Genomic DNA, 115343 nt, shown 5'->3' with positions numbered 1-115343 from the left:
TAAATCATTATAATAGGATGAAAATGCAGACCATTTCACAAAAAGAAGATGAATTAAAAAACACCGTTGCCCTTGTTGATAACAACGATTTCCAGCTATTAGTAGGTGATTCGGATTCGATTGAAAAAATAATCAATGATCTAAATGAAGGTTTGACTAATATACTCATTGATATAAAAGCCGCTTCTACCACATTGGGTGAGATTGGATCTAAGATTTCTAACTTCATGAAACTAATGACCATTAAATACCCTGAAGTAGGCTTAGGTGACTCAGAAGCATACGAGGCCGTAGCTAGATATTTTTCGATTAATTATGCACCTTATACCTATGATTACATTAGATATAAAATTCAGTGGTCACAAAATTAATTATCCCCTGAAATTACGTAAAAAGGCCCATTAAGCTAATACTTAATGGGCCTCTTAATACTCCAAGTCATAGTTATTGAGATAGGAATTTTAATGAACATATTAATTTACATAGGTTTAGGCATAGGTGTGTTTTTTGGCTTAGGTATAATTATGTATTACGTCATATTCAAAAATCCAACCTTTCTTCATGATATTGAAATAAAGGAAAATAAGCCCCAAAATGATACACCTAAAAACAATCAACCATAAGTAACTGATCATTTTTGAATTGAATACCCCTTTAAAAATCTTAAGTTTAAACGAAGACATCATAATAGTGCCTATAAGCATTATAACGGCGGTTTTTAGCCATAATAGTGATTATAAGCACTATTATTCCTAAAACATTCAGCTAATTTACCAAGTGTTTGGTAATTACCAGAACTCACTATACTTTCCTATACCCATATAGAATAACAGCTGACTCAAAGGGTTATTTATTTTGAAACTGTCTACATTATTTGTGGAAGAACAAGCATTATATAGGGAGAGATTGGAACTAAAAAATCTCACTCTATGAACAAAATGTACATGACAGACCCAGATGCTTATCGAGCTGTCTGCTAAACTTTTTCTCTTAACTATGCCTCTATGTTTATGAGCATCTTAGGTATAAATTACACTGGATTTCCTGATATGACGATAGAATTTACTAAGTCACCTTTATATTTCTTTGACTGTCAAAAAGGGGAACTCAAACCTCTGATTACTCTTTATGAACATATCAAAAGGGGAAAAGGTTGCTTTTTAAGCTATAAAACACCTTTTAAGGTGCTTTATAGCTTAATGGAAATAAATTAATTCTATTTTGGTAAAATAGCATAAGAGTTGACGATTAATCTTTAACCCACATAATCACTCCTTACTTTTTTCAGTAAATAAAAATATGCCAGTGGAGTATTGCTTGAAGAAATAGAATACCCTTTATTGATTAAAGAAAGTTCATGTTTAGCCGTAGTGCACTTAGCATATTCAACTAAATTCATAACCCCCATAGATAAATCTTGACCTTCAGCACACCCATTACGACTATCACTTCTTAAACTACTAATCATTGAGTTTACCAATCTTTCATTAATTTCTTTATGTGGTATTAATGAACTCCAACCTTCATTATTAGAATTATTGAGTAATTTACCAACTTCCAAGGTGATATCCTCACGATATTTTTTTGATATTAGTGGTAGAAGATTGCTTTTAAGCTTAGTATTCTTTATCTCTTTCCATTTATCAGGGCTATCTAAAATCATTTTTTCTGGTAATGACCATGAACTTAATGTGTAAGGCTCATTTGTGTCATTGTCTACAACTACAAACCTGTGTTGTCGTGCTCCAAAATGTACGGCTGATCCTTTTTTACCTAACTCTTTAAATTTGATATTCGAGTCAATTGTACTGCCATCATGCAATATTGCCTTTATACCTAAATAGCCCTTTTTGTTTTTTGTTTTTCTTATTTCTTTGTAATCTTCAAGATAAGTAAATTTACTTAAGCCTTTCTCAACTTCTTCTAAAACCATTGGGTGACTAGTGTTTAATGTACCAATTCTTAGCAATCGATATTTAACATCGTCAAAGTAGATCCACCCCGTTGGGCCATTAAGCTTTATTTTTTTAGCATATAAATTTGCTCGTTCACTTTTAGCTTCTTTTTTCTTCTCAATTAAAGCTAAAGTTTCTGGTGACTCATAACTAAAGTGCCAATACTTTGCATTTACACTAGATAGTAATTTTCCCTCACTATCTAGGCACTGTGCCTGTATTTCATTTTGATTAACGGTTTTGGCATTAGATTGGACTGTATTTCCTGTAACCTCACAAAAACGACTGAACCCATCTATAAAGGCTTTGTTGTTACCATATCCATCCCAATTAATATAATTACCAGTATGAAGATATGTTTTTCCTTTAAAAAATGGTTCCAACCATAACTCATATAACTTCTCAAAGTTATTATTAGCTGCAAGCATTGTTTCATTTGAGAGCTGCAACATTGGTGCTTTTTTAGCTCCAGTAGAGGCACAAGAGCAAAGCATTAAAGCCAATAGCAATAAACCTAAGGTTTTTATTTTCATTATTATCCTTAATTAAAATCTTTCGTTTTGAAGTAATTACTTTAAATGTAATTATATTGTTAACAATGTTTTAATTCAAGATTATTCAATACCTTAGATTCAAGAACATTAACTTTTCAAATATGTAAAAATATAAAGTTGAGGATATCTAAGTTTTCTCTAAAAAGTTTTTAGCTTACGAAGCTAATATTTAGGAGCTACTTACTAACTGTTAAGAAAAGCATTTGTTATGAATATATTTATCTACATGGTCTTAAGAATTGGTGTGTTTATTGGCTTAGGTATAATTATGTATTACGCTGTATTGAAAAAATATAACCTTTCTTCATGGTATTGAAATCAAAGAAAACAAACCAAAAGATGATACTCCTGAAAAACAATAAAGCATAAGTAACTAATAATTTTTTGAATTGAATCCCCCCTTCGAAGTCTGAAGTTTAAACAATGAAATCATAATAGTTTGCATTATATCGTTGAATCATAAACAGATCTTATTCTATGACTATACTAAACTCCTTAGCCAAGATTTTTTTATTAAGTAATCAGCAGCACTTAATGCATGTATTGACTGAGCACCAAACATCATGTTTCCGTCTTGAATTCGATATTTTCTTTTATAATGATTTAGTTGTGAGTTAGCGACAGAACTTCTTATTATGTCTACAATTTCATTTTTTATTAGATCAAGTTGAATGTTTTTACCTTCAATAAAGTCATTAAGATAGGTGTTTATTAATCTTCTAACCCTTTGTAGGGCTAGTTCAACTAAAAAGTAATTAGCCCCAAACTTTAATGCAAAGCCTTCAGATGTTCGCTCAACCTTTTTAGCAAACCCTTTTGCTAAAACAGGCTTCCCAGATGAATGTGTATGCCACCAAGTAATTTCAGCAACAAAGTTACGAGCATCTTGATCTGTAATCATCGAACTAGGGTTTAACCAATAAGCGATCTTTTTAATCTGACTAACTTCCGTCTTTCGCTTTATTTTACTTTCTTTTTTGCGTTCTTCAATTTCAGCCCTTTTTAGTCGAATGGCTTCCCTTTTATCCATTTCCCTATGAAATTCATTTAACTTAACATCGAAGTCAATTTGGACAGATTCTAATTGTATACCTTCATACTTTTTAACTAGATGCTTAATTTTTTCTTTCAAATCAAGCATCATTTCTAATGTGATTAAACGCCTTCCAAGCAACCATTTATTCACTTGAGTTTCAATTTTAGTAATCATTTTAATATCTTTGATTGCAACAGACGATTCTAAATTTTTTGTAACTCGACTAGTCAAATTCTGACTACCAATACTTGCGAATTGATTTGGTATCAAAACTATTTTTGAGTGTAAATTATCTAAGTGATAAATATTACAGCCACATTTAGCTAATTTAATTAAAGTTTCTAAGGAAGAACTTTTATTTATAAATAGTTCAGGTTCAAACAAAGTGTATATTTCATAATAATTACTCTCAGCATTTGATAAAACTGAATTAGCAGTCGGTGAGTTTATATATGGGCTTAAAACGATAACTTTTTCAGCATGTTCGCACTCTTTTTTCCACCGTCTTGAAATGTTTTTTAAATAAATATCCATATTTATAAATTAATTACCTTTTCTGAAATGTTTCACATATTTTTTTGAGCTATGTTTTCTTTTGATTTTAAAGTTTCAACAACCTGTTTAAGCATTTTATTTAACTCTTCAGTCAATCCCAATCCATCAAAATTGATCGGTGGCTTTTCTATATCTTTTGTTATTTTCCAGCACTTATACCTTGTGCTCCAGTCCATTTCTTTTGCGACACTTTTAATGTCTTTATCTATTTCTTTTAGTAGAGCTTTGATATTTTCATCTGTATGCCCAGCTAGATTCTTATTTATGATCTCAGTAAAGATGACATTCTCTTCAAATACATCTGATTTTTTCAAGCTATCAACATATTGATTAGTAATCTCAACTGCCGAAAATAAGCCCTCATTTCCTCTAAGTTTATGTGCTAAAAAAGGATCATCCTTAGCTAATTCTTCTAAACGTTTTCCATATGAGCTAATAAATTCATCATCAATTGTTGGTTTGCCATTATTAATTAAATTCCCCATGAATTCAGATATAAGAGCTTCAATCTCTATATTTGAATTATCTTCCTGCCAAAAACCAATTTTCTTAAAATGCTCTACACAATACTTCATATATTTTTTAGATATTTCACGAGAGTCAACATAATGCGTTTTTATTAAATGACGGTATTCAAGTAGGAAATATAGAATACTTTTCTTTGTTTTTACTTTTTCATGTTGTAATTTTCGGTAGTATGCAAATGCAGTAAATAGCGATGTAATTAAGATTCCAATTACAGCAGCGAGTATCCTTCCATCCATAGTTTAATCCATTAATTTATCAATCTTTTATTCTAAAATATTAACAACTTTAAAGTCTTAAATATACAAAAACAAATATCTAGATTGCAATCTTAGAATAATAATTATATTCTTTAAATCAAGGCGCTAGCCACACTTGCACGCGAGTGAAAAACAGCAACCTCATCGAAAGATAGAAAACTAATGATTCATAAATTTTGTAAACATTACGTAGCTTGAGAAGTCAGCCGTAATCGCGTGTGGTATTGATTGCCAGCAGAGTTCTGCCTCAAGCATATGGATATGTTTATAATGAATATCAAAACTTTAGTTCACACTCTACATTCAGCATTACTTCCAGAAAACTTTAAAGCTAAGAAATCCCACCTTTATGAGTTTGTATCTGCCTATTATGGTTATGGTAGTTATGCTGCTTTTCAAGCGTGTAATGACCCTATCAAAAAAATAACAACAAGAGAAAAAGAGCACTCACAAAAACAAAGTTTTGAGCGGGCATTAAACTTGAATTATGAAGCTGCTACAGCATTAAAAATTGCTAAATCTATTAGTGATCTGAATTACTCTTTCGAAAAGTCTACCCTTGAAAACATAGCTCATTATTTAATAAGTTTAGATGAAGCTATTTACTTAGATGAATTAGACAAACTTGATGACGTTAAGGAAGTAACACGACTTCATTCAGACTTCATTACCCAATTAAGGGTATTAATTAAGCAAGGTTCAACTGATGCTCTTTTGTGTGGTTTAGTGCTTTGTACTAGTGAGTTGGATTACTACGAAAGTGATTCTGATAACATAGCTGGTGATTATTGGTACGAAAAACGACTCGCAGGAGAGGAACTCTCTCCTCTTAGAAATTCAGTAGCCGATAATTTTATGGCAATACAACCATTTCAAGAGTTATTAAGTGAGTTAACTAATGAAAGAGAGCACCTAGAATTCAGTAACTTAAACAAACCTCAATCAACTAAATCTTTTTCAGATATATTCTACTCTGAGCATGAATCTAAATGGACAAGTCTATTTCAGGAAGCTCCCCATTTAGTGGTTAAATCATTAGACTATTTATTCGAAAAAGAACTTGTTAAACATTCACCTAAATTTCATGAATTATATACAAGCTGGAATATCCTTACCTTATTAAATTACCCCTCTAAAGAAGCTATTGCATTTTATATAAATAGTAGTGATTCATATTTTGGCGAAGATGAATCATCACTTAAAACTTCTATGTCTAATAACGAAAAATGGTTCTGGTACTATTACGGACTACAAAACGGCTTCGATATTACGCAAGATAAACATATTGCAATTAATAGATATACAGGTGAAGAATGGGATGGATACGGGCCTTTAGAAGTCGGTGGTTATGACGGGTTAAATTTACCAGAAATACCTTATGAAGCCAAATTATCAATGCAAAAACTAGCCGATACAATTTTCTAAGGCTAATACAACTAATGGCTGAACTTCTTTTCTTTACACTCAAAAGAGATATATTGCTACTATCATATATGTCTCGTGAAAGCTTAGAAGTCCAGCAACACTACTACCTCATATTTTGCTTTCGCCAATTATCAATTGCCGTTGTTAATCGGTCAGCAGGGGTAGCTTCTTGCCATTCATCCCAAAAATTCACTGTACCACTATTAGGTTTATTTATAGGTTCATCAATACGTATTCGACTTGGCAACAAACAAGCATCACCAACAATTAATGCCTCACCAGTATCTAACGTTGGTAGAATATCGCTAAATCCGCCTAAGCTATCAGGTAACAATTTCCTTATAACGGACTGATCGTCGGAATTAGTTAATCGCATAGATATAAAATTACTACACTGACTTAGCATTGTTTTATTTACTTCCGAAGGGCGTTGACTAATAACAACAAGACTAACACCGTACTTTCGCCCTTCTTTAGCTATACGTTCGAATATATCCAAAGAAATATCATCTGATGCTCCTGCTGTATTTCGTTGAGGCATATACAAATGAGCTTCATCACACATAAGTGCCACAGGATGCCTTAAATCAGATGGCGTCCACTGCTGTAGGGAAAAAGCAATCCGAGCAACTAAAGACACTATAAGGGGTAAAATATCAGAGGGTACTTCAGAGAAGTTGATTATTTTTATTCCTCCAGTCCCATTTTCAGAACTACTCCCCATCAATGCAGTTGTCAAACTTTCAAGCCAACCAAACTGCATAGTGTCTGCTCCACCTTGAAATAAAAAACCTAACCGTCTATCTGTCATTTTATTTTCTAAACGTGCGATCATGCGGCTCAACTTTCCGTTAAACTCACCTGCTTTTGTTGTTCCAGCTCTAGCTCCAGGTACTTGTTCAGTATTAATATCATTGAGTTCAGTGATTAAATCCTGAATATCGAATGGAACGGGGCTATCTACGGTGAAATTATCAAGCACATCTGTATGTCCACCATTGGTTAGATACTTCTGTTTTGCAGCGTTAACTTCTCTAGACATTATCATTGACTGATTAGGAGCGTTTTGGTCGCTTCGTTCTACAAACATAGATACAAGCGCTTCATATGACAATAACCAATAAGGTAAGAAGATAACACCATCCATCAGTGTGCTGCCAGCCTCTATATCTGCGGGGCCAGCTACTTTAAAATGTTGAATTCCATTTTGATTTAATGGCTCATATTCACCATGCAAATCAAAAACTATTGCATTAGATGCCTCTAGGTTTGCCATCTGTTCAATAATTTTTGCTGTAGTCCACGACTTACCTGACCCCGTACTACCACCGATAAAAGCATGTCGCTGAAAAAACTTGTTTCCATTTAAGTATGCTGTAGCTTGATCATCTAGAGTATAGTGCCCTAATGTTAAAGAAGTGGCTTCGTTACCTACTTTCGATAGAATACGCATAAAGCCCGTCAGGTTTTCGCCTTCTAAAGCAAAACAGTTTGCATCGATTTCAGGAACGCTTTCTAAAGTTCTCCTAAATACATTTGCCTCTGCACCATCACGGTTTAAGAATGTGCCAATTAATGCAACCTTGCATAAATTTAATTCATTTAGCGCTTCAGAATCGTTATCATCTAATATTTCACCAATTTTTTTTCTAGTAACTTGGCTTATTAACCCAATTAAATGCTGTCCTTGTTTACTACTTTGTAAAACTGCCAAACGATTTACTTGTAATCGTTTTAAAAGCTCAGCATTATCAACTTCTACAATAATTGTTGTCGTATCAACCGATATAACTTTACCTAAAGCGTCATCGTCTGAATAATTAAATAGAGGCATACTTTCTCCTTAAAGAATTAAATTTAAATAACCATGTAATGTCCAATGGTCTTCGCCTACTGTAATGGGTGAGTCAATCATGGATGAATATATGATTGACTCATCATCATTGGAGCCTCGCTCTATTGCGATAAAGTTTTCGATGCCACTTTCAAATAAAAATGCTTTAGTAGCATCACTTAATTGATAAGTTATTACTGTAATGCTAGCTTTATCTCTCAAACATTTTTGAATGAGCTTTTCTTGTATGTGTTGATCGTTAAACCCAAAGCCAATTGCTAAATAACTTTTAGCATTCTCTATTGCATGATCAGCCTTTGCTATAATGGTTCGAAATGGCTCTAAGTGAGTAATACGATATTTTTCAGTTCCTGGTGTAACTATTTGAGGAGTAAAATCATTAGGTATTTCTGTAACATTACCAAACCCAACAACTTCACTCGTATTTGACTTAAACCAGTCAAGTGACCCATGCACTTTCCAAATATTAACTACTCGTTCGCACCGTAAGTATTCAGGCTCTTTTAACAGCCTCCTAAAACCATGAGAAAAACCTGTGTAATGGTGAAATCCTTCTTGCTCACACGAATACTCACCTAAACGATCATAGTTTGTCGTGATAATATCAATAGATGTGGCGGTACTTTTAAAGTAATCATTCAACAAACGACCTAAAGGAAAAAAATTACGTATACTCAATGAATTATTGAAAATTTTCAAATCTTCAGGGGTTATCAATGACCATGTGTTTCTCACAACCTCCGCCGTCAATCTATCTGACAAGTTGACTTGGTGCAGTGCAGTTTCTAAATCAACATTTTTATCAAGTAGCGTGACAAATTTATCCCACTCAATACATTCATCCGCCTCTAAACTTGAGTTATCCACGCTAGATTTAAGATGGTCAGCTAATGCCCCCATACCTGACATGCCGAAGGCTGCTGAAGCCCCACTCCCTAGAATTATTGCGGGAGATTGAGCATAGTAACTTTGAGCTTGCTTAAAATAATCAAAAGTTGGCATGAATGTCCTATAACTATATTTTTTAAAAACTGCTTATCATATTTTCTTAAAGCTATTATTAAGAAAAATAATACTGAACAGACCCAAATTAATCTTAAATTTAGTGTATCAAATAAATATATGTTGTATATAAAAATAAGTCTTAATCATATGATCTATCTAAATAAAATTTACTAATTTGTATTCTTTAAGGTGATTTTACGTTTGTAGTGAATCAGAGAAAATTATGGTTAAAAACCTATTGAAATCCTTCATAGCCACTTACCACAAAATAAGTGGCTTAGAACCTAAAGGTAGCTTTGAAGTTAAAATCATTATAAGCCTACTTTTACTACAGCTTTTATTTTTAGAATAATTAAACTGCCAAAGACACCTAGACCTAATTAGGCTATAAAGTTTATGCCTATTGAGTAATCTCGTATAAATTCATTTCAATAATAGTAAAAAAGTGATGTAATTATCAGAATTTAAAGATGTTAATGGACTAACAGTGTCATATTTAGATGAAATTTTAGAAAGTGCCAATCAAGGCAATATTAAAAATTTTTTACTTCATGAAAAACATTTGGATCATGAAGAAACAATCAACATTGCAAATAAAATTGTAAAACTTCATAACGATAATATATTCAATTTAAATTTTATGCTCTCTGAAATTGATATATCAAAGAACGAGGAAGCCAACTCTCATACTATTCGAAAAATTTACAATAAAGCTCTGTCTCATTTACAATCGCCTATATCTGAAGTAATTAATTGTATTAATCATTTATCAAAAAGTAACTCTTATATATCTAATTGCTATTGGGCTAGGGATGGGTTGATAAATTACTTCAAAGAAAATTCTAAGGATTTAGTAAGCACTTTAGAAATTATTAAAAGTGGAATAGAGCCTAAGTTAGACTCTGATTTATTAGTTTTTTTCCTAACTGCTTACTACGAGATTAGCTATGAAGAATATATAGCTATAACTAATAAACTATTACGTTCCAAAGTAGATTTTCATCGTAAAAGTGCCATAGAATCAATGTTTTTATATAGTTTAAAAACTCAAAAAGAAATAGATAACTTCAAAATCCCTGAGCTAATAAAACAGTTTAATACAGAGAGCTCCGAAAATATCAAGTCAGAACTAATTAATGTTATATTTTGGATATCACAATTCAAAAAGGATACATCGTATGATGAAGTTTTATCAATCATTCCTGAGAAAGATAACGTAGAACTATTTGAAGTTTTTTTTAATAACATTTCTCATCACCAAACCTACCTAAATAAGGATCTGATTTTTAAGGTTGTGAAATTAATTCATGGTAATTTTATCGATAAGACTCAATTTGTAGCTAACTTAGATCTATTTTTATATGGCCTATTAAATGGTAATGATGATTTTTATCCGTCAAAAATTTTTTTTGAATTTATTAAAAATAATCAGTCAATTAATATTGATTTATTTTCAAGTTTTTCACATAAAATAGCAGAAAATCCAAAAGCTTATTCTTATTTACTTACAAAACTATTTTTATCTAAAGAGTACCGATTATCAAAAATTGCGTATCAATTGATAAGTCAAAAAAATAACAAAAATTTAGAGATAGAATATATTTCAGAATTGGAACAACAAAATCCAATTAAAGCTGCTAAAAAAGCCTTTGGCTGGCTTTTCACACATCCGATAACTATAGCTAGTTACTTAGTTTCAATTCTAAAAATAGTAGATGAAAAAAGCCAAATAGAAGTAGAAAAACTTTTATTCGATCCTCTACTGATCAGCTACCCTGGTGAGTTAGGTAAATATTTAAATCTTATAATTGAAAAAAAAGATCCTGAAATAAGTCATAAACTAGAAATATTGAAATCTAAAATGGAACAACATTCCTTGCAGCTAAGGCAGATCCACATTCCTGAACTATTTGCTCCCCTTAGCCATTATGAGCAACACAATAACTATATGAACCAACAGTTTGAAAAAGGTTTTGAAGAAGCCCCAAAAGGAGCACTTACTGAACTATTTTTTTCTAATAAAGTACACCTACTTTACTCGAATAAAATGATAACTCAATATACTCCCTCTACAGGAAAGACGGTTAGATCAGAACATGAACTTCACCCTCATAGCTTTTCAATGGAACTACCTCAACTAGAAACTTTAGACCCTATAAACCTTAACTATATGCTTTGTGCTTTTAGAAATGGAGAATTTGAATGAAACTAATCATAAAGGAGTATTTAGGGCTATTACAGGAAAGAGAGGAGTTAGATGCTATTTTGCCTGACTTATTAAGTCAAATGGGCCTAAATGTATATACGAAGCCAATGCGTGGCACCCCTGAATTTGGCGTAGATATAGCAGCTGTAGGGTCAATCAATAATGGAGTTGAGAGTGTTTATCTATTCTCAGTAAAAGAAGGAAATTTAACTCGCGCCACTTGGTTTTCTAGCTCTCTTCAATCCCTGAAACCATCATTAGAACAAATATTAGATGCCTACATACCTTCTCGAATTCCACCTGAACATTTAAATAAGCCTATAGTGATCTGCCCATGTTTTGGTGGAGATGTAAACACGAATGTTAAGCAAGATCTCTCTGGCTACGAAAAGCGAAATACTCAAGGAAATATTAGTTTTGAAAACTGGAACGGGGACAAACTTGCTGGTTATATAGAGGAGTATCTATTAAACGAAGAGTTATTGAGCTCTCCCCTTCAATCACTTTTTAGAAAGTCACTTGCACTAATAGATAATCCAGAATCTTCAATAAAACACTTTATTATATTGCTGAATAAGATTTTAGAACATGAAAGTATTGTTGAGCCTAAAAGATTGAGTCAAATAAATGTCTGTTTATGGATATTATATTCTTGGGGTCGTGATCTTGGAAACATAGAAACGGCATACCTTGCTGCCGAAAAAAGTATCTTATTCGCTTGGGAAATAGCGAAAAAAGATCAAGGTAAAAACAATAAAAATATAAAAGCATATTATTCTATATTAAATACATATAATAAAATTTCATCTGACTATATTGAAAATAAAATACTGCCTTATACGAATATAAAACATGGGATATCTGTAGCTATTGGTTTACAAAGCGACGTAAGTGTTAATTTGAAGTTATTCGATTTGTTAAGCCGACTTGCTATTTATGGTCTTCATTTACAAAATGAACTTTTAGCCATAAAACCTGAAGAAAACAAAAACATTATTGATAAAATAAAAAAGTGTACTAGCTCGATTAAAGAAATGATAATTAACAACCCATTATTATTATCTCCTTATAAAGACGACCAAGCTATAGACATATTCTTAGCTCTTTATTTGTTAAGTTATGATAGCGAACATGATTCTTTTGTTGCAGAATGGATTTCACATCTAATTAACTTGTCATTTATTAGCTATACAGGTAATGCTAAATATCCATCAAATATTAATAAGTTTTATGAGCTTTTGGAACATCCAGCATCAACGGATATAAAGTATAAACATAAAGTTACTAAAGCAAGCATTCTTTATCCTACATTAGCTATCTTTTCGGCATTATATAAACTTGATAATTTAAATGATGAAATTTTGAAGTTTGTAAATCAACATTTTCAACACTGTACTATGTTATATTGGTATCCTAAAGATGACTCAGAGCATCACTTTTATATTAAAAATAAATTGCATGGGGCAGAACTCACCTCGATTCAACTAGATAAAGACAAGCTTCTAGCTCAAGTATTCAACGAATGTCAAAACTCTAATGATTTTTTTAATTTATCCATTATAAAACAGAACCTTGAACCTATTTTACTAACTGCTTGTCGTTCAAACAGAACACCAGTTCCATTGCATGTGCTATGTGATTTCTATGAAAGTAGCTTCATTAATAATAAAGAAACTACAAAACAAATAAAGACAGATATACAACCTTTGAATTCTAATACAGTGTAATAAGAGGAATAACATTAAACTCTATAAAATTAAAATACGGTTTTAGCCAGTAACAAAATATATTCTAAAAGTGATAAGTTGAACGGCAACCAGTTTAAATAACAATTAAAGTTAGCTCTGATTTTCTGTTCTAACTTTATTCGTACAAGATACAACCAACAACTATTAATCTGAGCTTTATGATTTTAAACTTATTAAGTTTGCTCTATTACTCAAAAGCACTTTCTACTGATTGATTACAAAATCCGTCTAACACCACACTCACTTCCCAAAAAACCTAAAGAACAAGAATCTAGTTTTGAAAGAATATTCCCAATTCTACTAAAAAAAGCTTGATCTAAATCAATAAGAGTTTAAACTTTCAGAAAATACTGAAACTTCAGAAATTAAAATACAATGATAATGACAGCTAAAATTGAATCGTTTGTAATGCATTGTGGCGAAATGGGCAGTCGCTGGGGGTTTAACCGTACGGTTGGGCAAATGTATGGTTTATTAATCATTTATGAAGAAGCGCTTAGTGCGGTGCAAATATCTGAAGCACTTAATATTTCTCGCGGTAATGTCAGTATGGGCATTAAAGAGTTACAGTCGTGGCGTTTAGTGCAAGTGCATCATAAACCAAAAGATCGTAAAGAATATTACTCACCAGCAGGCTCAATTTGGGAAATGGCTACTCGTGTATTTGAAGAGCGTCGCAAACGCGAAGTTGACCCTACTCTATCATTGCTTCGTGATAATTTATTAGATGAACCAGGCAATCAGCAAGAACAATACGCGCAAGATAAAATGCATGAAATACATGACTTACTTGAAACTATCACACATTGGGCTGGTGAATTACAAACAATGACCCCTGATAAACTCAATACTTTAATGAAACTTGGTGCTGGGGTTAGTAAAGTCATCGATATGAAAGACAAGTTCATGAAAAATGGTTAAGCCCAGTGCTTAGCCATTTTTAATGAGATTATTTAAATATTATAGAAATCGTCACCTTAAAACTTAGAGCCAATTAACACAGTGTCGTGCTTAATATGGTTTATGGAGTAAGTTATGTTAGAAACCTTAATGCTCTCACGCATACAGTTTGCAGCAAATATTAGTTTTCATATCCTGTTCCCTACAATTACCATCGCATTAAGTTGGTTTTTGTTTTATTTCAAATTACGTTTTGATCAAACTGCCGATCCAGTTTGGATGCGTGCTTATCGTTTTTGGGTCAAAATTTTTGCTTTAACTTTTGCGATCGGTGTAGTTAGTGGTATTACCATGTCTTTTCAATTTGGTACTAATTGGCCAAAGTTTATGGAAACCGTTGGTAATATTGCAGGGCCTTTACTCGGTTATGAAGTGCTAACCGCTTTCTTTTTAGAGGCTGGATTCTTAGGCATTATGCTATTTGGCATTAATAAAGTATCAGCGAGAGTTCATACTATTTCAACTTTAATTGTAGCAATAGGTACAAGCTTATCTGCATTTTGGATTTTAGCTTTAAATTCATGGATGCAAACGCCGCAAGGTCATGAAATTCGTGATGGTGTTGCTTTTCCTGTAGATTGGCTGGCAATCATTTTTAATCCTTCATTCCCTTATAGACTCATGCATATGTTGATTGCATCTGGTTTAACTGCTGCGTTTTTAGTTGCAGGGATAAGTGCGTATCGCTTATTAAAAGGTGACGATAAACAAGCACCTAAATTAACTTTAAAAATAGCTTTAACCGTTGCTGCATTGCTTACACCATTACAAGTTTTTGTAGGTGATATGCACGGTTTAAATACCCTAGAACATCAGCCACAAAAAATCGCGGCAATGGAAGGTGTATGGCACACCGAAAAAGGCGCACCATTATTGTTGTTTGCTGTGCCAGATGAAGAACAAAAAACCAATCATTTTGAAATTGCTATTCCTAATATGGCTAGTTTTATATTAACTCATGATTTAAATGGTGAAATAAAAGGTTTGAACGAATTTGAAGGTAATCACCCTCCAGTGGCACCTGTATTTTTTGCTTTTAGACTTATGGTAGGTCTTGGTATGTTAATGCTTGCAATCGCTTGGTTTAGCCGAATTCAGTTATGGCGTAAAAAGCAATTACCTCCTTGGTTACTCAAAGCCTTAGTTGCTATGAGTTTCTCTGGCTGGGTTGCGACACTCGCTGGTTGGTATGTGACCGAAATTGGCCGTCAACCTTGGTTAGTGACAGGCGTGCTAACAATAAAAGATGCTGCAACCGATATCGCAGCAGAAAACGTGGGCTTTACTTTAATTATGTATCTGACTTTATACGTTGTTATTTTGGTTGCATATCTACATACCGTTTTCACTATGGCTGGCCGAGCTGTAGAAATTGAAGAAATAAGCGATGATGAAAAAGTAAAACCGGTTGTTTATCTTCATAATGTAGTTAAGGGGTAGATTATGTTTGAAGAAAATACATTAGCAGTCGTCTTTGTCTCACTTATGGGTTTATCTGTTCTACTTTATGCCATTTTGGATGGCTTTGACTTAGGTGTAGGTGTTTTACTCCCCCTAGATCAAAAAGATGATGCAGATACCATGATAGCTTCAATTGGTCCTTTTTGGGATGCCAATGAAACTTGGTTAGTTTTGGCTGTTGGGTTATTACTTATTGCATTTCCAGCAGCACATAGCTTTGTATTTAAAGAGCTATATTTACCGACCGCAGTATTATTGATAAGCCTAGTGCTACGTGGTGTCGCTTTTGACTTTAGAGCAAAAGCAGCGTTTAGCCATAAACCCACATGGAACAAAGTGTTTAAAGCAGGTTCTTTATTTGCAGCTTTAAGCCAAGGTTATATGTTAGGCATGTATGTTATGGGGTTTGAAAGTACATTGGCTGCATATAGCTTTAGTTTACTCAGTGCGTTTGGTGTTGCTGCAGCATATAGTTATATTGGTGCATGCTGGTTAATCATGAAAACTGAAGGAGACTTGCAAATTCAAGCAGTTGAGTGGGCTAAAAAATCTGGATTAATTTGTTTTCTCGGTGTCCTTGCAGTATCACTGGTAAACCCTTTGATCAATCCAGAAGTTTACGCAAAATGGTTTTCTTGGCCTAATACCTTCTATATTTTACCGCTGCCGATCATTTGCTTTGCGTTGTTTATATTTAGCTACATACAATTAAAGCAGTTACCTAAAGTTAATGACAAAGGATGCTGGCGCCCATTTGTGGCTGCTGTTGTTATATTTACTTTATGTTTTTTTGGTTTAGCCTTTAGCTTCTTTCCTTATATAGTGCCAAATAAATTAACAATTTGGGAAACTGCCGCAGCGCCTGAGTCTTTAAGCTTTTTATTATGGGGCACCATAATAGTTGTACCAGTTATCTTTAGTTATACAGCATTTTCCTACCGCGTATTCTGGGGGAAAGTGCAAGAGCTAAGATATCATTAATTAAACAATCCAGAAAAAACAACCCAACCATCAAAAGCCAGTTGTCTACTGGCTTTTTTATTACGGTGAAGTTACATATCATTTCTAGTAATTAAAATATTAAAGCTTTGCGTAAATAAGAAATTGCCATCGATATTTATTCAATAATTTTAATAAATAATTAAGTCTTGACAGCATAATTTTTTGCTAACTATCAATCAAAATCATGGCTTGATGCACTTTTTTTTTTGGTAATTTAATAAAAAGTTTAGCCTAACAGCGACTCCCACCTTGATCACAAAAAAATTATAGCAATGGTGTCATGTTATTCCCTCAAACGGATCGCGTTAATATAGGTCATTCAGGAAGACAAGCCGGTGCAGGTTCTATGGTTGTACTTGATGTTAAGGATAATATATCTATTGCCATTTTAGCTAATGTAAAAGGATATAATGGAGAACTTCAGTTAATTGAAAAAATTCTACCTTTAATTAAAGTGCGTTAGGCAAACATAAATTAACAGAGGAAATTAAGTCGCCTCTGCTTATTTATCAAATAGATCTAATGACAATTAATAGTTTCAAATTCCTCATTTGACTCAAAACGAATATCACTAATAGATAAATCTAACATTGCAGCAGTACTCAGCTTAAGTGCTGTAATATTTTCAGTTAACAGAGATTCATTATTTGTAAAACATTTTGTATCTATTGATAAGTCAGACCATTGTCCTTTTGGTAATAAAGCCAGCTTTTGACTTATATCCTGCTGCATTACACAGCCAGCTGAATCAATTGAATTTTTATCACAATTTAAATTAATATGAACCGGTGCTATTACCTTACTTTCTCTTTTCATATTCAGTAATAATCGTGAATGCTTTATTAAACTCGTACTTAACCTTTCAGAGCCCTTGACCTTATGATTAAACTCAACACCAGCGTGTTTGCTTCCATCAAACTCAATTCTAAAAGCATCTTCTTGTACTTTTTTATCTACCGTTCTGTATTTAATCCCAGGCAAAGTTACTGTATTTGAAGCGATTGCTATAATTTGTTTATCAGAAACTAAACTCACGATCCATGGCTCGACTATTTTACCTGTAAAGATATGCAATCCAGCAGTTTGACCTTTAGTAAAATCAAATGTTTCTAATAAGTTATCAGCCAGTAGGTTTTTATCCCCATATTGCAAACCAAAACCATATGGTAATAATGGTTGATATTTCTCATCATTAAGATTAACAATTTGCTCCGGTGTTTTAGGCCAAGAAAATGATAACTTTCCTTTAAAATCATGCTGAATACGATTCTCTTGATCCATCAACAATACATCTGCAATTGCTTTGCCTTCAGAGCCTGGTAACCAAGCAGCTAAAAACGCATCACTGGCATTGAGCTCTGCATTTACCCACATAGGGCGGCCGCTTATAAAAATAGAAACAACAGGTATTCCTTGTGCTTTAAGTTTATGAAGTAATTTTAAGTCTGATTTAATTCCTTTTTGATATGCTAAATCTTCAATATCACCTTGCCCTTCGGCATAGGGCTCTTCACCAAAAACCACCACTGCAACATCAGGTTTTTCTGTAAAGCTGCCATCTTCACTCAAAACAATCTGGCCACCAGCGGCTTTAACTTGTTCAGCTAAACCATCATAAATAGAACTGCCTCCAGGGAAATCTGCATTAACATTATTTGTGCCTTGCCAAGTAATAGTCCATCCACCCGATTGCTTGCCAATATTATGCGCTGCATCCCCTGCGACTAATAAATTTATCTTAGGTGACAAAGGTAATAGGTTATCTTTATTTTTTAATAGAACAAGAGACTCTCTTACTGCTTGTTGTGCAATTTTCCTATGTGCTTTACTACCAATTAGCTCGGTTTTTCCTGATAAAACACGTTTAGCCGGACTTGGTTTGTCAAATAAACCCGCGCGTACTTTTACACGTAAAATCCGAGAAACGGCATCATCAATTCTCGATTGTGATATCTCACCCTCCTCAACTTGTTTTAGGGTATTTTCAAGTAAAGGTCTCCAAGCATTTGTTGGCACCATAAAGATATCGAGCCCAGAATTTACTGCTTGTGGGCAACTTTCATTGCTACAGCCTTTCACTTGACCGTGGCCATTCCAATCACCTACAACAAAACCATCAAAGCCCATTTGTTTTTTTAATACGTTAGTTAATAAATATTTATTCCCGTGCGCTTTTCGTCCTTTCCAACTATTAAATGACGCCATAACTGATTGTGCGCCAGCAGTTAAACCGCCAATATAACCTTGCCCATGAATGTCGTGTAAAGCTTGCTCTGAAGCAATATTATTACCTTGGTCATCGCCATCCATTGTACCGCCATCACCAATAAAGTGCTTCACTGTGCTGATCACTTTATCGTCGCCTAAAAAGTTATTATCAGCAGTACCTTGCAGGCCTTTCACTATGGCACTTGCATATGTTTTTACTATTTTAGGATCTTCAGAATACCCTTCATAAGTTCTACCCCATCGGTCATCTCGTACAGTAGCAACAGTAGGTGCAAATACCCAATCAATACCTGTAACCATGACTTCTGTTGCTGTTACTTGCGCAATTTTTTTTATTAAAGCTGGATTGTTTGCCGCACCTAAACCAATATTGTGAGGAAAGAGTGTTGCACCTATTACATTATTGTGACCATGAACAGCATCCGTCCCCCACATAGTAGGAATAGATGAGCCATCTATTGAATCATCTATTGATGCCTGGTACATATCTTCAGCTAGTTTTATCCAATCTTGTGGTGTCGCGTGTTTATCGGAATTAGGAAATGACCCCCCACCATTTAAATATGAGCCAAAACCATAATTACGCATATCTTCAACTGTAATATCACGTATTTCAGGCTGGATCATTTGTGCTACTTTTTGTTCTAATGTCATATTAGATAAAAGTTGTTCAACTTTAATTTCAACATTTTCATCTTTAGGTACTTGTGAAACTATTTTTGGCCAAATTGCTTTTTTATCTTCAACTTTTTGAAAGCGTTCGTTTTCTACAGAGCATCCAACCAAGCTTGAAACTACCATTATACTGAGCAACGATTGTTTATTAATGTTCATCCTAAGTTCCTTCTTTTAAAGTCATCATAGGTTTTGAACCTATTAATCCGTAATACGCTATATACACATAACAAAATACTGGAAGAATAAATGACAGTTGTACTCCCAAAAAATCAGCTAATATGCCTTGAACTAAAGGAATTATTGCACCGCCAACAATCGCTAAACATAAAACCCCAGCACCATGACTGGCAGCATCACCCAAATCATTAATAGCTAAACTAAATATTGTTGGAAACATAATTGAGTTAAATAAACCAACTGCTAAAATTGACCACATAGCAACTGAACCATCTAACACGACAGCCAGTAATATTAATATAATTGAACATGCACCATTAAAAGCCAGTACTGTTCCTGCTGCAATACGCTGCATTACAATTGCACCAATAAAACGGCCCACCATAGCACCGCCCCAATAATAAGCGATGTAATTAGCTGCTTGTGACTCAGCCATACCAGCAATACCCGGCTCTGCTAAAAAGTTAATTAAAAAGCTGCCAATAGCCACTTCTGCGCCTACATATAAAAAGATGCCTAAAGCACCTAATTTCAAATGACTAAAATGCCATGATTTTTGTATTGACTGCTGCACATGTTCTTTTTGTCCTAAATTAGGCAGTTTTAAATAAGCAAAAATGATAGCTAATATAAGTAAAGAAAGAGCTAGAAATATATATGGAGTTTGCACAGCTGAAGGATCGGCAATAACATGTTCAGCACCATTGAAAATAAGCCAGGCTCCAAAAAATGGTGCCACTGTAGTACCTAATGCATTAAAAGCTTGCGTCATGGTAAGGCGTGATGAAGCTGTTTTACTTGGGCCAAGTGCACTGACATATGGATTAGCAGAGACCTGTAAAATTGTAATACCCGAAGCTAAAACAAATAATGCGAGTAAAAACAGTGAATATTTTTCTAGTAGTGATGCTGGATAGAATAATAAACAGCCAACACTTGCAATACTTAAACCTGCTACTATGCCTTTTTTAAAACCTATTTTACCCACCAAATTGCCCGCTGGCAGTGAAACAATAAAGTATGCGCCAAAAAAACAAAACTGAACCAACATTGCTTGGGTATAAGTTAAATCAAATGCCCCTCTTAAATAAGGGATCAAAATATCATTCAAACAAGTTATAAAACCCCACATAAAAAAAAGAGATGTTAACGAAACCAATGCAAATCTGTTATTTTTATTTGTAGATGCTGAATTTAAGGCATCTTGCTGCGCGAGATTCACTGACATGCCAGCCATAATAAAAATTCCTTTAAGTTAAAATTAATAAAATAATATGAAGAAAAATTGCCGCTCAGTGTGCAAACTGAACGACAAAGGTTGGGGTTTATTTAAAACTGTATCGCGCACCTAACACATAGCGAGGCCCATATTGACGTGCAAACAAGAACTGTTCTTCGTATCGGCCAAAGCCTTGTTCAGTTTCATTATTTAGATTTAATCCTTCAAAAAATACAGTGATATTATCATTCACATTATAATTAACACTCATATCCCACTGACCAAATGACTTTGCAAATTGTGGCGGGTTATCTGATGAACCTTGATCTTGACCAACACCAATTAAGTATTCATCTCGCCATGCATAAGTGACTTTTACAGACCAATCATCTTTCTCATAAAAAGCTTGGAAATTTGCTGAGTCACTTAAACCTGTTAAAGGGGTTTGTTGCTCTAAACTGTCAACATCAAATTCAACATCACCCTCTACAAATGTGGCATTAACACCCACACCAAAGCCTGATTCACCAAATAAATGCACGACTGCCAATTCAAAGCCATCAACTTGTTTATCATCCTTACTATTAAAAGGACGAGAAATATCCCAAGTCATCAAAGGATCATTAGCATTTGGCTCGATATAACCTTGGCTATTTAATGTTGCACCATTGGCTTGCATTTGCGCAAAAATAGCGTCATTTGTTGCTTGTTCACCACGTCCTATTATGTCCGCTTCAGCTTGCTGCCAGCGAGGCCCTTCATAAATATCATGGAAACCCGCTATATTTGTTTTAACTTTCTGATTACCAATAAAGTTTTTAACATTCTTTTTAAAGTAACCGATGGCTGCGTAGCTACCTGGTGAATAGTAATACTCTAATGATAAATCAAAATTAGTTGATTCAAACGGCATTAAATTAGTATTACCTTCAGTGCCATTTCTAGAACCAATTTTAGGACTAGAAGAAAGTTGGCGACCACCCGCTAAATCACCTAGAGGTGCTCTTGAAATTGTTTTACCCCAAGATACCCGCCCAACAAGTTCTTCAGTTAAGTCAACTTTCATATCTATCATAGGCAAAAAGACATCATGCTCCCCCGTTAAAACAAGTGTATTACTATCACCATCTAGATATTGAGTATGCCATTCACTTCCGCCTTTCCACCAAACTGAAGTGGGGACATCTTGCAGTACATTACTAGTAACCGATGTTTCCTCATAACGTACACCAACATTCAGTTGAATAGGGAGCTGGGATATTTCAAATTCCCATAGTGATTGTATGTAAATGCTATCGGTATCTTCTTTAACTGAACTTGCAGAATAAGTACCCATATCATGGTAAGCCGTAGTAGCAAAATAATCATCGCCACCCAATTGAGCATTCGTTAAAAATGCCTCTGAGCGTGCAACAACTTCATCAAAATCAAATGAGTAATAATAGTTAGGCGATAAGTTACTACCGCCACCGCTAAATTCATCTAAAAAATCATTTGTATTATTTAGCTCAAACATGCCATCAGGGAGCATTTCAGTATATGAAGGGTTAAATAAGAAACCACCAATCAAGCCACTCCAAGCATGAGAACCGCCAATGTCTTGCTCTGTGCGCACAACACCAAATTTCACATTCACTAATGGAATATCAAACGTATTATCCCAAGTGCCATGAAGTTGAAATTGATCAACAGATGACTCCCCAGGTTTATGCACAAACTGACTAAAGTGAGAATCTATTTCGCTTGGTGCTAATACTGTCGTCCCATTGTTCCAATAAATTTGTGCATGAGGAATATCACCAATGCGGTTATCATATGTTTTAGTTGTTAATTGGTCTGAACCTAAAACTAACGTGCCGGCACTACCAAGACCAGCATCACCACCATCATCGATTTTATTTTTTGAATCATGATAATCAAATTCAAAATTTAATGAATCAGTAGCCTGCCACTCTAAATTAAGGCCAATGGATCGCTCTTTTACCTCTGTTGTACTTCTAGAAGCTGAATATGAACCATCATTACCACTAATATCTGCATAAATTGCAGTCCCATGTGCATCCAATTCATAAGCATTAATATTTCCACCATAATCATTCCACATACCCCAGCCTAGCGAGTTAGTGCCTGTAGTCGCGTCTGTCGCGGTATAATCTAAAGTTAAAATTACATCATCAATTGGTGCATATTGAAATGTAATATGGCCATTGATCCGCTCTCTTTGATTATCTTCAATGCTGTAATTCATATCTCGCGGAAAATAATGCGCACCGATAGGTTTGCCCTCAGAATCTAAAGCACGTGGGTCTATGACTTTTGATGCATCTAAATCAGGTAAATCGACATTAGCCTGCCAACCTTGAATATTCGCAGATTGCTTCTGAAAATCACGTCTATGATGGGTAAATGAAGCTGCAAAACCTAAAGTGTCATCAAAAAAAGTATTACTATAAACGCCACCAATTTCAGGTGTCACATCATTACCCTCAACATTTGAAGTATCGTGTATCGCTTTTGCAGATAAAGAATACTTTTCACCAGGGCTATTAAATGGTTTCATAGTTACAATATTAACTGTAGCTCCTAAACCACCACTTGGATTTTTAGCACGTGCAGTTTTGTGTACTTCTAATGCACTTATGCCATCCGATGACAGATTTTCAAATTTATATGAACGAGAATTACCTGTGCCCGGCATTTGACGACCATTTAAGGTCACAAGATTAAAATCTGGACCAAATCCACGTACAGTTATTTCACTGCCTTCACCATTTGAGCGACTCACAGTAACACCAGTGATCCTTTGCAGTGATTCAGCTAAATTAGTATCTGGAAATTTACCCATATCTTCTGCAGATATTATATCTACGACACCCGATTCTGCCCGTTTTAAATCCGCTGATTTGATTAAACTTCCTCGAATACCCTTTACTTCAATAACTTCAATTTGTTTCACTGCTGTATTTGAATTACCTGTACTTGTGGTTTGTTCAGCTGCTATTAGCTGTGTATTAATTCCTGCAAACATAATTGCACTAATACATGCTGCTAAATGATTTTTAGAAAAGTTAAACTGTTTCATAATAATTTTACCTGTTAATGCGTTGCAACTGAGCCAATGTAATGGCTCTATTTGTAATTTCGAATGATTAAGGTGTTGTAATAACAACATTGTCTAGGCGGTAAATAGCGCCCTCACCCGTGCCCCAAGCAGGAAAAACCATTAATACATCAATTTGACTGATATCTAGCCCTGCATCAAATAGACTCTGTAATGAAAATGTATAGGTTTGCCATTGTCCAATCACTGGCGCAACTCCTTCTTGCGAAGCTGTAAGATTTAACTCAGCAAACGTATCTGCATCACCAGATTCAATTTTAAATATCCAAGTAGAATCTGGATTAATTGGTGCTTCAATTACTTTCATTTCAAATTGTACTATGCCATTACTCAGTAAATTCGAAGCATCTAAATAAACCTCTTCATCAGCCAGTAATCCCATAACGGTAGGCGCACTACCAATAATAAACTGAGCAGTCAAACCATGTTCTGTATCATCATTTTCAATTGTTGGCGTAGAACCACCACAACAATCCCAGATAGACCATTGCTCTGTCGTTTTATCATCAAATAAAACATGACCGACATAATCATCTGCCGAATTTGGATCGTATACCTTTAGATTATCAATACGATACATAGCACCTTCACCTGCGCCCCAAGCAGGAAATATCATTAATACATCAATAGCACTAACATCCAGACCAGCATTTGCTAAATCAGACAATTTGAAGGTGTAAGTTTGCCATTGGCTTACAACAGGCAGGCTCGCCTCAGCACTTTCACTAAGGGGTAACTCTGCAAATGAAGCACCGTTATCCGATTCAACCTTAAACATCCAAGCTGCATTGCTATCATTTGGCATATCAACAACTTTCATATCAAATTCAATCACGCCATTAGCTAATATCCCTGTTGCATCAAATGGTGTAGGCTTCGCATCTGGATCTGTTATATTACCTTCACGTGAAATAAAACCCATAACAGTAGGGCTTTCACCTATAGCAAATTGTGCAACTGCACCGTGTACTTCATCATCCATTTCGATTGTTGGAGTTGAGCCACCACAACAATCCCACATTGGCCAACTAGTATTTTCTACATCTTCAAATACAACTAATTGTGGTGATGCAGCTGAGTCTGCAGCAATAGATAAATTAGTAACATGATACTCGGCACCTTCACCTGTGCCCCATGCTGGAAATATCATTACAACATCAATTGCACTAGGATCTAAACCTGCATCAACTAAGCTTTGAAGCGAAAATGTATAGGTTTGCCATTGATCAATAACCGGAACTTCTCCTTCAGTACTGGTATTTAAAGGTATTTCTGCAAACGTGGTTGATCCAACACTTTCAACTTTAAGCATCCACTGAGATTCTGGATTATTTGGTGCAGATACCATTTTCATATCAAAACTCAAATTGCCATTTTCTAAAATAGGTGAGGCATCAAATGGTGTTGCTTTTCCTGCTGGATCATCTATAAATTCATCTCTTGAAATAAATCCATTTACAGTTGCCGCTGCACCCACAGAAAACGCCATAACATCGCCTTTTTCAGCATCAGTTACAATTGATGGATTTGTGCCGCCACAACAATCCCATGCAGGCCAATTAGGGTTTAACATACCTGAAAATATAGTTATATTTTGTGCAAGACCTGTTGATGGTGGCGAAGGAATGGGTGCTTTACCCACAACAAGTGCATCATCTAAGCTATCGTAGCCCGGTCTTATAGTTTCACACCCTTTGCCAGTATCTGGATTTTGAGCACATTGATAAACACGTACATAATCAATTTCAAAACGTTGACCACTAGTAAATGCACTTGCATCTACACCTAGGTTATTCACATTTTCAGGCCAATTTCCACCTACAGCAAAATTAATTATCATAAAGAATTTTTGATCAAAAGGCGCTGCATCCCAATGTGTAGATAACTCACCGGATACCAGATTATAATACTCAGCAAACCAACCTTGATGTGCTAAACCTACAGCTTGATCTTTACTGTTATAACGTACTTCTGACTGTCGTTGCGTTGCATATAAATAATCATCTAAATACCAACGAATTTCACCTTCTTGCCACTCAATTGCATATGTATGAAAATCGTCAGCTGGATTGATCCCATCTGGAATCGAGTAAGCTTTACCTGAGTGTGCATTATCAGGCCATTCTTTTCCGTAATGTAATGTACCGTAAATTTGATTTTCAACGACACCTTCATCATTTACAGTTTTAAGATTAACAGCTTCTAAAATATCGATTTCACCAGATTTAGGCCAACCACCATAAGTTTCGTCCGTTGGTAGCATCCAAAATGCTGGCCAGCTGCCTTGACCACTGGGTAGCTTAGCTTTGATTTCAAAACGGCCATATTTAAAATCAGCTTTATGCTTACTAATTAAACGCGCTGACGTATATAGCTGTTCAGCGCCCTCACCCGCAGGTAACGCTACAATATTTAGCACACCATCTACAATATAGGCGTTGTCACTGCTGTCGGTATAGCACTGTTTTTCTTGGTTGCCGCCCCCTAAGCAATTAACCTCATGTGTCCATTTATTTGAATCAATGCTACTTGCATCAAATTCATCGCTCCAAACCATTTCCCAGCCACTGTCTGGTTTTTTAATATCTATATGACTTGTGTCAGTGTTAGTTTCAACACTGCCACCACACCCTTGTATAGATGCCAGTGATGCTAAAGCACATAACTGTGTGAATTTACTGATTGTTTTATTCATAATCAAATCCAAGTACCAACTTATCTTTATTTACATCAAACAATGCTTTCGATTTTTTATTTATGACATTCAATGATGGCCCGTTGTTAAAACAGCTATAACTTTAAAATGATCAGATATAGCTTGCTCCCCATGTTAGATACTGGAAGATGAGTGATAGAGTTTCAATTGATATGCGGCATCGCGAGATGTTAATGCGGTGTTACGTTTAATTGAGTGAAAGTACGATAAGAGGAGATGAAAATAGGACCAAAGGGTTAATTGCTATAAAGTGTTATTAACAAGGTTATAAAGACAGCTAAAACTGTAACTTATAAGAACTACAGTTTTCGTGTGAACAGCTTTTTTTGAAATCAGCTCTCTTTGTTTATTGTAAATCCAAAGGTGAATACCCTATCATATCCATCTCCTGTAGGTAGTTCAAATAAGGTTTTACCTGATGGAATATCAATGACTATCACTTTATCTTTACCATAAGAAGTCATAAATAAAATGCGATCATTTGGATGAAAAACCAAACTTAACTTGCTTTGTAACTATTCAGCCTTATCTTCAATAAATACATCTGGAAGCTGATTTTTGAAGACATCAACTTGATAATCTCTTAATCGTTCCAACAATGCTCTGGATTTTGTTCGTTTTAATCGCCCTCACTGACCTTTTATTCGGCTGTTTTCATCGGGCGCGGGGCATTCAATTTCACCTCCGGCTAGTATTTTTGATATTGCGTTAAGTACTGCCGCTTAGAGTCTTCATCTAAGTTGGGGTCATTAATTTGATGTTGATGCTGTTTAAATTCATTGAAGCTAGGGCGATTAAATCATAGCCCCAGCTTGGCAAGATGAAACGAGTTTAAGACTCCCTGAATCAATTGCTATTTTTCCTTCCAAATCACTAAATAAAAACCTTTATTTATGGCTTGCAGCCTCGCTGCACAATCATATTAAAATTTAACCATTGGGCAAAAGACAATCAAGCAAGAGTTTTAAATGTTTTACAACGTTACCTTACTTTAAAGACCCGCTATTACGCTATGCTTGAAGCTTTGTTACAACTTAGACCTACAATAGATACATTACCAAAAGCGCATCAAGCTTTAGAAAAATCTGTTGTTCAAGCATTCAAAGAGCCTGGCTCTGTAACACATTTTCCTATGGCAAATTATGCTTTACAAGCTGTATATTTATGGTTATATCCGAGTGCCAATTAGCAAATTAGCCCTCCAGATGATAATGAGTTAAACCATCAAGAAAAGGAATCTTCAAAAGACAAACAAGAAAGCAAAGTGGCAAGAAAGAAAACAGAACGAATTCAAGATCCACACACCCGCGATGGTATGATGGTTTTTAGATTGGAAAATTTATTTTCATGGAGTGAGTTTTCAAAAATTAACCGCGCTGAAGATGATACTGATGATGAAGATGCACAACGTGTTGCAGAAGATTTGGATAAAATTACATTATCTAAGCAACAAAATCAAAAAACAGCAAAACTCAAAGTTGATGTTGATTTACCATCTGCATCTTAAAATGATATTCCCTTAGGTGCTGGTTTAAAGTTACCTGAATGGGATTATAAATCATCTAAATTGATAGATGATAGGTGTTTATTACAACCTATGTTAGCAATAGACAATTCAGCTAAAAAACTACCTGCTAATTTATCCAGTACAGCTAAAAAAATTCGTTCTCAATTTCAGCAACTACAAAGTGTGAAGCAGTGGCACAAAGCACAACCCAAAGGTGAAGATCTAGATATATCTGCTTGGTTAGATTTTCAAATGCAAAGCAAGCAAGGTCCAGCACCACAAAAAGGCTTATACCGTAGCTTTAAAAGTAATAGAGACCTATCTTGTTTGTTATTTGGTGAAGCACTTGAGGCTGTTGGCGATGAATGTGTCTATGTATGGGTTTTCATCTGTGAAACGTCATCATGTTAGGTTTACCATGCTTAGAAATTTTTGCATCGTTATGATAATTTATTTATCTAGGTAAAATACTGTAATAAAAGCATTATCATGTGGCAGAATAAGATAAGTTAACTATAGTTTGAAGTATGTTTTTATATGAGATTAATATACAAATGAAGATAGCAAATAAGATCATAGTTGCATCTGTTGTTTTATCAGCAATCGGAATAATAACCGCAGGCTCTCTTGTAGGTTGGCAATCATCTTCAATCGCATCAAAAGCATTAGAAAAACGTGCTTTTGAGCAGCTAATTGCAATTAGAGAAATTCAAAAAACGCTAATAGAAGAATATTTCATTACCATACAACATGAAATTGTTAGCTTATCTAGCAATTTAATGGTTAGTGATATGATGCAGAAAATGTCAAAACCATTTTATAAATTCGATCAGGAAACTAGCCTTCAAGAAACTGGGCAGCTTCAACAATATTATACATCGCAATTCGACGTACGATACAAACAACAAAACCCCAATTCAAGCCAAAGTTCAGCTGATAAATTAGCTAAATTAAATCAGAATACGCGATCAATTCAACATGCATACATTAGTGGTAATCAGTTTGAATTAGGGAGTAAAAATAAGCTTAACTTCTCAAATGATGATACTACATATAGTAAAATACATAAAAAATATCATCCTCATTTAAATAAATATTTAGAAGCTTTTGGTTTCTATGACATATTTTTAGTTGATCCAAATACAGGCTACGTGATTTACAGTGTTTTTAAAGAGTTGGATTTTGCAACTTCTCTAAAAGACGGCCCTTATAAAAATTCAGGTCTTGCAAAAGCATTTAAAAAAGCAAATCAAAGTACAGATCCCGATGACAGCTTTTTAATTGATTTTGAACCTTATTATCCCTCATATCATGCTGCTGCAGCTTTTATGTCCTCCCCTATTTTTTCAGATGGAGGTGAAAAGCTTGGTATTCTAATCTTTCAAATGCCCATAGATAAAATAAATTCATTGATGACATATGGAAAACAATGGGAAAAAGTAGGGTTAGGAGAATCTGGTGAAACTTACCTAATTGGGGAAGATTATCTGTTACGTAGCCAGAGTCGCTTTCTTTATGATGATGCTAAAAATTACAAAAAAGCGCTTTTAAATTCCGGACTGAACAATAAAATTATAGAAAAAATTGTTGCTAGTGGCTCTGCTATCGGTTTACAACCTGTCAAAAGTGAAGGTGCGGTTTCTGGTATTGCTGGACAAACTGGCATTAAAACAATAAAGGATTATAGAGGCGTTGATGTACTATCAGCTTACGGGCCCCTTAATATAGATGGTGTTAAATGGGCTGTTTTAAGTGAGATTGATGTATCAGAAGCAATGAAAGATAAAGATGAAATGCTTAATAGTATTTGGTTTATTATGAGCGGTATAATGTTGATACTTATTCCTTTAACTTTACTTGCTGGATTCAAAGTAGGCAAAGATATCTCAAATCCAATAAATCAATTTATAGATCAAGTTAACCATATATCAAAAGACAAAGATTTAACTGCAAGGGTAGATTACAAAGGAAATGATGAATTATTTTCCCTTGCTAACTCGTTTAATCGTCTATTAAATGAACTACAAGAAATTTTGCATTGTGTTGAAAACTTATCAAAAACACTACTTGAGTCTACTGAAACAATGCTCGTTAATATGGATGAAACAACTAATCAAACATTACATCAATCAGATAACGCCGATAGTGTAGCTGTTGCGACAAATCAATTACTTGCTACCATTCAAGAAGTTGCACGTAATGCCACAACTGCGGCTGATACTGTTAAAGCTACTGATGACAAATGTAGTGAAAGCACACATTCTGCTAAAAAATTAGAATCTGATATGAATAACTTAAATTCTCAAATGGATAATGCATCTCACTCAATAGAAAAATTAGCAATCGAGAGTGAATCTATCGGTTCAGTGCTTGATGTGATCCAATCAATCGCAGAGCAAACTAACCTGTTAGCTTTAAATGCCGCCATTGAAGCAGCTCGTGCTGGTGAGCAAGGTCGCGGTTTTGCAGTTGTAGCTGATGAAGTAAGAACCTTAGCCAGTCGAACGCAACAATCAACAGAAGATATTCGTTCAAAAATCAATTCATTACAACAGGAAACTCAGACAACCGTTAAAATGGTAACCTCTTCAAGTAAAATGGCAAATGCGAGTATTGATGCCTGTGAAGATAATAAGAAATTGATGGCTGATGTGGTTGATTTAGTACAGCAATTAAATGATATGAATTTACAGATTGCAACGGCTTCAGAGCAACAGAGCGCAGTTGTAGATGATATTAATAAAAACGTGACGGAGATTGCTGATACCTCACATAATATTTCTGATAATGCTGATGTTAGTAAAGACGATGTAAAACGACTCAGTGTATTGGTCAGTAATTTAGAAATGAAAATGAAAGAGTTTAAGTTGTAACTTATTAGCATTGACCCGTCCTAGCATGGGTTGACACTTTAAAAATTAAATTGCTCTATGAACTTCATCGTGCGTTTTGTATTTTAAGGCCGAATGTTGCCTTTGTTGATTATAGATGTCGATAGATTGCTTCAATAACTTGTTGCGTTGCTTTTTTGTAATACGTATTCCAAAGTCTTTATCAAGTACATCAACAATTGTTTCGAAGAACTGGGCTTTAAGCTTCGTATCTTCTAACTCTTTTTCAAGTGCCATATTTACTTGTTCTGGGGTTAGATCTTTAAGGTCTAACATACAGATGACCTCATTCATGTGGTTAGGCATTCCTATACTCCAATCTAGTCGACCGAGCTTACGAAGCCAAACTAAAACAGTAGAAGCGCCTTGAATTCCAAAATGGTCTTGCGTCAGTTTGTAAGTTAATTCGCCTTTTTCGACTTTGTCAACAACTGATAATTTAAAAGTGAGGGAATAATCTTTTTGAGTTCTTTTAGATATAGGTTTCATAACATTCTCCAAATTTAAGCTGAAAAGTGTTCAACCTTATTTAGGATGTGTCAGGTAAAGTACAAAAAAGGGCTTCACAGCCCTTTTTTATTATACTAACCTGTTACAAAATTAAGTCCTTACTCCCACTCAATTAACTTACCTTGTAATATTTTATATCTCCAACAACTTAATAAATCAGGCAGTAGCTTCTTCTTTTTTTGCTCATCATCACACTTCCAAGTCCAACTAATTAATTGATTAATTTGTTTTTTACTTGAAATGATCTCAGTTGGTATACCTTGCTCTTTGGCAACTGCATCAATTCTTTGTTTAATTGATTTTACTTCTGCTTTATAGCTAGGGTAATCAACTAATCGTACTACTTTTTGAGGATGTTGTTCTTTTGAAATTGATTTTGCTTTTTCTATGCAGAGCAAAATTTCTTTTCCGGATTTATTCACTTCCATAGCTTCTATGCCAGGGATTTTTCTTAAAGCCGTAATGCTTGCAGGCTTAGCTTTGGCTATCTCTATCATATTATGCTCTTTTAATATGAAACCTAAGGCAAGATTTTTCATTCTTGCTTTATCACGACGCCAAGTTGCCAGCTCTTTTAAGACTGCTAAATCAAATGAGTTTAGCTGCCATGCATTTTTAATATCTAAATATAAATTCTCATCAGGTATTTGATACTGGCGTTTTTTTGCCATTAAAGCACTTTCACTTAATACAATATCTAACCAGTTATTTTCATCTATTTGTTTTTTTATGATTTCAAAACAAGGTAAAAGATGAATTACATCACCAGCAGCATAATCAAGTTGTCGCTGTGTTAAAGGTCTTTGTAACCAATTAGTGCGAGATTCACTTTTATCAATTTCTAATGACAGTAACTTATTAACCATCATCGCAAAACCAACACTGTTGCCAAATCCTAAAATCCCCATGGCAAATTGGGTATCAAAGAGCGGTTTAGGCACACAATTTCCATGTCGCATAAACACTTCTAAATCTTCTGATGGTGAGTGTAATACTTTTAAAACTGACTCATCAGTTAATATTTTCCAAAAGCTTGATAGTTCAAGATCACAACAAGGATCAATTAAAGCAAGGTGGTTACCATCATATACTTGGATGAGGGCAAGTTCAGGAAACAAAGTACGACGGCGCATAAATTCAGTATCTATGGCTAAGATTTTACTTTCTTTAATTGTTTCTAAGTAAGTATTTAAGTGATCTTGTGTTTTAATATACTGAGTTTCTAGGCATAAAGAATGCAATTGATTATCCTAATAGCTATAAAAAAACCGGCTTAGCCGGCTTTTTAAAAATATAAAATTTAACTGGCTTCTTTTAAAGCGCGCCTTAAAATTTTACCAACATTTGTTTTAGGAAGTTCATCTTTGAACTCTACAAATTTTGGTACTTTATAATTTGTTAAATTTTTACGACAATGTTTGATTATATCTTTTTCTGTTAATAAAGGGTCTTTTTTAACAACAAAAATTTTGACCTGTTCACCACTTACTTCATGTGGTACACCCACAGCGGCAACTTCCAGAATACCCTCATGCATTGCGACCACTTCTTCAATTTCATTCGGGTAAACATTAAAACCTGAAACGATAATCATATCTTTTTTACGATCTACGATGAAAAAGAAACCTTCTTCATCACATTTTGCTACATCACCCGTCGCAAACCAACCATCAGTCATGCACTTAGCTGTTTCATCATCTCTATTAAAGTAACCTTTCATAACTTGAGGGCCTTTAACCCACAACTCACCAGATTCGCCAACAGGCATATCTTTACCATCATCTCCAACAATTCGCAATAGCGTGCTTGGTGCAGGTAAACCGATAGAACCGTTATAGCTTTCTAAATCGTACGGACTAATAGTCACTAATGGCGCACATTCTGTTAAACCATAACCTTCCATTAATTTACTGTTTGTTACTTTCTCCCAACGCTCTGCAACAGGTCTTTGTACAGCCATACCGCCACCAAGAGAGAATTTTAAAGTGCTAAAATCTAAATCGCTAAAGCCAGGCGTATTAAGTAAACCATTAAACAATGTATTTACACCTGTAATGGCAGTAAATTTATTGTTTGATAAGTCTTTTACAAAAGCTTTCATATCTCTAGGGTTAGTGATTAATAAATTTAAACCGCCATATTTCATAAAAGTAAGGCAGTTAGCTGTCAAAGCAAAAATATGATAAAGCGGTAAAGCAGTAACCACTACCTCTTTACCTTTAACTAAAATTTTATCCAAACAACCTGATACTTGTTCTAAATTAGCAACCATATTGCCGTGTGTTAATATCGCGCCTTTAGAAACACCTGTAGTACCGCCTGTATATTGTAAAAATGCATAGTCATCATGAACTAAATGCGGTCTTTTATAGTTATTTACATCGCCCTGAGATAATACATCAGTAAAATTAATTGTATTAGGCAAATTAAACGGCTTAACCATCTTTTTAACGTGTTTAACTACAAAGTTGACAAGATGCTTTTTAACACCACCACACATATCACCAACTTGAGTCAGTACAATATTTTTTATCTCAGTTTGAGGTAAAGCTTGCTCTAGGGTATTGGCAAAATTTTGTAATAAGATAATAGTTTGTGTTTGAGAGTCATTTAATTGATGTGCCAATTCTCTCACGGTATAAAGAGGATTAACATTAACAACAACACAACCTGCTCTTAATGTGCCTAAAATTGCGATTGGTGTTTGTAATAGGTTTGGCATCATCACGGCGACTTTGTCACCTTTTTGTAAACCTAATTCATTTTGTAGATATGAAGCAAACTTTTTAGTTTCATTATCAATTTCTTCATAAGTTAATTTTTTACCCATATTTGAGAATGCAGGTAAATTGGCATATTCTTTAAAGCTACGTTCAAATAGCTCAAGTAGTGAGTCATAGTGATTTGGATCTATTTCTTCAGGCATGCCTTCTGGGTACCTATTTAGCCAGATTTTTTCCACTTGTTGCTCCCGTTTTTATAATTTATTTTTATATACCAATAGTTTAATTTAATAAATCTCGGTATTTTGTTTGCGCTTACTTTAACCTTAATTCAACTAAGGTCATTTAACAACTGAGTAAATACTCTAATCAAGAGAGTATCATCACATATTTAAAATAAAGATACAAATGTATGCTGAAAATCTTTATTTTTCACTTTATAAACTCTCTGATTATGCTTGCGACCTTTTGTGGGTTTTGCATGTGACAATGATGACCACCTTTTACAGTCTCAATACTTAACTCACTGTAATATTTTGAATATATTTTTATAGAATGTTTTATTTGTTCATAACCTTGTTCGGCTACTATCAGTTTTGTGGCCGCCTTTACCTGTTTAGTTGCCATGATTGCTTGTGCTTCATTGAATCGAAAACCAGAATGATGTTTTAATTTTGGATCAATTCGTAATTTTATTCCTAATTCTGTATTTTCACTGTTTCTTTTCATTAATAATGCACAGTGTTCATATTCTAAGTCACTCACAGCCATACGTACTTTTATTAATGAGTTTAAGTCTTTATATATTCTAGATGCCTTTTTATCATTTTTGTCAGCGCTTTGCCCGCGATTGAGAATTGCAGTCCTCAATTGGCTGACAACATCTTCATCTGGTGTTGTTACTAGGCCAATGCCTTCAATTAAAACAACCGAACGTACAAGTTCAGGGAAGCAGGCTGCAAATAGTGTTGCCGTCATAGCCCCCATAGAGTGGCCTACTATATGTACAGGAGTTAAATAATTTTCTGAAATGACTTGGTAAATATCATCTATATAATCAACAAAATAATAATGTGCTTGGTTATTTCTCCATTGAGAATGTCCGTGCCCAGGAAAATCAAATGCCAACCAATTATACTGAGGTAATAAATGCATTAATGGATAAAAACTTGCCAGATTATCCTGCCATCCATGTAATGCGACAATATTTAAATTATCAGCTTTATGATCATTAACCACGCCAGCTATTTTAGGCTCAGCTGAGCGCGCAGTTATGTTTTTTAAATTATAATTGTGCATGGCTTCCTTTTATATACGCATTATCTTTTTCTACTTTCATCGCAATAAGTACCAATAGTCTTATTATTCTGTTATGAATATGGGAATCAAAAAAATACAAATTAATCAAAATGAAAAAATCACTTCTTATAGTTTCTACAGCACTGACTGTTACAGCATGTGCTCAGTTAGATAACGCTCCTGAAAAACAATTCCCTAAGAATATTATTTATATGATAGGTGATGGTATGGGACCCGCTTATACAACCGCCTACAGATATTATAGTGATGATATCAATACACAAGAAATTGAAAAAACTGTTTTTGATACAATATTAACAGGCACTGCTCGTACATATCCTGATGATGATACCTATGTTACTGATAGTGCTGCAAGTGCAACTGCGTTAAGTAGCGGAATTAAAAGTTATAATGGTGCAATTGCCGTTGATAGTGACAAGAAACCGGTAAAAACTATGCTTGAGCTAGCAAAAGAGAAAAATATGCTCACAGCACTTGTAGTCACTTCTCAAATCAATCATGCAACACCAGCGAGCTTTACAGCTCACAACGAAAGTCGCAGAAATTACGACGAAATCGCAAATGATTATATTGATAATAAAATAAATGGAAAATTGCCTGTCGACCTTATGTTCGGTGGCGGCACTGATTTCTTTATTCGTGAAGATAGAAACTTAGTAAATGAGTTTGTAGATAATAACTATCAATATGTCGATACTTTAAAAAATATCAATAATATAACGCAGATTCCAGCTATTGGATTATTTAATAAAATAGGACTTCCTTACGCAATAGATGCAACTAAAAATCATCTAGAGGTAATGACAGATAAAGCATTAAAATTAGTTGACAATCAATCGGATAAAGGATTTTTCATGATGATTGAAGGCAGTCAAATTGATTGGTGTGGTCATAATAATGATATCACCTGTGCGATGGCTGAAATGCACGATTTTGCTAATTCAATTAAAATTGCTAAACAGTACGTTGATAACAACCCAGATACTATTTTAGTAGTCACAGCAGATCACTCAACGGGTGGACTAACTATCGGTGCAAATCATAAATATAAATGGGAAGCTCAAAAAGTTAAAGACTTTAAAGTGAGCGCAAGAAAACTCAGTAAAAAACTTTTCAAAAACTCAAACCTAAACCAAGAGTGGAATAAATATTCAAGTACACCATTATCAGATCACGAAGCAACATCTCTTAACACAGCAAAAAGTTTAGATGAAGCAAGCTTATTTATCGCAGTAAAAGAAGTGATTAATGCTAGAACTTATACAGGCTGGACTACAAATGGCCATACAGCCATGGATGTACAAGTATTTTCTTACGGTAAAGGCGCTGAACACTTTACTGGCAATCTAAACAATACCGATATCGCAAAGCAATTAATCAAATTTATTAAAGGTTAATCCATAGATATTAAAAAGGCAGAATGCGTATCTCAATCTGCCTTTTTAAGTCACCTTTATTTTATATTGCCTCTTTGCACACTCACCTCTTTAGCTACCGGTGCAAAGTGTGGTCTCGCATGCCATTTAGGTTTAATAGGCGTTAAAGGAGTGACTCTTTTACGGGCCACCAGCATATAAACACTTCCCATGGGTTTTAAATATTGTTTGCAAAAGTTTTGCCATGGGCCAAACCGTGATAAACGACTACCTCTCGCTAATGAAGAATATATAAAACGTTCGTCTTTTATTACTTCAAAACCTAATAAGTTCAACCAATCTTTAACTCTTGCAGGCGTAAAAAAACGACCACTCCAAGGTAATTTTTGTCGACTAAATGGCAAAAGCCTCGCCATGCCACATAAACTAAATGGATTAAATCCCGTTAAAATAATATAACCACCAGGGAGTAATACTCTTTGTGTTTCGCGTAAGATATGATGCGGATCGCTGTAGTATTCTAAACAGTGACTCAGTAAGCAGCCATCAACAGAATGCGCCATAAAAGGTAATTCGTCTACTTCAGCTATGACTCCCGCACGATTACACTCTGGAGCGACACAAATTTGATGTTTTATACAACAGGCCTGCGTATTTAACTGCCCACTTAAATCACCTAATTTCAAAAAATGATAGCCAAACACTCTAGGTAGCCACTGAGATATTTTTTTTTCTATTTCTTGTTGTAAATAATCCCCATGAGTGAAGTCCTGCCAATTTTGTGGTTTTGGTGCGTCTTGAAAACTTAATGCCGGTTTCAATGATGTGTCTCCCGATATTATTTATAGAAATTTAACGCTAGATGAGACTTTAACTTATCTGATATATTGTAATAATTAAAGCAGGTTAAATAACAAATCGATACTATATGTTGAATATATACCCAATTCATGCATTTTCAGATAATTATATCTGGGCAATTACTAAAGATGACTCTAAGTCAGTGTATGTTGTAGATCCTGGTCAATCAGAACCCGTACTCAACTACATCAGTGATAACAATCTTGTACTTAAAGGCATATTAATTACCCATCATCATTGGGACCACACTGATGGCGTAAAAAAATTAAAACAACTTTATCCTGACATTATAATATACGGCCCACAAAATAGTGTTTTTACAGATTCAGATATCACATTAAAACAAGATGATTTGATTAATATTTTAGGTGAGTCATTTAATATACTATCAACACCAGGGCATACCTTAGATCATATCTGTTATTATAATGAAGATACATTATTTTGTGGTGATACCCTCTTTAGCGCTGGATGTGGCAGACTGTTTGAAGGCACGCCCAAGCAAATGTTTGATTCACTAACTAAGATTGCACAGTTAAATAAAAACACTAAAGTCTACTGTACTCATGAGTATACGTTAGCTAATGTCGCATTTGCGCAAGAAGTAGACCCCCAAAACTTAGTACTTAAAGATTACAAAAACCTTATTGAGATAAAAAGAGAAAATAAAATTGTCACTCTGCCTTCTACTATTGAACAAGAATTGAAAATTAATCCATATTTAAAAAGTTTAGACGACAAAAATTGTTTCTCGATCCCAGATGAATATAAAATATCGGCTAATAAACTTGAATCAAATTTAGCTAACATTCGGTCATATAAAGATAATTTCTAATTTGAAAACTTGATTAACTGAGCAAACTAACACACAACCCCTGCGTCCCCATATGAATACTTGAGCCACACATATAGAAAAGGTACTATCTGTGTAATTTTGCATCCTTCATAAAATTTAATAAAACTATAAAATGAATAAACCACATATTATTGGTTTTGCAGCGCTTATACTAGCGGGCTGTCAAATCACAGATACTGATAACAGTCAGTTAATCCAAGTACAACAGCCTGCCAAACATGCAACAGCACAACCTAATGATGTTGTAGATGCTTTAACGCTATTAGCGCTTCAGGGCGACAATTCTGCAGAAGTTGAACTTGAGCCTACTCCGATATTTGATGACGTGTGGGAGCGAATTAATTATCAGCTATCAATACCTGTGCCTCAAAACCGTGCAGTTGTTACAGAAAGAAATTATTACGCGAAACATCAAAAATATTTAGATAGTATCTCCACACGCGGTGCACCTTATCTATATTACATAGTTGAAGAAGTAGAAAAAAGGCAAATGCCTATAGAACTTGCCTTACTACCTATTGTAGAAAGTGCATTTGATCCTTTTGGCTACTCTCATAGAAGTGCTTCCGGTATCTGGCAATTTATGCCAGTGACAGGCGAGCGTTTTGATTTAAAACAAAACTGGTGGTATGACGGCCGTAGAGACATAGTGCAATCTACACGCGCAGCATTAGATTATTTATCATATCTTCATAAAACATTAGAAGGTGATTGGTTAAATGCAATTGCTGCTTATAACTCAGGTGAAGGACGCGTATCGAGAGCAATAAAGAAAAATCGTAAAAAGCATTTACCAACCGATTTTTGGTCTTTAGATTTACCGGCAGAAACAACCGCCTATGTGCCAAAACTATTAGCTTTGGCAGATCTACTTAAAAATCAAAAAGAATTTAATGTTACTTGGAAAAAAATTGTCAACGCACAAGTCATTGACAGTGTTGATATTAGTTCACAAATTGATTTAGCACTTGCAGCACAAATGGCTGACATTAACATCACAGAGCTATATCGCTTAAACCCAGCATTTAATCGTTGGGCAACAGATCCTGATGGACCTCATAGCTTATTACTACCAATAGACAAAATTGAAGGATTCACCAAAAATTTAGCTAAAACAAGCTTAAAAGATCGCATCAGATGGCAAAGATATCAAGTTCAAAAAGGTGATAGTTTATCTGTAATCGCTAATAAATTTAGTACCAGTACTGATTCGATAAAAACTTTAAATAAGTTAGATTCAAATATGATCAGACTAGGGCAACATTTGTTTGTGCCTCTAAGTAATGGTCAAATTGATAATAAAAATTTATCTAGGCAGATGAAACTCGCCTCTAAAGACTCAGCTAAGAAAACTCAAGAAAAAAGCACTTATATTGTACGTAAAGGAGATACACTCTGGGACATCAGTCATTCGCAAGGCGTTACAATTCAACAGCTAAGCAAATGGAATAAATTAAAAACCAGCGCCATGATAAAACCAGGGCAAAAGCTATTAGTATATAAAAATAAAACGCCTAAAAGTGGATTAAAAACGGTTAATAGAACAATTACGTACAAAGTAAGAAGCGGTGATTCGCTTGCAAGAATAGCCAATAAATTTAATGTTTCAATTTCTGAAATCATTAAATGGAATAAAATTAGTAAAAATAAATACTTGCAGCCAGGTCAAAAACTCAAGTTAGTTGTGGATGTTAAAAAGACCTAAATTTCGCTTTAGAGGTTTCAACATGGATGTTGAAACTTTAAGCATAAGTATCAATGCCTATTAAACTTTGTATTTCATTTCTACGTTCTTGATGGGCTAATGCATTATATGCGGCAATTGCATTGCTTGTTTTATGATCAGGCTGATCATAAATGGTGCTAGACTTTTCATTTTTCAAACGCGTTTCAAATACTTTTATCGCTTCCTTACTATTAATATAACTTGTATTTGTTTCATTCGAATTTTTTGTATCGGCAATATGCTGAGCAAACAATGTTTGCTCAGTTTGATTTTTAGCCGCGTTACTCTCTAGTTTTACGCTTAGTGGCTTAGCGGATACTAAACCATCCAACCCAGTACTGAACCCATTTATGATAGACATTTAAACCTAATTTTTAATGATTTTAGTATAAATCCAAACTGTAATAAGTTGGAAAAACTACTCTTTCCCTGGCAATTTTTGCCAAGTTACCGTATCACGCACATACATAGGTTGTGCTTGTGATGCACTGACACATTCACCTTTACCATGTAACTGGGTTGCAATTTTCAACATATACTTCGCATTAGGTAAAATGATATCAGTTAAAAATTTTATATTATCAGCTTGATGTAAACTTGAATAAGTTTCAAAGCCAGTGCCTACCGCAACAGCCTCTTCACTATCTAATGTTAATAGCTCGGGCTTAATAACAATTTCTTTATCTATTAGTGTCGCTATGCCATCTTCGTCTGTACGGTAATGTGCAAAATAAACCTCAGACATACGAGCATCTATTGCTGCATATACATTTTTAGCACCCATTTCATCAATTGCTTGTTGCGCCATAGTTTGTAATGTTGAAATGCCAATAACAGGGATATTTGCTGAAAATGCTAAGCCTTGTGTAATGGCAACACTGATCCTAACACCCGTAAAACTACCTGGTCCACGGCCAAAAGCAATGACATCCAGATCTTTTAGTTTTATATTATCTTCTGTTAGTAAAGACTCAACCAATGGTAATATTTTTTGACTGTGTTCTTGCGGGCATACTTCAAAATGGCTCACGCTCACATTATTACTATCTGCTGATATTGCAGCTGAAAGTGATTCAGTTGCCGCATCTAGAGCGAGTATTTTTAAACTCATTAATTTATTCTCACTTTAATCTTAATTCTGTATAAATAACATTCTAATTTGGGATCTGAGCTAAAAACTCAGCTGCTTTATTTAAATCTCTTGTACGTGTCATTTTAGGTAAACTAGCAAGAAAAGTCTCTCCATAATGCTTAGTTACCAATCTATTATCACAAATAACTAATACGCCTTTATCAGTATGGTCTCTAATTAACCTGCCCACACCTTGCTTTAATGTGATCACAGCTTGAGGTATCTGAATTTTTGCAAAAGGGTCTTGCCCTACCAGTTTACATGCTTTCATTTTGGCTTGTAACAAAGGATCATCTGGCGCGATAAACGGCAGCTTATCAATAATAACACAACTTAGCGTACTACCTCTAACATCAACCCCTTCCCAAAAAGAAGCTGTACCTAGCAAAACAGAATTGCCATGATGTACAAATTTTTCAAGCAAAATGCGTTTTGACGTTTGGCCTTGAACTAAAATAGGATATGGCACTGTAGATGCAATACCTTGTGCCACTAATTCCATCATTCTATAGCTAGTAAACAAAATAAAACAACGCCCTTTTGCAGCTTCAATTAATTGTTTTGAAACCTTTACTAAAGCATGTGCCATATCCTGCGAGTTCACTTCAGGTAAATATCTCGGTAAACAAAGCAGTGCTTGTTTTTGATAATCAAAAGGGCTTTGTACAATTAAACTTTGCTTGGGTTGTAAACCTAAAGAGGCGTTAAAGTGTGATAATGACTCATCTACAGATAAAGTCGCTGATGTAAAAATCCATGACGAATCTAATTTATTCATTAAAGCATTGAACTTTTCAGCAACATCAAGCGGAGTAATATTAATACTGACATGCATTCGGGTTGTTTCAAACCAATAACTCAGGCCTTTATCACTGGTATCAAACATCAGCTCCAATAACGCTTTAAATGCAATGCAGCGCTCAAAACAATGTTCTATTTTTGTGCTTCTTTCAAGCGCAAGTTTGATCACTTGATATAAGAAAGTAATATCATTAATAATGCGTTCTGCGGCAAATTTAACGCCTGAATGTTTTAATATCTGGCACCAATCACCTCTGCCAGAACCAATCGGAAATTCAAGCCTAAAGTCTTTTAAACTTGACTCTAACTTATCAATCGCTTTACCTAATTGGATCATATCAAATAATTCAGAACGGTATATTAAACGTAAATCTTTTATAAGTGCTAACAAAGCACGAGTACTGACACTTTGACCAAAGTAATTACTGGCAATTTCTGATAACTGATGTGCTTCATCAAAAATATAACCATCTGCTTGCGGCATTAACTCTGCAAACCCACTGTCTTTAACCGACATATCAGCAAAAAACAAATGATGATTAACAACAATTACATCGGCTTCCATCGCTTTCATACGTGCTTTTTTAATATAACAATCTTCATAATCAGGACATGTTTGCCCTAGACAGTTATCAGATGTTGAAGTGACATAAGGCAGCACTTTTGCCCCTTCTTCTATGCCAATACAATCTGCCATATCACCTGATTGTGTATCACTCGCAAATTTTGCAACCATGGCAAGTTGATGTAGTACATCAAGATCATCTGTTGGCACATGAGAAATATGCTGATTTAGCCTCATTGGGCATAAATAATTCGCCCTACCTTTTAATAAAGCTGTTTTTTTACCAACTTTTAATGCAGATAATACATTAGGCAAGTCTCTATGATAGAGCTGTTCTTGTAAGGCTTTAGTACCAGTAGATATAATGATTTTTGTAATTGATTGTGGATTTTCATGCATTAACGCAGGTACTAGATAAGCAAATGTTTTACCTATACCCGTCCCTGCTTCAATTACTAGCTGAGATTTATCTTTGAGTGTACTTTCGATAGCACAGGCCATTTCTATTTGTGCATCTCGGGGCTTATAACCATCAACTTTGGATGATAAAGGACCATCTTTAGCAAAAAATGATGATACCTTACTAAGTTTTTTTAACATGAAATTATCCAAATTGATTTGAAGTCATATTTTACATTTTTTCTGTTCAATATCAGATAAAAATGATTAATTTAGATAATTAAATCACGTTGCAGCTCTTTTATGGTAAATTTACTTATACCCAAGTATCAAGTTTATTACCCGTTTCCCCCTTATTCGACTCTTCCACTTCTTGTTTATCTTCCACAAGATCCGAATCATAAGCATTCACGGCTTTATTTTGATCATTAAGAAACTTTATTTTTGCGTCTTTAATACCTGCAACATAAATTAAACGTTTATTTAACGGTTCAATATGTGCAATCCTAGGTAAAAACGGCAGTAAATTATCCATATACGCCTCAATAATTACATTTTATATAACCTTATTATCGGCTGGAATAACATATTCTTTAAATGTCATAAAAAAACACTTGTATACAATTACATTCCATGTTTCTATATAAACACTTTAAAAAGGAAGTATTTATTCAATATTATCCTTAACCTAAATTAAATTGGAAAAATTATGCTTTTAATAAACCTGAACATTATTCACCATCATCATATGAACGAATAGCCTTTCAGGTTTTCGCTGGAAGGGTATTCCTAAAAGGAACCCGTGGCGAATAAAAATCAAACATTCATTTTCGCCCCGAGGTCTCCTCGGGGTTTTTAGTTTTAAGCCCCAAAATTTTTTACAAATAGCTTAACAAAGACTAAAAATTAACGGGAAATGAGAATGACAGATACAACACGTTTACGCATTGCAATTCAAAAATCAGGCAGACTTTCAACTGACTGCCAAAACTTATTTAAACAACTCGGTATTAAACTAAATCTCAGAGAGCAAAAGTTAATTGCGCACTCAACTAATATGCCTATTGATATTTTACGTGTTCGCCACAACGATATCCCAGGTTTAGTAATGGATGGCGTATGTGACTTAGGCATCGTAGGTGAAAATGAATTAGTTGAAATGCAAGCTGAGCGTGAACAGCAGTCTTTACCATTTCAAACAAAGAAACTAGCTCAACTTGATTTTGGCTATTGCCGCTTAGCACTTGCTTGGCCACAAGAGCTCGGAGAAGTTGATACTAACTGGTTCCAAAATAAAAAAATTGCCACAACTTACCCCGCAATTTTAAGCCAATATCTAAAAAGAGAAAACATCAACGCCAGTTTAGTAAATTTATCTGGCTCAGTTGAAGTTGCTCCTCGTGCTGGTCTTGCTGATGCAATTTGTGATCTTGTATCTACTGGTGCAACGCTAGAAGCAAACGGATTAAGACAAGGTGAAACGATTATGGAGTCATATGCCTGTTTAATCCAAAACCCAGCATTAGATTGCCCTAAAAAAACAGCCTTAATTGAAAAGTTATTACCTCGATTAAAAGCCGTTAAACAAGCTAAAGAAAGCAAATATATTATGTTGCACGCACCAAAGACTCGTCTAAAAGAAATATGTGATTTATTACCAGGTACAGGTCAGCCAACCATGCTATCCCTTGCGGGTTCTGATGAGCTTGTTGCCTTGCACATGGTGAGTCAAGAAACACTATTCTGGGAAACCATGGAATCTTTAAAAGCATTAGGTGCTAGCTCTATATTAGTGATGCCTATTGAAAAGATGATGGAGTAAGCACGTGTTTAAGTGGAATGAGGAAACAAGTACTTCGCAGGAATCAATTTTACAGCGCCCTGCTATTGCCATAAGCACTGATATTAAATCGACGACACAAGCGATTTTAGATCAAGTAAAGCAACAAGGCGATGAAGCACTTATTAAATTGGCACAAAAGTTTGATAATGTATCAGAGCTTGATTTATTAGTATCTGCTGATGATATTGAACAGTCAGAATCTTTGATATCAATCGAGTTAAAACAAGCTATTGAAAGCGCATATAAAAATATTTTAGCTTTTCACACAATACAGCAACCTAAAGATGTCATGTTAGAGACTATCCCAGGTGTTTTATGTGAGCTTAAGTATCAAGCAATCGAATCTGTTGGTATTTATGTACCCGGTGGCAGTGCACCATTACCTTCATCTGTATTAATGCAAGGTGTACTGGCCCAATTAAGTGGTGCAAAAACAGTCGTATTGGCAACACCGGTAAAAAATGAAGATAAATTAAATCCTGCAATTTTATATGCAGCTAAATTATGTGGTATTAAAACCATTTTAAAATCAGGTGGTGCCGGTGCAATTGCAGCTATGGCATTTGGTACCCGAAGTATTCCTAAAGTAAATAAGATTTTTGGACCAGGAAATGCATTTGTCACGATGGCAAAACAACTGGTATCACAACAAGTACCAGGATTAGCGATTGATATGCCTGCAGGCCCTTCTGAAGTATTGGTTATTGCAGATCAAAGAGCTAATCCTGACTTTATTGCTGCTGATTTGTTATCTCAAGCAGAACACGGTGCTGACTCTCAGGTTATTTTAGTATCAAATTGTGAACAAATAATTGAACAAACTAAAGTTGCATTAAGCCAGCAAATCAAAATACTTTCCAGAGCTGAAACAGCACTGGCTGCACTTGAAAACTCGGCTTTTATTTTAGTTAATTCAATTGAGCAGGCTTTTGAAGTCTCTGCAAACTATGGTCCGGAGCACTTGATATTGCAATTAGGTTCTTGTGAGCCGTATTTGCCGCTCGTTAAAAATGTAGGTTCAGTGTTTGTAGGTGACTATAGCCCAGAATCTGCAGGTGACTATGCATCAGGTACTAATCACGTATTACCCACTTATGGTTATTCGAAAGTTTGCTCTAGTTTAAATTTATTAGACTTTTACCGTACATACACAGTGCAAACACTTACTAAGCAAGGTTTAACTGATTTATCTAAAGCGATATTACCTATAGCACAAGCTGAAGGGTTAGATGCACACGCAAAAGCGGTGAGCATTAGACTAGAACAAGGAGAAGGCTAATGTCTGATGTAAAACCAAATCAAAAATCTGGGTTATTACCTGAATATATAGCACATTTAACTGCATACAGCTCGGCAAAAAGTGAAAAGCTGACAGGGTCAACTTGGTTAAATGCCAATGAAAACCCCTATGCAAAAAATATCACGATTAGTGCTGATGATTTAAATCGCTATCCAGAACCTCAGCCTGAAAATGTGATTTCTCGTTATGCAAATTATGCTCAAGTAAATACAAACCAAGTTTTAATGACCCGTGGTGCAGATGAAGGCATTGAGTTATTAATTCGTACTTTCTGTGAACCAGGTAAAGACAGTATCGCATTATTTTTACCTACTTATGGCATGTATAAAGTCAGTGCACAAAGTCACAATATTAGTTTGAATGCGCTATCACAATTGGATTTACAGTCAGATTCAATAGCGCAATTAGTCGAAAAAATTGGTGATTCAAAATTAGTATTTATTTGTAACCCAAATAATCCGACAGGTGCTTTAGTAGATACCAAAAGAATACAGGCATTATCGGATGCACTACCAAGTAATACTATTTTAGTTGTTGATGAAGCTTACATAGAATTTTGTAGTGATTATTCAAGTACAATGCTAATCAATGAAATAACAAATATCGTTGTTTTACGTACCTTATCTAAAGCATTTGCATTAGCAGGGCTAAGATGTGGCTTCACTTTAGCTTCAACAACCATTTTAGCAGCGATGAAAAAGGTCATAGCGCCCTATCCTGTGTCAACCGTTGCCGCAACTATTGCAAAAAATGCCCTAGAGAATGACGCTATTACTAGCATGCGACGACAGGTCAATATTTTAAATAAACTCAAATGTGAACTGACAGATTGGCTTGATACTTCACCTCAAGTGGAACAAGTTCTAAGTGGGTCAGGTAATTTTGTAACTTTAAAACTAACAAGCGCAGCATATATTCAAGTAGCGAGTGAAATGGGATTGATCATGCGCCCTTTCAATCTATTTGATAGTGATACTTGGTTAAGAATTAGCATAGGCAGTAACTCAGAATTAGCTCAAGTAAAAATTTGGCTTGATACCATAAATAAAAACAATTTAAGCAGTAAGAGATAATCATGCAAAAACCATATTTATTCATAGACCGTGACGGTACTTTAATTGATGAACCAATTGAAGATAAGCAAGTTGATACCTTAGCTAAAGTTAAATTAGAGCCAGGTGTTATTACTGCTTTGTTACAGCTACAACAAGCAGGATATACCTTAGTAATGGTTTCAAACCAAGATGGTTTAGGCTCTGATAGCTTTCCGACTGCTGATTTTGATCTTGCGCAAGATAAAATGATGGAAATTTTTACCACTCAAGGCATTTCTTTTGAGTCAGTATTAATATGCCCACATTTTGATGAACAAAATTGTGATTGCAGAAAACCTAAAACAGGATTACTAACCAGCTTAATGCAATCTGGCAAAGTAGATTTAGCTAAATCTTATGTGATTGGTGATAGAGAAACCGATATTGGTCTAGCTAAAAACTTATGCTGTGAAGGGATTTTATATGACGGCGATTGGCAAAAGATAGTTACTAAATTAACGACTTTAAACCGTGAAGCAAGTATCAGCCGAGATACCAAAGAAACACAAATCTCTGTGAAGTTAAATTTAGATGAGTCTGCAAAAGGTAATATAAGTACTGGTTTAGGTTTTTTTGATCATATGTTAGATCAAATCAAAACCCATGGTAACTTTATGTTAGATATCAAAGCTAAAGGTGACTTACATATAGATGAGCATCACTTAGTAGAAGATATCGGCATCGCTTTAGGTCAAGCACTTAAAAAAGCATTAGGCACGAAATCTCAAATTGCACGATATGGTTTTGCCCTTCCTATGGATGAATGTTTAGCGCAAGCACAAATTGATTTATCAGGCCGCGCTTCATTTGTTTTAAATGCTAATTTTAGTAGAGAAAAAACCGGTGATTTAGATGTACAAATGGTTGAGCATTTCTTTAAAAGCTTAAGTGATAATGCCGATTTAAGTTTAATTTTGAGCGTCAGTGATGGTAATTGCCATCACCAGGTTGAAGGGTTATTTAAGGTATTTGCCAGAGCACTACGCATGGCAATAACACAAGATAAAAGTCAAAGTTTAGCCAGCTCTAAAGGATGTTTGTAAGGAGATGTCAGTGTTAGCAATTATAGATACGGGATGTGCAAATATCAATTCAGTCAGGTTTGCCTTTGAACGCTTAGGTGTAACACCTGATGTCATTACTGATGTTAAGCAAGTTAAGTCCGCTGAACGCATTATTTTACCGGGTGTTGGTCACGCTTCGGTGGCAATGGACAGATTAATATCTGGTGGGTGGCTTGAAGCAATTAATACCTTTGAAAGACCCATAATGGGGATTTGCTTAGGAATGCAATTATTATGTGAGCATTCATCAGAAGGTAATATAAACACGCTAGGTAAAATTAAGGGCAATGTATCTCAGTTAGAAGTTGGTCAACTGACAAGCCCACATATGGGGTGGAACAATCTGAATATTCTTAAGCCTCACGCTTTAACAAAAGGAGTGTCTAGTGATGATCAGGTTTACTTTGTCCATAGTTTTGCGCATCAAGTAAATGACTGTACGTTAGCATCAACCCAATATGGTCAAGAATTTTCTGCCATAGTGGCACAAGATAATATCGCTGGGATGCAATTTCACCCAGAGCGCTCAGCTAAAGTTGGCTCAAAACTGTTACAAAACTTTTTAGATTGGCAAATTTAGGTTTATAAAAAATTATGATTATTCCAGCATTAGATGTATTACAAAACAAAATTGTGCGTTTATACCAAGGTAAATATGATACAGCTCAGTTTTACCCGTTTGAACTTTCACAGCGCCTAAAAGAATATGCTCAATCAGGGGCTAAACAATTACATTTAGTTGATTTAGAAGGTGCACGTGATCCGAGTAAAAAACAATGGCAACATATTCAAAACGCATTAAAAGAGCTCAAAGTACCTTTTCAAATCGGAGGCGGCATACGAAGCGAATCGGATATCTCCACTTGGCTAGACTCAGGAGCATCCCAAGTTGTGATTGGCTCTATGGCTGTAGAGAAACGCCAAGAAGTCAGCGAATGGATCAATAAATTTGGTCCTGCTCACTTTGTGATTGCATTGGATGTTAATAAAACTGATTCTGGCTGGTTACCAGCAACACATGGTTGGCTAGAGGCATCTAAATACAATCTTTTTGAGTTAGTCGCTTTTTACTTATCAGTTGGTATTACAGACTTTCTATGTACGGACATCAGTAAAGATGGCACGATGACTGGACCTTCATTTGCCTTATATGAAGATCTGATAAACGAGTTTCCTCAGATAAAAGTACAAGCATCAGGCGGCGTAAGCTCACTTGAAGATATCAAAAAACTAAATGAACTTGGTGTATCGGGTATTATTTTAGGCAAATCATTATTAGATAACGCGTTTACCGTTGAGGAGGCAATAGATGCTTAGCAAACGCATAATTCCTTGCTTAGATGTTAAAAATGGTCAAGTAGTTAAAGGCGTTAAATTTAAAGGCCATGAAGTCGTTGGTGAAATATTAGATTTAGCCAAAGCTTATAGTGATGCTGGCGCTGATGAACTGGTATTTTATGAGATCAGTGCCAGTGTAGAAAAACGCTTATTAGATTTAACTTGGGTTGAAACCATAGCAAAAAATATAGATATTCCATTTTGTGTTGCCGGTGGTATTAAATCTGTATCAGATGCTGCCCGTGTTTTAAAACAAGGTGCAGATAAAATAAGTATTAACAGCCCGGCAATTGCTAAGCCTGAACTTATCAAAGAGTTACATGATGAATTTGGCAAGCAATGTGTTGTTGTAGGTATAGATAGCTTTTATGATGAAAAAACTAACGAATACCTCGTTTATCAACTCACTGGCGATCCAAATGCCACAAGTAGAACACGATATAAAACATTAGACTGGGTAAAAAAAGTACAAGAATTAGGTGCTGGTGAGATTGTACTTAACTGCATGAATCAAGATGGTGTTCGAAATGGTTATGATATTGAACAATTGAATAAAGTACGCAACATTTGTTCTTTACCTATCATAGCCTCAGGTGGTGCAGGTTCAATGGCTGATTTTAAAAATGTTTTTGAGCAAGCCAATGTTGATGGTGCGCTCGCTGCAAGCGTGTTTCATAAAGACATAATAAAAATACCTGAACTTAAACAATATTTAGCTCAAAATAAAATAGCGACAAGATTATGTTAATAAATACAAATAATATAAAAGAAATAGATTTTTCAAAAAGTGAACTTATTCCAGCAATTGTTCAAGACAAAAATACTGGCATCATTTTAATGCAAGGATTTATGAACTATGAAGCGATGGAAAAAACATTAGACTGCAATATGGTTACTTTCTACAGTCGATCAAAGCAAAGATTATGGACAAAAGGTGAATCATCAGATAATTATCTTATAGTGAAAGAAGTGCACACAGATTGTGACTTTGACTCTATTTTAATATTAGCTGAACCAAAAGGTCCAACGTGTCATTTAGGTACCCAGAGTTGTTTTGGAAATGCAAAACCCGAACTTGCTTTTGTCGCCCAGCTTAATCAAATTATTTCACAACGTAAAAATGACGATCCAAAGGAAAGCTATACAGCCTCATTATTTGCAAAAGATATTAGCAGAAGTGCCCAAAAAGTTGGTGAAGAAGGTGTAGAAGTCGCCCTTGCGGCAGTAAAACAAGATATTGATGAATTAAAGAATGAATCGGCTGATTTACTATATCACTTATTAGTACTACTTCAACGAAGTGAAACTGATATTAGTCAAGTAGTGAAAGTGCTCGAGCAACGTCATAAATAGTATTATCTTGTGATTAAAATCAAAAAAGGCACAAGTTTGATGCCTTTTCTTTTTATTAAACAATATAAAAGGTATGCTTGTAAAAGCTAAATTATCTACCAAGGATAGAAAAATGAAACCTTATATCGCACTCATAGCTGCATCTTTCGCATTAAGCGGCTGCGTTAATACTTTATCTTCAGAACAACAAGCACAAATCGGTAACATGTCATCGTGTGATAAAATTCAAGGGTTATTAACTTCATTTAATAATGAATTTGCTCCATTGAAAAAAAGTCGTGTCAAAAACAAATATATGGAAGTTTGGCAAGCAAGTTATAACTTAGTTGGAGAAAACTGCCAAATATCTAAATCAAATAACAATGCAATTAATTACATGTGTCAGCAAAATTTTTCAGAGAAAGACCAGGCAATTGCTATTTATTCTCAAGCAACAAGTTTTACACAGTCTTGTTTAAAAAATGACAAATGGAAGGTAAAAACTGACAATAATAAAAACTCAGTACGCACTACTTATTACTTAAATGAACAATCGCCTAGTATTTCAATTCATTCGGGAAAAACATTAGCTAAATTAAATGATGTTTGGATGGTATCTTTTGAAGTAGGAAAAAGATAAATCTGTACAATATAGTTCCTTTTTGGAGCCATAATTAAATAGTATTTTTATATAAGTTTTATTTTCAAATTTGGCTTTTCAGCAGATAATTCAATAATATGACCATTTCTTAATATCTTAAATGATATTCTCTTACCTTTTTCAACATTTTTCAAATAGTTAGCCATACTTAAATAATTACTTGCATCGCCTGTTATGTAAATATCACCTACTGCAAGTAAAATATCGCCACCTAAGATCATTTGTTGGCCTTCAATTTCAGCTTCTAATACACCGCCTTTTAAACCGACTTTATCCGCAAAGCTTTGTTTTGCAACTTTCTCAATTAACAAACCAGACTTTTGAGGCACATTTAGTGCCTTCGCTACTCCAGTTGGTAGTACCGTAAACTCTAAACCAAACCAAATTGTAGGTTGTTCAATTAAGATTCTTTTAACCATATTACTACTAGCAGCAAAGCCTAAGCCTTCATTACCACCAGATTGCGTTTCGATATAACTTACAACACCAATAAGCTCACCTTTACTATTAAATAGTGGGCCACCAGAGTTACCCTGGTTAATGGCTGCATCAGTCTGTAAAAACTCAATTTCGCCCTTACCTAAACCTTTTTGTGTACGGCGACCACTTAAGTGACCAACAGTTAATGTATGGCTTAATCCATAGGGCGTGCCAATGACGAAGACTTCTTCACCTATTTTAGTCTTTTCTGAATTTGCTATTTTAATTGCTGGAAAGTCTGACTCATTCGTAATTAATTTAATTAATGCAATATCTGCAGCTTGATAACTCGATAAGACTTTTGCTTTAAACTGCCCTTTACCTTGAACTTCAACAGTTAGCTCATCAGCACTGTTTACAACATGCGCAGCTGTTAAAATTAAACCTTCTGAATTTATCAGCGTGCCTGTACCTAAACTACTTGAAGTAAAAGAGACTAATTCATTATTCTGGGCTCTTACTTGCTCAGTATCTGAGTAAATTATGACAACAGATTCATCAAGTTTTTCATATAATTTACTGTAATCCTTAGCTGATACAAAAAAGCTTAAAAATATAAATCCCCAAGCAATAACTTTTAGCATACTTTTCCCTTTAATATGTTATAAAAAATTCGTCTATAATGATAACATAGTCAATAAAGATGTAACTGAGTTCAACAGAGCTAATTTAAAAGAAAATAATGCCAAAAATTAAAAAGACACAATATAAAACAGCGTGTATCGGACAGTGCTATCGTTTGAAAGGTTTTTGCGAAGGCTGTGGTCGAACAGATACTGAGATCCAAGATTGGATCCTATTAACGCAAAGAGAAAGAGACCAAATTTTAAAAATGCCAATCTCGCTGAATATCATAAATAATAAAGATTAGCTAAAATACTTACTACGCGGTTTAGCTTTTATCTTATTTACGTATACTATAAAAGTTATTATTGTTAATTTCACTGGAAAGGAAGACGGAAGTTAGTGTCAAATCAATTAGAAACCTTACAAAACAAACTAAATAAAGCAATCAAAAATAGAGATATTATTGAAACAGCAAGGCAATCTCAGCTTGGTACCTTAACGCAGTTTGTTGCAAAGTTATCCCTTGTTTGTAAAGGCCAAGATTTAGAACTTGATAATAAACTAGCTAAATTTCGAGCATTATTAAATAAAGGTGTCGATTTTGAAGTGTTATCTCCTTTCATTGATGAAATTTCAAGTATTTTAAAAGCACAAGTAACCAAACAAGACTCTAACATCAGACAACTCCAGCAAAGTGTCAATGATGCAGGTAAAAAATTACAAAAAACTAAAGGGGTACCTGATGACCTCCGCCGCAGTCTAAGAAACCTGCTGTCTAATGATTTAGATGGTATTAAAGCCACTTCTGACTTCATTCCTTTACTATCAAAACTTGTCGAAATTTACCATCAAGTGCTTAGTAATAAACATGGTAATTTAAATTCCGAACAACCTCAATTGGCGCCAAATTTAGCGCAAGAGCTATTAAACTTAACAAGTGAACTGGCTTTTGAAGGACTAAATGCCCTTGAGTTTGAAAAAATAAAAGCACTGATCAGTCAAGATTTTAAGCTTGAAGTATTATTAGACGCGTGCATTAGTATTATCCGCATTATCATTTCCAGTATTTCTAAAGAAAGAGATACGGCGCAGCAATTTTTACTCAATGTGAATGAGACGCTCACGCTGTTGCATCAAACACTGCTAGATTCAGTGCAACGCTCAAAAGAAGTTGGTCATAAAATGGCTGATTTAAATAAAAAAATTGAGTTAAAAATTTCTCAACTTTCATCTGAAACAGAAGAAGCGTCAACAATTGATTCTTTAAAAATGATTGTTGGCCAAAAACTCGAAGCATTAACACTCGATATTAAGTTTAAAGAAGACCTTGAGCTATCAGAGAGAGAGTCATTAGCCAATACACTCAAAGAGATGCAAAACAAAATAAACTCTTTAGAAAATGAGACTAGTGACTATAAAGAAAGATTAGCAGAACAACGATTTAAAAGCTTACAAGATAGCTTAACAAAATTACCAAATCGCGCAGCTTATGATGAAAGAATTGAATTAGAATACAATACTTTTAAAAGAAGTCATCATGATTTATGTTTAGTTGTCATTGATATTGATCATTTCAAAAGTGTAAATGATACATTTGGTCATAGTGCCGGAGATAAAACACTGCAAGTCCTCGCCAATGCTCTTAAAAAGTCAGTGCGAGTTACAGACTTTATTGCCCGCTTTGGCGGTGAAGAATTTGTGATTATTATGCCTAATTCAGATCTAAAACAAATTGCAGCACCACTTGAAAAAATCAGGAAAACGATTAAAGCGATTCCTTTTAAATTTAAAAGTAAAAACCTGCGGATCACTATATCACTGGGTGCAAGTCAATTTAAAGTTAATGACAGCATACTCGAGGTCTTTGATCGTGCAGATGCAGCACTGTATGAAGCTAAAAATTCAGGTAGAGATCGTATAATTTTTAAAAAATAATCGCATTTATTAAATTAAAAACTATATTTAAATTATATAGTTATTTAAGGAATGCGTATGAGTATACAATTAAACCCTATAGGTATATTAGATCTACTTTCACAATTGGAAGTAGATTCTCTTAAAAAATCTTCAACCAGCAATTTATATACGCTATTTAGAAATTGCTCATTAGCTGTATTAAATGTTGGCAGCCATACCGATTCAAGTTCTGAAATATACGAAAATTATAAAAATTTCGATATAAACCTATTATGCCGAGAACGCGGCATCAAAATTGAATTACATAACCCTCCTGAAACCGCTTTCGTGGATGGACAAATTATTAGAGGTATTCACGAGCATTTATTTTCTGTTATTCGAGATATTTTATTTATTCAAAGTAAATACGATAATAACCGCATTAATCTGACTGACTCAAACCATATTACCCATGTGGTATTTGATATGCTGCGTAATGCCAATGCCCTACCCATCAAAAAAGAGCCCAATATGATTGTCTGTTGGGGTGGACACTCTATTGCTGATAATGAATACAGATATACCAAAGAGGTTGGCTACCAACTTGGATTAAGGGGATTAAATATATGTACTGGATGTGGGCCAGGTGCAATGAAAGGTCCAATGAAAGGTGCAACTATCGGTCATGCTAAACAAAGGATCCGTGATAACCGTTATGTTGGTCTAACTGAACCCAGCATTATCGCAGCAGAACCACCAAATCCAATCGTAAACGAACTTACTATTTTACCTGATATAGAAAAAAGGTTAGAAGCATTTGTAAGGATCAGCCACGGGATCATTATTTTCCCAGGAGGTGCAGGTACAGCAGAAGAATTATTATACCTATTAGGTATATTACTTCATCCTGCCAACGAGCAGCAGTGTTTACCTGTTATATTAACAGGTCCTAAAGAAAGTAAAGCCTACTTTGATGAAATCTCTCTTTTTGTGCAAAAAACACTCGGTGATAGTGCCCTTGCAAAATTTAAAGTCATTATTGATGATCCTAATGCTGTTGCTGCTTATTTAAAACAAGAAATGGTAAAAGTAAGAGAGTACCGTAAAGAAAAAGGTGATGCCTATCATTTTAATTGGACACTAAAGATAGAACCGGAATTTCAATTACCTTTTGCCCCAACTCATGACAATATGTCCAACTTAAACTTACATTTATCGCAACCAGCACAACAACTTGCTGCTAATTTAAGACGTGCATTTTCAGGTATAGTTGCAGGGAATGTTAAAGATGAGGGCATTCAAGAAATTAAAAGAAATGGCCCATTTGAAATACAAGGAGATCCTGATTTGATGAAAGATATGGATAGTCTTTTAAAAGCTTTTGTTAAACAAGGCAGAATGAAGTTACCCGGCTCAGCATATATACCTTGTTATAAAATTAAAGTCTGAAAATAATATTTGTTCAATTACGCCGCTTTTACTGATAATTATTGAAGAAATCGTTAAAATAATATGATTAAGGGCGCGTAATAATAATTCTATTAAGTTAGCCATCTAATTTAAATTGGAATTAAGCCCACACACCAATCACAGTAATGTATTAGATGTCAAAAGCAAATACTTTGCAGTCGTTTGGTTTATAAATAAAGGGCTAAACAAAAAACAATGTCAACAAACGTATTATTAATAGATGCTTTAAATTTAATTAGGCGTATTTATGCAGTAGATAGTAGCCATAAGCACTTAACTGATGAACAAATAATAAACTCGGCTCATCAAAGGGTTATGAATGCGACAAATAAACTATTAAAACTATCACAAGCCACACATGCTATTGCAGTATTTGATGGTGATAAAAGCTGGCGTTATACCTACTATGAAAACTATAAACAAAATAGAAATGAAATGCCAACAGCACTTAAAAACAGCCTTAGTACTTTTAAGCAAGGTTTCAATGATGCAGGGATTATGTCATTTTCACCAGAGCAAGATGAAGCTGACGATATTATAGCAACGCTTGCTACTAAAATATCAGGTCAAAACATTCCGTGCACTATTATCTCTACAGATAAAGGTTTTTTACCTTTACTGGATCAGCATATTTCAATATATGATTATTTTTCGAAAAAGTTCATCACACCCCTTGATATCAAGGATAAATTTAATTTACCAATTGACAAATTAGTAGAGTTTTGGGCTTTAGCAGGCGATAATACCAATGATATACCTGGTGTCAAAGGGATAGGTAAGAGAACAGCATTAACGATATTAACCGAAAATGCCAGTGTAGAATCAGCTTTAGCCAGTGACAATTTACCAGATAAGATAAAAATAAAACTGACAAACTCAATATCTGATTTTATAACTGCAAAGGTTTTAGTTACATTACGTACAGATATAAATCTAGGATTTTCATTAAAGCAATTAAGAGTAAAACTGAGTTAAAAAACTTATGACAAAAAAGATTTTTCGATACATTTTATTAGGCTTAGGTGTTTACGCGGTTTTAGCTGCTTCAGTGATGTTGTTTTATAAAGATGACCCTGCAACCATGAATTGGCAAGATCGCCAGTCATACAATAAACGCTTCATTTCTAATTTAAAGCTTAAAAATCCAAGATATTCTGATACCGTTATCGAAACTTTAGGATCTCCAGATCTGACTTTTGCAAAGAAAACCCCTACTGATACATATCAAATTTTGTATTACCGTACTCAGCATATGAAATCAGATGGCATCACAACAGTAGATGAGTGTACAGGTTTAATGTTTAAAAATAATTTACTCATTGCTTGGGGACCTGGCGCTGATAAAGCATACGAAAATATTTCACATGAATAAATTATCAGCCAAAGAGCTTGTTATTTTAGTCAGTGAAACACAAACTTTATTAGGTTTGTATTATCACAAAGATAAATGGAAAAGTATCTTTCCAACAATTAGCCTCTTATCTGAAAAGTTTGATCAATTTTATGAGTTAAATCCAAATGCAATGCAAGCTAGGCTCAGTTTTTATTTGGAAAAACAAGGTTATACAACAAACCTTGTTATTAACCAAATCATCATCGTATTATGTATTTGTCATAGTTTAGGTATCAATCACGTTATACGCCAGCAACTCATTTCAGCGTGTTTATGCCAGTATATATGCATTCAAAAAGAAAATAATGCCATTGCGTCTAATCAAAAAATATCATCTCAAGGATTGAAGCTTTATAAACTTCGTAATACCCTGGCACTCAAGTTAATGAACTATGCTCAAATACCACAAGGAATAATACACACCGTATTTAATAATCTAACATTATATAAGCAAGTAATTTTAGGAAAAAACCAAAGCGCATTAATTGATATCAATACACTCATCATTAGTATTTCAACACTAATATCAAAAGAAATTACATTAGCAAAAAACAATAAAGCAAAAAGCTTAACCGCTGCTATTTCCACTTTATATATAAGTTGCGATCAGTCTAATGTACAAACTATTTTAAAGAAGCTTTTAAATTATTTACCTTGTGTTATGCCCGGTACTAAAATCAGTACTAAGCCAGATTGCTATCATATTGGACAATTCTATAAAAAAGATAACATTATTAACTTATGTTTTACGATCCCAGAGGCTGAGAACTCAAGCAAAGGGCGCTTTTCTTTAACAAAAGATCAGACACAGCAGAATCGTGTACAGCATATTTGTTATGATCAGGGTGTTATATTTAAAATATGGTTTGAGGCTTTGGCAAATATTACCTCAAAGAATGAACTCTTAATCAAAGAAACTTTAAGCTGCAAAGTACCATTAGACAATATTGAATTACTAAAAAGCAGTCTTAATGCTAAAAATAACCATTCGGTTGAAGAATTATGTGAGTTATTAAATAACTATCCTTATATTTCACACTCATTATGTTTACTTGCTTCAAAAGCAAATAGAACAGAACAGCTTATAGGTTCAATACGTCACGCTATCATGATGTTAGGGGCAAATCGTACACCTCTATTAATACTAAAAATAATATTAGAGTTACAATTAGATGCCTTAGGCATTGCTCAATCGTTTAATTTAAAGAATAAAGTGCAATCACTCATACTAGCATGTGAGCAGGCAGCACAGGAAATTTATGATTTTCTACCTGAAGAAGCAAGCTTATGCATTTTAAATTATTGTTATCTTATTTTAGCTGAAAAAAACAACCAAATACATACGCTAAGTGTTAGCAAAAATGATTTAAATCTAGACTCTCCTTTTTTAATAGAAACACTTTTAGGTATTAAAACTGTATCAGATCATTCAACAGCCAATATTCAAAATAACATGTCTAAAGAATGGCTTGACGCTATCAGTGCTCTGAAAAAAAAATCAGCACGTGATTCAATATCAAAACCTTCCAATCATTTATATTGTTTAGGTTTAGCCCTACTTTGTATTAATCAAATTTACGAACCAGATTATGATTTTGATGCTTACACCAATGAGTTTATCGCCAAGGCAGTGAAAAGTTTAAAACTTGAAAGTATTGATAGGTATCTGAATACTTTATTAGAACAAAACTTCTGTAATCGAATAGATGTGAATTAATTTAACTATTAACAAAAGCAAAAAGTAACTAAAAAACCCCCTGAGTCGTTATAAGTATACTTTAAATCTTTATTCCAATTTAAAGGATGTTTAATGGCTAAGCGAACCATAACAGTAATAAAAGGCGAAGGTTTTACTTCAATAAATGTAACCTTAAGAAAAAAATTCAATTTATTCGCAAATGTCAGACCTGTAAACTCATTTATTGGTACCAAAGCACGTTATGATAATATAGATATCATTAATGTACGTGGAAATTCACAGGCATTTATTCATGGGTAGGGAAAACAGAAAAAAATTAACCACAGTTCACAAAGCAAATATTCTTAAATCTACTTCAGGTTTATTCCTTAAAATCGCCAGAGAAAAAGCACAAAAGTATTCTCAGATTAAATCAACTTAAATGATTGTTGATGCAACTGGTATGAAGCTTGTAATGACACCTGAAGAATTTGACGTAAATCTATTTGGTGATATTTTATCAGATTTATGTGCTGGTTTATTGGGTGGTTTAGGCATGGCACCAGGTGCTAACATAGGCGAAGATATTGCAATTTTTGAAACCGTTCATGGAAGTTCTCCAGATATTGCAGGCGGAAGTCACAGTACAACTGATTTCACACCATCTGTAATAGAAAGATTATAGTTTAAATACGATAACCCTTAATAACTAGTACAAAGGGTTTTTTATACTCAAAATAGCCAGAGTAGCATAAATAATTCAATTAATATTACAGCGCATAATTTATCCCTATAAGATATGAATGGCAACAATTAAAACATTATCTATTCATTTTGAAAACTTACTTGACATTAGAGTGAAAAAAACATAAAAATACGTTAATTAAAATTTAATAGTATTTAAACATGAAATTAGCATTTATTCTTATCAACATTCTCGTCCTGGTCACTTTAGTGCTACCAGAGTCTTGTTGATGTGAAAAGCTAATGAATGAATAAAGCCTCCGCATCTAACGGAGGTTTTTTTTTGCCTAATTTTAGGGAATGAGGAATTAAAATGAGTGATCAAAAAATGTCAGGGGCGGCATTGTTAATTAGAGCCCTAAAAGAATTAAATACAGAGTATATTTTTGGCTATCCTGGAGGATCTGTTTTAGATATATATGATGCACTCTTTGTACAGGATGACGTAAAACATATTTTAGTTCGTCACGAACAAGCCGCAACACATATGGCAGATGGCTACTCACGTGCAACAGGTGAAGTAGGTGTTATATTAGCCACTTCAGGCCCTGGCGCAACAAACTGTGTAACCGGCATAGCAACAGCTTATATGGACTCTATCCCTATGGTTGTATTATCTGGCCAAGTGCCTACAAGTTTAATTGGAGATGATGCATTTCAAGAAACCGATATTGTTGGTTGTTCACGCCCAATCGTAAAACATAGCTTTAACTGTAGAGATGCCCATAAGATCCCAGAGATCGTAGCTAAAGCTTTTTATTTAGCTAAGTCTGGTCGACCTGGCCCTGTCGTAGTTGAGCTACCGAAGGATATTTTAAATCCTGAATTGAAGTTTGATTTTGAGATGCCTGAAAATATAAAAATGCGCTCATATAACCCTACAAATAAAGGACATCCAAAACAAATAAAAAAAGCAGTTAACGCAGTTTTAAATGCCAAAAAGTTAGTCATTTACTCTGGTGGTGGTGTTGTATTATCAGATACTGCAGAGCAACTAACACACTTAGTAGAGTCTTTGAACGCACCTATTACAAATACACTTATGGGCTTAGGTGGTATCGATGGAACTCATCCTAATTTTGTTGGCATGTTAGGAATGCATGGCTCGCTTGAAGCAAATAAAGCAATGGCGGGTGCTGATGTAATATTAGCGTTAGGTGTGCGATTTGACGATCGTGTTACCAATAATGTAAATAAATTTTGTCCACATGCAACAATTGTACATGTTGATGTTGATCCGACTTCCATATCTAAAACAATTCATGCGCATGTTCCCGTTGTAGGCGACCTTAAAACAGTATTTGACCAGCTACAAACTGAAATTGATAGTAGTGATATACAAATAGACCGTGCAGCACAAGAAGATTGGTGGCGCCAAATTAATAACTGGCGAGATCAAAAATGCATGAGTTATTCAAAGGACTCTGACAAAATTAAGCCACAAACAGTCATTGAAACCTTATATAAAGTGACCAATGGCGAAGCTTATATCAGCTCAGATGTCGGCCAACACCAAATGTTTGCAGCACAGTATTATCCATTTGCGAAACCGAGACAATGGATTAATTCAGGTGGTTTAGGCACGATGGGCTTTGGTTTACCTGCTGCTATGGGTGTTAAACTGGCGTTCCCAGATAAGGAATCTGTTGTTGTAACGGGTGATGGTTCTATTCAAATGAATATCCAAGAATTATCAACGTGTATGCAGTATGGATTACCCGTAAAAATAGTATCACTTAATAACCGCTCTTTAGGCATGGTAAGACAATGGCAAGATATGGTTTATTCTGGCCGACATTCATTTTCTTATATGGAATCACTTCCTGATTTTGTTAAATTAGCTGAAAGTTATGGGCATGTTGGTATTCGAGTTGATCATATTGACGAGTTAGAGCCGGCATTAGCTAAAGCTATGTCAATTAAAGATAGATTAGTATTTTTAGATATTAATATAGATGAAACAGAGCATGTATACCCAATGCAAATAAAAACAGGTGCTATTGATGATATGTGGCTTAAGAAAGGAGTAAAAGCATAATGCGTCGTATTTTATCCATTATTTTAGAAAATGAACCAGGTGCACTTTCACGTATTATTGGACTATTTTCACAACGTGCTTATAACATTGATAGTTTGACTGTCGGAACCACTGATGATAAATCAATTTCAAGAATTACGATTACAACACAAGGCAGTGAAAAAATTCTAGAACAAATTACTAAACAAGTTAATAAACTTGTAGATGTATTAAAAATAATTGATTTAACCGAAGTCAGTCACATCGAGCGAGAATTAATACTCATAAAAGTAACTGCGGCTAATGAAAAGGCAAGAGCTGCTGTAACGCGTGTTACGGATGTATTTGGAGGTTCAATTCTAGACATGGGAAAATCGACTTATACATTGCAGTTGGTAAGTAGTACAGAAAAGCTCGCTTCTTTTATTGATTCTTTAAAAAATGAAACGGATGTTATTGAAGTTGTCAGATCTGGCGCACTTGGTTTAAACCGAGGAGATAAAGCATTACGGGTTTCTTAATAGAATTGGTATAACCCACAAAATAAAGACAAAAAAAGGCTTGATATAATCAAGCCTTTTTAAATTTAATAAATTAATTATTAAGCGTTAACAGTGTCTTTTAATGTTTTACCGGCTTTGAAGCCAGGAACATTAGCAGCTGCTATTTGGATTTCAGCACCTGTCTGTGGATTACGACCCGTTCTTGCTGCACGCTCTTTTACTGAGAATGTACCAAAACCAACTAAAGCAACTGAATTACCTTCTTTTAAAGAATCAGATACAGCGCCAGTAAATGCGTCAAGCGCGCGACTTGCTGCTGCTTTTGAAATTTCTGCATCTTCTGCGATTTTGTCAACTAATTGAGATTTGTTCATCTTTAGAATTCCTATCTTTATTATTTTAAGCTTTTGTTGGACCTATATTTATGTATTTTTAAAGAGTTAGCAATAGCTAAAGTAAACTTTTTTAATGAAAAACATAATTAAATTACATATTTTCTCTAAAATAGGGAAATGCGCGGGAAAATAATGCTTTTGTTAACTCAAACCCTAGGTAACACCCCGCCATGCTTACAACTGGAAGCATGAGTAAAATAAATAAATATGTAATATCTGTCATTGGAGCCCCTTTAAAAATCTAGGAATTTAAATCAAAATTAATCATGATTTAAATCTTTAATACATACTTAGTCGTAACTGATATTGAAAAGGTTTAAAAATTTTTGAAGTTTTTTAGAAAATATTACGCTGATAAAAAACTAAAGACACCAAAGATAGAGTTTAAGATTAATTTTTTCATTATTAAAATGAATCCCTTCGTCTACAAGTAATGCAAATTGTGTTTTATAGCTCTCGCTATCTAATGGAAATGAAATACGCCATTGTGCGTTAACACGCGATGCCAAGGCAGTTTAGAACCCTCAGGTAATGATTTATGTAGCGCCTATAAAACGTGCTAATCCAGGTAACCCTGCAAATCTAGCAACTTCCCCATATGTAGTAACTTTGCCACAGGGTATCGATTAAATGACTTGCCAGAACAGTTTTTGTTTATATACTGTTGAAGATTTATTAAGCTCTTTTTGTTGAACCATAATAATAATTTTGTTTATCATATTTTACACGGTTTAATATTACACCATTAATTTTAGTATCAGATTGGTTTAATAGCTCTAAATCATGGTTAAGTTTAGCCACTGAATTTTTTTGAATATCAACAACAAGTGTTAAACCACCCACATGTTTACTTATCATAAGCGCATCACTGACCGACAAAATAGGCGGACACTCTAATATCACGCGATCATATTTATTTTGCAGCGCTATCAGCAGATTCTCAAACCGTTTCATAGATAAGAATAGTAATGGATTCATTGGTCTAAGACCTGAAGCTAATACATCTACATTAATATTTTCATCTTTAAAAATACACTCATCAAAACTATGAGTTTGTGCTAATAAATTTGTTAAGCCGGGCCTGTGCCTGGGTTCATTAAGCGCAACGGCAATTGAAGGGTCCCTTAAATCCGCATCAATAATAATTACCTTCTCTAATTCTGAAAATGATTTAGCTAATTGTAAGCAGGTACTTGATTTACCTTCATTAGGTGTTAAAGAGCTGATAGCGATTAATTTTTGTTTGTTAAGCTCTCTATCTAAAGAAATTTTAGTACGAATTGATCGAATACATTCTTCATAAATATCAAACTGCTTACCATTACCAGAAATAATTGGTAGAGACTTATTTTTACCGCGACGTCGTACTTTTGGGACCTCGCCAATAACTTTATAACCGTAATGATGTGCAATTTGCCTAAATTTACGATGTGCATCAGCAAAGAAATGTAAAATCACAACAAGTAATACAGAAAGCATAAAACCCATAACTAAAGATAATACTGCTAATAAAGCTTTTTTAGGTTTAATTGGGTGTTTAGGTATCACTGCAGGATCAACAACGATTATCCCTCCGCCTCTATTAATATCATTTAATAGCTCAGCTTCTTTTTGTTTAGCGGTTATTGTTGCTAATAAAGTGATATTGGCATCTATATTTCTTTTAATTTTATCAAAGTTAATTCTTTTAGTGATCGCTTGTTCTAATTTTGCATTGGCATCTTTTAACTTTAGTTGAATTGAGTCTATTAAATGCTGAACTTCTTTCATTCTAATAGCATATTTATTAATAACAGTGTTAATTTCAGATTTTATTTGTTCTTGTGTATCTAAAATTTTATTTTCAATATATTGATATTTTGGATGTTTATGTAAATATCTGAGTTTAATTTGTGATAGCTGAGCTTGCTGAGTTGATTCTTGTTGCGTTAATGCTCGGATCATTTTTGAATTAGCAATTTCAAAAATGTTCATAATATGTCCTTGTGTGCCTTTCGCTGATTGTATTTTATCATCTATACGTTTTAACTTTTCTTGTTCGAGCTTTAGTAATCTTAACTCTTTATATAATTGGCTAATTTCTAACTTAGATAACTCAACTAAGCTTGTTATATCCACAACATTATTTTCTGTACGGTATTGCTTTAGGTTATCTTCTTCTTCAAGTAATTTGTTTTTAACATCTTCTATTTTAGAATTGATCCAATCACCACTTTTTTCATTATCATGACGCATCAAATTTGCTTGATAGCTAACAAAATTATTTGCTATGGTATTAACAACTAATGCCGTAAATTGTGGAAACTCACTTTCATAAGCAATTTCCAACATATTAGTTTTAGAGACAGTAGTAATTTTTAAATTTTTCTGAAGTTGAAATTCATCCCACTTTTGTTTTTTTGCAGTATGTAATAAAGATGAAGTATCTTCTAATCGCGATATAATTTCTTTTGCAAATTGTTTTGATTTTAATAACTTGATTGTTGTATCTAATTCTTCATTAGATGAAGAAACACCTGACATCAAAGATTGAAGAGGATTACTGGCTTTTTCACCTTTAACCATAATTGTTGTTGAAGAACTATATACTTCAGGCATTTTATCAATAACAACAAGGCCAGTTAAAAATACCGAGGATGTGACAACTAAGATAAACCACTTTTTCATCCAAAAAAGCGAAATTAGATCAGCCAGATCTATTTCGTCATCTATGGGTTTAAAGTTAGCTTCTTGTTGAACCATAAATTAAAAGAAACTCTTTTCTATTTTGATCACGTCACCAGGCAAAATAATTGTTGAAGATTTTGCTAGAAAGGTCGACTTATCGATCCCTCTTTGAATTGTCCATGTTTTACGCGATGCCCTGTCTTTTAATCCACCAGAAAGTGCGATAACTTGCTCCAATGTGATATCAGGCTGATATTTATAACTTCCAGGATTACGCACTTCTCCATAAATAAAAAAAGGACGATAACTTGAAACTTGAATAGAAACACTCGGTGACACTAAATAACCGTCTTTTAATAATCCCTCTAGATGAGATTTGGCTTCTTTTTGTGTCAACCCACTCAAATTAACACTACCAAGAAGCGGTAAATCAACTAACCCTTGTTGGCTAATTTGCCCCGAATAAGCCAAATCACTCTCTTGATATACAGATATAGATAAGCTATCACCCGGACCAAATTCATACCCTTGCGATATACCTAAACTATAAGCTGGAAATACAAGGCTACATATAAAAATTATCAGACTAAATTTTACCATGTGTATGCTAACTCCATATTTAAGCTAGTTTGATTTATCTTAATTTTTCTATTGTCATTTCTTGATTGAGCGTCTGTTATTTTATGAAACTGTACATTTGAATTAAGCTGCATTCCTGAAATAACACGCCAAGACCAAGATAATGACACTAGGTTTTTATTATATTCTCGAAAAGTTTGTTCAAAACTTTTCTTTTGTTTTTTCAACATAAGACTTAACAAATGCGTTTTAGATAACTTATGCGACCAATTTAATTGATAATCTGTATTTAATTGAGTCAAAGTATCGTTAGAGAATGAAATTTCGGAACGCTGAGAAGTAGAAATGTTTACATGGTTTTGTTCTGATATGCTCCATTTATCCGATGCTAGCCAATAATACCCATCATTACTTGAGTCACCTTCACGCTTAAATATACCTGCTATAAAACTTAGGTTATGTGAACCGCCTACCAAAGTTTTCAAACCCGCTCCAAACTCTTGTAAGTCAGTATTTTTATCTGCGCGTTTACCTTGGCTTAATTTTACATTGGCTAATAAGTGGGTGTCTTCTGAGATCTGATGACCGTATGTTGACGAAATTGCTTTTGTTTCATTTTGACTTAACTGAGACCTACTTATGCCTTGTTCACTTTGATTATAGCTAAGGCTTATATTTAAAAATTGACTTTTATGATCTCGACCAATATTTAAATCTATTTTAGCTAAATCATTTTTTAATGTAATCAAAGATGCAGGTTGATCTACAAACTCAGCTCCTTCTTGACCTGACAAAGTTTCATTTTTTGATTTATTCAATAATAAATCAGCTGAAGCTTGTTCTAATAAAAAGAAATGTATATTAGGTGAAACAGAATATCCTACAGCATTGAGTTGTGACTGCTCTAAATAAGATTTTTGATTTAGCATAATAGGAAGAGATACAGCAAAACCTTCAAATAATCTTAAAAGTTTATAATTTGCACTGAGGCGCCCCGCACTATCAGACACTTGATTTGAGGTTTGATTATATAAATTATCTGTGTGCTCTAATGAAAAAGAAGTCTTAAATTCATTGATTTCCTTATCCCAAACCACATTTGCTTGGACAAAACTACTTATCAGTAAAAGCCAAATACTACATGCTGCGAATAACTTCAAAATACTCTCTTGCAATGTTAGGGCTTAAAAACCAGTGTAAACGTATTAATTTGTTACAAGTATAATACATTTGTCACTATAAACATACTAGGTGTTATCGTTACAAATATTAAATACTTTAATAAAAAAACTGATTTTTAAAGAAAATAAAGTAACAAAGAAATTAATACCCAAAATTGATTAAATTGCATTCTGAAACAGTCTGAATTACACACTATTAACAGGCAATATTCATGCATATTAAATAGTCTATTCATATAGTTTTACACGTCCCCATTTAGTCATTTATTTTAGTTTAGCGTTTCAAAAAATATACAAAAAAGCTTTACATGTTACCACTTAGTAACATATATTCACATTTAGATATATTGTATACAATATATCTAAATACTAATTAGCTTTAGGGAAGCTTAAAATGAAAAATAATAATTTAAAAATAAAAGCAGCAGCACTTGCTGTGGCAGCAGTGTTATCGGTGAGTTCGTTATCGTCATTAGCTGCTGACGCATTTAATGGTGTTGTTCAAGGCATTGTTAATACAAGTAATAATCAAATGGCAGCAGGCGCCGTTATTACTTTAAAACATAAAGGCAAAGGCATAACTCGAAAAATAACAGTCGATCAAGATGGTAGTTATGTTTTAAGAAAGTTACCGATTGGTCATTGGACGATGTCAATTGAAAAAGATGGCTATCAACTACTACAAGAACAAGACGTTCATGTAAAAATTGGTTCTGATTTCATTTACAACGGTTTATTAGTACAAAATGGTACTGATATTGAGCGCATAGCAGTATCAGGTAGTAAAATATCAAGAGTAAATACATCATCTTCAACGGGTGGAATTACAGTTACAAGTGATGAGTTAGCCTATTTACCGGTTGATAACGGTTTTGAAAATATCGCTTTATTATCACCAGGTGCTGGCGCGAACTCAGAATTCGATGCAGCAAGTATTGGTGGCGCATCTTCAGCTGAGAACGGTTATTACCTTAATGGTCTAAATGTTACTTCTATCCGTCGTGGTATCGGTTCTCTTGATTTACCATTTGAAGCAATTGCACAAACTGAAATCAAAAATGGTGGTGTTGAACCTGAATTTGGTGGCGCGATGGGTGGTATTGTTAATGCTATTTCAAAATCAGGTAGTAATGAGTTTGAATTTGGTATGCAGTTAAGAACAGATCCTGACTTTGCAAGAAGCCAACATAGTAACTTAATGTTATCTGATGGCACTGTTGCAGGTTACGGTGCCAGTGAAGATGATAAAGAAACTTACAATGAAGCAAGAATATGGGCAAGCGGCGCATTAATTGACGATAAATTATTTGCTTATGCTTTATTTTCTCCGCAGAGAGATAATTATGAAAATGCTAAAACAACCACATTAAATGATGGCAGTGATGATTCAGATCAGTGGTTTGCAAAATTAGACTATTATATAAATGACAACCATTCTGTTGAATTTACTGGTATTAACTTTGAAAATAATGGTTCTGGACAAACTTATGGTTATGAATCGCTAACAAGTGATCGCGGTGAATATAAAGGCGATTATAAAACAAAATCTGGTGGCCAAGTATTTGGCGTTAAATATACAGGTTTATTAACCGATGATATTTCGATTGATGTGATAGCCGGTAGAACAAAAGAAAAAGATTATAACAGCGCAACGAGCCCGTTACCTTCAGTTTATGACGAACGCAGTGGTTCAACAGTAACATTAAGTGATCATACTTCAAGTACTATTACTGATGGCACTTATGTTCGTGATCAATTCCGTATAGATTTAAATTGGGATCTTGAAGATCACTCATTAAAATTTGGTTTAGACAGTTACGATATTGATGTTAACTACGCTGAAACACAAAATGGTGCGGGTGATGCGAAAGGTTGGTGGACAATTGCAACTGCTGGTGAAGCTGACCGTTCAGGTCAAGTAAGCGGTGAAGATTATGTAGAACAACGTATTCGTACAACTTTTACAGATTCTAAAGTATCTTCAATGGCACTTTACGCACAAGATTCATGGCAAGTTAATGACGAATTAGTGCTTAACTTAGGTGTGCGTGTTTCAAATATTTCAAACACAGTATCTGATGGCCGTAAATATGTAGATATCAAAAACCAAATTGCACCACGTTTACAAGCAATTTACGATGTATCAGGTGATGGCACAGCTAAGGTATTTGCAACATTTGGTCGCTACTTCCAACCTGTTTCTGCCAATATGAATATCAAGCAAGGTGCAACACAAAGAGAAACGTTAAGTTATTATGAATTAGGCGATGTAGACGCAAATGGCACACCTATATTATTAGCTGATGGTTCACCCTCACGCGGTGGTGCATTACGTGATACTTTTGTACGTCAAGCAGGTATTGATGATCCTAACCTAATTGTTTCTGATAACTTAGATAGTATGTATTCAGATGAATTTACCTTAGGTTACCAACAAGAAGTATTTGATGGTGATATGACATTTGGTGTTCGTGCTACTTACAGAGAACTAAAACGCTCTGTAGAAGATACAGATGTAGGTCCAGTATTACGTAAATGGTTTGAAGAAAATGGTATAACAGATGAAGTTGGTCAATGGGGTTATTATGTATTACTAAATCCTGGTGCTGATTTAAATATGGTTTATGACTTTGACCAAGACGGTACACCAGAAAACATCAATATCTCGGCAGCTGAATTAGATTTGCCAGCACCAAAAAGAAAATATGGCTCTCTTGAATTTACTTTAGATGGTTCTGTAACAGAAGACTTAACAATTAACTCTTCATACACTTGGTCACACAGCTGGGGTAATACTGAAGGTTTAGTTAAAACGGATAATGGTCAAGCAGATCCAGGTTGGACTACATCATATGATTACGGCGATCTAATGGATCACAGTAGTGGTGATTTACCAAATGATCGACGCCATTCATTTAAAGTAAGTGGTTCATACCGTATCACGGAAGATTTATCTTTAGGTTTTGCAAGTCGCATAAACTCAGGTACACCTGTAAGTAAATTAAGCTGGCATCCATTTGATGAAGGTCGTTGTGCTGAAGGTAATATCTGGGATTCTTGTATCAGTTATTACTATGATGATGCCTCTTTCTATGATGCTGATGGTAAGCCTGCACCACGTGGTTCAGCTGGCCGTACGCCTTGGACTAAAGAAATTGATTTATCATTACTTTACCAAACAGAAATGTTTGATGGTAATTTAAGTCTTAAAGCATCTATCTATAACTTATTTAATGAAGATACTGCGACTTCTTATATCCAAAAACATCAAGCTAACTCAGATAGTAACGCTGTTAATGCTGAATGGGGCACAACAAATCGCCGCTTAGCATCACGATACATGTCTTTAACTGCACGATATACTTTCTAATATTTCCCGTATTAAAAAATATCATTTGTTGTCGAAGCCCCGAAAGGGGCTTTTTTAATAAACATTTTAATTGTATTAATCAATTAGTTAGATTGAAACTATCACTCATCATATGAGTACATATCAATTTTATTAAAATCAAATACTTTTGTTTTTAACTCATCGAAAGATGAACTAAGTTCGTAAACAACACATGTTCGAATTTTTAATCCGTTTGCCATTTCTAAGTCGATACCAAAGCGACTGTCTTTTTGCCATATAAATAATGAATGAAGATCACTCAAGCTATACTCAATGCAATCTATCGTTAATGTATTAGCCTCTAAATTAACGCTTAATTTTTGAGGTGATTTTTTTACCTTAATCACACGACCTATTAGCCACATCACTATAAAAGGTATGGCTCCTAACAAAAAGATAGCTTTACCCCATAGGTTATCAGGAATGCTATTTTTGAATATAAAAAAAGGAATACACACTAATAATAAAAGTAATGGCTCGAGTAGAGGACGAAAAGCGTGCTTATTTGTAAAACGATATACCATATCCAATGCCTCCTTTATTGCTAACGAGCCGGTAGAATTACTCGTTTTTATGAATTTTTTACAATTAGAATGAAACAAGTTTGACTGTCTTAATTTAGTGATCTTAATTTATTGAAACGCTATTATTTGGTTAGATATCTTGTATTTTAGCTATAAAGATAAAAGCCCATATATAATGGTTTAAACTAACAACCGATTAAAAAACGATATCACAGATATAAAATTCCACATAAATTCAAATACTAAGCTGTTTTTACTATTAAATCAAACCTGTCAAAAAACAGAAGATGAAAAAAAACGGCCAATAAGACCGTTTCTAATATGAGTAATAATCTTAGTTTTAGATTAAACTAAGTCACCCCATAAATCGTATTCATCGGCATGTGCAATCTTAACGGTAACCATATCACCTGATTTTAACGATGTTTCACCATTTAAATAAACAACACCATCTATTTCAGGGGCATCAGCATAAGTACGACCAATCGCACCTTCGGTATCTACTTCATCTATTAAAACTTGCATAGTTTGACCTATACGCTTTTGAAGTTTAGCGTGGCTTATAGCCTGCTGCTTTAACATAAAGCGTTCAAAACGATCTTGCATAATTTCTTCAGGTACAGGATCTGGAAGGTCATTCGCTTTAGCACCTTCAACAGGTGAGTATTTAAAACAGCCAACTCTATCTAATTGCGCTTCTTCTAAAAAATCTAATAACTCTTTAAATTCTTCTTCTGTTTCACCTGGGAAGCCAACTATAAATGTAGAGCGGATAACTAACTCAGGACAAATTTCACGCCATTTATTAATGCGCTCTAATACTCTATCTGAGCTACCTGGACGTTTCATCAATTTAAGAATTCGTTTGTTAGCATGCTGAAATGGAATATCTAAATATGGAAGTATTTTACCTTCAGCCATTAATGGAATAATTTTATCTACGTGCGGATAAGGATAAACATAATGCAAACGTACCCAAACACCTTGTTTTGCCAACTCTTCACATAACTGCTGCATGTGCGTTTTAACAGGCATACCTTCATAAAAATCAAGTTTATGCTTAACATCGACACCATACGCAGAAGTATCTTGGGAAATGACTAATAATTCTTTAACTCCTGCATTAACTAAACGCTTTGCTTCCCCTAAGATATCGCCAACAGGGCGTGAATCTAAATCACCACGCATAGAAGGTATGATGCAGAATGTGCAACGATGATTACAACCTTCTGATATTTTTAAATAAGCATAGTGCTTAGGAGTCAGCTTTATCCCATGATCAGGTACTAAATCAATATGAGGATTATACTTAGGTTTTGCAACATGTTCATGAACTTGGCTTAATACTTCATCATAAGCGTGTGGACCTGTTACACCTAATACATTAGGGTGCAGTTCAACTATTTCGTCTTTTTTAGCTCCTAAACAGCCAGTCACTAACACTTTACCATTTTCTGAAAGCGCTTCTCCAATAGTATCTAATGACTCTTTCACTGCTGAATCAATGAAACCACAAGTATTAACAATAACTAAATCTGCATCATCAAAACTATTAGTTACATCATATCCTTCAGTACGGAGTTGCGTGAGAATACGTTCAGAATCTACTAAATTTTTTGGGCAACCCAGGCTTACAAAACCGACTTTAGAGCCAGTTGCTTCATTAAATTCACTATTAGAAGATTGTTTTTCAAATTCTTTTTTTGGTGTTTCAAGTGTTGTTGTTTGCTTTGGCGTATACACGTTGACGGACATATTTACTAATTCTTTTATTACTTACTATAAAATCGATTATACAGAAGAATATTAAAGATGTCTTTCGAGTTAGCTGTAATCTATAGGCGGCTGTTTCGTATTAAAAATATCTAGATTAAAAGTAACTATTCACTAGGGGAAAATTATTTTCTAATGATCCTTTTTAGCTATTGACCGATCCTGCCAGTAAATTGGGACTTAACAGTAAAAATAGTCGTATTGCGCCATCAAAAGATATTAACCGAGAAAAACAAACTAAAGATAAATCAGATAAACCAGCGGGTGGACAAAAAGGCCGAACGGGTAAAACGCTGACTCAGACTGAGACGCCCGATGAGATAGAAGTCATTTCAGTTGACCGAGACATGTTACCTCAAGGACATCTATCCAGTATGGCGTTGTTGTGAAAGCGCATGCCGTTTACTTATCCCAATATCAATTACTCCCTTATAACCGTATTGAAGAATACTTTGCCGACCAACTCTGTATCCCCGATCTGGTTTATCCTACAGGACACTTTATTAATCGAATATAATCCAATTATTGAGGTGTATTATGACAAAATAAAAAGTTAAAACTTATACTAAAGAGTTTAAAGAGGCAGCAGTTTCCCTTGTGACTGACCAGGGTTACAGTGTAGCTGAAGCAGCACCCCGTTATGCAAATTCCATTTTCAGATCTTAAAACAAGCCTTCTCATATACTTACCGAGTAGAATGAAACCAGGTGCATATTGGATGCAAACAAAAATCACCTAACAAATTATTGTGCCAACAATATTAATAATATTTTACCTTACTTACTTTACCGTTACATCATGAAGCCCTTAAACCAGATAAACAGCATTAGCAACTATTAGAGCACAAGTTAATGAAAAAATATAATGCCCACAGGCTTGTGTATGACGATCTGTTTTGCTGAGCAATAACCTATTTTTATTTGTAACAATTGTAAACTTGCTAGACATTAAAATGTAAGTGAGAATTATTAATATTTACTTTGGTGTTATAATAATTATCTTTTAGGGTCTAACATGCAACATATAAATATTCACAGAGGATTATCACATTTATCTGCAGCAATCTCGCCACAGACAATCTCGTTTAGTTTGGTTTTGGCGAAGTGAATTATACTAGATTGTTACTTACGCTCAAAATTCAAACAAAGATCAACAGCCCCTAAATAGCTACATTCAGAAAAGCAAAAAAAGCTATGTAAGTAAATATTCCATATAAAAAATCATAATTACAATTGTTTAGAATCTAATAACTCTTGGATAGCATTACTATAATTACGGCTCACTTTTAATTGAATATCGTCGCCTAGTTCTAAAATACTTTCATTATTACGCATTGAACGAATACGCTTAATGCAATTGATATTAACTAATGTAGATTTATGTATGCGTTTAAAAATACGTTCATCTAACTGATTTGCTAATTTTTTCATAGTGACACGCACTATATGGGTTTCATTAGCGGTATGAACACACATATAATCACCAGCAGCATCAATCCATCGGATCTCTTTTACTGATAGAAATACTTTTTCGTTGTCACTATTTTTAATCACTAATTCTTGGCAATAATTGGTCGGTAATTCAGAGTCACTTTCTAACCACTCTTCAAGTTCTGAAATTGCCAAACCAGAGGATTCTTCTAATGCTTTAAGTAACTTATATTTTTCTTTATCTGTATGATGAGGGCTTCTCCTATGTATAATCCGCTCAACTGTTTTTTTAAGCCGACTTAGATTTGCTGGCTTTAATACATAATCAATTGCATTTAATTCAAAAGCATCGATTGCATATTCTCCATAAGCGCTGACAAATACAATCATAGGTAAAATATCAGACTGAAGCACTTGCACCACTTCAATCCCGTTTAAACCAGGTAGTTGTAAATCTAAAAACAAAATATCAGGACATAATTCGTGGCACAGCTGTATTGCTTGATCGCCATCAGTTGCCTGGGCAATCACATTTATTTGAGGTATTTTTTCAAGCCGTAATTTTAATCCTTCAAGAGCAAGCGGCTCATCATCAACTATTATTGCGCTAAAAATTGGCTCATTCATTAATGCACTCACTTTTCAAAAGGAATTGAAATATAAACCTCAGTGCCTTTATTATCACCTTGAGATATATTAATTTCATAGTTACTATTAAACATCGCATCTAAGCGTGCTTTAGTATTTGTTAGACCAATACCAAATCCAGCTTTCGATTTTGGTTTTATACCTTCCCCATCATCTATGATCTTTAGCACTAATCGGTCATGCTCATGCTTTGCCATAATAATAATGGTGCCAGGCAGTTTATTTGGCTCTATGGCAAACTTGATTGCGTTTTCTACTAATGGTTGTAACAGCATACTGGGCACTTGTGCATTAAGTACAGATGAACAAATATCCATTTTTATATTTAATCGCTCACCAAACCTGACTTTTTCAATTGATAAATAAAGATCAAGTAATTCTATTTCTTTTTTTAAACTAGTATTTGATTTATCATTTTTGTCTAATGTATAACGGAAAAACTCACAGATCATATCCAGCATTTCATTAGCTTTATCATTATCATGTTTATATATGAGAGTAGATATCGCATTCATTGTATTGAACATAAAATGGGGATTAAGTTGATATCTGAGCATTTGTAATTGCGCATCTTTAGCAGCAGTTTGTGCTCGTAATAACATTTCATGTTCTTTTTGTAATCTCGTGTTATAGAGCATTACAAAAAATATCGCTGTCCAAACAAACATAGTTGTTAAAGAAAACAATAACCAACCACCAAATTCCAGCATATTCCATGCTTCATTCCATGGTTGGTTATAAACAATCACTTTATAACAGCTGAGCTTTATGATGTTATAAACTAATCCTAAAATTGCCGCAAAAATAAAGCTGAGCGCTAATGTAATATTTAATGGCAAGTGAACAACACGGCGAATAAGTAACCATTGAATATAAGACAAAACAAAACCACTCAAGGTTTCTACAAGTAGATTAATGATTTGCCCAGAGAAGTTAAAGCCCTGATCATCGAGTTGCGGCCTCACTATCGCAATAAAAACAACAATGGCATAACCTAGCCAACCAGCGATTTGTAGAGTCCAAAATTGTCTATTAATATTTGAAAATGTATTAGGCGCTAATTCAAGCCTACTTTCTTTATTTGTTTCTTGCATTTGCATCACATGTAAACTCAATATTTCATCAGAAATGGCATATCTATTTAAATCATATCTAAACAATTCAATGTATAACACTTAGATATACAAAAAGTACATTTGCGCTAAAGTGTGCATAATTTGAGATAACACCCAGCATATTATTTATAAATACAAATTTGAACCGTATTATATATTGAATGTTTAAGTATGATTAGCAATACCAATCATTTAAAATAATTCATAATATGATTTATAATTGAAGACTTTAAATGACAACATCTATTGGTTTTGGCTGCCCAAGTTTTAAATTTGCTATTTATATCGCTAATCAGCCAAATATGTCAGAATATCAAAATCTTGATTCTGTTTTACCAGTAACTCAAGGAGAGATTTATGCCATAGGCCAAGCATGTGGTAATGGTTGGCGTAAAGTATTTAATGTGTATGCAAAGTTATTATTTGCATTAAATAAAAAAGATTTTGATTACTGTAAGAACTCACTTACATGGCAACAATATAGAGATGACTATTTATTACAAAACAACACTCAAACTGCACTATTATTTAGCCCGCCAATAATTAAAGAAACCCCAGATTCTTTGCATATTATTTGTGGTAAAACTTATGCTAAAGAACTTATTAACTCCGATAAATTAAAGCTTGAATTAACTTGGTTAGATGATGAGTTCGCCATAGATAAAAGCAATAAGCTGATTGTGTGTCCTTACCTAGATTATCGTCAATTATCAAATCTCAAAATAGAACGGTTATCTAAAATGTTAAGTGAACTAAAACATGCTTAGCCACCTAAAAACACAAGTTCAAAACTGTGTTTTGTGCGAAGCACATTTATCACTGGGTCCTCGCCCAGTTATTCAACTTAGTAATGAGTCTAAAATACTGATCGCAGGACAAGCTCCTGGGTTAAAAGTACACCAAAGTGGTATTCCATTTGATGATGCCAGTGGTGATAGATTACGTCAGTGGTTAGGTGTAGATAAAACCGAATTTTATGATGATAAAAAATTTGCCATTTTACCTATGGGTTTTTGTTATCCCGGAAAAGGTAAGTCAGGAGACTTACCACCAAGAGCAGAATGTGCAATCACTTGGCGATCTAAGTTGTTAGCTGAATTAAAAAATATAGAACTCACAATCGTAATAGGTCAATATGCCCATGCATACCACTTACCCAATGCCAGTAAAAAACTCACTGAAAATGTAAAAAATTGGCAAGAATTTTGGCCTAAGGTTATTCCTCTTCCTCACCCTAGTCCTCGAAACAATATTTGGTTAAAACGAAATGCTTGGTTTGAAGATGAATTGCTGCCACCACTTAAGAAACAGGTTCAAAAAGTGCTATCTAATTAATAATTTAAAAGCTCATAAACATGTTTTCGTTTAGAGCTTTTGTGCTAATAAATAAAATTTATCTGCCGTAGTAATTACATGCGCCTCGGCTTGTATAAGCTGTTGAGCTTGCTTTGTACCATCCTGAACCTGGGCTATATTGCGCACATGTTCTAAATCCGTTTACTTTACTTGCATAAACGTACCAATAACCTGTTCCTGCTGAAGCCACAGGTGCTGCAGTTGTCATAGTAAGTGCAGCTGCGATGATAGAAGCTTTAAGTAATTTCATATGATAATCCTTATTTATCTATTTATAAAAATGTTTAAACATTAAAAAGCATCATTACTTTTAAAATAGACAATAACATCAGTACCTAAAAAAGGTAAGTTTATTTTTTCAAACTGAAGAATGTCCGTAATATGTTTACATTCTTTTAAGTTCCACTAAAAAAATTGTAAATTAGTCTAACTTATAACTAAATGTAATTAATTCTCATTATTGACTTTAATGCATTGATTTAAAATACAACTTACAAGTTAAAACAATAAAAAGACACTTCCCCTTCAAAAACTTCCGTTAAGTAAAGTTAGGTGTTATGTTACCTTTCACAAATAAATTACATTGGTAATAATTATTTTTGAATTCTTTGGGGATATTATGTTTAAATTTTTAGTCACTCTGTTACTTTTATATTTAATACAAGGGTGTGCGAGTATTGAAAAATTACAATCTGAACCCTGGCTCAAAAGCAAATCCAATAACTTTACTTTATATAGTAAATTAAATGAAACTGAAAATAAGTCTATTTTAGAAAATTTAGAAGCATTTAGAACACTTATTAATTTAACTAATAAAGACAATATTACACATACTTTTCCGACAGAAATTTATGTGATGAACAAAGATGAAGCTCACCTTTTTGATATTTCAAAGAATATAGGAGGATATTTCGATAATAATTTAGATAAAAACGTCATATACCTTAGATATTATAAAAAAACACAAGAAATGATCAGCACAATTTTACATGAATATGTGCATTATGTTCATGCTCAAAGAGAAGCGAGTTTTCCTCGCTGGTTCGAAGAAGGCACTGCAGAATACCTAAGTGGTGTCGAGATCGGAAAAGATAAACTAATTTTAGGAGCTATTCAAAAAGGCAGGTTAGCTTGGTTAGAGTATGAAAAATGGTTACCGGCTAAAGATATTATCAATCCAGGAGACATGTCTGAGTGGTCACGCACTGACCTAGGTATGTTTTATGCGCAGTCTTGGTTGATAACCTTTTATCTAAATAACAGAGCACTACCAGAAGGACAAAGCTACTCAACACAATTAAATAATTATGTTAGCGCCCTTCTCAAAGGAAAAGACAAAATTCATGCTTTTGAATCTGCTTTTAATTTAAAAATAGAGAAAGTTAATAGAGCAATAAAAAGTTATTGGAAAGAAGGGAAATTTAGAAAGTTCTCATTAAATAAATCAATACTTTTAAAAGATGTACACATAAAAACGCAAAAGCTCAATCAAGGTGAAACTAACTTAATGCTTGGAAAGTTTGCGTATTCTAGAGAACAAACAAAACAGTCATTATTTTACTTTGATAAGGCATCCACGTTTGAAACTCAAAAAAATAAAGCTTTTATAGGTAAAGCAAAAACACTGATTCTTGATAAAGCTTATGATGAAGCAAGTAATGTGCTACAACAAGTTAACGAAACAAATGCCGATTTGTCAGAACTATATTTCACCAAAGCGCAGTTAAACTTTGCGCTTGCTAAAAAAATTGAAGATAAAAAAACTCAAATAGACTTTGCTAACAAAGCATTGAAAGAGCTTGTAACTGCATGGAAGCTAGATAAAACTAATGCAAAAATTTATTACCTTTATGGCTTAATTAGCCTTAATTTTGATTTAGATCTTAGTCGCGCAGTCAGCATGCTTGAGGAAGCAATATACCATAACCCTTCTAATGTAGGTCTTAAAGTTATGCTCTTTAGAGCTAAAATATTAACAAGCTATAAGCAATCATATGAATATGGCCAAAGGTTGTTAGCCAGCTTTAATTCTGAGTACCACTTGAGTGCCGTTGATTAACTAAACTACCTTATTGAATTAGCAGGTCATTTAAAAGAATATAAAGGTGAAAAGGGTTTTAAAAGCTGGGCTATTTCCGAAAGTGGTGATTATGGCTATTCATATGGATTTTCCAATCAAGCTAAAGCTGATAAAGCAGCGATCGATTATTGTTTTTCTGATTTAAAAGAAGCCAATGATTGTCAAGTGATTGACCAGGAAAATACTCAGTCCAAAATATTTAAAGACTGGCTTAAGCTTAAAATACTTAAAACTGTTACAAATTAAATTCTTTCTTAAGGGGTCATTAATTGACCCCTGCTCATTACTGTCTAAGCCTTACAACCCGACTTGTATAGTCACTTAAATTAGCAATAGTACAATAGCGAAATGGAATCACTCCTATTCTCGTTAGGTGCGTATTAACAACTGGGCCAATGGCATACTCAACTTCAAAATGAAAGTTATTTGAGATATTACCAACACTCTGTTTACTGAAATAAAAAACATTGTTTCCGCCATGAACTCTTACTCCTTTTTCAAGTTGATATGTTGCGCCAGGAATTGGTAACCAAGTTACACCATCAGTTGTATATTCATATACTTGATCTATTACAACTGAGTCTAAACCAATTGGCCTTCTTAAAATAAGGTCAATCAGATTATATTTTACAGCCACTAAAGCTATATAGTGGCTGTAAATTTTTAATAGAAACCCATTTAATTTAAGCCATCACCTCTACAAGGAAAGTTTTCTTCAATTGTATAATGTTCTGTGATCTGGCCATATTTGCTAAAACTACCACTACACCATTGAATGGTATATCCTGCATGCTGTGTTTTAGCCACATCATGATAATATTGCCTTTCTTGATGATTACTTGGATACCATGCAGCGAATGCAGCAGATGTACCTAAAACGCTTAGCACAACAATTAAACCTGTTTTTATTGTTAATTTCATAATGATGCCAAATTTTTATTTAAACTATTTACAAGTACCAGTTTCAATAAGTATCTTCTTATCAGTTTTCACACCTCGCAGCACTCCTTTTCTGCCAAAACAAGGTCTGTAATAGGTACCTACAACTTTGCCGCTGTCGTCAACATAACCCTATACCGCAAAATCCCAGTAACCTGCAGTAGCTGCAAATGAAAGTAGAGTAAATCCTGCTGCACTAGCAACTGTATGACTTGATTGCATCCTCCACTTCAGTAGTTTAGCCGACAAAACTCTGTAATATTTTCCATCGACTTTATATCAATTCATTTATAATTGATCTTTTTGATTTCGGGAATTTTTGTCGATTTCGTAAAACCAGATTAAAAAACAAAATATAAACTCAATAATATTCCTTTAAATATAATAACTTACACATTGGCACAGCACTTGATATAGATATTTCATACTTGATAGTAAGGAATATCAGATGGACGTTAAAGTAACTCAGAATAAAAAATCAAATAGGCTAAAGTGGGCAAGCCTCTCAATCATATTATTTTCGCTCATCTTATGGCTTGTATTACAACCAAGTGGTGCGAGTAAAGTAAACAAGAATGATATCTGGACCGGTACAGTACAACGTGGCGATTTACAATTACATGTATCTGCATATGGTCGTTTAAAATCAAAAACTTCTCGACTATTAACAGCTAAAAGTAATGCTACAGTAGATAAAATTATATTAAAGCCAGGTGCTTTGGTCGAATCTGGCAGTGTAATACTAAAATTAACCGATCCACTGATATCGCAAGCACTCTCAGAGGCCAAACGCAGCGTTAATCAAAGTCAAAATCAATTCACTCAACTTGAAATCAATCAAAAACGTGAGTTACTTGCGCAAAAAGCACAACTAGAAACTTTACGTTCTTCTTTAGAGAGCGCAGCGCTGGAGGTTAACGCACAACAACAACTAATTGATAAAGGCATTGTTTCTAATATCGATTATCAGCGTAGTTTATTAGAACATCGCCAATTAACAAGACGATTAAAAATAGAGCAACAACGTATTGAACAGCTCAGAGCGTTGCATATTGCCAATCTTAAAATTGCACAATCCAATATAGATGCGCAAAAAGAAATTCAAAATGTAGCACAATCACAATTTCACGCTTTAACGGTAACAGCGGGGATCACAGGAGTCGTGCAATCTTTAAGTGTTGAGATAGGGCAAAGCGTCAGTTTTGGCCAACAACTGGCTTTGGTTGGTAGCACAGATCAATTGTACGCCCTTTTAAGTGTACCTCAGTCAACAATGCAGCAAGTTAAGCTGTCACAAAATGTCGCAATAGATACCCGAGGTGGGATCATAAATGGCGTTGTAAGCCGAATTGATCCCGTGATCAACAATGGCAGTGTTGAAGTTGAAGTCGTTTTAAACAGTGCTTTGACACACAACGCGAGACCTGAGTTAAATATCCAAGGAAAAATAGATACCGGACTTCGCAAGAATATACTTTATATCAATAAACCGATCGGTGTTGAACAAGACCAAAGCGCTCACCTTTTCAGATTAAATCAAAGTATCGATGAAGCCAAACAGATCAAATTGCAGTTTGGTGCGCAAACCCATGATAAAATTGAAATCATTTCCGGTGCTAAAGCTGCTGAGCAGTTTATACTGTCGGATATGTCTCGCTGGCATGCACATTCGACCCTAACTTTGATGTAATCGCTAAATAAAAATCTATAAAAATAAAGGAATCAAAATGAATCAAATTAGCAAACTAAAAATGACTGGGATCACTAAAACTTTCGTAACTAGCGAGATGCAAACCCATGCCCTACAAGGTGTCGACTTAGAGATTTTTGATGGTGATTATGTGTCAATTTCTGGACCCTCAGGTTGTGGTAAATCCACCCTACTCACTTTGCTGGGTTTATTAGATGCACCAACATCAGGTCAATTTATCCTCGCAGGACAAGATGCCAGTGCTTTAACGATTAATGAACGTGCCACATTGCGCAATGCACATATCGGATTTGTTTTTCAATCTTTTAATTTAATTGATGAACTGAGCGTTTATGACAATATTGCACTGCCATTGAGATATAGAGCGGATGCGTTAAGCGATATAGAGGTTAATAATCGCGTAAAAGAGTGTCTTGAAAAAGTAAAAATGAGTCACAGAGCACAACATAAACCAAATCAGCTATCTGGTGGACAACAGCAACGCATTGCCATTGCAAGAGCGCTTGTTAACAATCCTGATATTCTATTAGTAGATGAACCAACAGGTAACTTAGATTCAACAAATGGTGATGCTATTATGCAAATGTTGGCAGAATTAAACCGTTCGGGTACAACCATTTGCATGGTAACACACGACCCTCGCTATGCTGATTTTGCGACACGCAAACTGCATTTACTTGATGGCATTATGGCTGATGAGCTAAAAATGGAGCTGGCAGTATGAATTTAATTAAAAGCTTCTTTAAGCAAGACATCAAACTGGCATTTATCAACTTACTTAAGTTACCAGGCTTTAGTTTTACGGTTATTGCTACTTTATCTTTAACGTTAGCTGCACTGGCTGTAGTACTAAATATTAACTATTTAGTACTGAGTAAACCACTGCCTTACCCAAATGCCGACAATTTAATAACAACAGATCAAAGTGAAACCATCAATGGCGAAACGCAATACGGTTTTCAAATTCTATCTGCGCAATTTCACATTTACAGCAATGATACTGTGATAGATGAAATGGCACTGATGTCATTATTTGGTGATAGATTAACAGATTTAGCACAAGCCCCGTATTTAGATGGTATGCGCGTCACCCCTGAGTACTTTAGTCTACTTCGTCCTGCCATGCATTTAGGACGATATTTCAATGACAATGAGGGCATTAATGATAAGCAAAAAGTGATTATTTTAAGCTATAAAAGCTGGCAAAAACACTTTAAAGGCCTATCTGATATCGTAGGGCAATATACGCAATTAGGACAAAGCCGCTATCAAATAATAGGTGTAACAAGTGAAGATTTTGTTGCTCCTGAAGTATTTGGCAGTTTTCCAGTTGATGCTTTCATCAGTTTTGATGAAGAAGTCTCTCTTACTTCAAATTGGGATAGTATCACAGGAGGCATAAACGGTATTGCGCGATTAAAAACAGGCGTGAGTTTAACACAAGCAAATAGTGAACTTGGCCCACAAATAAATGCCTTATATCAAGGAAGAGAAGGTGTCGCCGCTAATACCAGCATAGGTGCGCAGTTTTTACCTTTGAAACAAAAAATTATTGCACGTAGCACAGATATGGCACTCATTTTACTCGCTGGTGTGATTACACTGTTACTGATCGCGATTAGTAACTTAACCAATTTATTTTTGTCTCGTGCTGCTCAAAAACAAAATGTAATGGCCATACAAGCTGCTCTTGGCGCACAACCGAAACACGTATTTATGAGCATGTTTGCTGAAGCATTAATATTATGTCTAACAGCTTGTTTATTTGGTCTTATTTTAGCTGGTTGGATCATGGTATGGTTAGACGCTGACTTACAATATATGTTTACGCGCTTACAACGTTTAGAGCTTGATGAAATGACTATCTTCATCAGTGCCTTTATTAGCTTATTCATTGCTTTTATTATGGCCTGGATCGGTGCAAAACAAGTAGATTATTCACAACTTAACAACCATTTACATAGCAGCGGAAAAGGCACAGGCGCTCAAATATCTCATTTTACTCGTAATGTTTTAGTTGCTAGCCAAATAGGTTTCGCTACTCTATTATTATTTGGTGCTACATCAGTATTAACGCCAGCAATCAATAGATTAAATCAAGACATAGGTTTTAATAGTAAAAACGTCCATTATTTACGTGTTGATGCTGGTAGCCTTGAAAGAACGCAATACTTAACTTTATCAAATGAAATCAAATCAACCCTAAGAGCTGAAGCACAAGTCAATGATGTTGCTAAAACAGCTGTTACTCCCTTACATATGGGGTGGGAGATTTACTTATATGATGTCAAAAATACTATGTTAGGGATCTTTAGTGTTGGCTTTTTTGATACAAATAGCTTTGCACTACTTCAGCATGAATTTGTTAACGGCACAGGATTTACACCAATATCAGGTGAACAACCTGCACCTGCAGAGGTGATAGTCAGTGAATCATTAGCTAAGCGTCTTTTTAATGATGAGTTAGCGGTTGGTAAGGTATTACAAACTGAAATAAATACACCTTTAACTGTTGTGGGTGTGGTACGTGATATTTATGTACCCGACCGAAGAAGTAGCTATGCGACTGAACGATTTTATTTACCGTATTCACCAACACGCTTAGGCTTTAAGATCAAAACAACGGCGCCATTAAAAACTCAACAAGTTAAATCATTGCTCAAAGGTATTGATCCTAACCTAAGTATCTCACAATTTAGCAGTTTAAATGAATTGTTAGATATTCGTTTAAGAGAAACACAACTGACAGCATTATTAACAATCAGCCTCATTTTATTGGCATTAAGTTTAGCTGCTGGTGGGGTATATGGTGTTTTAAGCTACAGTGTATTAATGCGACGTTATGAGCTGGGCATACATTTATCTTTAGGTGCGCATACACATACAGTGATTAAAATGGTAATTAAGCAAAATATCAAACCTGTGTTTATTGGCGTATTAAGCGGATGTTGTCTTGCATGTATCACCTATTTATTAAATGATAAATTTTGGCAAGCTAATATCAATCTTGATTTAACTTCTTTATTAATCGCTTTGCCAGTCATTATGAGTATTTCAGTTTTAGCTTGCTATCTACCTGTTAGAAAAGTAGTAATAGACGACCCATTAAAAGCGCTCAGAAGCGAATAAAACCGATAGCTTGGCCTATGGTTTTAGGCCAAGCTTTGTGTTTTTAAATAAAGCTGATAACATAAAATACTGATTAGATAGTAAATAACTGATAATCAAACATAAAATTCAAATAAACAATGCAGTTTACATAAGCTTCACTTTTAAAAAAGATAACGTCATGACAGTAAAAACCATTTTAATCGTAGATGATAAAGGCGATGTAAGAATTAGCTTAAAATTCTTACTCAAAAACCATGGCTATAGAATTTTAGAAGCTGAAGACTTAGCAACAGCTAAAGACTTGCTAAGCCAGAATAACATCGATTTAGTTTTACTTGATATGAACTATGAGTTTGATACCACATCCGGTGAAGAAGGACTCAACTTTTTACGAGACCAAACATCAAACACAAGCCCACCCATCATTGCCATGACAGCTTGGTCTAGTGTCAATCTCGCTGTAGAAGCAATGCAACTAGGTGCCAAAGATTTTTTTGCTAAACCTTGGGATAACCATGCGGTGGTTATGATGGTTAAAAAGCAATTAGCATTGGCAGATATTGCGCGCCAACAAAGTGCGCCGAGCAAGCCGCAACAATTATCTGATTCACCCAGCAAACACAATCCTCTTTTATGGCACAGCAATGAAATGCAACAGCTTAAAAAGCAACTTATGCGTATTGCTAAAACTGATGCGACAGTATTTTTAAGAGGTGAAAATGGCACAGGAAAAAGCTGTATTGCACAGTTTATCCATCACGCATCACTCCGAAAAGGTCAGTGTATCAATGTTAATGTTGGCGCAATTACAGAAACATTATTTGAAAGTGAGTTATTTGGCCATAAAAAAGGCGCGTTTACCGATGCCAAACAAGATCGCATTGGTCGCTTTGAAGCAGCCAATAATGGTACTTTATTTTTAGATGAAATTGGAACTTTAGCCTTGGCGCAACAAGCCAAGTTATTAAGAGTATTAGAGTCCAATGAATTTGAACGTGTCGGTGATAATCACACCTATAAAGCCAATTGTCGCATCATTTGTGCATCAAATGCCGACTTTGAAACCTTAATAGACCAAGGCGCCTTTCGTACTGATTTATATTTTAGGCTCAATACCATTGAACTTGAAGTACCAGCCCTTAGAAATCGTGTCGATGATATTATCCCTTTGGCGGAATATTTCATAAAACAACATAGTGAAAAATATCAATTACCTGAACCGACCCTTACTCAAAATGCTCAAACTCATTTATGCCATTATTCTTGGCCAGGCAACGTCAGAGAGCTTAGCCATATGATGGCCCGCGCAGTATTAATGAATGATTCTGGCATAATAGAAACCCACGAATTAGCTTTTAAACTAAGTAAAAACACAGATATAAAAGATGTGAATAATCAAAACTCAGTTATTCAATCAGAGCAAAATAATGGTACTGGACTCAGCATTATGACTTTAGAAGAGGCAGAAAAAAAATTACTCAAAATGGCCATGTTACAAACAAAAAATAATGTAGAAGATGCCGCCGCATTACTTGGGATCAGCAAAAGTGCAATTTATCGACGCCTTGACAAGTTTAACTTTTAAATCATTTAGGTACCAAAGTGAATAATAAAGCTGCCCGTTTTAAATTTAAATCATTAGAGCAATTTCTTAGCTTAAGTGCGATAGGCCTCACCTTAGTTGTTATAGGCTTATTATTGGCGCTGTTACTTATAACGCAGGCACCATTACTTACTTTTGTTAGTGTAACCGTTTTTACTTGCATTATTTTAGGGGTTTTTTTTTGGCAAGCAAGGCAAACCTTGTTAGCACCTTTTTTTAATATATCTTCAGTTTTAGAAGCTGTACGCCAAGAAGATTATTCTTTAAGAGCCAACCCTGAGTTTAATCATGGTGCAATAAAAATGCTCAGTGATGAAGTTGCACTAATGGCAGATGAATTACAAACTCGAAAACATCAATACGATCAACAAGCTGTTTTAGTGCTCAGACTAATAGAGCAATTGGCCAGTCCGATAGGCGTATTTGATGCATCTAATCGATTACAACATGCCAATGATGCCTTTTCAAGTTGGTACGGACAACCATGGCAAAATATTAAAGGAACTCAAGCACAAAAGTTAGGATTTAAACAAACAAATAACCTACAAAATAATAAATCTCCTTGGCAGTTACAAGATCAACAGCTAACAGAAAAATGGCAGTTAAGGCATAGCCAGTTTACAATGAAAAATGATCAATATCAGCTTGTTGTACTTACTAATATTGAACAAATAGTATATCAAACAGAGCAAGCAGCTTGGCATAAAATGACGCGTGTATTGAGTCATGAAATAAATAATTCTCTTTCACCTATCAAATCTTTAGCTGAATCTTTATCAGATGTGCTTAAGCCTGAAGATAAAGACGTATGCCAAGCGCTAGATGTGATTGCCACACGCAGTAGTGGTTTAATGACCTTTGTTAATCGTTATGCCTCTTTAGCAAAAGATTATGAAGTACATTTAGAGCTCATATCTGTACAAGCGTGTTTTGATCGTATTTTGACTTTGTTCGATACTAATATTGAAATTAACATAATGGCAAAACAAGTGATTGCAGATAAAGTTTTACTGGAACAGGTTTTAGTAAATTTAATAAAAAATGCGATTGAAGCCAGTAAAACCGGTCAAAGTGTGCTTTTACAAAGCAAAGAAAAAGATAACGGCGTTGAACTAATGGTGATTGATAGTGGCTCTGGGATCAGCAATTTTGATGATTTATTTGTGCCCTTTTATACCACAAAAAAAACAGGTAAAGGCATTGGTCTAAGTTTATCTCGTAATATGTTAGAACAGCAAGGCGGTAAACTTTCGTTACAAAATCGCACTGATCAGCAAGGCGTTCAAGCTGTTATTTATCTTAAAAATAACAAAAAACAGATTAAATAACCAATTAAAAAAATTATCAAACCACGTTACCTATTTTTATAAGTTTATAAAATGACTTAAACCCAAGTATTAATGTTTGCGACAGCGTTTGGAACAATAAATAACATTGTCCCAATCTCTTTGCCACTTTTTACGCCAACTAAACAATCTATTGCAAGTTGGGCATAGTTTTTGAGGTAATACAGCCTTCCCTTTAGATTTATTTTCTCGTTGTGCCATCGTGTTAATTCTTTCTCACATGACGCGCGATAATTCGATAACCTTCTTTTTGGACTAAATCACTTTTCTTCCATTGCCATAATAAATCTCTAGCTGTTTTACCCGATTTAACAATATCTACAATTGGCTTTGGATAATCTTCTCCTAAAGTAAACCCATACATAATTTGCTCCATATCAGTCATAAGCCAAGGTTCATGTATTAAAGGCAGTGGCAATTTTTTTAAAGCAGGGATCCAAGTCGTTATAAAATACGCTTCACTATCTTTTTCTTTAGATTGCTTAATTGGGTTATACACCCTAATGGTATTAATACCCATCACACCCGCTTGCATTTGAAATTGGCTATAGTGAATACCTGGTTCAAAGTCTAAAAAAACAGATGCTAAATGCTTCACGCCTAATCGCCAATCTAGTGCAAGATTATGGGTTAAAAAACTAACCAGCATCGCGCGCATTCTAAAATTTATGTATCCTGTATTTTTTAAACACAACATACAGGCATCTATCAGCGGATAACCCGTTTGACCATTTTTCCATGCATTCAAATTCAATGCTGCGTTAGCACTTGTATCTGTAGGTAAATTGTCATAACCGCGGTTTAAATGCTGATACTCCATAGTATGTTCACTTTCAAATTTTTGAATAAAATGACAATGCCAATGTAACCGAGAACTAAATGCCACCAGTGAACGTCTCCAACCCACTTGATCCCAGTGTTGTAATGTTGCTTGATAAACTTGCCTTAAACTAATATTTCCCCAAGATAAATAGGCTGATAACCTTGAACAATGTGTTTGACTCAATTGCGGACTAGATAATGAATACGCATAAGACTTGCCGCGTAGCTCAAAAAAACTGTGCAACACTTTTTGAGCTTGTGTTTCTCCGCCTTGCTGCATTAAAGTGTCTTGGGTTAACCAAGCTGACTCTAAACGTGTATATTTATCTTTGTGTAATACAAATTTAGCCTGAGTGATTAAGGTGGGTTCAATTTTAGCTCGCATCATTGCAGACCAAGTTTTGTCCCAAGTTTTCCGATTTGATAAACCTCTAATTACTGCACCTGTTTTGCTCTCATACCAATTGATTTGATGATAATTACACCAATTTTGTAATTGAATATCTCTATGATAAGTATTGCCTAATCCAATCTCTTGATGACTAAAAATAGAATTAATATCCAGATTGTGATTTAGTTCATCAAAAATATCTAGCGCATTACCGCGCTTTATCCAGAGTGACTGATCAGGTAAAGCTTGCTGCATATCCATTAAAGATTGGTATACAAAACGCCAATGCCGTGTTGAGTAATGACTATCACTTAGTTGAAGGTCTTCAAATATATACAACAGCAGTATTTTCCTACCAGAACGAATACTATCAGCTATTGCCCTACTTAATGGTTCATGATCTGATAATCGTAAGTCTCGTTTGAACCAGACTAAATTTATCGACATATCACAGCACTATTATCTATTGATTTTGAAAAATGCATTAATACTCTCAATCCAAATGAACATATATGTTGTTTTAATCAAGTGCTATACGTTTGAGGATGATGTTTGGATTACATTTTAACAATAATCACATCAGTTAAATAATTTGAGAGTAATAAATTAAATGACAAGCGGCTGTTAATAGTTAATTTAGTTAAATTTTATGTACGCAGGCGTTGTATAGCGTAATGCGTCGTACAACATGTGTGTACGACATTTTTAATATGCAATTTTAAAAATTACTTTTTTTTCTTTTTACCTTGAACAGCTTTAAATCGCGGGTTTTCTTTACAAATGACATAAACACGCCCTTTACGTTTTACAACTTGGCAGCCAGGGTGTCTTGTTTTTGCTGATTTTAATGAGCTAAGTACTTTCATGTTTTCATCCTATTTATAATCATTTAAATGTTTAGTATCACTGTTTCAATATCAGGTGCCCGGCAACTTAAAACTTTGCAGCCACATAAACTAAAAGTGTCTTATGGATTAGTTTTATAAATTAACAGCAGTTAGTGATATGTTGTAACATATCAATAATTACAATGCATGTAAATGATAATGATTTTTATTTGTAAAAATAATTTAAAAATATGCTTTCACAAAATAACAATCAATTACTTGCTAAAAAGAGGATAATTCGCAACACAAATAAAGTATTTTTTAATCAAAATTTATGCGTTTTAATGAAAATAATAGTTATAGATAATATTTTTAGAGGAATTTTTAAGCGGTAATTGTAAAATAAAAGGTTAATTATATGTGTGATACTATCTCATTACCCACATAAAAACTGCTAAAACGAATTAATCACCAGAAAAACAGTCATTTTTAACGTGTTTTTTATGAAATACACCCTACATTACTACCTATTTTATGTGTAAAAAGTTATATTTTCGTTACTGTACCCGTAAGGAATAATTATGACATTTAACAAAAAAGTACTCGCGCTTAGTGTAGCAGCGTGTATCACCACATCATTTTATAGTGCCTCAACAATTGCAGCTGATAAAAGTGCGACTAAAGCAGAAACTAAAAAAGACAAAAAACAAAAAACAATTGCTGAAATCACAAAAGATCACACGCAACATGATGGCCTATTTAAATTATTTCAAAACAAAAAATCAGGCGCTGTGTTACTTCAGCTAAACGAATCTCAGTTAAACAGCGAATTTATTCATTTTTCTCAAATTATGGATGGCTCAGGAAACTTTGGTTTTAGAGGTGGCTATCGTGGTAGTTCAGTTTACACATTTAATCGTGTATTTGACCGTATAGAAATTCGTGCTGAAAACCAACATTTTTACTTTGATCCAAACAATGCAATCAGTGGCGCTAAAGATGCGAATATTAACCGCCCAATTATTGCCAGTGTTAAAATTAAAGCCCATGATGAAAAAACGGGTGATATTTTAATTGATGCAAAAAGTATCTTTTTAACAGAAGCACTGGATCAAATAAAGCCGTCAAAAAACCCGAAACAAAAACCGGGCTCAAGACGTACTTTAGGTAAGTTAAGTAAAGATAAAACAAAATACTTAGCGCTGCATAACTACCCTCAAAATACTGATTTAAGCATTGAATACGTTTACGACAGCGCAGCACCTATGAGACCACGGGTTTCACGCCCTGGCACAGCAGACTTTGCTTATACAGATGATAGAAGCATTAACTTGCATATTCGCCATAGTTTAGTTGCGATGCCTGAGAATAACTTTAAACCGCGTTTTGATGATCCGCGAGTGGGTTACTTTGGTCAAACTAAATACGATATGACTGCATTACAAGATCCAACACCGTATCGTGATGTGATTAACCGTTGGCATTTAGAGAAAAAAGATCCAAATGCGGCTATTTCAGAACCGGTTGAACCTATTGAATGGTGGATTGAAAATACCACGCCAGTTGAGTACAGAGACATCATTAAAAAAGCAACGCTAGCTTGGAATCCTGCATTTGAAAAAGCGGGTTTCAAAAATGCAATGGTAGTGAAAGTACAACCAGATGATGCTAAATGGGATGCAGGTGATATACGCTACAATGTATTACGTTGGACATCATCACCAAAAGTTGTTTTCTCTGGTTACGGGCCAAGCTTTGCCAACCCTAAATCAGGACAAATTTTAGGTGCTGACATTATGCTTGAGCTATCTGGCTTTACGCGTCGTTTAAATGCACTTGATATATTCAGTGGCGAACACAGCGCACATAATGCCGATCACCATCAGGATCATTCAGCACTGGTAGAATCAGCACAATTTGGACAAGCTGCATTGAATGCATCAGCAGCAAGTGCCGCTGACAAGTCACGTTTTGTTGATGAATACTTACATTACCTTGTATTGCATGAAGTTGGCCATACACTTGGCTTAAACCACAACATGCGTTCAAGCCAATTGCACTCAAAAGATAAAGTGCAATCAATTATGCCAAGCGATAACTTGCCTTTGACTGGTTCAGTAATGGAATACCCTGCTATTAACTTTGCACCAAATGGTAAAAAGCAAGGTTCTTACTACACCACTATGACTGGCCCATACGATGAGTGGGTTATTGAATATGGTTATTCAACACCACTTGAGAATGAAAAAGCCGAGCAACAACGTTTAGATAAAATATTAGCGCGTTCAACAGAACCTGGAAATGCGTTTGGTAATGATGCTGATGATATGCGTGCGCCAGGTAAAGCAATTGATCCTCGCGTTAATATTTATGACTTATCAAATGATGCCATTGGTTATGCTAAAGATCGTTTAGATAGAGTAAATACATTAGTGTCTGACTTATTAAAACGCTCAGTTGTTGAAGGTCAATCTTACCAAGGATTAGTAACTGATTATGCCGTACTCAATCGCGAATATCATAACAATGTTGGTGTAGTATCACGCTATATCGGCGGTGTTTATGTAGAGCGGGGGTTTGCTGGTCAAGAAAATGCTAAAACGCCATTCACGCCAGTGCCAGAAAAAGAGCAAAGACGTGCAATGGAAGTACTCAGTGACTTTGTATTTTCACCAGATGCATTCTCAGTTGATGAAGAACTCGCACAGCACTTACAAATTCAGCGCCGTTTCTTCTTTAATTACTCAAAAACTGAAGATCCTAAGTTCCACGATATGGCATTACGCACACAAAAGTCGGTACTAAACCACGTACTACACCCAGTTGTGTTAAAGCGTATTGTTGATACTGAACTATACGGTAACGAGTTTAAGTTAGATGAAGTATTTGCAGAATTAACCAAAGCGATCTTTAAAGCTGATGCTAAAAAAGATGTAAATAGCTTTAGACGTAACCTTCAGCGTGAATATGTTAACCGTTTGATTAAAATCGCAAGTAACAATAAGCAAGGTGCAAGTGGTCAAAGTATTCAAGCATTAGCACGTTATAACCTAAAAGAAATCAAAGATATGATTAAGCGTCGTAAAGGTGACACGGTTAGCGCCGCGCACAAAGAGCAGCTTATTTACTTGATTTCAAAAACGCTAGATCCCAGAGCGAAAGCTTAAAGCTGTATAATTTGATTAAGTATTTACATTAAAACATAAATAAAAAACGGTGCTTATTAGCACCGTTTTGTTGTTTACTCAATATATTTTATAAAATTAATCCGTTAAAGAATGTAATGCGCTTTTTGCTGTGTGAATACCTTTTGGCAATCAGTGATGGATCTATAGCACGAAGGTGTATCGATAGGCCTTTTTTAAATTTTTTAATCATTTTACGTTAATAAAAACCATAATAATTAAGCTGTTGTAAATGTTATTAAATTGATTTAATTTACGTGCACAATATTGATTCAATAGTATGAAGCAGATGAAAGCAATCGCAATAATTTTAACTTGTTGTTTATTTATAGGGTGCGCAACAAAATTAACACCTAAAGACAGCATGACAATCGCCACTTGGAATATTCGTTTTGCCCCAGAACATGTCCTTCCGGATCATAGTCCAGAACTTTACCCATGGCACAAAAGGGCTAAAGGCATTGGAGTAAAAACAGACAAATTAAACATATCAATTTTAGCAACACAAGAAGGCAATAAAGCACAACTTGATGAGTTATCTCACCAATTACCAGCATTAGATATGGTCAATACTCATCGCCTGTGGTCAAAAAATTTTTTTCCTACTTTTTTTATCAATCCAACAAGCGTTACTGTAATAGACTCAGGTGATTTATGGTTATCTGATACACCACACATCGTAGATAGTAAATTGCCTTCGAGTAAGTGGCCTCGTATGCTCACTTGGATGCTAGCTAAAATAGCAGATTTAGAAGGAACATGGTTAGTTACGAATGTGCATTTTGATGGTTCAAATGATCAGCAAGTGAAATTACTCACATCAATTGTCAATCGCTTAATTGAACAACAAAAACCTGATCATACTGTCTTGTTAGGTGACTTTAACTATTCACTGCAACAAAGTTTAGATTCTAATAATTATAAAGACCTGCATCAAAATTTCAGTCACATGCAACATGGAAAAACTTACAATGCACACGGTGATTTTAAGAAAAAACACAAGTGGGATATAGATTGGATTTTGACCAGTAAGCACACATCAAAAAATCATATAACCGATCACATTATCAACACAGCAAGACAACGCGATGGTTTTTATTTATCAGATCATGATTTGCTCATGTTAAAAATTAGCTCAAAAAATCAGATCCAATAAAATAACCATTTTTGAGTTAACTTGCATTATCTATTAACTTAATGACTATTAAAAATAGTCTCACTGTTGAATAGTGAGACTAAAGATAATTCCATTGTCAAATTATTATTAATAGTTAATAACTTGCTGTCAGTGTAAGACCTGAATATGCATTGTAACCATTAAGCATAATAAAGTATGTGCCACCAGTTCCTGAACTTAGGTCACATGACTCATTATTACCATTTTTATATGGACGACAGTCATAACTTGTTGTGCTAGGCGCTGCACCTTTTTTAACGTATAAATCAGCATCGCCTGAGCCACTTGAAGTACTTACATTTAAGGTAACACCTGCTGGAACTTCGATGGTGTAGACAATTTGTGAGTTAGTATCTCCCGCCAAATTACTCTTTGACACACCATTTTGTAAACAATTACTGCCACAATTATTAGCCTCTGTTGTTTGCGCTTTCAATGCAACACCCGTAAAGCCTTGATACCCTTTGACCATTGCAAACCACGTACCTTTTTCAGGGTTATTAACAGTACAAGTTTCTTCGTTACCATTTTTGTATGGACGACAACTATAGGATGATTCTGATGGTTTTGCTCCTTGCTTTAAGTATAAATCGGCGTCACCAGTACCACCTGTAGTACTAAATAACAATTTATCTTTATTTTCTGTAACTTCAAAGCTAAAGAACTGCTCAGAACCAGTTGAGCCGTTTAAAGATACAGCTACTCCGTCTTCTAGAACGGTTAAAACTGGATCAACAGGGTCAACCGGATCTGGCCCATTATCACCATCAGGTATTTGGCCATTGAAATGACTCGCAACTTGAGGCCAAATTAAACTCACCTTTGCACCTTTATTAGTACACCCACCTAAATGATGCAGCGCTATTACTTTATTAGTTTGTGCAGCTAAAACAGGTGAGCCAGAAGAACCACCTATTGTATCGCAATAATACCCAAGGTCAGTATCCGTTCCACGACCTGTTGCATTAGCATCATTTACTGAACACAATCCTGTACTATCTTGATCTGATTCGATAGACAATTCTTTTGGATTACCTGAACCATGCTGAGGAATATAAATACGCTCACCTTGTGTTGCATCACGAACATCCAGGCCAAAATAACCAAATGGTGCTGCTTTAGCAAAATCATTAATACTAAATAAGGTGTAATCAAGCGTGTAATCAGTTTTTAAAAGATCTTTGCCTGTTACTTTTACCACGGAATCTAATGTCGAACCGTTACAAGATGTATGTTGATAATTAAACCAGATCTCGGTATTTGCCAGCCCACTTGCAGAATCAACACAATGGTTGTTTGTAAACATACGATTATCACTGCCAACACGCCAGCCAGTACATAAACCCGATCCCCCCATTAACAGTCGTGCTACTGGGCGAGTGCGTTCATATTCGGTTGGATTAGTTTCAGCCCAACATTGCACATCTTTGCGCTCCATTTCTCCACATGTAGAGTAAATACCAACATCTGATGCAACAGATTGCGATAATTCATTTTCGGTACCATGATAATAGCTATCAATTACTGCATTTAACTGATGACTGCTCGCATCTAATACCAGTGCATTATTTGCCGCCGAAGTCGTATACTCAACAATGACCTTATCTGCAGAAATAGACATAGCATAAAATGAACTCACCCCATCATCACCTAATGCTGTTGTCGATGCACTCATGTTTGCTTGATTGTATTCATAGCGCTCAAACCCATCTTCTGAACGTACCACTAAGCTCGCACCATTTGCTAAGTTAACATTTTTAAAATGTAATTTGATATAACTGGCATTAGGGTGAGAAACCGTTTGTGTGAATACTTTTTGACCACTTTGATTCAATTTAGTGTAATGCTGATTAAGTTTTAGATTCAGTGAAGCAGAAGCCCCTATTGTCGTTTTTTGTGCTTTTGACGTATATTTCAACATGTGTGCCTCTGTCAGTGGAGCTTGACCAAATGCAGACAATGACATCACACTCAAAAACGGTAATAGTTTATTTATTTTCATTTGTATTTCCTTTTTGTATTTTTATAGGTACTAAAACTGGTCATAAATCTATATTGGGAACACTTACATGTAAACTAATTGTTAAGAACATTTTAATATTGAGTTTTCAGAAATTATATCATTCAGATCTATGGACATCTAAACATCTACAATTAAAGTTAATTAACCATCTGTATTTGATTAACTTTTTCTGAATAATTTACAATTGAATTGTAAATTTTAAAATTTGACTTTAAGCAGTAAAAATTAAAAATAAATTAAAAGTAATTAGACGCCCAAATCTATACTGCTGATTTTCAGAATATTAAATTTATTAAAATGACTCATTTAGTATTAAAAAGCTAAGCTCGTTTATCGATGCACTTTAAATTCACACCATAAAGGTAAATAATTTCACTTTATACTTTGAATTAATCAGGGTTTTTGTTTTTAAGGGCTGAGTATTTATATGTAGACATATTTAGTTAATAGAGAATGCACTGTTACATATTTCATAGCTGTTAAAAAAATATGTTTTTTACAATTTAATATTAAACACACCCTTTGTACCAACTTTGGCGATATGAATGCGCACAGCTTATGCGCGCAGATTTTGTACCTGCAAAGTTAGCTTATTGCCGCCTAGAATGTTGAATCGTATTTATCCAAGTCTCTATTTCTATGTTCAATTGAGTTAATAATGCAGGTTGGATTATTTTAACTGAACCAAGTTTATTTGGTGTGATTAATCGACTACTAAAATCAGCTAATTCTAAATAGTCAAACAGTGTAAAAGGTAGTGTATATTTATCTACTGAACAGCCGAATTTTAATAACTGTTTTGGTTGCTGTGATAGAGTAATCTCTGAATTTTTATGATATGGCTGTTTTTGAAAGATTTTATATTGTTTGATACGTTCTTGAATTGATGTGAAATCACTCTCTTTTAAAGAGTCTGCCATTTTAGCTCTAATTGGATTTAAATCAACCTACATCATTAGCCACAAAAATTTTGATCATAAATACCAATTAGAGGTGAAAACTAAGGAAGTTATTTTTTCATATCATGCTAATAAAATTAGTCATATTTAATGAAATGCGCTCATAGCCATAATCGCAGTTGGTATAAGGGCTCAGCTTAGTTACTAAACCTTATTTATTTAAATTGCTATTTAGCGATTAAATTCGTTGTGACTGTAGTTTATAAGATTTCATTGAATTTCACTGTCTTATGTTTACTCTCCCTCAAAATTTTCAAATTAAATGACTTTCTTGTAATTAGTTTAAGTTTTAATTTGTAAAGCGTGGTACTTATAATCAATAAGATAGCTATGCCTGTCCATAATTTTTAGTTCATAATTTTTAGTTATGCCTGTCTATAATTTGTATATTTTTTCTTACATATAATTTCTTAACATTTAAGATTCGAGGGTTGGCAAGCGCTTTTTGTTTTTTGTCGTTTTAACATGATGGCTTTTAATGTTATTAAATGGGGAAACTCTATTAACATACCAATCGTGATAGTAGCGTAAATGAGAGGTTGTTCAGGTATGGCTATTGTTGTGAGGCCTAGCATTAAAGGAGCGTTTCTAGCGCCTGTAGTAAATGTAAATAAGCAGTGCTCAGGATAGGCTAATTTTGCACCTTTTGCTATGATTTCCCCTAAGGCATAAGTAATTGTAAAAAAGCTAAAAATAGCTAGTAACAATAAAGGGACAACTGATAAGTGGGCTAGTAACGGGTTGATGTTTGACATAAAAATTAAGCACACTAATACAGCTAATACTAAAGGTATTGCAACATCGCATAGATGCAATAATTTATTTATAAATTGGCCACAAAAAATTCGTAAAATAGCTGCTGCAATTAACGGCTGCAAAAACCATTCAAATAAAACATTTAAATCAACTTTACTTGTCGCCATAGTGTCAAATATGAGTAAATATACCGGAAATAATATCAACTGAGTTATCATATTGATTGGTAATAAAGCAGCTCCTAACTCAACATTGCCTTTGGCTAAACGTGTAAAACCTAGATACCAGTCGGTACATGGTGCCATGAAGTAAATAACTAATCCTGTGTAAAATAGTGCTTCGCCAGATAAAAATAAAGATGAAATAGTAAAACCTATTACAGGTATGACCAAAAAATTTACTATCCAAGCTATTGCGATAAAGCGTATGTTTGTTGCACCTTTAAATATGCCTTTTAATGGTACTTCAAAAAGCAATAAAAAAATTAAGAGTAAAATAGTTGGGTCAATATAACTGCTTACTTTATTTCCCCAATCAGGGGAAGCAACACCGAGTAAAGCGCCAGTTATAATCGCAAAGATCAAGAGAAAGGCTGAGTGGTTAAATAAATTGAGTGCCATCAAAAACTTTTTGTTTAACATTAATCATCCCTAATTATTAGCAGTAGCACTGCTGTGTTTCACAGCATGCTAAGTCACTTAATAACATACCTGCTTGTTGGTAGTGCTTTAATATTGAAGTATCTAACTCAAGCTCAGTACCTATAATGCTGCAAGGTGTTGCGAAACGGCCGCGAAATTTATAAATAAAACACAGCAAAATATTGTTATGTAATAGTCGAGGGCCAGATAAAAATAAATTGCGATAAAGTGTCGATTCATCAAATTTATTGACAATAGGATAGCCATCAGCCCCTTTGTCAAATAGTTCGGTGACTGGCCCTAAGTGAGTATTAAAGCCAGTGCAGTTAATTGGTTGACCAAGGCTAGTTAAGATATCTCCTGCATTCGAAATAATTTCGTAGTGTTCTTCTTTATGGCGTACTTCTCGCACTTTAAAATTTTGAACTAATTCAACTAAGTCCATACTTGCCATAGAAGATAATCTTTCTGCTGTATAAGGACACAAAACTCGGCTTGGATCATAGGTGTTTAGCTGATCTTGACTTGAATCAATCAAGGTGACGTTTTTATTACGTATGGCCAGGTTATATGCAGCATCTACACCGCTTTCATAGCAGCCTATTACAGTATAATGTTCTGCTTTGCAATTATCCCAAGTGCCAACTTGGCTGTTATGAAGGCATAGCTCACTACCGATAAAGGAGTTTTCTTTCGGTGAAGATATTTCACCGCCTGCCCAAATTAAATATTCAGTATGTATAGCTTCCCCTGATTCAGTCTTTAAGATGAAACTGTCATTTGTATGAGGTGTAACTTTTATAATTTTTGAATTTTCTGTCACTTCAATTTTGTAGTGATTAACCACGCTTTGCAGGTATTGCGCATATTCTTCTCCATTTGGGTGCTCTTTTCCTAAAGTAAAAGCAGGTGAAGTGTCTGGCGTGATCGCATTGAGATCAGTTTGATGGTAACCATTACTTGGGAAAGAAGGAGTGATCATGCACATTTCTTTAGGCCAAGCTTTAAAGCTGCTACCAATAGTTTTAGCCTCTAAAATCAGCATATCATTTACTTCAATTCCCATTTGTTTGAGTAGCACGGCACACCCCAAACCTGCCGGACCGGCTCCCACTATCACTACTTTTGTGACTTTCAAATTTATATCTCTATCAATTGTAATTAATGATATGTTATATTATATCAAATCAGGTTGTAAATGATATTTATTATGATCTATAGGCAGGTTCATTAAATTTAAGATGTGTGTATAAAGGGGTTTACAAAAAATGAAGACATCAATTTTTCCTACGAATTATGAGCAATGGCAGCATTGTATTACTGTAGAATGTGGTTTGGATTTAACCACTGAGTACATCTGTGAACGTATCTTAGCTTTAAAAGACGAAAAAGATTATTACACTCAGCAATTTGTTAAATTATATGGCAAGGAGTATCTAGCTCAAACAATTAGTTGGTTTTTACAGGCTGAAAAAATCTTGGCTGAGCGCGTTTAAACGCAATAATCATCTATGATTTAACACTTGGCAATACCTTGTTATCTTTATGGTATTAGGATGCCAAACGTAACTAAGAACTAAAATTTTTAATTCTGCTTTGTTTAAAAATAAACATTTTGTATCTAGAATGCAAAGAATTAAAAGGAAGAATTAAAAGGACAGACATAAAATTTAGCCGTCCTAAAAAATGATTAGACACAAAAATTTTGATCATAAATACCAATTAGGAGTGAAAACTAAGGAAGTTATTTCTTAATATCATGCTAATTTCAGTCAAAAGATTACTATAACTGAATTTTTGCCAACAAAACTCACCTTTAATCAAAAAGAGGGGAATATCTTTTGGTATTATTAATTACTAACCTACGCCTTTATATGTAGTGGTCAACTAAATTTGGCCACAGTTTTAGAATTTAACCAGAACCTTCGCTCTGATTCATTTGGACTTAAGCCTGCATTATAGTGATGAGGCCTGATCTCGCTGTAATAACCTATTACGTAATCAGTAATTGCACCTTTGGCTTCTTTAAAATCGATGTAACCCTTTTTCGGCATCCATTCAGTTTTAAAGCTCCTAAAAAACCTTTCCATTGGCGCATTATCCCAACAATTTCCTCGTCGACTCATACTTTGCTTTATTTGATATTTCCATAGCCTCTGACGATACTTTAAGCTTGTGTAATGACAGCCTTGATCTGAGTGAAACATGATACCTTTAGGTTTTCCTCTGCTTTCATAAGCCATATCTAAAGCGGCTATTGTTAATTCACTATCTGGAGACAAGGAGATAGCCCAACCAATTGGCTTCCTTGCAAATAAATCAATTACAACGGCTAAATATGCCCACCTGTGACCAATCCAAACATAGGTCACATCACCACACCAATACTGATTGGGTTCAATTACATCAAACTGTCTGTTTAATAAATTGGGTATTGAAATATGCTCTTTCTTTGCTTTTTTGTACTTATGATTTGGCGGTTGAGAGCTAACCAGTCCTAATTTTTTCATAAATTTAGCCGCTCGATACCGACTTAAATTAAAACCACGATAAGATGCAATATCAGAGATAGTTCTGGCACCCGCAGAGCCATTACTTTCTTTATGTATTGCTTTGATTTCAATAGATAACCTTAAATCATCAGTTGATACTGATTTATCTCTGTTAACCCAATATTTATAACTACTGCGATGTACGCCAAATACATCACATAATGTTTTAACTGGGTGACTATTGCTCTTATTGAGTTTCTCGATTATCGAGAATTGTTCAGAGAGTCCGACATCAATAGAGCTGTAGCCTTTTTTAATATATCCTTTTCTAATTCAATTCGCTGTATACGCTTTTTCAGTTCTCGAATTTCAATTTTTTCAGGCGTCATAGGTGATGCTGAAGGTGATTTTCCGCTTCGCTCAACCTTTAACTGGGCAACCCATTTACTCACAGTTGATTTACCCACATTCATAGCTTTTGCTGCTTCTTCTTGAGTGTAGCCTTGGTCAATTACTAACTGAGCTGTTTCAAGTTTGATCGCTGCAGAATATGTTACACGGTTTTTCTTTGTCATATGTCACCTAAATTGGTTATGAAATAATCATAACATTTCTTATTAGGTGGCCAAAACTACTGTACCACTACAATACCACTTACCCTGATGCTCATGCGCACATTTCAACAATGATGATCTTGAACCCGAAAAATTAGCATATTGCCGCCTGAAAAACAAAATCGTATTTAACCAGCTATCTTGTTCAATACGCATCACTGTTAATATTTTAGGTTCACTCTCTGATATTGAACCGCGTTTTTTAGGGTGGAGTAATCTTCCACTATAATCTGCAAGCTCTAAATAATCGTAGAGTGTGAATGGAATTGTACCTACATCCTGACAGGATCCAAAGGGTAATAATTTTAGCGGTTGTTTAGGAACTGAAATTTCATTGTTTTTATGCGATTTTTTTTCTTGTTTTTTAAAGGACGCGAATTGTTTTATCCGTTCTTGAATCGATGTAAAATCGCTATCGGTCAGAGAGTTAGCCATTTTTGCCCTAATAGGGTTCAAATCAACATATATCATGCAACTCAGTATGGCTGTTTCATCTAGTAGTGCTTGTGACTTAAAACGCCCTTCCCAAAATTTACCTGTACAGTTATCTTCTTTATTTGCAGCTCTTGCAATGAATTCATTCAAGTTTTTCATAAACCAACTTATATCATAAAGTCGCTCCCGCCACTTTTGAACAAACAATTTAATGCGATATATACAAGCTGTATCTAGCTTTTCTCCTGCTAAATAGCGATCAACCAACACGTTACCATTATAAAGTTGGTACCAACGCTTAATAACTTCATCATCATCCCAGCAATTAGCTGCTTGCTTATTTACTTTCAGAACAAGGTGATAATGATTACTCATGATAGCATAAGCTGCTATTTTAATTGAAAATACTGTTGAAAGGTGCTTGATACGATCCTGTATCCAAATACGTCTATGATCGAAGTTTTTTCCCGAATAACTATCATCACCGCATAAATACGAACGACGTATGCATCTGGAAATAACATGATAATAACTGCTGGAAGTTAAATCTATTAAGTTACGCCTTGCTCTCGTCATGTTAGCCAACCAAACAAATTGAATGCTATTTAATCATAGTTCAATATATCTAGATGGCCAAATTTTATGCCTGTCCCTTTCTTTTTCCCTTTCTTTTTTTCTTTCTCTTTCCTTTTTTCTTTCCTTTATTTTTAATAACCTGGGAAAGGCGAATATTTTTCGAGTTGTTCTTTTGATTTTTCTGGAACGAGATACGCGGCCACAAAATATTCGTCAACTAAATCAGTAATAAAATAGCTAGCTAAATTAAACCTACTCGCAAAATCATTAAAGTCTTCGAAAACTTCATGATCTAAATGTTCATTATCTGCTTGATATGAATACTCAACATCTTTGTTTTTGTATACAAAACTTATGACTACATCATCTTCTTCATCATAATGTGCTTTAAGTGAACCATCGACAATACCTAAATCCGCCATAGCGACCATTTCTTGCCAAATTTCTAAGTAGACCTGACTTTTATCTTCAGAGCCTTCTAGCCAATCCATTTGGAATTTTGCTTTTTGACCAGGCAATAACAAAGTCAAAATTTCGTTCAGGCCTGGGTTTTCATATGAATGTGCAAAAACATCATCATCAAAATAATCAATTTCGTCAGGGTTAGCTGTCAGATACAAAGGCTTTAAGGTTTCCAAACTAAAGTCTTTTGGAATATTAATAGGCTTAGCCACCTGCTCTGTCAGAACTTTATGTACGTAGCTAAACCGCTTGGTAATTTCTAGTTCATAAAACTCGTCTAGCTGGATTTCTTGTTGTTCAACATCCATTTTATTTAAATTCCTTTTAAGTTAAATTTCTGCCAAAGTTCAGGCGGGCGTTCATTAATAAACTCTTCAACAACTATTGGGTGATACCTGCCCTGTTCGGTCTTTATCATTTGCCATCTTTTTAAAAGAGGTTCAGGCAAATCTTTATCGCAGCCTAGAATTTCGGTCATTTTTGTAACAAAAGCTAGTCGTTCAGGTTGGTTTTCAATTGCCGGGTTAAGTTCACGCCAGTAATAAAGTTGATGCAAAAAACCATTCAAAATAATCGCGCGTTTTTTACCATAATCGGCCATAGGTGCTGCTTGTAACCAGGTTTCTATTTGAAATTGCGAAAAACTGTACTTGTCTGCTCTATATTCAGATTCTGAAAGTAAAAAATTATACATGTTTGTACAAAAACCATCGAAAAAACTCTGTGCCTTTTTCTTTATTTTTTTAAGTTCAACTTCGGTTTTACCGTCGACAGTTAAATCAGGGGTAAAATATTGCACATAAAACTGTTCCTTACCATTTAAGATCCCCTCTTCACCAAAAGGCTTTTCAGAAAAAACTCTAACTGGGTATAATTCTCTTATCGAACCGGTATTATCACTGTACATATAAAAACTAGATTTAAATGCAAGATAATCATTTTCATCAAAACTATCTATTATATTTTTGAGATTTTCATCACTCTGATCCGGGTGTAAATAGAGCACTTCGATTAACGGGTGAAAGCTCAACCCTAATTCAGCTAAATTTTCACCATACATAAAGTATTTTTTTAGTTTATCAACATCCTTCTTTTTATATTCTAGGCCTTTTAATAGCTTAGGTTCAACCTCAAGCCACTCTAATTCTCTGGCCGCCAGCCAGCTTTGATTATCAACCTGCCAGGCCATTTTATCTAATTGATTTATTATATCTTTTAACATTGGGGGTCCCACTCAAAATCACTTGCAGTCTGGCCATCATAAAAGTCAACCAAAACGTCTTTAAATTCACTTAATAACATATCTTTAACTTGCGGGCTTAATATCCAGTTTTGAATATTAAACGGCATAATTACCCGGCCCTTTTTTAATCGCTTAACAAACTTTTGATTTTCGCTAACAGAGGTATAACCCAAAGAGCCTAACATCACACTTCCTTTAGGCGGCACACTCATGGCATCGAATAATTTTGCATTGTCGGCTTTGGTATAGCTTTGCTCCAATTTTCCGGTATTCTTTTTATTTTGTTTGGTTTTAAATACCTGCATCCACCATTCGGCTTTGGTGGCTAATTTAACATTGCCACCCTTATAAAGGGTAAATCTAGGTAACAAATTATGGGTGCTTGCAACTCTATCTAAAAAGAATTCCTTCATAAAATTGCTAGAACCTTTAATGTTATCTTTATGTTTATCATAATACCAGGGGCGAAATGCCACAGGTAAATAGGGTGAAGCAAAAGATTTTAGCTCTACCCATACTGGAGGTTCAGAAGCATCACAACTTTCAACAATAATATCAGGGTCTCGACGCATAGTTCCCATATCTATCAAAGCTGTTTTGCTATTATTTAAAGTATGTAACCTGATATTTTCGGTTTTATTAACCCACCTAATTTTACCGCCTTTACCTAATTCAAAATCTACCTGTTTAACGGCTATCATCATAAGCTCAAAAGTAGAGCCATTGCCCCAACGGTTAAAATAAGGGTTTTCACCGGTGGAAAAGCCAGAAAGCGCCGTGGAATAAAGAGACCTTATTCTGTCAGGTATCTCGTTATAGTCCAACGATTGGCAACCAGGAATATCCGAACAAACAGGCGACATTCTACTTTCAAGATAGGCTATTACCGCAGTGAGAGTTAAACCAGAAACTCTTTGGCTTCTTATTTTATTACTAATTAAGTGCCTTAAATACCTAGCACCACTATATGTAATAACACCCACCCCCGATTTTAATGCTGTTTTGTTAAATAAAATCCTTCTAAAAGCTGCTGTGGGTAATTCACCTTTTCTACTACCTAATGCTTTCGCTAATTTACTCAATATTTGAGGGTCTTTTTGTAGTTCATTCTTGAACTGCTTTGTAATGTCATTAACGTCTTTCGCGAATTCATTGCCATCTACTTTTTTGTTTAGTGCGCCTTTTTTAGGCTTGTTTGCATAAGCAACCCCCATTACAGCATTCAGTGGCGAGAAGTAGTTATCTTGTTGATAATCAACCTGAGCAGTTAACCCAACCTCTGGCGGATCGCCATCACCTTCCCAGCCATCTGCAGGCAAACTTAAATAATCTAACCAAGCAAAAAAGTCGTCGTCGCTTTGTATTGACTTTACGATAGCCATTAAGCCTGCTCTGGCTTCTTCGTCTGCTAGCATTTCTCCCACTAACATCATAAACAGCCCCAAGTTAAAGGCGGTATCATATTTACCTTGTAATACATCATCGCCAACGCGACCCAATACCCGACCAATAGCTTTTATGAATTTAGGGTTTGATGATTTTAATGGCCTAAAGAAAGCTTTTAATGCATTTTTTACCGGAATGAGTGGCTTTAATATTGGCACAATAGTGAGCACGCCAATGCCACTGATAGTTAGCTCCATTGGGTCAAAGCGTTTATCGTCATCAATTAAATAATTTACTTGTTCGTAAAATGTTTTTATATCTTCAAAAGGTAATAAAACATTGGCAGCCGTTTTAAGATTGTCCCAAACATCATCAAAGCTCCAATCAAAAAAGCCAGCGTGGGCAACCCCCATAAGTGGGAAAGGTGTATAATTTTTATAATAATTCATTGCAACGGGTGGGTAACCCGGTGGCTGCTCTGTTTCAGTATAAAACGAAGCAAATTGCCCATAAAACTGCTTGCTTATTACTCCGATAAAATTATTTTGTGACTGTGTTTGTAAGCCAACTCTAATCGTGCTGGCTTGCTCGCCATTTTGATTTAGTTGACCTGTACTAATCACTTTAACGGCTGCAAGGGTTTCGTCCGCAGCAAAGGTATAATCTTTTTCTGTGGTGCCGTCTTCAAATGTTACGAGTGGCTGGGCATCATAATCATAGGTTTTAAAGCTGCTTAACTTACCACTAAAGTTTTCGCCTATGGTTAAACCGCGTTGCGTTACTGAGTAGACTAATTCACCTGTTGCATCCTGTGAGTTTAAATGCCCATTTACTTCGAGTACCAGTTTGCCATCGTGGTACTTACCCGCCACTGTATGCCAATTTTCAAGGGAAATTGGTGCGTCACTGCTTACAGTCGCTTTACCATTTTTAGTAAATAAACTGTACGTTAAACGGCCATCGTTTTCTAAGGTTAGGTTTTGAACACCGCCTTCAAAATCAAATATTGAGCCCCCATACTCTGAGGGTTTTATATCTAAACGAAAACCAACACTATTTTTCGGTTTAAACTGCTCACTTTGTGCCACAGTAACCCGACTTGATTCCCATACATTAGCAGGATTTAAAATCGCCTGTTTATTAAATTGGTAGCTATTGCCTGTACCAGTTGGGTTATCCGCGACGAGCGTAATATGGTTATTTACACTATGATGTTGTTGATTAAAATCAACAGCTTTATCTTCATAATTATCATTAAAAATATACGCTGCTATTGGTTGAATATTGGGTTCGGCAAGACTGCCTAATTTTAATGATTCTGTATGACCAGCTGAACCATGTAGCATGATATTAGCTTCTGTTTTATATGCTAAACCTAAGCTTGCGCCATCAAAACGATCATATTCATAATAGCCGTTACTGGTTTCATCACCTACGAGCATAGTGCCACTGGTATCAGCATAGTTATCTATGGTTGGCGCTACTTTGGTTACGGCTAAATCCCCCTCAACTAACCCTACCCGTGCGGTAATTTCTATATTGTCTAGCGAATGAAATCCGCTATAAAGTTCAAGCGTTAACTCACCATTAGCATTAGTATTGCGACTGCCATGTTTAAACTTACCAGCGCTGGCATGCATAACTACTTGCATACCCGAAACCGCTGGGCCACCGGGCTCAGTGACTTTTACCGTGACAGGGTAACTACTTCTTGGCTCCATTTGAGTTGGGTAATCCTCAATTGTCACTGTAAGTGGGGATACTGGAAAAGTTAACTGTCTAGTGGCATCTCCTGCACTGACCAAAAGAGTATTGTCTGATTCAGGCATACTACCGCCTACAATAAACGCTTTTGCTTTACCGTTTATTGTACCGTCATCTGCCATTTCAAGTTTAGCTGCACCATTTATTGCAAAACTTACAGATGTACCATCAGCTACCGCATTACCATGGGCATCTTCAATGTACACTTCTATTTCTTTACCTTTATGCCCTTCAATAAATACTTCACCTTCATTTTTGGTGATATTGATATGGGTTGGTTTACCCGGTATGACCTCTATTGCACCTAGTTTTACGACATTGTCAGCATCTAGATATGCGTAAGGCTCAGCACGTGCACCAGCTTGTGTATTCATTTGAATATCTGCAGGAAAAACACCTTGTCTTTGGTAACTTAAATCTTCATCTTCAACAGTTGCGGCACCATTGGGTTTCCATTTTAGCCTAAGTGGAGCAGGATTTTCTCTATTGGCATAGCCTAAAATAATAGCTTGTACTGGCACAACAGGATCATCTGCTGAAACATATATTGTGCCATCTTCACCAATATTGTCGTAGCCCGCCCACCGGGTATCGACTGCTACTGCCTCAAACGCATACTCCCACAATACATTTGTCGGATCGTTATTGTTATATAAGCTAAGTGTTACAAAGTCTTCAACGTCTAATGCGGCTATATGCTCTAAATTAGTGAATATCAGTTGGTTTCCCGGACCCATTTTAGCTTTGATTTCGTTGGCCCCGAGTGAAAATACGAGTTCTTGGCCTTCGCCTAAGAATTCTAATGCGTCATGATTACTTTCTATTAGGTCGTACATAAATTTAACTAAGCTGTCACCCGCCGCTATCATTGGTACTTCTTTTTGATAAATTTCAGAAGTTTGTCCATCTTGCTGCTCTCTTAGAATACTATTTACTTCTAAGTCATAGGTACTAAATTGCAATTCAGGGCGATAGACCCAACGATATATTGGCTCTGGTTTTTCTAGGTTGTCTGTCTGCCCCTCTTCTTTTAATTTTTTATATAGGTAAGTTTGCTCTAGTGTGGCTAACTGATCTAAAACAGGCACTTTAAAGGGTACATAATGTTTTGGGCGGTATTGTAATGGCCCACTATCGCTTGCACCGCCATCAGCAAATGATGGATTCGCGCGCTTAGGTTCGCCGCTTACTTGTATATAATAATGATCTGCTGGCGTAGCATCATCAGGTAGTTTTATTTGTACTATATGTGTGCCGGGTTTTATATCAAAATGTTCCATCACCCCGCCAGAGCTTAGAGAGCCTGATCCATCTATTTTTGCCAACCGACCTGTATAACCAAAGTCAGCAAGTCCATCAGGTAAAGGTGTACCATCATGCTCATACCATTGGGTCGTTATCGTGATCATTTGATCACTATTCATTGCAGAACCTTCGTAACCTATTATATGCTTTTGTTGTTCATTAGATGCACTAGGCCCTTCATTAACCTTATAATAGCGCTCTGCCTTTATTTTTAAATTAGGCGCCTGCATACTGACTCTATTTAAGTTATCTAGTACTAAGCCACCAAGGTATTGGTTCTTATACAAATTCCTATTTGAACCTATATATCCTGTTTTACGGTTAATGAGTACTGTTCTTAGCACTTCGCCTTGCTTTAAGTGATCTGACTCTCTGTTATGGAGCGCTGGATTCATATTGGCATTAGATTGAAAACGATTAAAACCATCTTCACCCCAGTTTTTGGGATGGTAGCTTTGGGCCGTAGCAGCAGGACCTCGGATCATCATTTGATATATAAATCCACGACCTATAGCTTCGTAATAACTACGACTTTCCACTAGCTCATTTTCATTGATACCTTTACGTTCAGTGATCAACATGCCTGTTGATTCTCTAAAAATTAGAATATCAGTGTCTTGTAAATCATCAGTTGAAATGGTCTCAAGTAGTCCCTGATCTGTAAAATCAGGCATTTTGTCTGCTAATCGATATAAATCTGGTTGGGTTGCTTCTGGCTCAGAATCTTCACAGTTAATTGCGACGCCTTGACTATGTTCTGAACTTAAATATACACCTTGATATTCAGCAGCTTTAGAGTCTTTTTTACAAACAAATAATTCGTTTTCAATATCTCCCAGCACTGCTAAATCATATTTAAAATCGCCATCAAAATCATATCTTGGATTGGCAACAGGATCTAAATCAGGCTGAGTGTATACATATTTTGTAGGTCCTTCTTCTACGGTAACACCGTTACTTTGTAATGAAGCAACACCAGAAATTACACCCGTATCAACATAAAAGTTACTACCTTGCATCACTGGCATTGCAATCGCAGCGATAATACCTATTACTTCAACATGCGCCATAAGCCCGACTAAATCAGTCTGTCCCATGTAGGCATCATAGCCAATACAAGTATCGTATCCTGGAATTTTAGATACATCTAATAGCGGCTTTACACCACTTGGTGTAAAGGCAATGTATTCATAGGTCATCCATGCTGGTGTGGTATATTCAAAGTAAAATCCAGGACAAGGCACTAAACCAAATTGCACTTTATAACTGCCGTCTTCACCACTGTAATCTGGGTAGCCTTGATAAGCATACACTTCAATTTTAGCCCCCTCGAATGGTGCATAAGGCTTTTTATCTCTTAATGTTTTTAATATTGGTGGAATACCATTATTGATTTCGTCTTCATCACCATCATAAAACCCTGATTTAAAAGCGATATTTTTATCAGATGCATAGATTTGTTTGCCTGTAGGATCAAACAATACAGCTTTAACACTTGATGACACACTTGACATATTAGTTAAATCAAAACGAGATAATAACAATATATGACCATCAGTTGGGTGAATAACTGATTCTGTTGGTTTAATCACGACACTTTTGTAATAATTGGGTAGTGTTACTTTAGGTAAATCTAATCCACCTACTGTTTTGAACTCTTCACTGTTATATTGCTCAATACTTAATATGCGTACTTTATTGTACTCATTTTTAAAAGCATCTAACGCATCAAATGTCGCATTGATATGTTGACCAGATAATATATAAAACCCTTGTTTATGAACTGTTGACCAACCAGGTACAATTTTTCCATCTGCGCCATATTCTACATAAGATACATTACCGTCTTTAATATCTAAGCCACGAGCAAGTACATGACCAAACCTTACTCTGTGTACATCTAACCAACCCCATCCCTGTGCAAACCAACTAGTAAAACTAGCGGTTATCAGTACTATGAATATTATTATTATTGATATTAATTTTCTCATTACAATCACTTCCTATGGATTGACGCTAGTTTGCAACATTGCTTTAAGTTGCACTAAGCCAATTTTTCCTTGCACATAATCTTGTAATACGAGCTGTTTTTCACTATGAACCCGAGCAAAACCAATGTAATCTAAATTACTCAAGTGAACAGGACCTATGGAGCGTACATTTACGCCTTCTCTTATACCAACACCAACAGCATCTAACATGTCAGTATTTGATTTCCTGCCAATCAGTACCAAATAATCACCATCGTCAGGTAAATATTGATAACTACCATAAAAACTAGCGGCTGTGATAGTTAATGGTGTGTCGCCTGTTATCTGTATTCCTTGTGGTTGTCCTGCAAACACCCACAACGCGGGTGTATTTGCCGACATTTGCATACCAATTGTGCTAGTTTCTAATAAACTAAACTGTACGTTTGCAGTATTTTGCCCTTGTGATGTATTGATATTCGCTGATGAAAAATCAATTTTTAAATCTCCATTAGCTAATGTGGTATTACCTTGCCCAGATTTCACTTGGCTAAATGGCACTGTTTTATTGATCACGGGTAATGAGTAAACACCAAGACGATTGCGCTTACCTTGAGCTATATTTATGTAGCGTATATAGTTTCCAAAATTAGGGTTTTCTCTATTTGGGTTTATCTCTAATGTATAATCTCCTGACTGAATATTTTCGTGACCAGTATCAATATAACCAAAAGAAAATGTACCATCAGAGTCAGTAATATCTTGGCGATTGAGTTCATTTAAACGCACTTTAATATCAGACACGCTCGCACCAAAACTGTCTTTTACATTACCATCAAGTAAAGTTGGTAACGGTTTTACATTAAAGCTAAATCGGCTCATTTCTTTATCACTTACACTAATTTTAACTTTAATTGTTGCGCCATAAGCAAAACCATTATCTGGATAAAATGCATAACTATGATCTCCTGGTAAACTGGCTAGACTACCGCTAACAAGCTCGTTATTTTTATTAACCTCTTGTAATTTTGCACCTTTGGGTTCTAGCAAGTTAGTGCCAGGTTCTGTTTCATCAATATATGATTGTCCATGAACTGTTTCTGTTACTTCTATATTTATAAGAGATTTATCTACTGTTTTATTAAAATAAAATGCTATGAACGCGTTTGTTTCTATTTGAGACTCTAGACTTTTAGGTTGAGTTTGTACTACCGTTAATGGCACATCAGCTAGTTTATTAATTTCAAAATTGACCTGTGATTCACCTTGTAGTTGACCATTAATATCATATGCTTTTATGCGAGCGATATGCTCTGGTCCTTTTGATAGTGTTTCACTAGATAAGGGAATACTTGTATTAATTAGGGTGTTAATTGCTGTAATTTTTTGCTCAGGTTGATCATCGATTTTAATATATAGTTCTGAATCAACTGATGCATTATTGAGTTGAGCTACAATTTGTAAATCAAACGTATTCTCTTCAATTAAAAACTGTTTATTTTTAGCTGGCGCTATAATATCGATAGATGTACTTGCTTGATTATTAACAATATAAGATTTTACTGTCGAATTACCTGCAAAATCAGTTGCTTTTAATTCAAGAAGCCGTTCTTCGTTATGTGGTAAATTTATATCTAAATCAAAACTGTATTGATTTGATATGCCTGTAGGTAATAAATTTACAACCTCATCATTGATAGTAAAAGTGACAGCTTCGTCATCTATCACCACTCCAAAAATAGTAAATGGCACTTGTAATATCTGATTAATACTTGGAGACTCTACTAAAGGTGTTTGTAGTTGAATAACAGGCGGAGTTTGATCTAATGTATAGTTCAGTGTTAATTCTGAACTACCTGCATTATTTGTTACGGTTAATGTCCAAGGTCCTTCACTATGTTTTGCAGAATAACTAAATATATATCTACCTGTGACATCCGGATAAACATTCAAAGTAACATCAGTATAAGCTTGGTTTGTAACTGTTAAATCAACTTCATCTTCCGATAATATATAACCCTTAATTTCGAATTCACTTTGCTTAATTTGACTGTTATTTACCGGTGAAGAAATTTGTATTTCGGGTTTACTCGTATTCGATAATTCCTGGTAATTTAATTTAATCGCTTTATGATCATTACCAAATTTCGAGCTCACGTTTACTTCTATCAGATTATCACCCAATTCAAGTTCAAGTTGATTAAAGCTAACACTATACTGATTATCAGACATCCAGGTAATATCACCTTGTGAGCTATTATTTAAATATGCAGCCAATGACTCTATTGGCTTATTTGTATTGATAACTGCAGTTATATAAACATTTTTAGTATTCACAACTTGGTTATTTACATGACTTGTTATTTCAATAACGGGCTTATTAGGAGACAGTCTTTGAATTAATAATTGTTTGTTTATTTGGTTTCCTAATTTGTCAATTGCAGTCACAGTTATTAAGTTATCATCAAAAACCAGTGGTATTTCTCCACTAAACTGTCCGCTATTGTCTGTTATAAATGCAAACTGACTCTTTGGATATCGATCTGACGACATATAAAATTGCTCGATGCCAATTTCATCTTTAATAACACCTGTAATAGTCACTTTATTGAGTTCAGTGGACATATCGGACTGATCGATTGTCAATTCTGGGGCTTCATTATCTTGTTTAAATTCTAAATAAACCGGATTTTTTAAAGTTTGCTGTGATTGGCTTTGAGCTGTTAGTTGCCACATAAGGTGATCACTATCAACAGGTACAAATAACGTAAATTCATTATTTGAAATTGTATATTCCTGCTTTAAATCAGCTGATGTTATAGTCAGTTCAGTAGAACCTAATGCATTTAAAATATTACCTTTAATGCTCACTATTTGCTCATTTTTACTAGTGCGTGTATACCATATATATGTATTCTCTTGGACATTATTGACATTGCTGAATTCGACATTTAAAGCAAACTGTACTTGTTGTGTTAGCGTATTACTTAGTGGACCATCTATATAAAATTCATTACCGGAAGCAGGGTCAACAAAATTTTGGCGAGTTTTAGCTCTATATTGGTATGTTTGGCCATTTTCAACGTTTGTATCTAAAAAACTATTCACTGAATCAGACATGTGTATCGGAACCCATGTCTCAATACCTTGTCGTTTTTCGATAATGACGTTTAATTCGCTTATAGCGTCCCATCTTAGCAACACTCCTGTTTCAGCCATTTCTATGTTTAAGTTTTCGACTTTAATACTATTAAATGCTGTGTAAATTTGTGGTGTATTACTTTTACCTAAAAGACTATTTTCTGCACGTGCTTCAATTTGATATTGATATTGCTGATTGTTTGTTACATCAGTATCTAAATATTGAGTTATAGATTTATCTAATGCTGCAATATTAACTAATGCCATATTTTTTTCTGCGCGCCAAACATTAAAGCCGTGTAAAAATGTGTTTTGTTCGTGCTGCCAATTTAAGTGTATGACACCTTCTTCACCTGTAAGTTTTAAATCAATCTCTAATTGTACATGCCAACGCGTTGGATCATCGGGAAACGCATCCTTATCATTATCATAACCATCTCCATCTTTATCAGGATCTGAATTATCTCCAATACCATCTTTATCTAAATCAGCCCATTCATTGGGGTTATCAGGAAATGCATCTTCTTCATTAATAACACCATCACCATCTTTATCTGGATCGGAATTATCCCCGATACCATCGCGGTCTAA

General features: G+C 34.7%; 91 protein-coding genes and 2 pseudogenes (1 of these 93 running past the window's edge). 47 read left to right on the top strand and 46 right to left on the bottom strand.

What is annotated here, in order from left to right; translation table 11 throughout:
* Positions 1-23: 23 nt before the first annotated feature.
* Entirely contained in the window at positions 24-371 is a 348-nt protein-coding gene (locus PSA_RS22515; protein ID WP_042148341.1) for a hypothetical protein, read from the top strand.
* 884 nt (positions 372-1255) lie between these two features.
* Here PSA_RS22515 and PSA_RS22510 read toward each other — a convergent pair.
* From PSA_RS22510 to PSA_RS22500, 3 genes are all read right to left on the bottom strand, one after another.
* Positions 1256-2488: a hypothetical protein gene (locus PSA_RS22510; RefSeq protein ID WP_042148344.1), complete on the bottom strand. Its 1233-nt coding sequence runs from the start codon at positions 2486-2488 to the stop codon at positions 1256-1258.
* 502 nt (positions 2489-2990) lie between these two features.
* The gene (locus PSA_RS22505; RefSeq protein ID WP_042148347.1) at positions 2991-4079 is read right to left on the bottom strand and encodes a phospholipase D-like domain-containing protein; all 1089 of its coding nucleotides are present in this window, start codon (positions 4077-4079) and stop codon (positions 2991-2993) included.
* Positions 4080-4111: 32 nt separating this feature from the next.
* Positions 4112-4864, bottom strand: a complete 753-nt coding sequence (locus PSA_RS22500; RefSeq protein ID WP_042148351.1) for a hypothetical protein — start codon at positions 4862-4864, stop codon at positions 4112-4114.
* Between the two features lie 291 nt (positions 4865-5155).
* Here PSA_RS22500 and PSA_RS22495 point away from each other — a divergent pair, with 291 nt between their 5' ends.
* Entirely contained in the window at positions 5156-6310 is a 1155-nt protein-coding gene (locus PSA_RS22495) for a hypothetical protein (protein ID WP_042148354.1), read from the top strand.
* 103 nt (positions 6311-6413) lie between these two features.
* Here the strand turns inward: PSA_RS22495 and PSA_RS22490 are convergent, their stop codons facing one another.
* A complete protein-coding gene (locus tag PSA_RS22490; RefSeq protein ID WP_042148357.1) occupies positions 6414-8144 on the bottom strand; it encodes an ATP-binding protein in 1731 nt (576 codons plus the stop codon).
* A gap of 9 nt (positions 8145-8153) precedes the next feature.
* Entirely contained in the window at positions 8154-9167 is a 1014-nt protein-coding gene (locus PSA_RS22485; protein ID WP_042148361.1) for an SIR2 family protein, read from the bottom strand.
* 490 nt (positions 9168-9657) lie between these two features.
* Between PSA_RS22485 and PSA_RS22480 the strand changes: the two genes are divergently transcribed.
* The 6 genes from PSA_RS22480 (at position 9658) to PSA_RS22455 (ending at position 17010) form a co-directional block, all read left to right on the top strand.
* On the top strand, positions 9658-11376 hold the full coding sequence (locus PSA_RS22480; protein ID WP_042148363.1) for a hypothetical protein: 1719 nt from the start codon (positions 9658-9660) through the stop codon (positions 11374-11376).
* On the top strand, positions 11373-13103 hold the full coding sequence (locus PSA_RS22475) for a hypothetical protein (protein WP_042148366.1): 1731 nt from the start codon (positions 11373-11375) through the stop codon (positions 13101-13103). Before PSA_RS22480 ends, PSA_RS22475 begins: the two co-directional genes overlap by 4 nt.
* Positions 13104-13499: 396 nt before the next feature.
* Positions 13500-14045, top strand: coding sequence for a GbsR/MarR family transcriptional regulator (locus PSA_RS22470; RefSeq protein WP_042148369.1), 546 nt, complete (start codon positions 13500-13502; stop codon positions 14043-14045).
* Positions 14046-14159: 114 nt separating this feature from the next.
* Complete coding sequence (locus tag PSA_RS22465) at positions 14160-15524, top strand: cytochrome ubiquinol oxidase subunit I (protein WP_042148372.1); 1365 nt, start codon at positions 14160-14162, stop codon at positions 15522-15524.
* Positions 15525-15527: 3 nt separating this feature from the next.
* On the top strand, positions 15528-16526 hold the full coding sequence (gene cydB / locus PSA_RS22460) for a cytochrome d ubiquinol oxidase subunit II (RefSeq protein ID WP_042148375.1): 999 nt from the start codon (positions 15528-15530) through the stop codon (positions 16524-16526).
* Positions 16527-16827: 301 nt separating this feature from the next.
* Positions 16828-17010 carry a hypothetical protein gene (locus PSA_RS22455; RefSeq protein ID WP_042148378.1) on the top strand — a complete coding sequence of 61 codons (183 nt, stop codon included), beginning with the start codon at positions 16828-16830 and terminating at the stop codon, positions 17008-17010.
* Positions 17011-17066: 56 nt separating this feature from the next.
* Here the strand turns inward: PSA_RS22455 and PSA_RS22450 are convergent, their stop codons facing one another.
* The 5 genes from PSA_RS22450 to PSA_RS25595 form a co-directional block, all read right to left on the bottom strand.
* Positions 17067-19610, bottom strand: a complete 2544-nt coding sequence (locus tag PSA_RS22450) for a glycoside hydrolase family 3 protein (protein WP_042148379.1) — start codon at positions 19608-19610, stop codon at positions 17067-17069.
* 1 nt (position 19611) lies between these two features.
* The gene (locus PSA_RS22445; protein WP_127924176.1) at positions 19612-20868 is read right to left on the bottom strand and encodes a sugar MFS transporter; all 1257 of its coding nucleotides are present in this window, start codon (positions 20866-20868) and stop codon (positions 19612-19614) included.
* 88 nt (positions 20869-20956) lie between these two features.
* Complete coding sequence (locus PSA_RS22440) at positions 20957-23932, bottom strand: TonB-dependent receptor (RefSeq protein ID WP_042148553.1); 2976 nt, start codon at positions 23930-23932, stop codon at positions 20957-20959.
* A 67-nt stretch (positions 23933-23999) separates the two neighbouring features.
* A complete protein-coding gene (locus PSA_RS22435) occupies positions 24000-26666 on the bottom strand; it encodes a glycoside hydrolase family 16 protein (protein ID WP_042148382.1) in 2667 nt (888 codons plus the stop codon).
* Positions 26667-27019: 353 nt separating this feature from the next.
* On the bottom strand, positions 27020-27184 hold the full coding sequence (locus tag PSA_RS25595; protein WP_157575820.1) for a hypothetical protein: 165 nt from the start codon (positions 27182-27184) through the stop codon (positions 27020-27022).
* 401 nt (positions 27185-27585) lie between these two features.
* Between PSA_RS25595 and PSA_RS22430 the strand changes: the two genes are divergently transcribed.
* The 4 genes from PSA_RS22430 to PSA_RS22415 all read left to right on the top strand — a co-directional run bounded on the left by PSA_RS22430 (position 27586) and on the right by PSA_RS22415 (position 31067).
* Positions 27586-27876 (top strand): hypothetical protein, encoded by a 291-nt coding sequence (locus PSA_RS22430; protein WP_052380102.1) that lies wholly within the window; start codon positions 27586-27588, stop codon positions 27874-27876.
* Between the two features lie 75 nt (positions 27877-27951).
* Entirely contained in the window at positions 27952-28194 is a 243-nt protein-coding gene (locus PSA_RS22425; RefSeq protein ID WP_052380103.1) for a hypothetical protein, read from the top strand.
* Positions 28195-28284: 90 nt separating this feature from the next.
* Complete coding sequence (locus PSA_RS22420; RefSeq protein WP_052380104.1) at positions 28285-28605, top strand: hypothetical protein; 321 nt, start codon at positions 28285-28287, stop codon at positions 28603-28605.
* Positions 28606-28748: 143 nt separating this feature from the next.
* Positions 28749-31067, top strand: coding sequence for a methyl-accepting chemotaxis protein (locus PSA_RS22415; RefSeq protein WP_042148555.1), 2319 nt, complete (start codon positions 28749-28751; stop codon positions 31065-31067).
* 326 nt (positions 31068-31393) lie between these two features.
* Here the strand turns inward: PSA_RS22415 and PSA_RS26050 are convergent.
* From PSA_RS26050 to PSA_RS22395, 4 genes and pseudogenes are all read right to left on the bottom strand, one after another.
* A pseudogene (locus PSA_RS26050) lies at positions 31394-31574 on the bottom strand (IS3 family transposase); the annotation flags it as partial.
* A 119-nt stretch (positions 31575-31693) separates the two neighbouring features.
* Positions 31694-32836, bottom strand: a complete 1143-nt coding sequence (gene rnd, locus PSA_RS22405; protein ID WP_042148387.1) for a ribonuclease D — start codon at positions 32834-32836, stop codon at positions 31694-31696.
* A gap of 59 nt (positions 32837-32895) precedes the next feature.
* On the bottom strand, positions 32896-34557 hold the full coding sequence (locus PSA_RS22400; protein ID WP_042148395.1) for an AMP-binding protein: 1662 nt from the start codon (positions 34555-34557) through the stop codon (positions 32896-32898).
* Between the two features lie 193 nt (positions 34558-34750).
* Positions 34751-35617 (bottom strand): alpha/beta fold hydrolase, encoded by an 867-nt coding sequence (locus PSA_RS22395; protein WP_052380105.1) that lies wholly within the window; start codon positions 35615-35617, stop codon positions 34751-34753.
* Between the two features lie 110 nt (positions 35618-35727).
* Between PSA_RS22395 and PSA_RS22390 the strand changes: the two genes are divergently transcribed.
* Positions 35728-37035 (top strand): alkaline phosphatase, encoded by a 1308-nt coding sequence (locus PSA_RS22390; protein WP_042148399.1) that lies wholly within the window; start codon positions 35728-35730, stop codon positions 37033-37035.
* 56 nt (positions 37036-37091) lie between these two features.
* Here the strand turns inward: PSA_RS22390 and PSA_RS22385 are convergent, their stop codons facing one another.
* Positions 37092-37835: a class I SAM-dependent methyltransferase gene (locus PSA_RS22385; RefSeq protein ID WP_042148402.1), complete on the bottom strand. Its 744-nt coding sequence runs from the start codon at positions 37833-37835 to the stop codon at positions 37092-37094.
* Between the two features lie 107 nt (positions 37836-37942).
* Here PSA_RS22385 and gloB point away from each other — a divergent pair, with 107 nt between their 5' ends.
* Complete coding sequence (gene gloB / locus PSA_RS22380) at positions 37943-38710, top strand: hydroxyacylglutathione hydrolase (protein ID WP_042148406.1); 768 nt, start codon at positions 37943-37945, stop codon at positions 38708-38710.
* A gap of 133 nt (positions 38711-38843) precedes the next feature.
* Positions 38844-40436 carry a LysM peptidoglycan-binding domain-containing protein gene (locus tag PSA_RS22375; protein ID WP_042148410.1) on the top strand — a complete coding sequence of 531 codons (1593 nt, stop codon included), beginning with the start codon at positions 38844-38846 and terminating at the stop codon, positions 40434-40436.
* A 37-nt stretch (positions 40437-40473) separates the two neighbouring features.
* Here the strand turns inward: PSA_RS22375 and PSA_RS22370 are convergent, their stop codons facing one another.
* The 4 genes from PSA_RS22370 to PSA_RS22355 all read right to left on the bottom strand — a co-directional run bounded on the left by PSA_RS22370 (position 40474) and on the right by PSA_RS22355 (position 43889).
* The gene (locus tag PSA_RS22370) at positions 40474-40818 is read right to left on the bottom strand and encodes a hypothetical protein (protein ID WP_052380106.1); all 345 of its coding nucleotides are present in this window, start codon (positions 40816-40818) and stop codon (positions 40474-40476) included.
* A 57-nt stretch (positions 40819-40875) separates the two neighbouring features.
* The gene (gene tsaB, locus PSA_RS22365) at positions 40876-41568 is read right to left on the bottom strand and encodes a tRNA (adenosine(37)-N6)-threonylcarbamoyltransferase complex dimerization subunit type 1 TsaB (protein WP_042148414.1); all 693 of its coding nucleotides are present in this window, start codon (positions 41566-41568) and stop codon (positions 40876-40878) included.
* Positions 41569-41611: 43 nt separating this feature from the next.
* The gene (locus PSA_RS22360) at positions 41612-43555 is read right to left on the bottom strand and encodes an ATP-dependent DNA helicase (RefSeq protein WP_042148417.1); all 1944 of its coding nucleotides are present in this window, start codon (positions 43553-43555) and stop codon (positions 41612-41614) included.
* Between the two features lie 115 nt (positions 43556-43670).
* A complete protein-coding gene (locus PSA_RS22355) occupies positions 43671-43889 on the bottom strand; it encodes a hypothetical protein (RefSeq protein ID WP_042148420.1) in 219 nt (72 codons plus the stop codon).
* A gap of 387 nt (positions 43890-44276) precedes the next feature.
* On the opposite strand from PSA_RS22355, the gene hisG reads away from it, so the two are divergent.
* The 9 genes from hisG to PSA_RS22310 all read left to right on the top strand — a co-directional run bounded on the left by hisG (position 44277) and on the right by PSA_RS22310 (position 51965).
* Positions 44277-45176: an ATP phosphoribosyltransferase gene (gene hisG, locus PSA_RS22350; RefSeq protein WP_042148422.1), complete on the top strand. Its 900-nt coding sequence runs from the start codon at positions 44277-44279 to the stop codon at positions 45174-45176.
* Positions 45177-45180: 4 nt separating this feature from the next.
* Complete coding sequence (gene hisD / locus PSA_RS22345; RefSeq protein ID WP_042148426.1) at positions 45181-46476, top strand: histidinol dehydrogenase; 1296 nt, start codon at positions 45181-45183, stop codon at positions 46474-46476.
* Positions 46476-47570, top strand: a complete 1095-nt coding sequence (gene hisC / locus PSA_RS22340) for a histidinol-phosphate transaminase (protein WP_042148428.1) — start codon at positions 46476-46478, stop codon at positions 47568-47570. The genes hisD and hisC overlap by 1 nt, the downstream gene beginning before the upstream one ends.
* A 2-nt stretch (positions 47571-47572) precedes the next feature.
* Positions 47573-48634 carry a bifunctional histidinol-phosphatase/imidazoleglycerol-phosphate dehydratase HisB gene (gene hisB, locus PSA_RS22335; RefSeq protein ID WP_042148431.1) on the top strand — a complete coding sequence of 354 codons (1062 nt, stop codon included), beginning with the start codon at positions 47573-47575 and terminating at the stop codon, positions 48632-48634.
* A gap of 10 nt (positions 48635-48644) precedes the next feature.
* Positions 48645-49235 carry an imidazole glycerol phosphate synthase subunit HisH gene (gene hisH, locus PSA_RS22330; RefSeq protein WP_042148434.1) on the top strand — a complete coding sequence of 197 codons (591 nt, stop codon included), beginning with the start codon at positions 48645-48647 and terminating at the stop codon, positions 49233-49235.
* 14 nt (positions 49236-49249) lie between these two features.
* On the top strand, positions 49250-49972 hold the full coding sequence (gene hisA / locus PSA_RS22325) for a 1-(5-phosphoribosyl)-5-[(5-phosphoribosylamino)methylideneamino]imidazole-4-carboxamide isomerase (protein WP_042148437.1): 723 nt from the start codon (positions 49250-49252) through the stop codon (positions 49970-49972).
* Positions 49965-50741: an imidazole glycerol phosphate synthase subunit HisF gene (hisF, locus tag PSA_RS22320; protein WP_042148440.1), complete on the top strand. Its 777-nt coding sequence runs from the start codon at positions 49965-49967 to the stop codon at positions 50739-50741. The genes hisA and hisF overlap by 8 nt, the downstream gene beginning before the upstream one ends.
* Complete coding sequence (gene hisIE, locus PSA_RS22315) at positions 50735-51346, top strand: bifunctional phosphoribosyl-AMP cyclohydrolase/phosphoribosyl-ATP diphosphatase HisIE (protein ID WP_042148443.1); 612 nt, start codon at positions 50735-50737, stop codon at positions 51344-51346. Before hisF ends, hisIE begins: the two co-directional genes overlap by 7 nt.
* A 112-nt stretch (positions 51347-51458) precedes the next feature.
* A complete protein-coding gene (locus tag PSA_RS22310; RefSeq protein WP_042148445.1) occupies positions 51459-51965 on the top strand; it encodes a hypothetical protein in 507 nt (168 codons plus the stop codon).
* 47 nt (positions 51966-52012) lie between these two features.
* On the opposite strand, the gene PSA_RS22305 is transcribed toward PSA_RS22310, so the two are convergent.
* Positions 52013-53050, bottom strand: coding sequence for a S1C family serine protease (locus PSA_RS22305; protein ID WP_042148447.1), 1038 nt, complete (start codon positions 53048-53050; stop codon positions 52013-52015).
* A gap of 98 nt (positions 53051-53148) precedes the next feature.
* Between PSA_RS22305 and PSA_RS22300 the strand changes: the two genes are divergently transcribed.
* From PSA_RS22300 to ilvN, 10 genes and pseudogenes are all read left to right on the top strand, one after another.
* Complete coding sequence (locus PSA_RS22300) at positions 53149-53337, top strand: DUF1289 domain-containing protein (protein ID WP_042148450.1); 189 nt, start codon at positions 53149-53151, stop codon at positions 53335-53337.
* 95 nt (positions 53338-53432) lie between these two features.
* On the top strand, positions 53433-54968 hold the full coding sequence (locus tag PSA_RS22295) for a GGDEF domain-containing protein (RefSeq protein WP_042148453.1): 1536 nt from the start codon (positions 53433-53435) through the stop codon (positions 54966-54968).
* Between the two features lie 57 nt (positions 54969-55025).
* The gene (gene ppnN, locus PSA_RS22290; RefSeq protein ID WP_042148455.1) at positions 55026-56378 is read left to right on the top strand and encodes a nucleotide 5'-monophosphate nucleosidase PpnN; all 1353 of its coding nucleotides are present in this window, start codon (positions 55026-55028) and stop codon (positions 56376-56378) included.
* Between the two features lie 216 nt (positions 56379-56594).
* The gene (gene xni, locus PSA_RS22285) at positions 56595-57374 is read left to right on the top strand and encodes a flap endonuclease Xni (protein WP_042148458.1); all 780 of its coding nucleotides are present in this window, start codon (positions 56595-56597) and stop codon (positions 57372-57374) included.
* A 7-nt stretch (positions 57375-57381) separates the two neighbouring features.
* A complete protein-coding gene (locus PSA_RS22280; protein WP_042148460.1) occupies positions 57382-57771 on the top strand; it encodes a DUF3192 domain-containing protein in 390 nt (129 codons plus the stop codon).
* Complete coding sequence (locus PSA_RS22275; RefSeq protein ID WP_042148463.1) at positions 57764-59509, top strand: hypothetical protein; 1746 nt, start codon at positions 57764-57766, stop codon at positions 59507-59509. The genes PSA_RS22280 and PSA_RS22275 overlap by 8 nt, the downstream gene beginning before the upstream one ends.
* Before the next feature lie 93 nt (positions 59510-59602).
* A complete protein-coding gene (locus tag PSA_RS27395) occupies positions 59603-59791 on the top strand; it encodes an isocitrate/isopropylmalate family dehydrogenase (RefSeq protein WP_052380107.1) in 189 nt (62 codons plus the stop codon).
* Between the two features lie 178 nt (positions 59792-59969).
* A pseudogene (locus PSA_RS27390) lies at positions 59970-60104 on the top strand (isocitrate/isopropylmalate family dehydrogenase); the annotation flags it as partial.
* A 423-nt stretch (positions 60105-60527) separates the two neighbouring features.
* Positions 60528-62252, top strand: a complete 1725-nt coding sequence (locus PSA_RS22260) for an acetolactate synthase 3 large subunit (RefSeq protein ID WP_042148466.1) — start codon at positions 60528-60530, stop codon at positions 62250-62252.
* Positions 62252-62752: an acetolactate synthase small subunit gene (ilvN, locus tag PSA_RS22255; RefSeq protein WP_042148469.1), complete on the top strand. Its 501-nt coding sequence runs from the start codon at positions 62252-62254 to the stop codon at positions 62750-62752. The genes PSA_RS22260 and ilvN overlap by 1 nt, the downstream gene beginning before the upstream one ends.
* Positions 62753-62832: 80 nt before the next feature.
* Here ilvN and PSA_RS22250 read toward each other — a convergent pair whose 3' ends face one another.
* From PSA_RS22250 to PSA_RS22235, 6 genes are all read right to left on the bottom strand, one after another.
* The gene (locus tag PSA_RS22250; RefSeq protein WP_042148472.1) at positions 62833-63108 is read right to left on the bottom strand and encodes an HU family DNA-binding protein; all 276 of its coding nucleotides are present in this window, start codon (positions 63106-63108) and stop codon (positions 62833-62835) included.
* A 112-nt stretch (positions 63109-63220) separates the two neighbouring features.
* The gene (locus PSA_RS26960; protein WP_269432870.1) at positions 63221-63352 is read right to left on the bottom strand and encodes a hypothetical protein; all 132 of its coding nucleotides are present in this window, start codon (positions 63350-63352) and stop codon (positions 63221-63223) included.
* Between the two features lie 313 nt (positions 63353-63665).
* Positions 63666-63752 (bottom strand): MGMT family protein, encoded by an 87-nt coding sequence (locus PSA_RS26955; RefSeq protein ID WP_269432886.1) that lies wholly within the window; start codon positions 63750-63752, stop codon positions 63666-63668.
* Positions 63753-63804: 52 nt separating this feature from the next.
* Positions 63805-65871 (bottom strand): polysaccharide biosynthesis tyrosine autokinase, encoded by a 2067-nt coding sequence (locus PSA_RS22245; RefSeq protein ID WP_042148475.1) that lies wholly within the window; start codon positions 65869-65871, stop codon positions 63805-63807.
* 3 nt (positions 65872-65874) lie between these two features.
* Positions 65875-66396 (bottom strand): polysaccharide biosynthesis/export family protein, encoded by a 522-nt coding sequence (locus PSA_RS22240; protein ID WP_042148478.1) that lies wholly within the window; start codon positions 66394-66396, stop codon positions 65875-65877.
* A complete protein-coding gene (locus PSA_RS22235; RefSeq protein WP_042148481.1) occupies positions 66390-67535 on the bottom strand; it encodes a hypothetical protein in 1146 nt (381 codons plus the stop codon). The genes PSA_RS22240 and PSA_RS22235 overlap by 7 nt, the downstream gene beginning before the upstream one ends.
* A gap of 415 nt (positions 67536-67950) precedes the next feature.
* Between PSA_RS22235 and PSA_RS22230 the strand changes: the two genes are divergently transcribed.
* A complete protein-coding gene (locus tag PSA_RS22230; protein ID WP_042148484.1) occupies positions 67951-70926 on the top strand; it encodes a TonB-dependent receptor in 2976 nt (991 codons plus the stop codon).
* Between the two features lie 101 nt (positions 70927-71027).
* Here the strand turns inward: PSA_RS22230 and PSA_RS22225 are convergent, their stop codons facing one another.
* Positions 71028-71471, bottom strand: a complete 444-nt coding sequence (locus PSA_RS22225; RefSeq protein WP_042148486.1) for a hypothetical protein — start codon at positions 71469-71471, stop codon at positions 71028-71030.
* Between the two features lie 345 nt (positions 71472-71816).
* Positions 71817-73226, bottom strand: coding sequence for a 30S ribosomal protein S12 methylthiotransferase RimO (gene rimO, locus PSA_RS22220; RefSeq protein WP_042148489.1), 1410 nt, complete (start codon positions 73224-73226; stop codon positions 71817-71819).
* Positions 73227-73396: 170 nt separating this feature from the next.
* Here rimO and PSA_RS22215 point away from each other — a divergent pair, with 170 nt between their 5' ends.
* The gene (locus PSA_RS22215; RefSeq protein ID WP_042148492.1) at positions 73397-73633 is read left to right on the top strand and encodes a hypothetical protein; all 237 of its coding nucleotides are present in this window, start codon (positions 73397-73399) and stop codon (positions 73631-73633) included.
* Between the two features lie 837 nt (positions 73634-74470).
* On the opposite strand, the gene PSA_RS22210 is transcribed toward PSA_RS22215, so the two are convergent.
* Both PSA_RS22210 and PSA_RS22205 read right to left on the bottom strand, forming a co-directional pair.
* Entirely contained in the window at positions 74471-75301 is an 831-nt protein-coding gene (locus tag PSA_RS22210; RefSeq protein WP_042148564.1) for a LytTR family DNA-binding domain-containing protein, read from the bottom strand.
* An 8-nt stretch (positions 75302-75309) separates the two neighbouring features.
* Positions 75310-76497 (bottom strand): sensor histidine kinase, encoded by a 1188-nt coding sequence (locus PSA_RS22205; protein ID WP_231665489.1) that lies wholly within the window; start codon positions 76495-76497, stop codon positions 75310-75312.
* A gap of 173 nt (positions 76498-76670) precedes the next feature.
* Here PSA_RS22205 and PSA_RS22200 point away from each other — a divergent pair, with 173 nt between their 5' ends.
* Entirely contained in the window at positions 76671-77204 is a 534-nt protein-coding gene (locus tag PSA_RS22200; protein WP_042148496.1) for a hypothetical protein, read from the top strand.
* The gene (locus PSA_RS22195; protein ID WP_042148499.1) at positions 77197-77772 is read left to right on the top strand and encodes a uracil-DNA glycosylase family protein; all 576 of its coding nucleotides are present in this window, start codon (positions 77197-77199) and stop codon (positions 77770-77772) included. Before PSA_RS22200 ends, PSA_RS22195 begins: the two co-directional genes overlap by 8 nt.
* A gap of 58 nt (positions 77773-77830) precedes the next feature.
* On the opposite strand, the gene PSA_RS22190 is transcribed toward PSA_RS22195, so the two are convergent.
* Positions 77831-78043, bottom strand: a complete 213-nt coding sequence (locus PSA_RS22190; protein WP_042148502.1) for a hypothetical protein — start codon at positions 78041-78043, stop codon at positions 77831-77833.
* A 369-nt stretch (positions 78044-78412) separates the two neighbouring features.
* Here PSA_RS22190 and PSA_RS22185 point away from each other — a divergent pair, with 369 nt between their 5' ends.
* Positions 78413-79852 carry a DUF1570 domain-containing protein gene (locus PSA_RS22185; protein ID WP_042148506.1) on the top strand — a complete coding sequence of 480 codons (1440 nt, stop codon included), beginning with the start codon at positions 78413-78415 and terminating at the stop codon, positions 79850-79852.
* 304 nt (positions 79853-80156) lie between these two features.
* Here PSA_RS22185 and PSA_RS22180 read toward each other — a convergent pair whose 3' ends face one another.
* On the bottom strand, positions 80157-80510 hold the full coding sequence (locus PSA_RS22180; protein ID WP_042148509.1) for a hypothetical protein: 354 nt from the start codon (positions 80508-80510) through the stop codon (positions 80157-80159).
* Between the two features lie 41 nt (positions 80511-80551).
* Positions 80552-80794, bottom strand: a complete 243-nt coding sequence (locus PSA_RS22175) for a hypothetical protein (RefSeq protein WP_042148511.1) — start codon at positions 80792-80794, stop codon at positions 80552-80554.
* A gap of 466 nt (positions 80795-81260) precedes the next feature.
* Here PSA_RS22175 and PSA_RS22170 point away from each other — a divergent pair, with 466 nt between their 5' ends.
* From PSA_RS22170 to PSA_RS22150, 5 genes are all read left to right on the top strand, one after another.
* Complete coding sequence (locus PSA_RS22170) at positions 81261-82502, top strand: HlyD family secretion protein (protein ID WP_042148515.1); 1242 nt, start codon at positions 81261-81263, stop codon at positions 82500-82502.
* Between the two features lie 37 nt (positions 82503-82539).
* On the top strand, positions 82540-83247 hold the full coding sequence (locus tag PSA_RS22165) for an ABC transporter ATP-binding protein (protein WP_042148518.1): 708 nt from the start codon (positions 82540-82542) through the stop codon (positions 83245-83247).
* Positions 83244-85652, top strand: coding sequence for an ABC transporter permease (locus PSA_RS22160; protein WP_042148520.1), 2409 nt, complete (start codon positions 83244-83246; stop codon positions 85650-85652). The genes PSA_RS22165 and PSA_RS22160 overlap by 4 nt, the downstream gene beginning before the upstream one ends.
* Before the next feature lie 160 nt (positions 85653-85812).
* On the top strand, positions 85813-87219 hold the full coding sequence (locus PSA_RS22155) for a sigma-54 dependent transcriptional regulator (protein WP_042148522.1): 1407 nt from the start codon (positions 85813-85815) through the stop codon (positions 87217-87219).
* Between the two features lie 17 nt (positions 87220-87236).
* Positions 87237-88565, top strand: a complete 1329-nt coding sequence (locus PSA_RS22150) for a PAS domain-containing sensor histidine kinase (protein ID WP_042148525.1) — start codon at positions 87237-87239, stop codon at positions 88563-88565.
* Between the two features lie 69 nt (positions 88566-88634).
* On the opposite strand, the gene PSA_RS24930 is transcribed toward PSA_RS22150, so the two are convergent.
* The 3 genes from PSA_RS24930 to ykgO form a co-directional block, all read right to left on the bottom strand.
* Entirely contained in the window at positions 88635-88784 is a 150-nt protein-coding gene (locus tag PSA_RS24930) for a DUF2256 domain-containing protein (RefSeq protein WP_082305873.1), read from the bottom strand.
* A gap of 4 nt (positions 88785-88788) precedes the next feature.
* Positions 88789-90243 carry a cryptochrome/deoxyribodipyrimidine photo-lyase family protein gene (locus PSA_RS22145; RefSeq protein WP_042148526.1) on the bottom strand — a complete coding sequence of 485 codons (1455 nt, stop codon included), beginning with the start codon at positions 90241-90243 and terminating at the stop codon, positions 88789-88791.
* Positions 90244-90521: 278 nt separating this feature from the next.
* A complete protein-coding gene (gene ykgO / locus PSA_RS22140; protein WP_042148530.1) occupies positions 90522-90662 on the bottom strand; it encodes a type B 50S ribosomal protein L36 in 141 nt (46 codons plus the stop codon).
* 542 nt (positions 90663-91204) lie between these two features.
* Here ykgO and PSA_RS22135 point away from each other — a divergent pair.
* Both PSA_RS22135 and PSA_RS22130 read left to right on the top strand, forming a co-directional pair.
* Positions 91205-93790, top strand: coding sequence for a zinc-dependent metalloprotease (locus PSA_RS22135; protein ID WP_042148533.1), 2586 nt, complete (start codon positions 91205-91207; stop codon positions 93788-93790).
* Between the two features lie 298 nt (positions 93791-94088).
* Complete coding sequence (locus PSA_RS22130; RefSeq protein WP_127924177.1) at positions 94089-94964, top strand: endonuclease/exonuclease/phosphatase family protein; 876 nt, start codon at positions 94089-94091, stop codon at positions 94962-94964.
* Positions 94965-95079: 115 nt separating this feature from the next.
* Here the strand turns inward: PSA_RS22130 and PSA_RS26950 are convergent, their stop codons facing one another.
* The 4 genes from PSA_RS26950 to PSA_RS22110 form a co-directional block, all read right to left on the bottom strand.
* Positions 95080-96987, bottom strand: coding sequence for a serine protease (locus PSA_RS26950; protein WP_042148537.1), 1908 nt, complete (start codon positions 96985-96987; stop codon positions 95080-95082).
* Between the two features lie 611 nt (positions 96988-97598).
* Positions 97599-97928, bottom strand: coding sequence for a hypothetical protein (locus PSA_RS22120; RefSeq protein WP_052380109.1), 330 nt, complete (start codon positions 97926-97928; stop codon positions 97599-97601).
* A 449-nt stretch (positions 97929-98377) separates the two neighbouring features.
* On the bottom strand, positions 98378-99364 hold the full coding sequence (locus PSA_RS22115) for an arsenic resistance protein (RefSeq protein ID WP_052380110.1): 987 nt from the start codon (positions 99362-99364) through the stop codon (positions 98378-98380).
* Positions 99365-99380: 16 nt separating this feature from the next.
* Complete coding sequence (locus PSA_RS22110) at positions 99381-100502, bottom strand: NAD(P)/FAD-dependent oxidoreductase (RefSeq protein ID WP_082305872.1); 1122 nt, start codon at positions 100500-100502, stop codon at positions 99381-99383.
* A gap of 130 nt (positions 100503-100632) precedes the next feature.
* On the opposite strand from PSA_RS22110, the gene PSA_RS22105 reads away from it, so the two are divergent.
* A complete protein-coding gene (locus PSA_RS22105; protein WP_042148541.1) occupies positions 100633-100860 on the top strand; it encodes a hypothetical protein in 228 nt (75 codons plus the stop codon).
* A 387-nt stretch (positions 100861-101247) separates the two neighbouring features.
* Here the strand turns inward: PSA_RS22105 and PSA_RS24925 are convergent.
* From PSA_RS24925 to PSA_RS22070, 6 genes are all read right to left on the bottom strand, one after another.
* Positions 101248-102431 (bottom strand): IS3 family transposase gene (locus PSA_RS24925; protein ID WP_371257788.1). Its coding sequence is split into 2 segments (ribosomal slippage): positions 101248-102173 and positions 102173-102431, totalling 1185 coding nucleotides; the frame shifts between segments, so codons are not numbered across the junction.
* 42 nt (positions 102432-102473) lie between these two features.
* On the bottom strand, positions 102474-103481 hold the full coding sequence (locus tag PSA_RS22090; RefSeq protein WP_052379832.1) for a transposase: 1008 nt from the start codon (positions 103479-103481) through the stop codon (positions 102474-102476).
* Positions 103482-103612: 131 nt separating this feature from the next.
* On the bottom strand, positions 103613-104251 hold the full coding sequence (locus PSA_RS22085; RefSeq protein ID WP_042143147.1) for a hypothetical protein: 639 nt from the start codon (positions 104249-104251) through the stop codon (positions 103613-103615).
* A 5-nt stretch (positions 104252-104256) separates the two neighbouring features.
* Positions 104257-105165: a hypothetical protein gene (locus PSA_RS22080; protein ID WP_042143149.1), complete on the bottom strand. Its 909-nt coding sequence runs from the start codon at positions 105163-105165 to the stop codon at positions 104257-104259.
* Positions 105159-111632, bottom strand: a complete 6474-nt coding sequence (locus PSA_RS22075) for a laminin G domain-containing protein (protein WP_042143151.1) — start codon at positions 111630-111632, stop codon at positions 105159-105161. The genes PSA_RS22080 and PSA_RS22075 overlap by 7 nt, the downstream gene beginning before the upstream one ends.
* A gap of 12 nt (positions 111633-111644) precedes the next feature.
* On the bottom strand, positions 111645-115343 hold the 3' portion of the coding sequence (locus PSA_RS22070; protein ID WP_052379833.1) for a thrombospondin type 3 repeat-containing protein. The gene runs 3222 nt beyond the window's last position; only the last 3699 of its 6921 coding nucleotides appear in the window; its start codon lies beyond the right edge, outside the window; the stop codon is at positions 111645-111647.

It is taken from the genome of Pseudoalteromonas sp. '520P1 No. 423' (assembly GCF_001269985.1).
Taxonomy (GTDB): Bacteria; Pseudomonadota; Gammaproteobacteria; order Enterobacterales; family Alteromonadaceae; genus Pseudoalteromonas.
This window is presented reverse-complemented; position numbering and strand designations above follow the sequence as displayed.

Bases quoted from the DNA above. Each gene is read 5' to 3' on its own strand.
- PSA_RS22280 (WP_042148460.1), top strand. From the start codon at position 57,382: ATGACAAAAAAGATTTTTCGATACATTTTATTAGGCTTAGGTGTTTAC.
- PSA_RS22475 (WP_042148366.1), top strand. From the start codon at position 11,373: ATGAAACTAATCATAAAGGAGTATTTAGGGCTATTACAGGAAAGAGAG.
- ilvN (WP_042148469.1), top strand. From the start codon at position 62,252: ATGCGTCGTATTTTATCCATTATTTTAGAAAATGAACCAGGTGCACTT.
- PSA_RS22175 (WP_042148511.1), bottom strand. From the start codon at position 80,794: ATGAAATTAACAATAAAAACAGGTTTAATTGTTGTGCTAAGCGTTTTA.
- PSA_RS22395 (WP_052380105.1), bottom strand. From the start codon at position 35,617: ATGCACAATTATAATTTAAAAAACATAACTGCGCGCTCAGCTGAGCCT.
- PSA_RS22145 (WP_042148526.1), bottom strand. From the start codon at position 90,243: ATGTCGATAAATTTAGTCTGGTTCAAACGAGACTTACGATTATCAGAT.
- PSA_RS22500 (WP_042148351.1), bottom strand. From the start codon at position 4,864: ATGGATGGAAGGATACTCGCTGCTGTAATTGGAATCTTAATTACATCG.
- PSA_RS22490 (WP_042148357.1), bottom strand. From the start codon at position 8,144: ATGCCTCTATTTAATTATTCAGACGATGACGCTTTAGGTAAAGTTATA.
- PSA_RS22190 (WP_042148502.1), bottom strand. From the start codon at position 78,043: ATGAAATTACTTAAAGCTTCTATCATCGCAGCTGCACTTACTATGACA.
- tsaB (WP_042148414.1), bottom strand. From the start codon at position 41,568: ATGAGTTTAAAAATACTCGCTCTAGATGCGGCAACTGAATCACTTTCA.
- PSA_RS22415 (WP_042148555.1), top strand. From the start codon at position 28,749: ATGAAGATAGCAAATAAGATCATAGTTGCATCTGTTGTTTTATCAGCA.
- hisC (WP_042148428.1), top strand. From the start codon at position 46,476: ATGTCTGATGTAAAACCAAATCAAAAATCTGGGTTATTACCTGAATAT.
- hisA (WP_042148437.1), top strand. From the start codon at position 49,250: ATGATTATTCCAGCATTAGATGTATTACAAAACAAAATTGTGCGTTTA.
- hisG (WP_042148422.1), top strand. From the start codon at position 44,277: ATGACAGATACAACACGTTTACGCATTGCAATTCAAAAATCAGGCAGA.
- PSA_RS22250 (WP_042148472.1), bottom strand. From the start codon at position 63,108: ATGAACAAATCTCAATTAGTTGACAAAATCGCAGAAGATGCAGAAATT.
- PSA_RS22435 (WP_042148382.1), bottom strand. From the start codon at position 26,666: ATGAATAAAACAATCAGTAAATTCACACAGTTATGTGCTTTAGCATCA.
- PSA_RS22495 (WP_042148354.1), top strand. From the start codon at position 5,156: ATGAATATCAAAACTTTAGTTCACACTCTACATTCAGCATTACTTCCA.
- PSA_RS22370 (WP_052380106.1), bottom strand. From the start codon at position 40,818: ATGTCTATCATAAATGGGTTCAGTACTGGGTTGGATGGTTTAGTATCC.
- hisF (WP_042148440.1), top strand. From the start codon at position 49,965: ATGCTTAGCAAACGCATAATTCCTTGCTTAGATGTTAAAAATGGTCAA.
- PSA_RS22470 (WP_042148369.1), top strand. From the start codon at position 13,500: ATGATAATGACAGCTAAAATTGAATCGTTTGTAATGCATTGTGGCGAA.
- hisB (WP_042148431.1), top strand. From the start codon at position 47,573: ATGCAAAAACCATATTTATTCATAGACCGTGACGGTACTTTAATTGAT.
- PSA_RS27395 (WP_052380107.1), top strand. From the start codon at position 59,603: ATGGCTAAGCGAACCATAACAGTAATAAAAGGCGAAGGTTTTACTTCA.
- PSA_RS22155 (WP_042148522.1), top strand. From the start codon at position 85,813: ATGACAGTAAAAACCATTTTAATCGTAGATGATAAAGGCGATGTAAGA.
- ppnN (WP_042148455.1), top strand. From the start codon at position 55,026: ATGAGTATACAATTAAACCCTATAGGTATATTAGATCTACTTTCACAA.
- PSA_RS22230 (WP_042148484.1), top strand. From the start codon at position 67,951: ATGAAAAATAATAATTTAAAAATAAAAGCAGCAGCACTTGCTGTGGCA.
- PSA_RS22185 (WP_042148506.1), top strand. From the start codon at position 78,413: ATGTTTAAATTTTTAGTCACTCTGTTACTTTTATATTTAATACAAGGG.
- PSA_RS22245 (WP_042148475.1), bottom strand. From the start codon at position 65,871: ATGGTTCAACAAGAAGCTAACTTTAAACCCATAGATGACGAAATAGAT.
- PSA_RS22305 (WP_042148447.1), bottom strand. From the start codon at position 53,050: ATGCTAAAAGTTATTGCTTGGGGATTTATATTTTTAAGCTTTTTTGTA.
- PSA_RS22445 (WP_127924176.1), bottom strand. From the start codon at position 20,868: ATGGCTGGCATGTCAGTGAATCTCGCGCAGCAAGATGCCTTAAATTCA.
- PSA_RS22275 (WP_042148463.1), top strand. From the start codon at position 57,764: ATGAATAAATTATCAGCCAAAGAGCTTGTTATTTTAGTCAGTGAAACA.
- cydB (WP_042148375.1), top strand. From the start codon at position 15,528: ATGTTTGAAGAAAATACATTAGCAGTCGTCTTTGTCTCACTTATGGGT.
- PSA_RS22225 (WP_042148486.1), bottom strand. From the start codon at position 71,471: ATGGTATATCGTTTTACAAATAAGCACGCTTTTCGTCCTCTACTCGAG.
- PSA_RS22440 (WP_042148553.1), bottom strand. From the start codon at position 23,932: ATGAAACAGTTTAACTTTTCTAAAAATCATTTAGCAGCATGTATTAGT.
- PSA_RS22450 (WP_042148379.1), bottom strand. From the start codon at position 19,610: ATGAACATTAATAAACAATCGTTGCTCAGTATAATGGTAGTTTCAAGC.
- PSA_RS22135 (WP_042148533.1), top strand. From the start codon at position 91,205: ATGACATTTAACAAAAAAGTACTCGCGCTTAGTGTAGCAGCGTGTATC.
- PSA_RS24930 (WP_082305873.1), bottom strand. From the start codon at position 88,784: ATGGCACAACGAGAAAATAAATCTAAAGGGAAGGCTGTATTACCTCAA.
- PSA_RS22165 (WP_042148518.1), top strand. From the start codon at position 82,540: ATGAATCAAATTAGCAAACTAAAAATGACTGGGATCACTAAAACTTTC.
- ykgO (WP_042148530.1), bottom strand. From the start codon at position 90,662: ATGAAAGTACTTAGCTCATTAAAATCAGCAAAAACAAGACACCCTGGC.
- PSA_RS22420 (WP_052380104.1), top strand. From the start codon at position 28,285: ATGTTAGCAATAGACAATTCAGCTAAAAAACTACCTGCTAATTTATCC.
- PSA_RS22120 (WP_052380109.1), bottom strand. From the start codon at position 97,928: ATGGCAGACTCTTTAAAAGAGAGTGATTTCACATCAATTCAAGAACGT.
- PSA_RS22310 (WP_042148445.1), top strand. From the start codon at position 51,459: ATGAAACCTTATATCGCACTCATAGCTGCATCTTTCGCATTAAGCGGC.
- PSA_RS22505 (WP_042148347.1), bottom strand. From the start codon at position 4,079: ATGGATATTTATTTAAAAAACATTTCAAGACGGTGGAAAAAAGAGTGC.
- PSA_RS22080 (WP_042143149.1), bottom strand. From the start codon at position 105,165: ATGTTAAAAGATATAATAAATCAATTAGATAAAATGGCCTGGCAGGTT.
- hisIE (WP_042148443.1), top strand. From the start codon at position 50,735: ATGTTAATAAATACAAATAATATAAAAGAAATAGATTTTTCAAAAAGT.
- PSA_RS22485 (WP_042148361.1), bottom strand. From the start codon at position 9,167: ATGCCAACTTTTGATTATTTTAAGCAAGCTCAAAGTTACTATGCTCAA.
- PSA_RS22170 (WP_042148515.1), top strand. From the start codon at position 81,261: ATGGACGTTAAAGTAACTCAGAATAAAAAATCAAATAGGCTAAAGTGG.
- PSA_RS26960 (WP_269432870.1), bottom strand. From the start codon at position 63,352: ATGACAGATATTACATATTTATTTATTTTACTCATGCTTCCAGTTGTA.
- PSA_RS22085 (WP_042143147.1), bottom strand. From the start codon at position 104,251: ATGGATGTTGAACAACAAGAAATCCAGCTAGACGAGTTTTATGAACTA.
- rimO (WP_042148489.1), bottom strand. From the start codon at position 73,226: ATGTCCGTCAACGTGTATACGCCAAAGCAAACAACAACACTTGAAACA.
- PSA_RS22240 (WP_042148478.1), bottom strand. From the start codon at position 66,396: ATGGTAAAATTTAGTCTGATAATTTTTATATGTAGCCTTGTATTTCCA.
- PSA_RS26950 (WP_042148537.1), bottom strand. From the start codon at position 96,987: ATGAAAATAAATAAACTATTACCGTTTTTGAGTGTGATGTCATTGTCT.
- PSA_RS22355 (WP_042148420.1), bottom strand. From the start codon at position 43,889: ATGGATAATTTACTGCCGTTTTTACCTAGGATTGCACATATTGAACCG.
- PSA_RS22360 (WP_042148417.1), bottom strand. From the start codon at position 43,555: ATGTTAAAAAAACTTAGTAAGGTATCATCATTTTTTGCTAAAGATGGT.
- PSA_RS22375 (WP_042148410.1), top strand. From the start codon at position 38,844: ATGAATAAACCACATATTATTGGTTTTGCAGCGCTTATACTAGCGGGC.
- PSA_RS22115 (WP_052380110.1), bottom strand. From the start codon at position 99,364: ATGTTAAACAAAAAGTTTTTGATGGCACTCAATTTATTTAACCACTCA.
- PSA_RS22195 (WP_042148499.1), top strand. From the start codon at position 77,197: ATGCTTAGCCACCTAAAAACACAAGTTCAAAACTGTGTTTTGTGCGAA.
- PSA_RS22075 (WP_042143151.1), bottom strand. From the start codon at position 111,632: ATGAGAAAATTAATATCAATAATAATAATATTCATAGTACTGATAACC.
- gloB (WP_042148406.1), top strand. From the start codon at position 37,943: ATGTTGAATATATACCCAATTCATGCATTTTCAGATAATTATATCTGG.
- PSA_RS22090 (WP_052379832.1), bottom strand. From the start codon at position 103,481: ATGACGAGAGCAAGGCGTAACTTAATAGATTTAACTTCCAGCAGTTAT.
- PSA_RS22465 (WP_042148372.1), top strand. From the start codon at position 14,160: ATGTTAGAAACCTTAATGCTCTCACGCATACAGTTTGCAGCAAATATT.
- PSA_RS22105 (WP_042148541.1), top strand. From the start codon at position 100,633: ATGAAGACATCAATTTTTCCTACGAATTATGAGCAATGGCAGCATTGT.
- PSA_RS22510 (WP_042148344.1), bottom strand. From the start codon at position 2,488: ATGAAAATAAAAACCTTAGGTTTATTGCTATTGGCTTTAATGCTTTGC.
- PSA_RS22200 (WP_042148496.1), top strand. From the start codon at position 76,671: ATGACAACATCTATTGGTTTTGGCTGCCCAAGTTTTAAATTTGCTATT.
- PSA_RS22160 (WP_042148520.1), top strand. From the start codon at position 83,244: ATGAATTTAATTAAAAGCTTCTTTAAGCAAGACATCAAACTGGCATTT.
- PSA_RS22390 (WP_042148399.1), top strand. From the start codon at position 35,728: ATGAAAAAATCACTTCTTATAGTTTCTACAGCACTGACTGTTACAGCA.
- PSA_RS22210 (WP_042148564.1), bottom strand. From the start codon at position 75,301: ATGAATGAGCCAATTTTTAGCGCAATAATAGTTGATGATGAGCCGCTT.
- xni (WP_042148458.1), top strand. From the start codon at position 56,595: ATGTCAACAAACGTATTATTAATAGATGCTTTAAATTTAATTAGGCGT.
- PSA_RS22515 (WP_042148341.1), top strand. From the start codon at position 24: ATGCAGACCATTTCACAAAAAGAAGATGAATTAAAAAACACCGTTGCC.
- PSA_RS22300 (WP_042148450.1), top strand. From the start codon at position 53,149: ATGCCAAAAATTAAAAAGACACAATATAAAACAGCGTGTATCGGACAG.
- PSA_RS22455 (WP_042148378.1), top strand. From the start codon at position 16,828: ATGTTATTCCCTCAAACGGATCGCGTTAATATAGGTCATTCAGGAAGA.
- PSA_RS22260 (WP_042148466.1), top strand. From the start codon at position 60,528: ATGAGTGATCAAAAAATGTCAGGGGCGGCATTGTTAATTAGAGCCCTA.
- PSA_RS22130 (WP_127924177.1), top strand. From the start codon at position 94,089: ATGAAGCAGATGAAAGCAATCGCAATAATTTTAACTTGTTGTTTATTT.